Below are 114,112 nucleotides of genomic sequence, written 5' to 3' on the forward strand. Positions count from 1 at the left end.
GGTGTTCCTTCCTATATCTACGCATTTCACCGCTACACAGGAAATTCCACCACCCTCTACCATACTCTAGCTTGTCAGTTTTGAATGCAGTTCCCAGGTTGAGCCCGGGGATTTCACATCCAACTTAACAAACCACCTACGCGCGCTTTACGCCCAGTAATTCCGATTAACGCTTGCACCCTCTGTATTACCGCGGCTGCTGGCACAGAGTTAGCCGGTGCTTATTCTGTCGGTAACGTCAAAACACTTACGTATTAGGTAAATGCCCTTCCTCCCAACTTAAAGTGCTTTACAATCCGAAGACCTTCTTCACACACGCGGCATGGCTGGATCAGGCTTTCGCCCATTGTCCAATATTCCCCACTGCTGCCTCCCGTAGGAGTCTGGACCGTGTCTCAGTTCCAGTGTGACTGATCATCCTCTCAGACCAGTTACGGATCGTCGCCTTGGTGAGCCATTACCTCACCAACTAGCTAATCCGACCTAGGCTCATCTGATAGCGCAAGGCCCGAAGGTCCCCTGCTTTCTCCCGTAGGACGTATGCGGTATTAGCGTCCGTTTCCGAGCGTTATCCCCCACTACCAGGCAGATTCCTAGGCATTACTCACCCGTCCGCCGCTCGCCACCAGGTACAAGTACCCGTGCTGCCGCTCGACTTGCATGTGTTAGGCCTGCCGCCAGCGTTCAATCTGAGCCATGATCAAACTCTTCAGTTCAAACATCTTTGGGTTTTTAAGAAACCCTAAACTTGGCTCAGCAATCGTTGGTTACATCTTTGATTTCTCGCGGAGTAACTTGTGATGCTGATAATCTTGTTGACTATCAGTCTGACTCCACAAGCACCCACACGAATTGCTTGATTCAGTTGTTAAAGAGCGGTTGGTTAAGATCTTTCGTCTCAACCGAGGCGCGCATTCTACAGCAGCCTCTGTTGCTGTCAAGCGGTTATTTTCAGAAGTTTCAAAGTTTCCTTTGCAACTTCAACCACTTGCGCTTCCGATCTCTCGTTAGCGGGAGGCGAATTCTACAGCGTTACTCGCTGCTGTCAACACCTCTTTTTCTCCGCTTTCGACCGAGAAGATCGAACCGTCAATCAAGCCACACAAACCCGCTTGATCAACTCCTTCTGGGCTTCGATGACCTGAAGCAACCCGCTGTCGAAAACTGCGTAACTCTTTGTTTACCAAGGAGTTTTCCGTTTCGACTGCGCCGGAAGTGGGGCGAATTATAGACTTCCAGAATCTGCCGTCAACCCCTGATTTGGCTTTTCTATCAGGATGTTCAAAATCACTCCTTATATATAGACGCAACCGTCGAGAATGCGCAGTATATTGCCCAATACACACAGAACAACACTCTCGCCTTCCACTTCGGACGATGCCACGCAATGAATGACCACCCTCGCAGCCTCGCCTCGACCCTGTTCTCGGTTGGCCTGCTATTAATAGCCATGGCGTCGATCCAGTCCGGAGCTTCGCTGGCCAAAAGCATGTTCCCGATTATAGGCGCCCAGGGGACCACCACCCTGCGGCTGCTCTTCGCCAGTGTGATCATGCTGATCCTGTTGCGCCCATGGCGGGCGAAGCTCACCGCAAAATCCCTGCGTACCGTCATCGTCTACGGGATGGCACTGGGCGGCATGAACTTTCTCTTCTATATGTCCTTGCGCACCGTCCCCCTCGGTATTGCCGTAGCCCTGGAGTTCACCGGACCACTGGCGGTGGCGATCTATGCCTCACGCCGCGCGATCGACTTCTTGTGGATAGCCTTGGCGGCCATCGGCTTGCTGCTATTGATACCGACAGGAGCGACGACGGTGGGAATCGACCTTGCAGGTGCCGGTTATGCCTTGGGTGCGGGTGTGTGCTGGGCACTGTACATCCTGTTCGGCCAGAAGGCGGGCGCCGACAATGGCGTGCAGACCGCGGCACTCGGAGTAATGATTGCCGCACTGTTCGTCGCCCCTATCGGCATCGTCCATGCCGGCGCCGCGCTGCTGACTCCATCATTGATCCCCGTGGCCATCGGTGTCGCCCTTCTATCCACAGCCGTGCCCTACACGCTGGAGATGATCGCGCTCACCCGAATGCCGACCCGGACCTTCGGCACATTGATGAGCATTGAACCGGCTATTGGTGCGCTGTCTGGCCTGCTGTTTCTCCAGGAATACCTCACGCTGTCACAGTGGATGGCGATCATGTGCATCATCCTGGCTTCAGTCGGGGCGACCATGACCATGGGAAGTGCCGCCAAGCCAGCGGTCGCGGCGGATTGATACAGGATTTGACGCAGGTCTGGTATTTACCGCTCAATTAGGCCATGTTTAGGCCCGCAAGCCAGTGTCAGACATGGATTTTTCAGGATAGGGATATCAGAACGCTTCAAGCGAAAGCGAATGCAGCCACACCCGGGCACGAGATCCGGGAACGCTATAAGGACAGTAATGAAACGAATTTTGCTTCTGGTCGCCGTACTCGCAATTGCGGGCTGCGCGGCGACATCGAAAACACAAGTCAAACATGGCAAGAAAGGGCTGCATATCAACTGTTCAGGGCTTTCGTCATCCTGGGACAAGTGTTACACCAGCGCCGTCAACTCGTGCGCACCCAAGGGTTACAAGGTCATCGCCAAGTCGGGGGATGCCGTGGAAGAGCCAGGCGATTACCCATTTGGTCTCAATCCTGCCGGCTATACCAGCCGAAGCATGATTGTCATTTGCAAATAGGTTGTTGCCGCCCGGCAATCTGGCGGCCAATCTCATCGTAACTGGACTTCAGCACAGTGCGCTGAATGTCCGCAGTGGCCAGCATTCGCGCCACGACCAGCGCACCGATGCACTGCGACAGAATTGCCCATGCCAGGCTGTCGCTTTCCAAAACCCTCGCCCAACTTGCCTGCAACTGACAAATCCAGACTTCCGCCTGCTGACGAATAGCGATATCCGAACGGGCAATTTCAGCTCCCAGTACCGGTAATGCACAACCGGACTCCGGATGTTCGACATGGGACATGCTCAGATAATGTTTCAGGCAACGTTCCAGTCTGTCGCGATCCTGATCAGCCCCCAATCGCTCCAGGCTTTGGCTCAACTCGCGTTCGACAATCGAGGCGAAGAGCGCGTCCTTCGACGAAAAATGGCTGTAGAAAGCAGCGCCACTCAAGCCGATCGCCTTCATCAGCCCATCGACACCTACCGTGGAAAAACCGGACTTTTTGGCCGACACCGCGCTGCTTGTCAGCAGTTTTTCTCTTGTTTCCAGCTTGTGATTGGCCGAGTAACGCATTGCCTTGCCCTCAGGGTTGATCGTCTTGACGCCTGCCGAATCCTAGCATAACGTTCGTTCAGTTAACGATCGTTTAGCAAAGGGATCTACCCATGAATAATAAGAAGGTCGTACTGGTTGTCGGTGCAGGTGATGCCACCGGCGGCGCCATTGCCAAGCGTTTTGCCCAGGAAGGTTTCATTGCCTGCGTTACTCGTCGCAGCGCGGACAAACTCCAGCCGTTGGTTGATGCAATCAAGGCCAATGGCGGTGACGCCCACGGATTTGCTTGTGATGCGCGCAAGGAAGAGGACGTGATTGCGCTGGTCGAGCAGATTGAAACCGAGATCGGCCCCATCGAAGCGTTCGTTTTCAACATAGGCGCCAATGTGCCGTGCAGCATTCTCGAAGAAACCGCCCGCAAGTATTTCAAGATCTGGGAAATGGCCTGTTTCTCGGGTTTCCTCAACGCGCGTGAAGTGGCCAAACGAATGGCCAAGCGCCAACGAGGTACGATTCTATTCACCGGCGCCACCGCAGGCCTGCGCGGTGCGGCGGGATTTGCAGCGTTCGCCGGCGCCAAGCACGGGATTCGCGCACTGGCCCAAAGCATGGCCCGCGAACTTGGACCGATGAACATTCACGTTGCCCACGTCGTGGTCGACGGCGCCATCGATACCGACTTCATTCGCAACAGTTTTCCGGAGAAGTACGCAACCAAGGACGAGGACGGCATCCTCAATCCCGAGCACATCGCCGAGAACTATTGGTACTTGCACAACCAGCCCCGGGACGCCTGGACTTTCGAGCTGGATCTGCGCCCCTGGAACGAACGCTGGTAAGCCCTTCCCTCCCCTACAACAATAAGCAGAGCGCACCGACGATGAGCAAAACCGTAGAGTTCTTTTTCGATCTTGGCAGTCCCGCGACCTACCTGGCCTATACCCAACTGCCAAAGATCTGCGAGCAGACCGACAGTCAGTTGATCTACAAGCCGATGCTGCTGGGCGGAGTTTTCAAAGCCACCGGTAACGCTTCACCGGCAACCATCCCGGCCAAAGGTCGCTACATGTTTCAGGACCTGGACCGCTACGCCAAACGATACGGCGTACCACTGAAGTACAACCCCCACTTCCCTATCAACACCCTGATGCTGATGCGTGCCGTCACCGGTATGCAGTTGCGTCATCCGGAACGCTTCCATGCGTTTATCGATTGCCTGTTCCACGCACTCTGGGTTGAGGGACGCAGCCTCGATGATCCGACGACTGTTGCAGCCGTGCTGACGCAAAACGGTTTCGATCCGAACGAAGTACTGGCCCTCACTGCCGATGAGGAAGTCAAAGCCGCTCTCAAGGACAACACCGAGAAAGCGGTCCAACGCGGTGTATTCGGCGCACCGAGCATGTTTGTCGGCGATCAGTTGTACTTCGGCCAGGATCGACTGGAGTTCGTCATTGAGGCCCTGCGTTAAATCTCGATGACCAACCGCCCTTGAGCTGCTCCAGCAGCGAGCAGTTCATGGGCGGCCTCGGCGGTTTGCAAGGTGAACTGCCGCGGGTCGAGCAACGGCTTTAACTTACCGGCCTCAATCAACTGCGCGGCTTCCCGAAGGATCTGCCCGTGATGTTCGCCTCCCTTGCCAGTCAACAAAGGCAATAAGGTAAACACTCCGGAGTAGGTCGCGCCCCGAAACGACAATGGCGCCAAACTGTGCTGCCCCCAACCGAGGCAGCTCACCACATGCCCTTCGTAAATCCGAGCAGCCTTGAAGGAAGCGTCCAGCGTTTCACCGCCCACCGTGTCGTAGACAATATCGAATCCCTCTCCCGCCGTGTGCTCCGCCACATAATCCTCGACCGAAGACTTGCGGTAATCAATGAACGTCGCACCGAAGCTTTCGATGATTGCCTGCTGCCCTGCCGAACCAGTGGCGAACACTTCGGCACCGAAAGCCCGGGCTATTTGGACAGCCACGTGCCCGACACCACCGGCACCACCGTGAATCAGCACTTTCTGACCTGCCCGCACCCGAGCCCGGTCCACCAAACCTTCCCATGCTGTAATCAAAACCAAGGGCAACCCTGCGGCCTCACGCATACTCAGATTGTCCGGCTTGTGAGCCAGCAGCCGCGCATCGACCACCGCGAACTGCGCAAGTGAACCTTGCACACCGCCAATGCCGGTCGCCATCGCATAGACCTCATCACCCGCCAGCCATCCGCTGACGCCTTCTCCCAATGCCTCAACTGTCCCCGCCAGATCCATCCCCAGCACCGCCGGCAAAGGCTGACGCGCATGAGCGGCCTGACCCGAACGAATCTTTCCATCCAATGGGTTCACCCCACTGGCTTTGATCCTGACGAGCACCTGACCCGGTCCAGGCACGGGTCGCTGCATGGAAACCAAGCGTAACGGCCCATTCGCCGAATCAACAATCAGAGCACGCATTTCAAGTGAGTCAGTCATTTCGTAAATTCCCGTCAGAGGTGGCTGTAGGACCGATCTTCCTCCCACACACTCATGCCGATAAGACGCTATATAGCTATAGTGTCCATGCCCATTTGGCATCAATGAGAAAATCCGTGGACAAACTCAATGCAATGGCCATCTTCGTCCGGGTCGTCGAACGGGGCAGTTTTTCTGCCGTGGCCCGGGAGATGCAGACCAGCCAGCCGACCATCAGCAAAGTATTGAGGGCGCTGGAAACTGAACTGGGCGGGAAACTGATTTCCCGCAGCACGCGCCAACTCTCGCTGACGGACGAAGGTCAGCGGTACTACAGTGAATGCCGACAAATCCTGGCAGCCGTGGACGCGGCGGAACACAGTTTTCAATCAGGACGCGAAACGGTTGCCGGCAACCTGAAGATCGGTTCCTCCGTGAGTTTCGGGCGCTTGCAGATTGCACCGCGACTCCCTGAGTTTCTGAAACAACACCCTCAGGTTCAGATAGACCTTCAACTCAGCGATCAGAATCAGGACCTGGTCAGTGAAGGCCTGGACGTTACGTTTCGGATCGGCGAATTGACCGACAGCGGCCTCATCGCCCGTCGCATCGGCACCACCCACCGGGTGACCGTCGCAGCGCCGGACTACCTCAAACAATTCGGCCAGCCGCAAACACCGGAGGAACTGTGCGGACACAACTGCCTGCAATTCAACCTGCTGAACAGTCAGAACCTATGGGTTTACGAGAGAGGTGCCCAGCGTCACGGGGTGCGGATCAAGGGCAATGCACAAAGCAACAACTCCGAAGCGATTCGCGAGCTGGTGCTGGGAGGACTGGGGATTGCGTTGTCGCCGGTGTGGTTGTTCAGCGAGGATCTGAACGCCGGTCAAGTGATCGCGATTTTGCAGGACTACACCGCGCAGCCGCTGCCGATTCATGCCGTGTCCCCGGCGAATCGTCGCCAATCCGCCAGGGTCAAAGCCTTTGTCGACTACATGAGTCAGGCGCTCGAAACAGCGCCTGAGTTCCAACCGGTCAAATAGCCGCAGTGCGTGTGTTCAGCCACTCAAGAGCCGCGCCATCCAGCAACGGGCTCAGGCGCTCGCGCACCTCGGCGTGATAGGCGTTGAACCATTGCTTTTCGTCCAGGGTCAGCAGCGACGGTTCGAGGCAGCGGGTGTCGATCGGGCACAGGGTCAGGGTTTCGAATTTCAGGAACTCGCCGAATTCGCTCTTGCCCGCTTCGCGATTCAACACCAGGTTCTCGATCCGCACACCCCAGCGGCCCGGACGGTAAGTGCCCGGTTCAATGGACGTGATCATGCCCGGTTGCATCGCGGTTTGCGGTGCTGCAGCGGCCTGATAGGCAATGACCTGCGGGCCTTCGTGAACGTTGAGGAAATAGCCGACGCCATGCCCGGTGCCGTGTCCGTAATCAACGCTTTCAGCCCAGATCGGCGCTCGGGCAATCGAATCGAGCAGCGGCGAGAGAATGCCACGAGGGAATTGCGCACGGGACAGGGCGATCACGCCTTTGAGCACCCGCGTGCAATCGCGCTTCTGCTCATCCGTCGGCGTACCGACCGGTACCATCCGCGTAATATCGGTAGTGCCACCCAGGTATTGACCGCCGGAGTCGATCAACAACAAACCATCACCCTCGATCACCGCGTGTTCTTCTTCGGTAGCGTGGTAGTGCGGCATCGCGCCATTGGCGTTGAACGCGGCAATGGTGTTGAAGCTCAGCGACACATAACCCGGGCGTCGGGTACGCGCGGCCGTCAGGTGTTCGTCGATGGTCAGTTCGGTGATGCGTTCACGACCCAACGCCGAGTCCAGCCAGGTGAAGAATTCGCACAGCGCCGCGCCATCCTGCTCCATGGCCTGACGAATGTGCTCGGCATCGGCCAGGCTCTTCTGTGATTTGGCCAGAGTGGTCGGGTTCAGGCCTTCGACCAGTTTCACGCCGCTGTCCAGGTTTTCCAGCAAACCGGCGGTCACGCGCGCCGGATCGACTTGCAGGCTCGCGCCGCTCGGCACAGCGCGCAGGGCGTCGGCCACGTCGCGGTAATCGCGCAGGGTCACGCCGTCTTGTTCGAGGACCGCCCGCAGCTCGGCATCGACTTTGCTCAGGGCCACGAACAGGGTGGCCTGCTCCTGGCTGATCAAGGCAAAGGAAACGAACACCGGGTTGAACGACACGTCGCCGCCGCGCAGATTGAACAGCCAGGCAATGTCATCGAGTGTGGCGATGAAGTGCCAGTCAGCGCCACGATCTTTCAAGACTTCACGCAGCTTCGCGAGTTTTTCACCACGGCTGACGGTCGCCTGAGGCGGCAAGTGCTGATAGATCGGTTCGTTCGGCAACGTCGGACGGTCACCCCAGACTTCGCTCAACAGGTCGATGTCAGTGCGCAGATGTGCGCCGCGTTCTTCGAGTTTGCCGCCCAGCGTACGGGCCGATGCAACGGCCATCACCGCGCCATCCACCGCGACTACGCCGCCTTCAGGGGTTTGCTCCGCCAGCCAGTCCAGCGGTCCAGGCTGGCCCGGTTGCAGCTTGACCAGTTCGATGCCGCTGCCGTTGAGCTCCTTGGTCGCTTGCTCCCAATAACGGCTGTCGGCCCAGACGCCGGCAAAGTCCGGGGTCACGATCAGTGTGCCGACCGAACCATGAAAGCCCGACAGCCACTGCCGTCCCTGCCAATAGCCCGGCAGGTATTCCGACAGGTGCGGATCGGCCGACGGCACCAACAGGGCATGAATGCCCTCCCGGCTCATCAGCTCGCGGGTTTGCGCCAGGCGCTCGGGCACCGATCCATTGATCGAAGGCTGCGTAATCATCATCTCTCCTGCTAATCACTTCATCATTATTGTTGAGTGCCGATCAATGCCGGCACTTTCAGGCCTTACTGCCAGAATGCCGGAGCACTGGCGCAGGCTGCTTTGATCAGTTGAACCGCTTGGTCGATATCCTGCTCTGTGGTGAAACGGCCGAGACTCAAGCGAATGGTGCGACCCGCCGAACGCGTGTCATGCCCCAGCGCCAGCAGCACATGGGACGGCGCATTGCTGGCGGAGTTACAGGCCGAGGTCGCGGAAAACGCGATCGAATGGCTCAACGCCGCAGAATTGAACTCGCCTTCGTTGAACGTCAGGCTGAGGGTGTGGGGAATGCGTTGGGTCGAACTGCCATTGAGCCGAACACCGGGGATGCTCAGCAGTTGTTCGAGCAAGCGTTCGCGCAGCCGCACAATCGTGGCTTTTTCGTCCTCGAACGCAGCGGCCGCCAAGGCGAAGGCGACGCCCATGGCGGCGATCTGGTGAGTCGCAAGGGTCCCGGAACGCAAACCGCCCTCGTGACCGCCACCGTGAATCTGCGCCTGCAAACGCTGTTGCGCGCGCGGGCCGACGTACAGGGCACCGATGCCTTTGGGGCCGTAGATCTTGTGCGCCGAAAATGACATCAGGTCGACCGGCAGGCGGGCAAGATCGATCACCACTTTGCCCGCGCCCTGGGCCGCGTCGACATGGAACAGCGCATCACGATCACGCACGATCTGGCCGATGGCCGCGATGTCATTGACCGTGCCCAGCTCGTTGTTGACCAGCATCAGCGACACCAGAAAGGTGTCCTCGCGCATTGCCTCACTGACCGCTTGCGGGGTAATCAGACCCTCGGCGTCAGGCACCAGGTAAGTCACGGCGACACCGGTGTCCTGCAACTGCTTCGCCGTGTCGAGGATGGCCTTGTGTTCGATCTGGCTGGTAATGAGGTGGCCGCCGGATACGCCGCGAGCCTGGGCTACGCCCTTGAGGGCAAGGTTGTTCGATTCGGTGGCGCCGGAGGTCCAGACGATCTGTTCCGCCTGGGCGCCGACCAGTTCGGCGACCTGGCGTCGAGCCTGCTCGACCGTTTGCCGGGCCTGCTGGCCGAAGGCATGGGAGCTGGACGCCGGGTTGCCGAAGTTTCCGTTGAAACCCAGACACTCGACCATGACCTTGATGACCCGCTCATCCACCGGCGTGGTGGCGGCGTAGTCGAAATACAGAGGACGTTTATTCATAGAAAGCTCGCAGAGCATGTTCCGGGATCAGGAGGCTCGTCACTGAACGATCAAGGCGCAGCCTCGTGAGCTGCGCAGACCGTTCAGAACGTTAGAAATACCTGATCGGAGGCCGTTAAAGAAGAACAACTTCATTTAAAAGTGCGTAGGAACGCTCCTGAAGTCGAGCTTAACAGGCATCGGCCAACCGGTTGAAGCGAAGTGTCAGCTAAAGCTCTCGAGCAACAACGGGTACAGCGAAGCCACCAACAGCAAGGCCATGCCCCAGTTGAACAGCCGCAACCAGCGACGATCCTTCAACACATTGCGCAACAATGTGCCGCACCCGGCCCACACGCCGACGCTCGGCAGGTTGATCAAGGCAAAGACCGCAGCAATCACGATCACGTTGGTGAAGTAGCCCTGCATCGGCGTGTAGGTGCTGATGGCACCGATGGCCATGATCCACGCCTTGGGATTGACCCACTGGAACGCGGCGGCGCCGAGGTAGCTGATGGGTTTGCTGTCGCCCTTTTCACTCTCGGAGACGGGACCGGAATGGGCGATTTTCCACGCCAGGTACAGCAGGTACGCCGCGCCGACATAGCGCAGAACCGTATAAAGCAATGGATAGGTTTGAAACACGGCGCCGAGGCCGAAACCGACCGCGAGGACGAGTACAAAGAAGCCGCAAGTAATGCCCAGCATGTGTGGGATGGTGCGGTGAAAGCCGAAGTTCACGCCCGATGCCAGCAACATGGTGTTGTTCGGACCAGGGGTAATCGAGGTGACGAGGGCAAACAGGGCGAAGCCCAGCAGCAGATCGAGCGAGAGCATGAGCGGCAGTCCAAGGGTCAGTCAGGTGTTGACCCTATCGCACGGCTCGGGAGAAACCCATGGACAGTTACGCGAAACTTCGAACGGTACAGTTGTCGATCAGCTTGGACGACCGTGAAGCTGTACAGCACGTTCGGCATTCATTTCGCCTTGTTTGTCGAAGCTGAACGATTTTTGCGGTTGGCCAAGCAATTCGGCTTTTTTCGCATGGTATTCCTCGAAGGACAAACCACGACGATTCAAGGCTTCCAACGCCAATTCCCGACTTTCTTCAGCGGTGTAAGGCCGTAATTCAGGGGAAACATGGCTGGCACATCCGGCGAGAACGGAGACCGCGAGCAGCAAGAAAGTGGCGATTATAGGTTTCATCTGTGGCGTCCTGGCATCTGGGTTCGGGGCAATGAACACAGGCTACCCGCCCCCTTCGACGGGCAGAAATCAACGCTCTCGATAGTGGCTATCGAATTTGGCTAACGACGTTCAGCCAACCCGCTTCATATCTCCTAATGATCTATAAATATTAATTTATGGTCTTTTACGGAATAACAAACAGCCTTTATAACAACTCCATCGCCGCACGCACTGTTGCTCACGCAACTGTTTGCCAGGCAACAGTCATTCAACAAACAGCCCCCGAAATCGCACAGCGTCAACTGACCGATACGCTGCAAGCCGCGTAAAACGGGGCCTGCAAGGATTGGTACAGCTCTTGCTCAAGTCAGTGACTTCCCACTGCTCGCTGAGCAACTGTTTAAAAAGGAACTGATCATGTCGCGTCCATTGAAAGTCGTTGCCCTCTCCGGCGGTACCTGGCGTCCGTCTCGCACGCTGGTGTTGACCCAAGCGCTATTGGCCGAATTGGCCGAGCAATTGCCGATCGAGAGCAAGCTGATCGAACTGGGCGACATCGCCCGGCCACTGGGCGCTGCGTTGTCCCGCCAGGAATTGAGCGCCGAAATCGAAGCCGAGTTGCAAGCGATCGAGAACGCCGACCTGCTGATCGTCGCCGCGCCGGTTTATCGCGGTTCCTACCCTGGCTTGCTCAAGCACCTGTTCGACCTGATCGACCTCAATGCGCTGATCGACACGCCCGTGTTGCTGGCCGCCACCGGTGGCAGCGAACGCCATGCGCTGGTGCTCGATCATCAATTGCGGCCGCTGTTCAGTTTCTTCCAGGCCCTGACCTTGCCGATTGGTGTCTACGCCACCGAAGCCGATTTCGCCAATTACCAAATAACCAGTGAGCCCTTGAAGGCCCGCATTCGTCTTGCTGCGGAACGCGCCGCGCCGCTGTTTGGCGTGCCCCCCAAAAATCTGCTGAAAATCGCTTAAGGATTTCTTCATGGATGTTTTCTGGTTCCTGCCGACCCACGGCGACGGACATTACCTGGGCACCACTCAGGGCGCCCGCCCGGTGACCCTCAACTATTTGAAACAAGTGGCGCAAGCCGCTGACAGCCTTGGCTACCACGGCGTGCTGATTCCCACCGGACGTTCCTGCGAAGATTCGTGGGTCATTGCTTCGGCGCTGGTGCCGCTGACCGAACGCCTGCGATATCTGGTGGCGATCCGCCCCGGGATCATCTCGCCAACGGTTTCGGCGCGCATGGCCGCCACGCTGGATCGGCTGTCCAATGGCCGCTTGCTGATCAACGTAGTGACTGGCGGTGACCCGGATGAAAACCGTGGCGACGGCATCTTCCTCGATCACAGCGAGCGCTATGAAGTCACTGACGAATTCCTGAAGATCTGGCGCCGCGTGTTGCAAGGCGAGTCGGTGGATTTCGAAGGCAAACACCTGCAAGTGCAGAACGCCAAAGCACTGTATCCACCGGTGCAGAAACCGTATCCGCCGCTGTATTTCGGTGGTTCCTCCGAAGCCGCCCATGAACTCGCCGCCGAGCAGGTGGATGTCTACCTGACCTGGGGCGAACCGCCGGCAGCCGTTGCAGAAAAACTCGCCGATGTGCGTGAGCGTGCAGCGCGAAACGGGCGTACGGTGAAGTTCGGGATTCGCTTGCATGTGATCGTGCGCGAGACCGCCGAGGAAGCCTGGAAAGCGGCGGACAAACTGATCGAGCACATCAGCGACGAGACCATCGCCGCTGCACAGAAATCGTTCTCGCGTTTCGATTCCGAAGGCCAGCGACGCATGGCCGCATTGCATGACGGGCGCCGAGACAACCTGGAAATCTCGCCCAACCTCTGGGCCGGCGTCGGCCTGGTGCGTGGCGGTGCCGGGACGGCGCTGGTCGGTGACCCGCAGCAAGTGGCGGCGCGGATCAAGGAGTACGCGGACCTGGGCATCGAGAGTTTCATCTTCTCCGGCTACCCGCACCTCGAAGAGGCTTATCGCTTTGCCGAGCTGGTGTTCCCGCTGTTGCCCGAGCCGTACGCGAGCCTCGCGGGGCGCGGCGTCACCAACCTCACCGGGCCGTTTGGCGAAATGATCGCCAATGACGTACTGCCCACCAAAGCCACGGCCTGACAAATCTCTCTGAAGGACAGGAATCTTGTGGCGAGGGAGCTTGCTCCCGCTCGGCTGCGAAGCAGTCGTAAACCGGTTGATGCGGTTTTTTCATACCTGCCGCGCCGGCCTGTTCAGGGACTGCTTCGCAGTCCAGCGGGAGCAAGCTCCCTCGCCACAAAAGCACTGTTCCCACAGGAGATCTGCTTCAATTTCAAAAAAGGAACCCCGCGTGACTGCCAAGCCGCGAAGCGCCCTGTTGTCCCCGTTGCAGACCGCCCGCCAACTGGCCGCCGGGTTTGCCCTGACTGCTGTCGAGCGCGACGAGCGTGGCGGTACGCCCAAGGCCGAACGTGACGCGCTGCGCCACAGTGGTCTGCTCGCGTTAAGCATTCCTGTCCAGTACGGCGGCCTCGGCGCCAGCTGGAGTGACACCCTGGGCATCGTGCGCGAGTTCGCCAAGGTCGACAGTTCGATCGCCCATGTCTTCGGCTTCCATCACCTGATGCTCGCCACTGTGCGCCTGTTCGCCAGACCCGAGCAGTGGCAGCCGTGGTTCGAACAAACCGCGCGCAAGAACTGGTTCTGGGGCAACGCCCTCAACCCGTTGGACACCCGCACCGTGGTGAAAAACCTCGGAGGCTGGCGCGAGTTCTCCGGCAAGAAAAGTTTCTGCTCCGGCGCTAGCGACTCGGAAATGCTGATCGCCTCGGCCGTTGATGAAAGCGCTGGCGGCAAGCTGTTGATCGCCGCGATTCCCAGCGGTCGCAGCGGCATTACCTTGCACAACGACTGGAACAACATGGGCCAGCGCCAGACCGACAGCGGCAGCGCGACGTTCGAACGGGTGCGGGTCGAGGAATCGGAACTGCTGCTCGATCCGGGTCCGCTGAGCACACCGTTCGCCTGCCTGCGACCATTGATTGCGCAACTGACCTTCACGCACATGTTCCTCGGCATTGCCGAAGGGGCTTTTGAAGAAGCGCGGCAATACACGCTCACCGAAACCCGGCCGTGGCACAAATCCAGCGCGCAGGATGTGCGTCAGGACCCTTATGTACTCGGCCATTACGGCGAGTTCTGGGTCGCTCTCGAAGGTGTCCGGTTGCTGGTGGAACGCGCCGCCGAGTTGCTCGACAAGGCGTGGGCAAAAGGCCCGAACCTCAGCGCCGAAGAACGCGGACAGCTCGCCACCGTCATCGCCACCGCGAAAGTCGCGGCCACGCGCAATGGCCTGGATATCTGCAGCCGTTTGTTCGAAGTCACCGGCGCGCGCTCGACTCACGCCTCGCTGCGACTGGACCGTCACTGGCGCAACCTGCGCACGCAAACCCTGCACGACCCGGTGGACTACAAACTCCATGAGCTGGGTGACTGGGCGCTGAACCAGTCCCTGCCGATCCCGACTTTCTATTCATAGCCTTCTATTCAGGGAGCCTGCCTGATGCAACTTCTGACCCTACCGCCCTCGCCTGCCCTGGCCACGTCGATCCGCGCCACCGCGCAGGTGTTCGAAGACCCGAAATCCCAGGCCTTGCTCGCGCACATTCAACAAGTCGCGCCGAGCGAAGCCAGCGTGCTGATCATCGGTGAAACCGGCACCGGCAAGGAGCTGGTGGCGCGGCATATCCACAACCTCAGCGCCCGGCGCAACCGGCCGTTCGTGGCGGTGAACTGCGGTGCGTTCTCCGAATCCCTGGTGGAAGCCGAGTTGTTCGGCCATGAGAAAGGAGCTTTTACCGGCGCCTTGAGCGCCAAGGCTGGCTGGTTCGAAGAGGCCGATGGCGGCACCTTGTTCCTCGACGAAATCGGTGATTTGCCGATGGCGATTCAGGTCAAGTTACTGCGCGTGCTGCAAGAGCGCGAAGTGGTGCGCCTCGGTTCGCGCAAGAGCATTCCCATCGACGTGCGGGTGCTGGCGGCGACCAACGTGCAGCTGGAGAAAGCCATCAACGCCGGGCATTTCCGCGAGGATTTGTACTACCGCCTCGACGTGGTCAGCCTGGAATTGAGCCCGTTGCGCGATCGTCCCGGCGACATCCTGCCGCTCACCCGCCACTTCGTCGAAGCCTACAGTCAGCGCCTCGGTTACGGCACCATCACCATCAGCAAAGAGGCCGAACTGAAACTGCGCAGCTACAGCTGGCCGGGCAACATCCGCGAACTGGAAAACGTCATTCATCACACCTTGCTGATCTGCCGCAATGGGGTGATCGAACGCGATGACCTGCGCCTGTCGAACATGCGCATCGAGCGTCAGGACGATCACCACGCGGGCTTCGACGATTCCCCGGAAGCCTTGCTCGAGCGGGCCTTTCAAAAGCTCTTCGAGGAACAGGCCGGCGCACTCCACGAGAAAGTCGAAGACGCCTTGTTGCGGGCGGCTTATCGCTTCAGCCACTACAACCAGGTGCACACCGCTGCCCTGCTGGGCTTGAGCCGCAATGTCACACGCACGCGGCTGATCAAGATCGGCGAACTGGCGGTGAACAAGCGCCGGCCCACGGAAAACGTGCAAGGCGAGCGCCTGATGCAATTGTCGATTTAACCCACCAGATTGCAGTGCAACGCGTCGTCTTGGCTACGTTCCAGACTGTGCAGCACCTGGAACGAGCCGAAGGTCACGGTTTTCGCCTGATGCGCGCGAATCAGCTGCCAGAAATCCTGCTCGCCGCTTTCAAAGCTCTGAAACGCGGCTTCCCCCGCCTCGCGAGTTTGCCACTGCAGGTAATTGAGCACCCGCCGGCCGTCGTCGCTGGCCTGGATGCTCGCACTCAAAAACCCGCTGTAGCCTTGGGCCAGGCGCTCGGTCTGCTTTGACAATGCCGACACCAACGCGGGTTGCTGATGGGGTTCGATCTCGAATTCGATCAATTGAGTGAAGCTGCGATTTTTCTCTGGCGCTTGCATGAAGAGTCCCCACTGACGTGAAAGCCGGACCTTGCGATCCGAAGGCCTGCAGGGTAAAACCTCAAGTTAACTAGAGGTCAAGAGGCATTTTTCAAATGATCACCCCGGAGCATCTGCACAAGGAACTCACCGTCGGCCAATTGGCGGCGCGCATTGGCGTGGCGGTCACGGCGCTGCACTTCTACGAGTCCAAGGGTTTGATCAAGAGCAATCGCAATCAGGGCAACCAGCGGCGTTATCCGCGGGAAGTGTTGCGACGGGTGGCGTTGATCAAAGTGGCCCAGCGGTTGGGGATTCCGTTGGCGGAGATTGGCGAGGCGTTGAAATCACTGCCGGATAACCGCGCGCCGACGGCGGCGGACTGGAAGGTGATGTCAGCGCAGTGGAGCCGGGATCTGGATGAGCGGATCAATCAACTGACGTTGCTGCGGGACACGCTTAATGGCTGTATCGGGTGTGGGTGTTTGTCGATGGAGGCGTGCCCGTTGCGTAATTCTGGCGATGTGCTGGGGGATCGGGGGCCGGGGGCGCAGCTGCTTGAATCGAGGACAGATCCACAATAGTGGTGCGGGTCAGGATGAACTGCCGAACCTCATCGGAGTTCAACGCCTTGGCCAGTTTCTGCAAACAGTGGCGCTGCTGCTCGTCGGGCACTCGGTAGCGCAAAAGACGCTGACCTATAGTTATCCGACCGGAAATCGGCGAAGGAACACCTTCAATTCACAACAACAAGGGAGAACCGTCATGAGCGTCAAACCCATTCCAGAGGGTTATCACAGCATCACGCCTTATCTGGGCATTCAGAAAGCGGCCGAAGCCATCGAGTTTTACAAGAAGGCCTTTGGCGCCACCGAGGTTATGCGACTGGCCATGCCGGATGGCGGGATTGGACATGCCGAGCTGAGGATTGGCGATTGCCCGATCATGCTCGGCACGCCGTGCGATCAGGGGCCATTGAGCAATCCAGACAATTCGCCATCCGTGGGCCTGCATTTGTATGTGAACGATGTGGATAAGTCGTATACACAGGCGATTGCAGCGGGCGGCACGGTGGTGTCCGAGGTCAAGGACCAGTTTTATGGCGACCGCTCGGGGACGTTGAGAGATCCCTATGGGCATCTTTGGTTCCTGGCGACGCGCAAGGAGGATTTGACTCAGGAGCAGATTGAGCAGCGGGCGAAGGAGATGTTTCAGCAGGGTTGAATTCTTCCGTGTCTGGGCGGGCCTCTTCGCGGGCAAGCCCGCTCCCACAGGGTTTTGTGTCGTTCGCAAATGCCAGGAACAACACAAAACCCTGTGGGAGCGTGGCTTGCCCGCGAAGGCGTCATCCCTGACACCGCACATCCCTCGAACACATTTCATGAACAAACGCACCACGCTTCGCGCCTTGCCCCCGGCGCGCAACACTTTCAGGATGCGGGCAACGACAACAAGGACTCGCCCATGTTCGCCGGATTCCTGAAAGACCAACGCCACGTCAATGGCGTGGACATTGCCTACCGCATCGGCGGCAGCGGGCCGGGCCTGCTGTTGCTGCACGGCCATCCGCAGACCCACGTCATCTGGCACAAGATCGCCGACCATCTGGCCCAGCACTTCACCGTGATCGCCGCCGACCTGCGCGGTTACGGCGACAGCGGAAAACCACCGGCCAACGATCACCATACAAACTATTCCAAACGAGAAATGGCCAAGGACAGCGTCGAGCTGATGAAGTCCCTGGGCTTCGACCAGTTCTCGGTGCTGGCCCACGACCGAGGCGCCCGCGTGGCCCATCGCCTGGCGCTGGATCATCCCGACACCGTGCAACGCATGGTGCTGCTGGACATCGCCCCCACCCTGTCGATGTACGCGCAAACCAACGAAGCCTTTGCCCGCGCTTACTGGCACTGGTTCTTCCTGATCCGTCCCGCGCCGCTGCCGGAAACCCTGATCGAAGCCGACCCCGAAGCCTATCTGCGCAGCGTGATGGGCAGCCGCAGCGCCGGGCTCAAGCCGTTCACCCCCGAGGCCTTCGGCGAGTACGTGCGCTGCCTGAAACTGCCGGGCACCGCGCGCGGAATCTGCGAGGACTACCGCGCCAGCGCCAGCATTGACCTGGAACATGACCGCGCCGATATCAAGGCCGGTCATTATCTGCACTTGCCGTTGCTGGTTCTGTGGGGCGCCGAAGGGACGGTCGGGCGCTGTTTCGAGCCGCTCAAGGAGTGGCAACACGTGGCCACCGACGTGCGTGGCAAGGCCTTGCCTGCCGGCCATTACATCGCCGAAGAAGCGCCCGACCTGCTGCTCGCCGAAGTGCTGGGTTTCCTGCGCTGATCGCTGCGTCCCGCTGCTATGCTGGCGGCTCATGCCGCCAGTGTTCGTTCTGCCATGACCACCAAGAAAGACAACGTGCCCCTACCCGAAGACCTGCGTGTACTCCTCACCGTGATCCGCAAGAGCGGTTTCGCCGCCGCAGCCGATGAACTGGGCCTGTCGCCCGCCTACGTCAGCAAGCGCATCCAGATTCTCGAAACCACCCTCGGCACCCGCCTGCTGCATCGCACCAGCCGGCGCATCGCACTGACCGAGGACGGTGAACGGGTCCAGCGCTGGGCGCTGCGCATTCTTGATGATTTCCAGCAACTGCACGACGAACTCTCCGACGCCCACGACAGCCCTCGCGGGCGTCTGCACCTGTGCAGCAGTTTCGGTTTCGGCCGCCATCACGTGGCGCCGGCCGTTTCGTTGCTGGCCGAGCGTTATCCCGACCTGGAGATTCGCCTCGACCTGTTCGACCGCGTGGTGGACATCGTCAATGAAGGCTTCGATCTGGAGATCCGTGTCGGCGACGACATTCCCGGCCAGCACATCGGCCGACGGCTGGTGAGTAATCGACGGGTCGTCTGCGCGGCGCCCGGTTACCTGCAACGTCAGGGCGTGCCAAAGACGTTGAGCGAACTGGAGCAGCATCATTGCCTGGTAATCAAGGAGCGCGACAACGCCTTCGGCATCTGGAACCTGGAACGCAACGGGGTTCAAGAAAGCGTGCGGGTCAGCGGGCCGCTGTCGTCCAATAACGGCGAGATTGTCTTGCAGTGGGCGCTGGACGGGCGCGGCGTTGTGTTGCGGTCGTTGTGGGATGTGAAACCGTTGCTGGACCAGGGTCGGCTGGTGCAGCTGTTGCCCGAATACAGTCAGAGCGCCAACGTCTGGGCGGTGTACCCGACGCGGTTGGCGTATTCAGGGAAGTTGCGCGCGTGTGTGGAGTTTTTGCAGGAGCATTTCAAGGGATTGTCGGTGTAGCCGAGGCCTCAACTGGCATCGGTGTCTGGCAGAGATCAACTGTGGAAGCGGGCTTGCTCGCGAAGGCGTCCTGTCAGTCAACACCAGCTTTGACTGACACACCGCCTTCGCGAGCAAGCCCGCTCCCACAATTGGATTTGTGTTTCAGCTCAGCCAAGGGTTGGCAGCCAGGTGAGCACGCTCGAAGGCTTTGATTTGTTCGCTGCGCTGCAGTGTGCTGCCGATGGCGTCGAGGCCCAGCAGCAATGCGGTTTTGCGCAAGGTATCGATCTCGAACGGGATGACCCGACCGTCGTGGAGGCGTATCTCCTGATCTTCCAGATCGACATTGATCAGCGCGCTGTCCGGCTCACTGACCACTTGCCCAAGCCGCTGTGACACCGTCTCATCGAGGGTAATCAACAACACCCCGTTACGCTGGCAGTTGTCATAGAAAATCCCGGCAAAGCTACTGCCGATCAGAGCCCGGATCCCTATCTGCTTCAAGCCCCACACCGCATGTTCGCGGCTCGACCCGCAGCCGAAGTTCGGCCCGACCACCATGAAACGTGCGCCCTGCCATGCCGGTTTGTTCAGCACGAACTGGGGATTCAGCGAACCGTCCGGCAAGAACCGCAGGTCAAAAAACAAGCCACGATCCAGCCCTGCGCGGTCGATACCCTTGAGAAACTGCTTGGGCATGATCACGTCGGTGTCGATATTGGCGGCGAGCATCGGCGCCGCCTTGCCGGTGACCTGAGTGAAAGGTTGCAGGCTCATGCGCGGTCTCCAAAGTGACGGATGTCGGTCAAGCGGCCGGTGATCGCGGCGGCGGCGACCATGGCCGGGCTCATCAGGTGCGTGCGCGCGCCCGCACCCTGGCGGCCTTCGAAATTGCGGTTGGTGCTGGAGGCGCAGCGGTCGCCCGGCGCCAGCACGTCGTCGTTCATCGCCAGGCACATCGAGCAGCCGGACTGCCGCCACTCGAACCCGGCCTCGATAAAGATCGCCGCCAGGCCTTCGGCTTCAGCCTGACTGCGCACTTCGGTGGAGCCCGGCACGATCATCGCCCGCACGTGCCCGGCGACGTGTTTGCCCCGCACCACGCTGGCGGCATCGCGCAGGTCTTCGATGCGCGCGTTGGTACAGGAGCCGATAAAGGCGTGGCTGATGACGATGTCGCTCAGCGGCATGCCGGCTTCGAGCCCCATGTAATTCAGGGCGCGGCGCATGTCCTGACGCAGGATCAGGTCGCTGATGTCTTGCGGGTCAGGCACGCGCGCGCCGATTGGAGAGGCCTGGTCCGGGCTGGTGCCCCACGTCACCATCGGTTCCAGGGTGCTGGCGTCGACCCGGACTTCGCGGTCGAAGTGCGCGTCCGCGTCGCTGTGCAAGGCGCGCCACTTTTCCACGGCCTGCTCCCACAACGCGCCTTTGGGTGCGCGGGGTTTGTCCTTGAGGTAGGCGAAGACTTTCTCGTCCGGGGCCATGAATGCGCCTCGCGCACCGGCCTCGACGGCCATGTTGCAGATGGTCATGCGCGCTTCGACGCTCAAGGCATCGATGGTCGAACCACGAAACTCGATGGCGTATCCGGTGGCACCCGACGCGCCGATCTGGCCGATCAACGCCATGATTACGTCCTTGGACGTCAGCCCCGGCGCCAAAACCCCATCCACCGTCACCCGCATGCTCTTCAAGCGCTTATAGACCAGGGTCTGGGACGCCAGCAGATGCTCGATTTCCGAAGTGCCAATACCGAACCCGAACGCACCGAGGGCGCCATACGTGGTGGTGTGGCTGTCGCCGGCGGCGATGACCATGCCCGGCAGAATGAAGCCCTGCTCAGGCGCGATGACGTGTTCGATGCCCTGGCGTTTGTTGAGGATGTCGATCAGTTCGATGCCGAAGTCCCGGCAGTTCTCCGCCAAGTACGACACCTGCCGCGCACCACCGGGGTCCGGCATGGCGGCGATGCGCACCGGGGCGGTGGGGTTGACGTGATCGACCACCGCCAGCGCGGTCCCGGCACGCCAGACGCCGCGCTTGGCCTCGCGCAAACCGCTGAACGCCTGGGGGCTGGTGTATTCGTTGATGACCTGGCGATCGATGTACAACAGGACGTGGCCCTGGTCATCGAGGCGACACACCGTGTGGGAATCGATGTGTTTGTCGTAGAGGGTTCTTGCTGGCGTCATGGAGGGGCTCGCTCAGGCTCGCGGGTGAAAGGCGTCTGAGTTCCATCTTAGGGAGTGGGCCCTGCTCATCAATGGCCGGAGAGTGATCCCGTGAACCATGGTTCGTGTTGGATCGGTTTCCCTGCTACCCCAAGTGAATACAAATCCCCTTGTAGGAGTGAGCCTGTGTGGCGAGGGGATTTATCCCCTCGCCACAGAGGCTCACTCTCACAGGGGTTATGTGTGTTGCCGGGAACGCGAAACATTTACTTTCACATTGCCCTTCGGGATTTCTGTCCCTCATCCGTCCTATATAGATGCAGTCAGTCCGCGTAGGCAAAAGCCACGGGCCGGCCTTTCATGGACCTCATCGCTGGGAAGCCCGCAGCAGAGGCCCTCTCATCGATACAAGACCTTTAATCATGTCGAAGAAATCCCGCTCAAAACTCTGGTTTCTGGTCCATAGCTGGCTGGCCTTGCCGATCTGGTTTTTCGTGCTGATCGTCTGTGTCACCGGCACGCTGGCGGTGGTCAGTCAGGAAATCGTCTGGCTGGCCAACCCGCAGATGCGCGCCAGCCAACCCACGGACGATGCACCGCTGCTCAGTTATGACCAGATCATCGCCGCCATCAAGAAGGCGGAACCGAACACCTTGGTCGAGGCCATCAGCCGGCCCGACGAGTCGCACTTCGCGCTCGATGTCGATGTCAGCTACCCCGACGGTCGCTCGGTGAAGGTGTACGTCAACCCGTACAGCGGCGTGATTCAGGGCACTGCCCCGCAATTCAATTTCCAGGCCTTCACCCGTGCGTTGCATGGCTGGTGGCTGGTGCCGTTCACCAACGGTTATAGCTGGGGCTGGTATCTGGTGTCGTTCCTGAGCCTGCCTTTGCTGGCGTCTCTGGTGACCGGGCTGGTGGTCTACAAGCGTTTCTGGAAAGGCTTTTTCCGGCCGACGCTGCGCATTCGTCATGGCGCGCGGATTTTCTGGGGCGACTTTCACCGCCTCAGCGGCATCTGGTCGATCTGGTTCATCGCGGTGATTTCCATCACCAGCACCTGGTTCCTGATTCAGGCGTTCATGTTCGACAACCAGGTCTCGATTTCCACCGCGCCCGTGGCGCTTGTGGTCCCGCGTGAGAGCGTACCGGTGAGCACCGACGGCTCGCCAGCGTCGATGATCAGTCTCGAAGCCGCGATTGCCCAGGCAAAGGAACGCATTCCCGGCCTGGAAGACAGCTTCGTCAGCATGCCCGCCAATGCCTACAGCTACCTGACGGTCGGCGGTCGCAGCTGGTATCCGTTGATGTTCCAGACCGCCGAAATCAACCCGTACACCGGCGATGTCGCCGCCACCCGCCTGCTGTCGGACCGTTCCGGCCTGGAGTTGGTAACCGAATCCATGCGGCCGCTGCACACCGGTGATTTCGGCGGCATCTGGATCAAATTGATCTGGTTCTTCTTCGGTCTGATCCTGAGCATGATGGTGCTGAGCGGCCTGTTGATCTGGACCAAACGCACCGCTCTGGCCACGGCCAACGCCCTCAAACGCAAAGACAAACGTCCGCGCACCGCCGCCGTCACAGGCCGTGAAACCACGGAGGTCAGCCAATGAGCCTGTTCGCCGCTGAGAAACCCTCCTCGAAACTGAGCCGCTTCTGGCACAAATGGCGCTTCCACATCAACGTCCTGCTGTTGCTGGTGCCACTGGGGTTCATGCCCAAATACTTTGCCGACGCGGCGCTGTTTCGCGGTGACACCGGGCTCGGTGAGCGGGAAATCGGTGAAGTGCAGGTCGGGCCCTGGAGCCTGCGCCTCGCCGAACTGCGCAATGAAGCCCCGACCCTCGATGGCCCGGCCGGCCACATGAAAAGCTTCAACGCGGCGCTGTGCGACAGCTGCCGCGATCAGGTCAAGGCCACTTACCTGCGCATTGGCAAACCGCGCAGCCTGCGCGCCGCCGGGGTGATTTTCTTCGGCACGCCGTACCGCATGGGCGCCATGCTGCCGATCCCCGACAAGACCAAAACCGACGCCGAACTGTGGATCACCATGGAAGGCTGGGACGGCGCAATGCATCAAGCGTCGATCCCCCTGAGCCAGGCATCCCCCGCCACCCTCGCGTGGCTGAACAAACAAGGAGGCAAACCATGACGCTACGCTCTCTGAACGCGGCTTTGCTGGTGCTCTGCGCCGGTTTCAGCGCCAGCGCCCTGGCCCACAACCCGATGTGCGAATGCAAAGCCATCGACGCCGAACAAATCAAATGCACCGGCGGTTTCTCCGACGGCAGCGGCGCGCCGGGCGTGACGCTGGATGTGATCGGCTACGACGAAACCATCCTCGTGCCGGGCAAGCTCGGTGCTGATTCGACCCTGACCTTCAAGAAGCCCGGCGCCGAATTCTACGTGCTGTTCGACGCCGGCCCCGGCCACGTCGTCGAGATCGACCAAGCGGACATCGAAGCCCCATGAGCACGCCTACTACCCACGTCGTCCGCCCGGCCGGTGCCGGCCATGAAACCCTGTATGTGTTGCTGTTGTGCCTGATGATCCTGGCGGTGGCCGGTTCGGTGGTTGCCTGGCGCCATGAGTCCCAGGAAGTCAGCAGCGTTAACAGCCATCAACTGGATGCCCGTCGCGATCTGAGCGCCTCCGAGCAAGGGATCTACGCCGACCTTCGGGTGACTCTCGACGAAATCCACCTGCTGCGTCAGGAACAGCAGGCGCTGCCGACACCCGCAGCGCTTGCCGATGAAGGCTTTGCACCGTTTGCCCAGGACGCCAGTTCCGTCAGCCGTGGCGGCCATGCCTGGCAGTTGCTCGACGCCAAGGCTTACTTCGGTCAGAGCCAGACACCTGCCGTGGCCGGCTCGTTTCTGATGCGCCTGACTGCCGGCGACGATGCGCCGGACGTCTGGCTCAACCGCGGCAAAGCCCTAGCAGCCCCGACCGATCTCACTGACGCTGCGCTGGAAAGCGCCGGCTGGCAGCAGATCGTCGCGCAATTCGATGCCGGCGTGACCCGCCAGCACCGGCACTGAACCCTCGCCTTCACCCGAGAGAAGACCGCTTTCCCATGCCTAGTTCATCTCAACGTTCTTTCCTGCGCCCGCTGCTGGTCGGCCTGCTCGCCTTGCTGCTGACGCCACTGGCCAGCGCCGACGAAACCAAGCGCCTGCGCATCGGTATAACCCTGCACCCTTATTACAGCTACGTGGCCAACATCGTCGGTGACAAGGCCGAGGTGGTGCCGCTGATTCCGGCCGGTTTCAACCCGCACGCCTACGAGCCACGCTCAGAAGACATCAAACGCATCAGCGGGCTCGACGTAATCGTGCTCAACGGCGTCGGTCATGACGACTTCGCCGACCGCATGATCGCCGCCAGCGAAACGCCGAATGTCCCGGTGATCGAAGCCAACGAGAACGTACCGCTGCTGGCCGCCACCGGCGTCGCCGCACGCGGTGCCGGCAAGGTCGTGAACCCGCACACCTTCCTGTCGATCAGCGCCTCGATTGCCCAGGTCAACAACATCGCCCGGGAACTGGGCAAGCTCGACCCGGCCAACGCCAAGACCTACACCCAGAACGCCCGCGCCTACGGCAAACGCCTGCGGCAGATGCGCGCCGACGCCCTGGCGAAACTGACCCAGGCACCGAACGCCGAATTGCGGGTCGCCACGGTTCACGCTGCTTATGACTATCTGTTGCGTGAATTCGGCCTGGAAGTGACCGCTGTTGTCGAACCGGCCCACGGCATAGAGCCGAGCCCGAGCCAGCTGAAAAAGACCATCGATCAACTGCGTGAACTGGACGTGAAAGTGATCTTCTCGGAGATGGATTTCCCGTCCTCCTATGTCGACACCATCCAGCGTGAATCCGGGGTCAAGCTGTACCCGCTGTCGCACATTTCCTATGGCGAATACACCGCCGACAAGTACGAAAAAGAAATGGCCGGCAACCTCAACACGGTGGTTCGGGCGATTCAGGAGTCGGGGCAATGACGGCTAAAGAAACCATCAGCGAATCCCCTGTGGGAGCAAGCTTGCTCGCGAAGAGGGAGTGTCAGTCGACATCAGTATTGACTGACACTCCGCTTTCGCGAGCGAGCCCGCTCCCACAGGGTTCGGGGCCGACGCTGGATTTTGCAGAGGTCAGTCTGACGCTGGGGCGCACGACGATCCTCGACAACGTGACCTTCCAGGTCCAGCCCGGCAGCGTGCATGCGCTGGTGGGCCCGAACGGTGGCGGCAAGAGTTCGCTGATCAAGACCCTGCTCGGGCAGATGCCCCATCAGGGTCGATTGAGCCTGCAATGGCCGGGCACACCCGGAACCATCGGCTACGTGCCTCAGGCACTGGAATTCGATCGCGGATTGCCAATGACCGTCGACGATTTCATGGCCGCGATGTGTCAGCGCCGTCCCGCGTTCCTTGGTTTGAGCAAGCATTACGCAGCCGCGATTGGTGAAGCGCTGGAACGGGTCGGCATGCAGGACAAACGCAAGCGCCGCATGGGCGCGCTGTCCGGCGGTGAGCGTCAGCGCGTGTTGCTCGCTCAAGGGCTGATCCCGGCGCCGCAGTTGCTGGTGCTCGACGAACCGATGTCGGCCCTCGATGAGGCCGGCATCCAGGTGTTCGAACGTCTGCTCGGCGACTGGCGCCAGAGCGGCATCACAGTGCTGTGGATCGAGCATGATCTGGAAGCGGTCGGACGTCTGGCCGATCGCGTCACCGGGCTTAATCGCCGGGTGCTGTTCGATGCCACGCCCAAACAAGCGCTGACCCCGGATCGCTTGCTGACCCTGTTCTCGACCCATCCTCGGAGCGCTGCCTGATGAGTTACGAAGCCTTTCGTTTGATGGTCCAGGGCTGGGCGTCTTCGGGTTACCTGCCCGAAGCGTTGGCCTACGGCTTTGTGGTCAACGCGCTGCTCGCCGGCTTGCTGATCGGCCCGGTACTGGGCGGCTTGGGCACGCTGGTAGTGGTCAAGCGCTTCGCGTTTTTCTCCGAGGCGGTGGGTCACGCGGCACTGACCGGCGTGGCCATCGGCATCCTGCTCGGCGAACCTTACACCGGGCCTTACGGCAGCCTGTTCGGTTACTGCCTGCTGTTCGGCATCCTGCTTAATTACCTGCGCAACCGCACGGGGCTGGCGCCGGATACGTTGATCGGCGTGTTTCTCTCGGTGTCGCTGGCACTGGGTGCAAGCCTGCTGCTGATCCTCGCGGGCAAGATCAACGTGCACATCCTTGAAAACGTGCTGTTCGGTTCGGTGCTGACGGTCAACGGTAATGATCTGCTGGTGCTGGCCATCGTCGGCTCACTGGTCATGGCGCTGGCCTTGCCGCTGTACAACCGCATCATGCTCGCCAGTTTCAACCCGCAGCTGGCGGCGGTACGCGGTGTGGCGGTGAAGACCCTGGATTATCTGTTTGTGATTCTGGTGACCCTGATCACCGTGGCCGCGGTGAAAGTCATCGGCGCGATCCTGGTCGGTGCGCTGCTGGTGATTCCGGCCGCGGCGGCACGCTTGCTCAGCCAGTCGCTGAAGGGTTTCTTCTGGTGCTCGGTGTTGATCGCCACGGTCAGCACCCTGTGCGGGATCCTCGCGCCAATCGTCTTCGACCTGCCTATTCCGTCCGGTGCCGCGATCATTCTGGTGGCCGGTATCGCCTTCGCCCTCGCCGCCATTGCGCGTGGCGTCGTCCCAAGCCTGAAAGGGAATCTCGGATAAATGTCTTTTTCTCTGCGTCAATTGACCCTGGCCGTCGCCCTGAGCGGGCTGGTCACTACCACCTTTGCGGCGGACACAAAACCACTGCGCGTGCTGGCGTCCTTGCCCATCACTTACGGGTTGGGCGAAGCCCTGCTCAAGGGCACCGACGTCAGTCTTGAGCGTGCCGCGCCGGCGAACCTGCCGGGCAGCCGTCAGACTGCGTACTTCACCGGTCGTGGCGCTCCGGCGCTGGCCAAACTGGCGACCGACGCCGATGCGGTGATCGGTCTGCGTTCGCTGTGGGCGGATGATCCGCTGTACCCGATTTCCCGGCGCAGCAATATTCGTATCGTCGAAGTCGACGCCGCCCGCCCGGTGGACGGCGCCCTGCCCGGCATCGCCGTGCAGCCGGGCAACAAGGTCGACGGGTTGAACAGCCAGCCGTGGTTTTCCAGCAACAACATGGGGCGGATGGCGGATGTGATGGCGGCGGACCTGGTGCGCCTGGCGCCCAAGGCCAAGCCTGCGATCGAGGCCAACCTAGCGGCGTTGAAGCAGCGTTTGCTCAAGCTCAGTGCGGACAGCGAAGCGCGATTGGCCAGCGCCGATAACCTAAGTGTGATGAGCCTGAGCGATCACTTTGGCTACCTGATCGGCGGGCTGAACCTGGAGCTGATCGGCCTCGATGCGCGGCCGGATGCCGAGTGGACACCTGAAGCGCTGAAGCAATTGGGCGCGACGCTGAAGGACAATGACGTGGCGGTGGTGTTGCATCATCGCCAGCCGTCGGAGGCGGTGAAAGCGGTAATTGCCGAGGCTGGCAGCCGGTTGGTGGTGTTGAGTGTGGACGCAGCGGATCCGGTGGCTGAGCTGGAAGGGAATGTGGATCTGGTGATCAAGGGGTTGAGCGGGGTTTAACGTCAGTTAGTCCGCGTTATCGTTCTTCGCGAGCAAGCCCGCTCCCACATTGGTTCTCCTGCGAACATATTATTGGTGAACACTGCAGATCAAATGTGGGAGCGGGCTTGCTCGCGAAGGCGACCTGACTGGCAACACAAAATTGAAGACATGAAAAAGCCCGCTGACTGTCACCAGTCCAGCGGGCTTCTTTTTGCGCCGTGACTTAATTCGCCACAGCCGCCTGCTCGTCCATCTTCTGGCGCAAGCTCAGCGGGCGCATATCGGTCCAGGTTTCTTCGATGTAGGCCAGGCATTCCTTTTTCAGGCCGCTCTTGCCCACGGTGCGCCAGCCGGCTGGCACGGCTTTGTAGTCGGGCCAGATCGAGTATTGCTCTTCGTGGTTGACCACGACCTGAAAGAGGATGTCCTCGCGGTCGAATACTGACGTCATGGTGTGTCTCCATCGCTATAGGGTGGGCTGCACTGCGTGCGCAGCCGGTATGTAGAAGGAACGTTCCAGGTGCGGAAAAATTTACAGGCTGGCAGTGGCAGCGGTCATGGCCCGGCCAAAAATCTCGGCCACCCGATCGATTTCCGCCGCGCTAATCACCAGCGGCGGCAGGAAACGCACCACGCCGCCATGACGCCCGCCCAGCTCAAGAATCAACCCGCGCTTGAGGCATTCACGCTGCACCAGTGGTGCCAGGCGCCCAAAGATCGGCGGATGACCCAGTGCATCGGGTGTGCCCGTCGGATCGACCAGCTCAACGCCGAGCATCAAGCCACGACCGCGAATGTCGCCCAGTTGCGGGAAGTCCCGCTGCAGAATGCGCAGGTGCTCGCTCAATCGCTCGCCCATGGCGGCGGCGTGCTCGCAGACCTTGTGTTCGGTCAGGTAACGCATCACTGCAGACCCCGCGGCCATGGCCATCTGATTACCGCGGAAGGTCCCGGCGTGGGCGCCCGGCAGCCAGGTGTCGAGCCAGTCGCGATACACCACCACCGCCAGCGGCAAGCTGCCGCCGATGGCTTTGGACATCACCACCACGTCCGGAATAATCCCGGCATGCTCGAAGGCGAACATCTTGCCGGTGCGGGCAAAACCGCTCTGGATTTCATCGACGATCAGCGCCACGCCGGCCTGTTCGGTGATGCGGCGCAGGCCGCGCAGCCAATCGAGATCGGCCGGAATCACTCCGCCTTCGCCCTGCACTGCTTCGACGATCACCGCCGCCGGCAATTGCACGCCGGCCTCGGGATCATTCAGCAGGTTTTCCAGGTAGCTGAGGTTGACCTTCACCCCTTGCGCGCCGCCGAGTCCGAACGGGCAGCGGTAATCGTAGGGATACGGCATGAACTGCACGCCGTTGCTGAGCAAGGCGCCCAATGGCTTTTTCGGCCCCAGGCTGCCCATCAGGCTCAGCGCGCCCTGGCTCATGCCGTGATAACCGCCCTGAAACGACAACACAGTGCTGCGCCCGGTGGCGGTGCGCACCAGTTTCAGCGCGGCTTCCACCGCGTCGGTGCCGGTCGGGCCACAGAACTGGATCTTCGCTTGCGCGGCCAGGGCCGGTGGCAGCAGACCGAACAGGTCCTGGACGAACTGGTCCTTGACCGGCGTCGTCAGGTCGAGGGTGTGCAGCGGCAACTCATCGGTCAGCACCTGCTGAATCGCTTCGATCACCACCGGATGGTTATGCCCCAGGGCCAAGGTCCCGGCACCAGCCAGACAGTCGATGAAACGGCGGCCTTCGACATCTTCAACATAAATGCCCTTGGCGCGTTTGAGCGCCAGGGGAATGCGCCGCGGGTAGCTGCGGGCATTCGATTCCTGCTGGTTTTGACGGGCCAGCAGCGGCGATTCGTTGAACTGATAAAGCGTCTCGGCCGGCGCCGGAGTGATCCGGGCCGACTGATCTTCCATAAGGCTGGTAGCGACTGACATCTCTCGACCCCTCAATAAGGTTTTCCTGTTCTGGAAACGCATCAGGGCGCCGAGGATTTAGACCCTCGATCAGCTTTCTATGAAGGCGGTGTCAGCGCTTTGTGCATGGGAATGGCGTAGAGCCCGGCGACGGTGAAGATTTCGGCGCAGGGTCGGTAGCCCAAATGACGGTAAAAAGCCTCGCTGGTGCGGGTGCTGTTGAGCCGTGCCTGAGCCAGCCCCTGATGGATCAACCAGCCTTCGAGGTCGTGAACCAGCGCCTCTCCGGCACCGCGACGAAACCATTCCGGCTGCACGTAGCAGAATGCGACCTTGCCACTGATTGCCGCCATGGCGACACCGACCGGTTTGTCCTGCAACAGGGCGATGTTCAGGTACAACCGTTGGTCGGCCAGCCAGGGCTGCACGTGTTCGATGGTTTTGTTGTGGGTCCAGGTGGCGACGGTTCGCGGGTCGTTACGGTGGTCGAGCGCGCAGCCGACGCGAATGGAACGCTCGACGATCCGGCTGATGATGCCGGCGTCGGCGGGGGTTGCCTTGCAGATGTGAATCGATGCATCCATGGCGCTGTTACCTCAATCCATTGAGAAAAAGCTGCCGGGGACGATAGCGCTGTGGCGTGCCGGTGACTAATGGAGAGAGGTTACATTTGATGTGCAACACAGGTGCCCCCCCTGTGGGAGCGGGCTTGCTCGCGAAGGCGGTGTGTCAGTCGACGATGATATTGACTGACACACCGCCTTCGCGAGCAAGCCCGCTCCCACAGGGGGATTGGGGTGTTGGTTAGAGGGGTTGTAACGGCATGGTCAGTTCAACCCGCAACCCATCCGGCCGGCTGTCGAAATGCAAGGTGCAGCCGCACCGCTGGACAATCGCCTGGACAATCGCCAGGCCCAGTCCGCAGCCGGTGCTCTGGCCGTGGCGCCAGAAACGTTGGGTCAGGTGTTGCAGATCGTCTTCGGCAATGCCCGGGCCGTGGTCGCGGACCAGAAAGCGCGCGCGACTGCCGGTGGTTTCCAGGCTCAGCTCCACCGATCCGTCCCCCGGGGTATGGCGCAGGGCGTTGTCCAACAAGTTACGCAATGCGGCGATCGACAGGACCGCGGGCATTTGCACCGGTGCATCGGAGAACTTCGCCGGCAGTTTCAGCTTGATTCGCCGACGATCACCGCTGGCCGCGTCCTGAATCGCCAGTTTCGCCACTTGCTCGGCGCTGCATTGCACGCCGTCATCGAACGACAGACTGCCCTCGACCCGCGCCAGCAACAGCAATTGCTCCAGTGTGCGGTGCATGCGGTCGGCGCCCTCTTCGGCACGGGCCAGGGACTGATCCCGGGCCGCGCCGTCGGTCATACGCGCCACTTGCAGGTGGGTTTTGATCGCCGTCAGCGGGCTGCGCAATTCGTGGGCCGCGTCGCCGGTCAGGCGGCGTTCGCGCTCGATGGTCTTGCCGATGCGCTGGAACAGCTGATTCTGAGTGTCCAGCAACGGCTGAAGCTCGCTGGGCAGCGGCTGGATTTGCAAAGGTTCCAGAGAATCAGCGCTGCGGCGCATCAAGGCATCGCGCATCCGGTTCAGCGGTGCCAGCCCCTGGCCGATCCCCAGCCACAGCAGGCACAGGCAGCCAAGCAACGCCACGCCCACCGGCACCGAAGCGGCCAGCAGGATCGACATGTTCAGCGCCTCGCGCTCGATCTGCCGGTCAGCGGTGGTGATACGCAAATCACCGCGGGCCAAGGTAAAGCTGCGCCACGGCGCGCCGTCGATCATCTGATCGTGGAAGCCCATTTTCTCGGCTTCGAGGGTTTGTTGCGGGTCGGTGTGACTGCGGGCGAGGATTTCACCGCGCAACGAGCTGACCTGACAGGCCATGCCACCCGGAATATTCAATTGCTCAGCGCTGAAGTGGGTGCCCTCGCCCTTGCTCGGCAACGCCGGCAATTGTTCCATCAGGCCGGCGACCATGCGCGCCGATGCCACCAGCCGCTGGTCGAGGGAAAACATCATCTGGTTGCGCAGATCGCTGAGCATCCAGGCCGCCGCGAGGGCCCAGATCAACGCAAAAGCGGCGCCGAGCGTCAGGCTCAGGCGCAAACGCAGGCTCATCACTTTTTCATTTCCTCTCCGCCATCGGCCGGCCCCAGGCGATAACCCAGGCCGCGCACGGTCTCGACAATGCCATTGCCGAGTTTGCGCCGCAGGTGATGGATATGCACGTTGAGGGCGTTGCTTTCCAGTTCGTCGTTGAAACCGTAGACGCTGTCTTTCAACTGCTCGGTGGACAGCACCCGGCCACGGTTATGCAACAAGGCCTGCAACAGCGACTGTTCACGACGGGAAAGGTCGACGGACTGACCGCCGAGCATGGTTTCGCGGCTGCTCGGGTCGTAGGTCAGACGGCCGTGTTCGATCAGATTGACGCTACGACCCGCCACTCGTCGCAACAACGTGTGCAGTCGCGCGGCGAGTTCACGCAGATCGAACGGCTTGAGCAGGTAATCGTCGGCGCCGGCCTGCAAGCCATCGACGCGGTCGGTGACCGAGTCCCGCGCCGTGAGAATCAGCACCGGAATCTCCAGGCCACTGTGACGCAACTGCTGCAACAGCTTCAGGCCATCCTCATCGGGAAGGCCAAGGTCAAGCACCATGACGTCGAACTCAGCCACCTTGAGCATCGCTCGTGCAGACGACGCCGTGGCGACGTGCTCGACGGTCAGGCCTTGCGCGGTCAGGCCCGCAACAATGCCGCTGGCGATCAGCTCATCGTCTTCGCAAACCAGTACATGCATGGTGAGCCCCGTAGAAAAAAGGCAATTAAGCCGTTGGCCGATTAAGCGGACATTATGCCGCAAGCGCCATAGCCACAAGGCCGTCGCGGTTAATCATCGGTTAATCGCCGCCTCCCATTGTGCACCTCACTTGCACAGGGATAAGGCTTACCCATGCGTCGACTGTTTTTGTTTTTTGTTCTCTTGATCTCGGGTGTGGCCCAGGCAGGGACCAATCCGTTCGATACCAAACCTGAATTCCTGCCAGTGGAAAAGGCCTTTGTCTTTACTTCCGAGCGGCTTGAATCGGGTGAAACACAGCTCTATTGGCAGATTACCGACGGTTATTACCTTTATCAGAAACGCCTGAAATTCGAGGGGTTGCCCCCGGAGCAGCATCCGCCATTACCTGAAGGCGAAGCCCACAATGATGAGTTCTTCGGCGAACAACAGGTCTATCGCCAAGGCCTGGAGCTGAAGATTCCGGCGGGCGCCACCGGTCAGATCAAGGTGGGCTTCCAGGGCTGTGCCGATGCCGGTTTGTGTTATCCGCCGCAAACCCAGGTCGTGGATCTGGGCGGCAGCGTCGCGGTCACCACCAACGAAGCACCGGATCAAGCCCTGGCCAGCGGCCTGCAACAACGGGCGCTGGGCTGGAGCTTGCTGGTGTTCTTCGGTCTGGGCCTGTTGCTGGCCTTCACCCCTTGCTCGTTGCCGATGCTGCCAATTCTGGCCGGGTTGATCGTCGGCAGTGGTGCCACACCCAAACGTGGTTTCGCCCTGGCGACCAGCTACGTGGTGAGCATGGCGCTGGTGTATGCGGCGATGGGCGTGCTGGCTGCGTTGCTCGGGGCGAACCTTCAGGCGTTGCTGCAGAACCCGTGGTTGCTGGGCAGCTTCGCGGCGATATTTGTGTTGCTGGCGTTGCCGATGTTCGGTTTCTTCGAGCTGCAACTGCCGGTGGCGGTGCGTGATCGGCTGGAAAATGTGTCGCGCAACCAGCGTGGCGGCAGTTTGATCGGTGCCGGTGTGCTGGGTGCCTTGTCGGGGTTGCTGGTCGGCCCGTGCATGACCGCGCCCTTGGCCGGCGCTCTGCTCTACATCGCACAAAGCGGCAATGCGCTGCATGGTGGGCTGATTCTGTTCGCCATGGGCATCGGCATTGGTGTGCCGTTGTTGTTGCTGGTGACCGTGGGCAATCGCTTCCTGCCCAAACCCGGCGCCTGGATGAACCTGCTTAAAGGCATCTTCGGCTTCCTGTTTCTCGCCACTGCGCTGTTGATGCTGCGTCCGGTGCTGGATCAATCGCTGTGGATCGGTTTGTGCGGCGCCTTGCTGCTGATCGCCGCCTACAGTGCCTGGAAACAGTCGGAAGGTTTCGGTCGCGTCGCCCATCTGTTCGGCGCCAGTGCGCTGTTGCTCGGGATCTGGGGCGGTCTTCTGCTGATCGGCGCCGCCGGTGGCGGCGATGATTTGCTCAAACCGTTGCAGGTCTACAGCGCCTCAGCTTCTTCCGGTAATGCCGCTCGCCCGACCGGCCATGAGGCGTTTACCACGATCAACAGTCCGCAAGCGCTGCAACAGGAACTGGACGCCGCCCAGGCCCAGGGCCAGTGGGTGCTGCTGGACTACTACGCCGACTGGTGTGTGTCGTGCAAGGTCATGGAAAAACAGGTGTTCGGCAAAGCCAAAGTGATGGAGGCGCTGAGTGATGTGCACTTGCTACGGCTGGACGTGACCGCCGACAATGCCGCCAGCCGCGAACTGCTCGGCCGTTATAAAGTGCCGGGGCCACCGAGTTTTCTGTGGATCGGTGCAGACGGCCAGGAGCGTCGCAGCCAGCGCATCACCGGCGAGGTTGATGCCGACACCTTCCTGCAACGCTGGACCACCACCCGAGACGCCCGTTAATGCTGACCTTTACCCTCGGCACCTTTGCCATCGCGCTTAACCATCTGCTGCTGATCAGTGCTTTGGCGCTGGCGACATTTGTCGGCTGGCGGGTGGCCAAGCGCGGAGGCGAAAACCCGGAGTCGGCGCTGTTCAGCCTGTTTTTGCTGGGCATGCTGGCGGCGCGGGTCGGTTTCGTGGTCGCCTATTGGGCCCACTATCGCAACGATCCGTGGCAGATCATCGACTTGCGCGATGGCGGTTTCCTCGCCTGGCCCGGGGTGATCGTGCTGCTGCTCACCGCGTTGTACCGCGGCTGGCGTCGCCCCGGTTTGCGCCGCCCGCTGGGTTTCGGCGTGGCGAGCGGATTGGCGTTCTGGCTGCTGGCGACTTTTTCCCTGAGCATTTACGAACAAGGCACGCGCCTGCCGGAGATCGCCCTGCGCAATGCCGCCGGCGAAACCGTGCAACTGGCGGATTACAAGGGCGGGCCACTGGTGATCAACCTCTGGGCCACTTGGTGCCCGCCATGCCGCCGGGAAATGCCGGTGCTGGAAAACGCCCAGCAACAGCGCCCGGACCTGACCTTCCTGTTCGTCAATCAGGCCGAAAGCATGCAAAGCGTCAGTACCTTCCTCGAAACCCAGGGCCTGAGCCTGACCAACGTGCTGTTCGACGGCAGCGGTCGATTGGGTCAGGCCGTGGGTTCCATGGCGTTGCCGACTACGCTGTTCTATAGCCCCGACGGTCGATTACTGGGCAGCCACCTGGGCGAACTCTCGGATGCCAGCCTGGCCCGCGCCCTGGAAAACTTCGACACCCCTTCTCCTGCCGTACCGGCCACCTCTTCAAGGAAACTGCCATGCCCCGCCTCCGCCACCTGCTGACGCTGACTTTAGGCGCAGCGTTGCTGCACCTGCCGTCGGTGCAGGCCGCCGAAGAATTGCCTGAAGCGATCAAGAAGATCGAAGCCAAGGGCGCGAAAATCGTTGGTCAGTTCGACGCGCCGGACGGTTTGCGCGGTTATGCCGCGCAGTACCAGAACCGCGGCATGGCGCTCTACCTGACCCCGGACGGCAAGCATGTGCTACTGGGCAATCTGTACGACGCCGAGGGCAATGACCTGAGCAGCGCGCCGTTGCAGAAACTGGTCTACGCGCCGATGTCCAAGGAAGTCTGGGGCAAGATGGAAGCCAGCAACTGGATCGGCGACGGCAAAAAAGATGCGCCACGCGTGGTGTACCTGTTCAGCGACCCAAACTGTCCTTACTGCAACATGTTCTGGGAACAGGCGCGGCCGTGGGTGAATGCCGGCAAAGTGCAGTTGCGGCACATCATGGTCGGGATCATTCGCGAAGACAGCCCGGGCAAATCCGCCGCGCTGCTGGCCGCCAAGGACCCGAGCAAGGCCCTGGAAGATCACGAAAAATCCGGCAAGGGCAGTTCGCTCAAAGCCTTGAAAGACGTGCCGCCGGCGATTCAGGCGAAACTCGCGGCGAACATGCAGCTGATGGAAGACCTGGAGCTGCAGGCCACCCCGGCGATTTTCTACATGGACGACAAGGGCGAGCTGCAACAACAGCAAGGCGCGCCTTCGCCGGACAAGTTGGTGAAGATTCTCGGGCCCAAGTAGTTTGCTTCAGAGACTTGGTGACCACACCGGCCCCATCGCGAGCAGGCTCGCTCCCACAGGTGATCGCGTATCCCTGTGGGAGCGAGCCTGCTCGCGATGGGGCCAGCAAGATCGACTAATTCCTCTCGGCTAAAAACTTCAACAACGCCTCAGTCACAAACTGCGGATTCTCCAGATTGGAGATATGCCCCGCCTCTGGCACCAACACATACGGGCAACCAATCAATTCGGCCATTTCCTTCGTTTCCGACGGCGGCCGCGGTTTGTCCTGATCGCCGCACATCACCAGCGTCGTTTCAGCATTCAACTCGCCCAGACGCGGCAACAAATCATCCCGACCAAACGTAATCCGCCCCATCGGCACCACGCTTTCACGTAGACGCTGCGGCGGTAACGCAGCCAGTTTCGCGCGGAAATCCTGATACAGCGCCGACTGCGGATCGATCCCCGGACGGAAGAAGATCGGCACCACGATATCGAGCAACTGCGGCGCGATGACGCCGGTGTCTTCGATCTGCTTGAACAGCGAGAAATAGTATTGGCGAGTCGGTTCCGGCTCGACGCCGAGGTAGGTGTCCATCAACACCAGGCCGTTGATCCGCGATGGTGCCGACAGCGCCAGTCGAGCGCCCCACATGCCACCGACCGACAGACCGACCAGCGTGACCCGATCGATGTCCAGATGATCGAGTAGCGCCAGGGCTTGACGGGCGATGTCGTCCAGCGATTGGGTGTTTTCGGGAAGTGCGCCGGATTCACCGTGGCCCCACAGGTCCAGGGCTATGACACGGTATTGCCGGGACAGCGCGGCGATCTGCGGCGCCCACATGGTTTGGTCCCACAGGTAGCTGCCGGCGAGCAGCACCGCAGGGCCGGTGCCTTGATCGAGGTAGTGAAGGGCTTGTCCGTCAACGGTTACGAAGGGCATTGACTGTCTCCTTGTGAAAACTGGGAGCAAGGAGACTGTGCCGGAGTCGTTTTACAGTCAACTTTGTCGTGCTTCCACTGGCCCCATCGCCAGCAGGCTCGCTCCCACATTTGTCCTGCGAACACAATTCAAATGTGGGAGCCAGCCTGCTGGCGAATAGGCCCTTACAGACGCTGGAGAATCAAAGCCCCTCCAGCTCTGCCATCAGGTCATTGAGGCGATCCACCTTTTCCTCGGTGATGTCACTCGCCGCCAACCCGTCGATGTATTCGGCCAATTGCGCCACCGTGCTGCACTCGAACATCGCCCGCAGCGGCACATCACGTTGCAAGGTTTTCTGCACCCGCGACGCAATCTGCGTCGCCAGCAACGAATGCCCACCCAGCTCGAAGAAATTGTCCTGAACACCGACCTGCTCGACCTTCAGCACCTCAGCCCAGATACCCGCCAGCGTGTGCTCCAGCTCAGTGCGCGGCGCCTGGTAATCCTGCCTCTGCAACTGCCCGATCTCCAGCGCCGGCAGCGCCTTGCGGTCGAGTTTGCCGTTGGCATTGAGCGGCATCCGCTCCAGCCACAGCCAGTGCAGCGGCACCATGTACTCCGGCAGTTCGGCGCGCAGGCGTTGCTTGATGAGCTCCAGGCGTTCGGTCGGGTTCAACGCCGAGTCAGCCGCCACTAAATAACCGACCAGATGCTTGCCGTTCACGCCTTCCTGCACACCGACCGCCGCATCGCGCACTTGCGGTTGCTCATGCAGACGCGCTTCGATTTCACCCAGTTCGATGCGGTAACCACGAATCTTCACTTGATGGTCGATACGCCCGACGTATTCCAGCACCCCGTCACTGCGACGACGGGCCAGGTCGCCGGTGCGATACAGACGATCCCCCGGCGCGCCAAACGGGTTGGGTACAAACACCTGAGCCGTACGCAACGGATCGCTGACATAACCGCGCCCTACGCCAGTGCCGGCGACGCACAACTCGCCCACCGCACCCAACGGCACCAGTTCCAGCGCGCCATCGAGCAGGTACAAACAGTTGTTGTCGGTCGGCGTACCGATCGGCAGATAACTGCCACGGGTCGAGGCCATGTCCACGCGGAAGAACGCCACGTCGTCCGAGCATTCCGCCGGGCCATAAGCATTCACCAACCCGATCTCCGGGTAGCGCAACAGCCACTGATGCGCCAGTTCCGGCGGCATTGCTTCACCGGTCGGCAACATCCAGCGCAGGCCGTCGAGGCTCATGCGTTCCTGGGCGAGCATGCCTTGAATCAGCGACGGCACGCTTTCCAGCACCGTGATGCCCTGGGCCGACACGTGCGCCAGCAACCCTTGCGGATCGTGGGCGATGGTGTTCGGCACGATGTCCACCCGCGCCCCGAACAGCGGCGCGGCGAGGAACTGCCAGACCGAGATGTCGAAGCTTTGCGAAGCGGTCTGGGCGATCACGTCGGCATCGCTCAAATTCAGGTACGGCACCTTGCTCAACTGGTTGTTGAGCATGCCGCGTTGCTCGACCATCACGCCTTTGGGCAAACCGGTGGAACCCGAGGTGTAGATCACATAGGCGAGGTTGTCCGGGCCGCTGTAAACACCTGGATTCGCTACCGATGCATCGCTCGCCTGCACCGCTTCCCACACCAGCAATTTCGGCCGGTTGGCGCAACTGAACTCATCCAGCAATGCGACCGCCTGTTCACGACAGGCCTCAGTGCAGACCAGCAACGGCGTGCGGCTCAGGTCGATGATCCGGCTCAGACGCTGACTCGGCAGCCCCGGGTCCAGCGGCAGATAACCGGCGCCCGCCTTGAAGCTGCCGATGATCATGCCGAGCAGATCGAGGTTACGTTCAGCCAGCAACGCCACCGGTTGATCCAGCCCGACACCGGCCGCGATCAATGCATGACCGAGGCGGTTACTACGTTGGTTCAGCTCAACATAACTGTGTTGCTGATCCAGGCAACTGGCGGTAATCCGCTGCGGATGCTGGGCGACTTGCGCTTCGAACAAGGCGACGTAGCTCTGCTCCAGCGGGTAATCATGCTCACTCTGGTTGCAGCGGTGGATCAGGAAATCCTGTTCCTCGGTGCCTAGCAACGGCAAGTCAGCCATGTCGCCATGGAAGCCTTCGACCAGCGCCAACAACAAACGTTTGAATTCACCGAGCATGCGCTCGACGGTCGCTTCGTCGAAATAACGCTGGTCGTAAGACAGGTGCAGCCCCAGGTCATCGCCCGGATAGCAGACCGCCGTCAGCGGGAAGTTGGTGTGGGTGCGGCCCGAATCCGACGTGGCATTGAGGCTTTGCGCACGGTCCAGCACCGAGACTTCTACCGGGGCATTTTCGAACACGAACAGGCTGTCGAACAGCGGCTGGCCCTTGGGCAGTTCACTGTTTTCCTGAATGCTCACCAGCGGCAGGTATTCGTACTCACGCAGTTGCATGTTGCTGTCGAGCAAACCGCTCAACCATTGGCGCACGCTGCAACGCTGATCGTCTTCCGGCATCTTCACCCGCAGCGCAATGCTGTTGATGAACAGCCCGACGGTGCGCTGCATCTGCGGCATGTCCACCGGACGCCCGGCCACCGTGACGCCGAACAGCACGTCGCGATCACCGCTCAAACGTCGCAGCACCAAGGCCCACGCCGCTTGGGCGAAGGTGTTGATGGTCAGCTGATGGGCCTGCGCCAGCTCGCGCAGTTGCGCACCGTCGCGAGCATCAAGCCTTGTGTAGCGGTCGCCGACGATCATGCCGCCGCTTTCACCGGCATGTTCGCGCAGGAATGGCCGGTCGCTCGGGATCGGCGTGGTCCGCTCGAAACCTTGCAGGTTGGTTTTCCACCACTGCCGCGCTTCGGCCAGGCTTTGGCGTTGCAGCCAGCCGATGTAATCACGATAACGCGACACAAGCCCAAGCTGTGCGTCGCGGCCTTCGCCGAGGGCGGTGTAGATCTCGAAGAAATCGTTCATCAGCAGCGAGCGGCACCAGGCATCGATGAGGATGTGGTGGTTGCTCATCATGAACCAGTAACGCGCCGCGCCGACCTTGATCAAGCGCAGGTGGAACGGTGCCTGATTGAGCAGATCGAACCCGGCTTCGCGCTCGCTTTTGAGCAGTGCTTGCAGTTTCGGCTCCTGCTCGGCTTCGGCGATCGCGGTCCAGTCAAGAATCTCGATCGGCGTGCTGCCGGGTTTGTGGATCACCTGCAGCATGTCTTCGCCGACGTTCCAGCAGAACGAGGCGCGCAGGGCTTCGTGACGGGCGATCACCGCTTGCCAGGCCTGGGCGAAACGCTGCGCATCGAGCTCGCTGTTGATCCGGTAACGGTCCTGCATGTAATAGAGACCGGTGCCCGGTTCCAGCAAGGTGTGCAGCAGCATGCCTTCCTGCATCGGGGTCAGCGGGTAGACGTCTTCGATGGCGGCCGCCGGAATCGGCAGTGCATCCAGTTGTGGTTGAGTCAGTCTGGCCAGCGGGAAGTCCGACGGCGTCAGACCGCCGGCATCGTCCTGCAGGCAATGCTCGATCAGGCTTTGCAGTTCGCTCAGGTAAGCATTCGCCAGGTCTGTGATGTTTTCAGGATCGTGGCGTTCGGCGCTGAAGGTCCAGCGCATCACCAGTTCACTGCCATACACCTGACTGTCGACGCTCAGCTCATTAGGCAGTGGCGCATGCGGGTCGTGTGCCGCGCCGACCGGCTCGTCCAGCGGACGGAACAACGCGTCCGCGCCGAAGCTCTGGTCGAACTGACCGAGGTAGTTGAAGGTGATCGGCGCCACCGGCAACGCGGCCAGGGTCTGGCGACTCTGATTATCGGCCAGGTAACGCAGCACGCCATAACCCAAGCCTTTGTGCGGCACGGCGTGCAGTTGTTCCTTGATCGCCTTGATCGAAGCGCCCTGCCCGTCCGCCGGCACCAGGCGTAATGGATAGGCGCTGGTGAACCAGCCGACGGTGCGGGTCAGGTCGATCTCGTCGAACAGGGTTTCGCGGCCATGGCCTTCCAGTTGAATGAGCGCCGATTCCTGTCCGCTCCAGTGGCACAGCACCCGGGCCAACGCGGTCAGCAGCAGGTCGTTGACCTGGGTGCGATAGGCACTCGGCGCCTGTTGCAACAACTGGCGAGTCCGCTCGGCATCGAGGCGCACGCTGACGGTTTGTGCATGCCGGTTCTGCCGACCGCCGTCGGGACGATCACACGGCAACTCGGCGTTCGGCCCGGCCAGTTGCGCCTGCCACCAGCTCAGTTCTTCACGCAGGGATTCGCTGCCGGCATAGGCCTGCAAGCGCGCGGACCAATCCTTGAACGCACTGGTTTTCGCCGGCAGTTTGACCGACTGCCCGGCGTCCAGTTGACGGTAGACGGTTTGCAGATCGTCCAGCAGCACCCGCCACGAAACGCCGTCTACCACCAAGTGGTGAATGGCGATGAATAGCCGTTGTTCGCTCTCAGGACCATCGACCAGCAGCACGCGCATCAGCGGCCCCTGTTCGAGGTCGAGACTGCGCTGGGCATCGGCGAACAGTGCGGTGCATTTGTCCATGGACGACACCCGCACTTGCCACAGCACCGGCACGTCGGCAATCGCCTGATGCTCGGCGCGCCATTGCGCCTCGGTTTGGCTGAAGCGCAGACGCAAGGCGTCGTGCTGTTCGATCACCGCCAGCAGCGCTTGCTCCAGGCGATGGGGTTCCAGCGCGACGGTTGGTTCCAGCAGCAACGCCTGGTTCCAGTGCTGACGCTGGGGAATGTCGGTATCGAAGAACCAGTGCTGAATCGGCGTCAGACGCGATTCGCCAGTGAGCAAGCCTTGCTCGGCAGTGACCTGCTCGGTGCGGGTCGCCACGGCGGCCAGGGTCTGCACGGTCTGGTGCTGGAACAGGTCACGCGGGCTGAAATGAATGCCCTGCTGCCGCGCACGGCTGACCACCTGGATCGACAGAATCGAATCGCCACCCAGTTCGAAGAAGTTGTCGTTGAGGCCCACTTGCTCGACGTTCAGCACTTCGCACCAGATGCCGGCCAAGGTTTGCTCCAGCTCATTGCTCGGCGCCACGTAGTGCTGACGATTCAGTTCAGGGTCCGGCGCGGGCAAGGCGCGGCGGTCGAGTTTGCCGTTGGCGGTCAACGGCATGCTGGCCAGCAGGATCAGGTGCGTTGGCACCATGTAATCCGGCAACTGGGATTTGAGGTGAAGCTTCAAGGCTTCGCGCAATACCGCTTGTGGCGCTTCGTCCTGCTCGGCAACGTCGGTCACCAGATAGCCGACCAGTTGTTTACCGCTCGGAGCGTCGAGCGCCAGGACCACGGCTTCGCGGATCGATTCATGCTCCAGCAGACGGGTTTCAATCTCGCCCAACTCGATGCGGAAGCCACGAATCTTCACTTGATGGTCGATGCGTCCGAGGTATTCCACCAAGCCATCGGCACGCTGGCGCACCAGATCACCGGTGCGGTACAGACGCCCGCCATCGGCAGTGAACGGATCTGCGACGAATCGCTCGGCAGTCATGCCCGGACGTTGGTGATAACCCTGCGCAAGGCCGGCACCGCCGACGTACAACTCGCCGGTCGCGCCCTGCGGCACCAGGGTTAGATCGGCATCAAGGATGTACGCCACGCGAGCACCAATCACGCTGCCGATCGGTACGCTGCCCAAGCCTTCTTCAAGCTGTTCGGGTGCCAGACTCGCCAATGGCATGACCACGGTTTCGGTCGGACCATAGGCGTTGAAAAACAGGCTCGGTTTGAACGCCGCACGGATTCGCGCCAAGTGTTCGCCGGTCAGGGCTTCGCCGCCGGTGATGCACATGCGCACCGGCAGGGTTTCGCCCTGGGTCGCCAGCCACTGCGCCAATTGGCTGCCGTAGCTTGGAGTGAAGCCGAGGATGTTGATGTGGTGACGTCGGATCAGTCCGCAGATTTCTTCCGCATCCCATTGGCCTTGGGCGCGCAGGACAACTTGCGCGCCACTCAACAGCGGCACCAGCAAACGCTCGGTCGCAGCGTCGAAGTTGATCGAATAGAAATGCAGCTCACAGTCGTCCGGGCGCATACCGAAGCGCTCAATGACCGCTTGGCAATGCATGGCGATTTCACCGTGGGACACCACCACGCCTTTCGGCTTGCCGGTCGAGCCCGAGGTGTAAATCAGGTACGCCTGATGCTGCGGCAGGCTGATAAACGGCAGTTCGGTGGCCGGGTAATGGGCCAATGCGGCGGCGTCCTCTTCAAGGCACCAGCGGGCGACGGTAGCCGGCAGTTCGCCGAGTGCTTTGAACATGGCCGCATCGCTGAGCAGCAAACCGATGCCGCTGTCTTCGATCATGTAGTGCAGACGATCGAGCGGGTATTCCGGGTCCAGCGGCACATAGGCGCCGCCGGCCTTGAGGATCGCCAGCAAGCCGACGACCATTTCCAGCGAACGCTCGAGCGCCAGGCCGACGCGAACCTGCGGGCCGACACCGCGCTCGCGGAGCATCCAGGCCAGGCGATTGGCGCGGCTGTCGAGTTCGGCGTAGCTCAGGGTTTCACCCGCAAATGTCAGCGCTGGAGCATCCTTGCGCACCAGCGCCTGCTCGCTGAACAGGCGATGGATGCACTGGTCGAGGCGATGCTCGCCCGGTTCGACGCCAAGGCTGTCCAACAGCTTTTGCTGTTCGCCGGCTTCGAGCAACGGCAGTTCGCTGAGGCGCTGTTGCGGATCGGTCAGCAACGCTTCGAGCAGATTGCGCCAGTGCCCGGCCATGCGCGCAATGCGCGGTTCATCGAACAAATCGGTACTGTAAGTCAGGCAGCAACCCAGTCGATGATCGAGGTCGGTGACTTCCAGGTTGAGGTCGAACTTGGTCGCCCGCGCGTCGTTGGCCAGGTACTCGACGGTCATGCCGGCCAGGGTGCGGCTCTGCTGGAATTCCCAGCGCTGCACGTTGCACATCACCTGGAACAACGGGTTGTAGGCGGCGCTGCGCGGAGGCTGCAAGGCTTCGACCAAGTGATCGAACGGCAGGTCCTGATGGGACTGGCCTTCGATCACGGTGTGGCGCACCTGCTCGAACAATTCGCGGACGGACATCTGCCCGTCAAGCTGGCAACGCAAGACCTGGGTGTTGAGGAACGCACCGATCAAGCCTTCGCTTTCCGGGCGAATCCGGTTGGCCACCGGCGCGCCGATGCGCAGGTCGGTCTGGCCGCTGTAGCGGTAAAGCAGCACGGCCAGTGCGGCGGTCATGGTCATGAACAGGGTCAGACCGTTTTGCGCGTTGAAGGCGCGGACCCGGGCGGCGAGGTCATCGCTCAGGTCGAAGCGGAACAATTCACCCTGATGGCTTTGCACCGGCGGACGCGGACGGTCGGCGGGCAATTCCAGCAGTGGATGTTCGCGCCCCAGTTGCGCGGTCCAGTAGTCGAGCTGGCGTTGACGTTCGCCGGACTCCAGCCATTGACGCTGCCAGACGCTGTAATCCAGGTACTGCACCGGCAGCGGTGCCAGCGGCGATTCGCGGTCATCGACGAACGCTTCGTACAGCGCGCTCAGTTCACGGGCAAAAATGTCCATCGCCCAGCCTTCGGTGACGATGTGGTGCAGAGTCAGGACAAAGTAGTGCTCCTGCTCGGTGGTTTTGACGAGGCAGGCGCGCAGCAGCGGACCGGTTTCCAGATCGAACGGCAGGTGTGCTTCATCGTCGGCCAGTTGCTGCACGCGCTGCTCGCGGATGTCGGCAGCCAGTGTCGAAAAATCCTTCCAGTCCATGCGCACGCCCGTCTCGGCATGCACCTGCTGACGGGCCACGCCGTCGATGCTCGGGAACGTGGTGCGCAGGGTTTCGTGACGCATGATCAGCGCTTGCAACGCCGCTTCGAAACGCCCGACATCGAGCACACCGCGCAGTCGCGCCATGCCGCCAACGTTGTAGGCCGGGCTGTCCGGCTCCATCTGCCAGAGGAACCACATGCGCTGCTGGGAATAGGACAGCGGCACCGGTAGGCGGCGGTCGACTTTCTCGATCGGCGGCTGCTGGTTGGTTTTACCGCTGGCCTGGATCTTTTGCACCTGATCGGCGAAGGCACCCAGCTCACTGTTTTCGAACAGCGCCCGCAGCGGCAACTCGACGTCGCAGGCCTGACGGGTACGGGAAATGATTTGCGTGGCCAGCAACGAATGGCCGCCGAGGGCGAAGAAATCGTCGCGCAGGCCGATCTGTGCGAGGCCCAACACTTCGCGCCAGATGCCGGCGATTTGTTGCTCCAGCGCCGTGGCCGGCTCGACGTGTTCGCGCACTTGCCATTGCGGTTCGGGCAAGGCACGACGGTCGAGTTTGCCGCTCGGGCTCAGGGGTATTTCGTCCAGACGCATCAGCTGCGCCGGGACCATGTAGTCCGGCAGTTCAGCCGCCAGTGCGGTTTTCAGGCGCGCCGTTTGCGCGTCTTCAGTTTCGCGGGTTTCGGCTGCGGTGTAGTAACCGATCAACTGGCCACCGGCGGCGGTCTCGCGCACCAGCACCACGGCTTGAGCGACGCCATCCTGGGCCAGCAAACGGGCTTCGATTTCTTCGGGCTCGACACGGAAGCCACGCAGTTTGACCTGCTGATCGAGACGACCAAGGTATTCGATCACGCCATCGGCGGTCCAGCGTGCGCGGTCGCCGGTGCGGTACAGACGCGCGCCCTGCTCGCCCAGTGGATCGACGACAAAACGCTCGGCGGTCAGCCCCGGACGGCCCAGATAGCCACGGGCCAGGCCGATGCCGCTGATGCACAATTCGCCCGGCACACCGGCCGGCACCGGATTGAGGTCGCTGTCGAGGACGCGGCACAGCACGTTGCCTAACGGACGGCCAATCGGCGAGCGCTCGCCATCGGCGCTAGTGCAGTGCCAATGGGTGACGTTGATTGCGGTCTCGGTCGGGCCGTAGCGGTTGTGCAGTTGCACGGCGGGCAGTTGTTCCAGCACACGGTTGCGCAGTTCGGCGGGCAAGGCTTCGCCACCGGAGAACACACGGCGCAGGCTGGTGCATTCGGCGGTCAGCGGCTCATCGATGAACAACGAAAGCAGCGGCGGCACGAAGTGCAGCGTGGTCACGCCGTATTGCTGGACCAGCTGCGCGATGCGATGCGGATCGCGGTGCTCGCCGGGGCCGGCGATCAGCAAGCGTGCCCCGGTGATCAGCGGCCAGAAGCACTCCCACACCGACACGTCGAAACTGATCGGGGCTTTTTGCATCAACACGTCGGTGTCGTTCAAACCGTAGGTGTTCTGCATCCATTGCAGGCGCTCGGCGAGCGCCGCGTGGGTGTTTCCGACGCCCTTCGGCTGACCGGTCGAACCCGAGGTGTAAATCACGTAGGCGAGGTTGTCGCCGTGCAGGTGCAGGCCCGGCGCCTGGCTTGGCCAGTTCTCCAGATGCAGGGCGTCCATGGCGATCACACTGACGCCGTCAGTGGCCGGCAAACGTTCGAGCAATTGGGTTTGGGTCAGCAGCAACTCGACGCCGCTGTCGCTGAGCATGTAGGCGAGACGTTCGGCCGGGTAATCCGGGTCCAGCGGCACGTAGGCGCCGCCGGCCTTGATGATCGCCAGCAGGCCGATCAGCAATTGCGGCGAACGCTCGGCAGCGATGGCCACGCAGACGTCCGGGCCGACGCCTTTGTCGCGTAGGTAATGGGCCAGGCGATTGGCTTGGGTGTGCAGCTCGGCGAAATCGAGGCTGCCGCCGTCCCACATCAACGCGGTGCGTTCCGGGGTCAGGCGTGCTTGTTCATTGAGCAATTCCGGCAACCATTGGCTGGCCGGTGTGCACGGTGCGGCGCTCCAGGCAGTTTGTTGGTCGTGCTCGTTTGCGCTCAGCAGCGGCAGGTCGCCGATGGCGGCGGACGGTTGCTCGCAAATGGCCCGCAGCAGGTGGCTGAAATGCTCGGCCAGACGCTCGATGGTCGTCGTATCGAACAGCTCGCTGGCGTAGTCGAAGGACAGGCTCAGGCGCCCCTTCTGGTCTTCTTCGCTGTGCAGTTGCAGGTCGAACTTGGCTTCGCGGCTGTGCCATGGCAGTTCTTCGGCGAGCACTCCAGGCAGGCGACGCAACGCGCTCAAATCCCGTTGCTGGTGGTTGAACATCACCTGGAACAGCCCTTGTTCGCGCGCTTGCGGGAAGGCTTCGAGCAGTTGTTCGAACGGCAGGTCCTGGTGCGCTTGTGCGCCCAGCGCGGCCTGACGGGTTTGCGCCAACAGCTCCACGAATGGCAGCCGCGAATCCACTTCGGCACGCAGCACTTGGGTATTGATGAAGAAACCAATCAGCCCTTGGGTTTCCAGGCGCGGACGGTTAGCGTTCGGCACGCCGATGCGGATGTCGCGCTGGCCGCTGTAGCGGTGCAACAGGCTCTGGAACGCGGCGAGCAACAGCATGAACGGTGTCGATTCATGCGCCTGGGCAGTCTGGCGAATGGCATCGCTCAAGGTCGCAGCCAGCTTTACGGAATGGCGGGCGGCGCTGTGAACGTGCTGCGCCGAACGCGGATGATCGGTGGCCAAGGTCAGGGTCGGATGCTCGTCACCCAACTGTGCTTTCCAATAGGCCAGTTGACGCTCGCCCTCTCCTTGCGCCAGCCATTGACGCTGCCAGCTGCCGTAGTCGGCGTATTGGGTCGGCAATGCCGGCAGTGTCGCGGTCTGTCCTTGGGACGCGGCGGCATACAGGCGCGAGAACTCGTCGATCAGCACGTTCAGCGACCAGCCATCAGCGATGATGTGGTGCATCGTCACCAGCAGTTGATAGTCCTCATCATCGAGGCGAACCAGTGTCACCCACAGCAGCGGGCCTTTCTCCAGATCGAACTGGGTGCGGGCTTCGTCCTCACGGATTTGCAGCGCGCGGGCTTCACGCTCGGCGGCGGGCAAGTCGCTGATGTCGATCAATTGCAGGTTGAAGTTGTCGGCCGTATCGACCTGTTGCAGCGCCACGCCGTCACGTTCGAAGAACCGTGTGCGCAGGGATTCATGACGCTCGATCAATTGCTGGAAACTGGCGCGCAAGGCGTCTTCGTCCAGTTCGCCGCGCAGGCGCAAGGCAGCGGGAATGTTGTAGGCGCTGCTCTGTGGATCGAGTTGCCAGGTGATCCAGAGGCGGTTTTGCGCCAGGGATTGCGGCATCGGATCGTTGCGCGACAGCGAGGTGATCGCGCCTTGGGCCAGGCCGCCGTCCTGTTGCAATTGAGCGACAGCGGCGGTGAACGCACCGAGGGTTGGCGCTTCGAAGAGCAGGCGCAGGTTCAGCTCCAGACCGAGTGATTCACGCAGCCGCGCAACCACCTGCGTCGCGGCGATAGAGTTGCCACCGAGCAGGAAAAAGTGGTCGTCAGCGTTGATCGGCTTGACCTGTAATTGTTCGCACCAGATCTGGCCGATCAGGGCTTGCAGTTCGGAACCCGGCTCGGTTCTAGATTCGCTCTGAACGTCTGTCGACGGGAACCGCGCATAGCTGTCGAGGCTGCAGTCCGCCAGACGATTGCGGCAGGCCGAACGTTGCAGCTTGCCGCTGGAGGTCTTGGGCAATGCGCCCGGATTGAGCAGCACCACCACGCTCGGAGCTTCCTGATACGCCTCGGCCACGGCTTGGCGAATCGCTTTGATCAATGCGTCAGGCGGGAGGATTTTCTGCACGCTGCGGCTGATTTCCGCAGCAATGCCGATGCCTTCCTGACCGTCGATTTTGACGGCGAAAGCGGCGACGCGACCTTTGCGCACCACTTCCACTTCGCGTTCGACGGTCTGCTCGATGTCTTGCGGGTAAAGGTTGTGGCCGCGAACGATCAGCACGTCCTTAAGGCGTCCGGTGATGAACAACTCACCGTCACGCATGAAGCCCAGGTCACCGGTGCGCAGCCAGGTCCGGTCGTTGTGTTGGACGAAAGTCTTGGCGCTGGCCTCGGGGTTGCGCCAGTAGCCGTGGGCGATGCTCGGCCCGGCGGCCCAGACTTCGCCGATTGCGTTGTCGGCCAGTTCATTGAGCGCGACCGGGTCGACAATCAGCACTGCATGATCCGGCTGACTGATGCCGCAACTCATGATCGCGCTGCCTTCGCCCGCCTCTGCACGGTTTTGGGCCAAGGCTTGATCGTCCACACGCAGGTTGCCGATGCCCTGACCGCGTGGGGTTCCGGCAACGAACAAAGTGGCTTCGGCCAACCCGTAAGACGCCATGAAGCTGTCGGTGGTGAAACCACACGCCGCGAACTTCTCGCCGAAGCGATCGAGGGTGTCGAGACGAATCGGTTCGGAGCCGGAATACGCCACGCGCCAGCCGCTCAGGTCAAGGCGCTCCAGCGCCGATTCACTGACGCGTTCGCTGCACAAGCGATAGGCGAAATCCGGCCCGCCGCTGATGGTGCCGCCGTACTCGCTGATCGCTTCCAGCCAGCGCAATGGCCGACCGAGGAAATAGGCCGGCGACATCAATACGCACGGCACGCCGCTGAAAATCGGCTGCAACAGACCACCGATCAGGCCCATGTCGTGGTACAGCGGCAGCCAGCTGACGATCACATCATCCGGGTTCAGGTCGATACCGAAACCATGACGGATCAGCATTTCATTGGCCACCAGGTTACCGTGGCTGACTTGCACCCCTTTGGGCAACGCGGTGGAACCGGAGGTGTATTGCAGGAAGGCGATGTGGTCGTCGGCCAGGTTCGGTTCGCTCCAGCGTTCGGCCAAGGTGCCGTCAAGGGTGTCGACGCACAGCAACGGCGGCGCGCCTTCAATGTGTAGCAAGGCGTCGCGCAGGCCGGCACTGGTCAGCAACAGACGCGGCTCGGCATCGCTGATGATCGACAGCAGACGTTCCTGGTGATGACGTTTTGCCGACTCCGGCGGATAAGCCGGCACCGCAATCACCCCCGCGTACAGGCAACCAAAAAACGCCGCGACGTAATCCGGGCCACTCGGGAACAGCAGCACGGCGCGATCGCCGAATTCAGCCTCGGCCTGCAACGCACCGGCAATGGTTCGCGCCCGCTGATCCAGCTCGCGATAACTGAGGACCAACGCCTGATCCGGGGTGTCGGCGAGAAAACGCAAGGCGACCCGATCCGGCGTCAGGGCCGCGCGGCGCTGGAGGGCTTGGACCAGATTGCTTGGGAGTTCGAACGCGTCGGTCATGAGGTTTCCTGCCTGAATTCGGCTTGCAAATGGAATCGGTTTTCTTACGTCACACCCACTAAAGGGCATGCAGGACGCGGTCTTCGCCGACTGCGCAAGGCATTGGGAATGCGGTTTTGGCCGGGATTTACCCGGCACCTTTCACCAATGAGAACGGATGGCGCCTTGAAATAATTAGTCGCCAGGCTTGATCGCCAACGGGGCTGGCCTGCGACAGCGTGTCGCAGTTCTCACTCTGCACCTTTGAGGAGCATTAGTTATCTTTCTCAATTGACAATCATTATCATTCAGCATAATTTGTCGCTCGATGTGTAGGACGCCCCCCCCTCGGCCTCCCACCCAACCTATTGGCAGCAAGGTGATTTCCATGACGGAACAAGTATCCACAAGCAGGTGCGATTCACCGCTACTTCAGGCCTTCGTCGACAACCGACTGATTCTGGTGAAAATTGCAGCGCGGATTACCGGCTGCCGGTCGCGTGCTGAAGACGTGGTTCAGGATGCGTTTTTCCGGCTGCAATCGGCGCCGCAAATCACGTCGTCCTTCAAGGCTCAGCTCAGTTATCTGTTCCAGATCGTGCGCAACCTGGCGATCGACCACTATCGCAAGCAGGCGCTGGAGCAGAAGTATTCCGGGCCGGAAGAGGAAGGTCTGAACGTGGTGATTCAGGGCGCTTCGCCGGAAACCTCGCACATCAATTTCTCGACCCTGGAAAACATTGCCGATGCGCTGACGGAGCTGCCGAGCCGCACCCGCTACGCCTTCGAGATGTACCGTCTGCACGGCGTGCCGCAAAAAGACATCGCCAAGGAACTCGGTGTCTCGCCGACCCTGGTGAATTTCATGATTCGCGATGCGCTGGTGCACTGCCGCAAGGTGTCGGGCAATCGTGTGGATACCTTTGCCCGTCGCTAAATCTGAAATTTGCATCGCCCCCAATCGCGAGCAGGCTCGCTTGTATGTTTAGACTTGAAGGGGTGGGTGGGACTACAGACTCGATTCTGACTCTGACCAGTACAGACTGTGGGAGACTTCTCGTCCCGCCCCTTCTACCCAAAGCGCCGATAAGGAATTCATCGGTAAACCGACGATAGAGACAAGCCAGCGCAACGGTAGACCCCAACAAGCACTTAAACCCTAGCTCCGAGGATTCGTCATGACAATCCTTACTTCGCAGACGGTTGTTGGTATCGATATCGCCAAGGCCCAAATTGCTGTCTATCGCACCGACCTGCAAATCATTCAAGACATCAAGAACGATCGAACCGCCCTCAAGCGTTGGCTTAAAACCCTGCCTGCCCAAAGCGCTATCGCCGTTGAAGCCACCAACATCTACCACTTGGACACGGTAGAGCTGGCCCATGAGATGGGTCATCAGGTCTACGTGGTGGATGCTTATCGCGTGAGTCATTACCGCCGTGGCGTTGGCCAACGAGCCAAGAACGATCCCTGCGATGCGCGTTTGCTGGCGCGTTACCTGGAGAATGAACAAAGCAAACTGCGGGTCTGGAGCCCGCCACCCAAGGCCTACAGCTCGCTGAAAAGCCTGCTTCACAGACGTGCAACGCTGATCCAGAACCATGCTGGGCTGATGTTGAGTTGGGCCAATGAACCCTTGTTGAAGAAAGTGCAGGTCGCTCAGCAGAAGGCGTTCAAGCAAGCGGATCAGGCGATTCAGAAACTGCTGCGCAAGGTCAGCAAAGAGGCGGGAATTGAGGCGAATATTGATCGCTGCAAAGCCATCGAAGGCGTTGGGGAACTGACCGCAACCGGGTTGGCGACGACCTTTATGCGGGGCGATTTTGCGAACAGCGATGCGTTCATCGCATTCCTGGGAATGGACTTGGCAGTCGAAGACTCCGGCAAGAAGAATGGGCAGCGGTACCTGACCAAAAAAGGAGATCCGGAGGTTCGTCGTTTGGCGTACAACGCCGCAATGGCGGCGTGTCGCTCGCCTAAATGGAAGCCGTTTTACGAGGCATACCTGGCTAGAGGCTTCTCGAAAACCCAGGCCTTGGTTGCCTTGGCCCGAAAGCTCTGTCGAGTGGCATTTGCCCTGATGAAAAATCAGAGCGAATACCTGTCAGCCTGAGAATTCAGGGTTGCCGGGCAACATAGAATCTCCCACATTGAATCTCCTGTGAACACAAAATCTGTGAACACCCGAGATCAACTGTGGGAGCGAGCCTGCTCGCGATGGGGCACTCAAGACCGCAACAGATCTTGAGCCCTACGCCTCAAGCCAACGCACACCGATCAAAAAACCGCTCACGCGCCAACACCATCAGCGCCGCGCGCTTGTGCGGAAAGTCGAACTCTTTCTCGCAGTGGTAACCCTGGTTCTGCATGTACCCGATCATCTTCGCGTTGTCGGCACGCGGCTCGGCGACCACTCGCTGAGTGCGCGGATCATCGAGAAACAGGAAATGCGTCAGAGCCGATAACCAGCTCGCCACCTTGTGCGGGCCGCGATGATTTTCCTCACCCACCAGCATGTGGATACCGCGGTCGTAATCGCCAGCGTCATAGAACGGCGCGATGCGATCTTCCTTGGCCCAATAGGCTTCGAAATAGGCAAACGGCTGATCGTCGAAACAACCGATCAGCGTCAGGGTGTGAGGATCGGCTTCGAGTTTGCTCAGGTATTCACGGTGCTGCTCGAGGCTGCCCTCCTCCTGCCAGAAACTGGCGACCCGCGGGCTGTTCTGCCAGCGATTGAAACGTGCCAGGTCCAGGTCGATATCCAGCGTGCGCAGGGAAATCCAGGCACCGAGCCGCGCATCGAAGCGCCGATAGACTTCACCCCGTGGTTTCAGCGGGCGCAACGGATGACGCTTGCCGCCACTGATGACCATTTGCTGCGGATAAATGTCGTTCAGCGCCTGGCTCAACCACGGCTGAGGCAACTGCCAGAACAGCGTGCGTTCGCAGCGGTAGTGGCCGGTGGTGTCGGTGGGAATCAGCAAACCGCTCGCCAAGGCGTTGGTGGGTGATTGCGGCAGTTGGAACGTCAGGTGCTGGCACGCCGGATCACGGGCAAACAGCCAATAGCAGGCTGCCCAGAGCGCCTGACCTTCAGACGTGTCAAAGCGCTGTTCGACCTGCACCGTCAATTCGGGTTCGCGAGTCAGACGCAGCTCGATCAACGGCTGCCCTTCCAGGCTGAGGTGCAGGCGGCTCTCGGTTTCATCAGCTACAAGACGGCTTCCGTCGGGCAATGCCAGGGCAGTCAGGTCATTCAGATTGGGCATGGGTCGGGCTCACGATAATCGTCTACAGTTCAATCATGTGACGTGAGCCGGGGCAGGAAATTTAAGCGAAGTCGCGAATGACGCGACCTAAGGCGCCCTTCAGGGTTTGGGCACTGGCACCACTGCGATCTTGTACGGATCGAAAATCTTCAGCATCTGGCCATTGTCCCGCAACCCTTGCAGCAACTTGCCGAACGCCTCGCCGCTGATGGGCGCGGCCGGACGCAGGATCGCGTAATGGTGATACACCTGATCGATGCGTTGCGACACCAGCAGCTGATCGGCCACTTGCTCGTTACGCAGCAGGTAATCGCTCAGGTAGGAGCGCGTCACCAGAGCAATGTCGGCCCGCCCGCGCAACACCATCAGCAGATTGCTGTCATGGGAATAGGTCAGCGTGGCGTTGTAGTTCTGCGCGAGGAATTTCGGGTCGGCATTGAAGTTGGCGAACTCATAGTGATAGCCACTGAACACAGCCAGACGTTTGCCGGTGAGGTCGGCAAAATAGTTCTGCTGTCGATCCGGTATCCGTTGTGCGACAAAAATCTCGGCGTCTTCCAGCCCCATGTCGACGCTGATGTGGGGAATGTCCTTCCAGCCCCAGTCCGGGTTCTCGAAAATCGCCATGTCGACCCGCCCCTGCTTGAAATCACCGAATCGCCGGGGAATCGAAGTCGGCACGAGAACGAACTGATAGTCGCTCTGCAATTGATTCAGGGCTTCCACCAATTGCGGCAGCAGACCCGTGTCGGCACCGGATTCGGGGCGCACGGTATAGGGCGGGAAATGTGCGGCACCGACCCGCACCAGTTGCGCAGCCTGGGATGGCAACACCCAGATTGCCACGAGCGACGCCAGCAAAAGCCGCGTGGCCGTCCTAATTGGCGAAGACATCAAAACAACCCACTCCCCAAAAAATACGCATCAATGCATTCAAGCTAGGCGGTTTCGGCCACTTAGCCAGTTTCCTGCCGGTTCATGACAACTTATTGCTTTTCTTCGAGTACCAGAATCAAGGCTTCATCGGCCAATTGATCGAGGCTCATGCTGCCGTCGGCACGAAACCAAGTGGTGGTCCAGGACAACGCGCCCGTCAGAAAACGTCGCGTGATGAACACATCGCCGCGGATAAAACCGGCGTCCTTGGCTTCCCCCAACACCTGCAACCACAGCGCTTCATAAATATCGCGCAATGCCAGCACCTGCGCCTGCCCGTCTTCGGACAGCGAACGCCATTCATACACCAGCACCGCCATGGCCTCGCCGCTGCCGCCCATGATCGACTGCAATTCGCAACGAATCAGCGCCAGCACCCGCTCGCGTAAATTGCCGGCCTCGGCCAGGGCGGCGCGCATCAACGCCGTGTTGTAACGGATGGTCTCTTCCATCACCGCCCGCAGGATCTCGTCCTTGCTTTTGAAGTGATGAAAGATGCTGCCCGACTGAATGCCCACGGCACCGGCCAGATCGCGCACAGTAGTGCGTTCATACCCTTTGTTGCGGAACAGGTGAGCCGCCACTTGCAGCAGTTTGCCGCGGGCGCTGTCAGGGTCGGTCAATTGGCCGTTGTCGACCAATTCGCGCATGACCCCCAGGGCTTTTTGCTCGTCCACCCGTTCTCTCCTACAGTCGATCAATCAAATGCACCGCCCGCCGCTAAAACAGCGGGGTTGCGCGGGCAATTTAAGCTGGCGACGGCAACCAAGCAAGCGCTCGGGCAGAAGATATTTCAGCCGTTTACAAACCAAGCGCTTGCTTGGTAGTCTCGATGCACTTCTGTCGGAGGTGGTTATGGAATGGGTTGCGCCTGAAACGATTCGCATCGGATGCGCCAGCGCGTTCTGGGGCGATACCTCGACCGCTGCCGCGCAACTGGTGGACGGTGGGCGTCTGGACTATCTGGTCTTCGATTACTTGGCCGAAATCACCATGTCGATCATGGCCGGGGCACGGATGAAAGACCCGCAGGCGGGCTATGCCGGCGACTTCATCGAAGTCCTCAGCCCGTTGCTGGGGCAACTCGCCGAACAAAAAATCCGTGTCATCAGCAACGCCGGCGGGGTCAATCCACAAGCCTGCGCCGCCGCACTGCAAGCAGCGTGCGACAAGGCTGGCGTCTCGCTGAAAATTGCCGTGCTGCTGGGCGACGATCTGCAACCGCAGTTCAAACAGCTGAGCAGTCGCGGCGTCCATGAAATGTTCAGCGGCGCGCCCCTGCCATCGATGTGCGTCTCGACCAACGCCTACCTCGGCGCACCGGGCATTGTCGAAGCCCTTCGCCTGGGTGCCGACATCGTCATTACCGGACGCGTCGTCGACAGCGCGGTGGTCAGTGCCGCGCTGGTGCATGAGTTCGGCTGGTCCTGGCATGACTACGACAAGCTGGCCCAGGCCGCATTGGCCGGGCACATCATCGAATGTGGCGCCCAGTGCACCGGCGGCAATTTCACCGACTGGCGCGACGTGCCCGATTACGAACACATTGGCTTCCCCATCGTTGAAGTCAGCGCCGACAGCCAGTTCATCGTCAGCAAACCCGAGGGCTCCGGCGGCCTGGTCACGCCACTGACCGTCGGCGAACAAATGCTCTATGAAATCGGCAACCCCCAGGCCTACTTGCTGCCTGACGTGGTCTGCGATTTCACCCAGGTCAAACTCGTGCAACAAGGTAAAAATGCGGTCCGGGTGCATGGCGCCAAAGGCTTGCCGCCGACCGATCAGTACAAGGTCAGCGCCACGTACCCGGACGGTTTCCGCTGCACCGCCAGTTGCCTGATCGCCGGGATCGATGCGGTGGCCAAGGCGGAACGGGTCAGCCGGGCGATCATCAACAAGACCTCGGATATTTTCAGCCAGCGCGGCTGGGCGCCCTACAGCGAAGTGAACATCGAACTGCTCGGCAGCGAAGCCACGTACGGCCCCCACGGCCAACGCCAGGACAGCCGCGAAGTGGTGATCAAACTCGCGGTGCGCCATCCGAGCAAACAGGCATTGATCGTGTTCTCCCGGGAAATCGCCCAGGCCGCGACCGGCATGGCACCGGGGCTGACCGGGATTGTCGGCGGACGGCCGACGGTGTATCCGCTGATCCGGCTGTTCTCGTTCCTCATCGACAAAACCGCTTGCACGCTGGACATTGATCTCCAGGGCCAGCGCCACCCATGCGCCCTGCCCGCCGTCGATGTGCTCGACCCAAACGACTTGCCGGTTCCATACGACCCGCCGCAACCCACCGGCCGTGCCGATGCCAGTGTGCCCCTGATCAAACTCGCCGTGGCGCGCTCCGGCGACAAGGGCAATCACAGCAACATCGGCGTCATGGCCCGGGAGCCCGAGTTCCTGCCCTGGATCGCCGAAGCCCTGACGCCCGAGGTGATGGTCGACTGGATGAGTCACGTCCTCGATCCGGTTCACGGAAGGGTCGAGCGCTGGTATTTGCCCGGCACCCACAGCTTCAATTTTCTCCTGGAGAACGCCCTCGGCGGTGGCGGCGTGGCCAGCCTGCGGATCGATCCGCAAGGCAAAGCCTTCGCCCAGCAGTTGCTGGACATCCAGATTCCGGTGCCCCAGCGCATCGCTGACCAGGTCAACTAGAGGACTGTCGTCATGGCGTACGATTCGATTTTCAAAGCCGATCTGTTTGCAGGCCAAACCATCATCGTCACCGGTGGCGGCAGCGGCATCGGCCGCTGTACCGCCCATGAGCTGGCGGCACTCGGCGCCCATGTGTTGCTGATCGGGCGCAAGGCTGACAAGTTGAAAAACGTCGCCGCCGAGATTGCCGAAGACGGTGGCAAGGCGGATTGGGCCACCTGCGATATCCGTGAAGAGGAAGCGGTCACGCATCTGGTCAGCGAATTGATTCGCAAGCATGGCCCGATTCACGGGCTGGTCAACAATGCTGGCGGGCAATACCCGTCACCGCTGGCCTCGATCAATCAGAAGGGTTTCGAAACCGTGATGCGCACCAACCTGGTGGGCGGCTTCCTGATGGCCCGGGAAGTGTTCAATCAGTCGATGAGCAAACACGGCGGCGCCATCGTCAATATGCTCGCCGACATGTGGGGCGGCATGCCCGGCATGGGCCACTCGGGTGCGGCGCGTTCGGGCATGGACAACCTCACCAAGACCGCGGCTTTCGAATGGGGTTATGCCGGGGTGCGGGTCAATGCGGTGGCGCCGGGCTGGGTGGCCTCGAGCGGCATGGACACCTACGAAGGCGCGTTCAAAGCGGTGATTCCGACCTTGCGCGAGCACGTGCCGCTCAAGCGTATCGGCACAGAATCGGAGGTCAGCGCGGCGATCGTTTTCCTGCTCAGCCCGGCGGCGGGCTTCATCAGCGGCAGCACGCTGCGCATCGACGGTGCGGCGAGCCTTGGCGGGCGGGCGTGGCCGATTCACAAGGCGCAAAACAGTGAGTCGTATAACGGTTTCCATCGCGCGTACTTACCAGAAGTGCTCAGTCCCGATGTACTCAAGGACAAGGAATAAGCCATGCCGGTGATCCAGTCACAAGTAGACCCGTTCAGCGAACAGTTCGCGCAGAACCGCACTGCGATGCTGGTCGGCATCGAACAGGTCCGTCAGCTTGAACAAAACCTGCTGAACAAGGCGGCCGAAGCCAAACCCAAATTCGACAAGCGCGGCCAATTACTGCCCCGGGAACGCCTCAATCTGCTGCTCGACCCCGGTGCGCCGTTCCTCGAACTGGCGAGCCTGGCCGGCTACAAACTGCACGACGACAAGGACGGCAGCTCGGCCGGTGGTGGCTTGATCGCCGGGATCGGCTACGTGTCCGGTGTGCGCGTGCTGGTGGTGGCGAACAACAGCGCGATCAAGGGCGGGACCATTTCCCCCAGCGGCCTGAAAAAGTCCCTGCGCCTGCAACAGATCGCCATGGAAAACAAACTGCCGGTGATCACCCTCGCCGAGAGCGGCGGCGCCAACCTCAATTACGCGGCGGAGATTTTCGTCGAAGGCGCACGCAGCTTCGCCAATCAGGCGCGGATGTCGGCCCTGGGGTTGCCGCAGATCACCGTGGTTCACGGCTCGGCCACGGCGGGCGGCGCTTATCAGCCGGGGCTCTCCGATTACGTGGTGGTGGTGCGTGGCAAGGCGAAGCTGTTCCTGGCCGGCCCGCCGCTGCTCAAAGCCGCCACCGGCGAAGTCGCCACCGATGAAGAACTGGGCGGTGCCGAGATGCACGCGCAAACCGCCGGCACCGCCGAATACCTCGCCGAGAACGATGCCGATGGCGTGCGCCAGGTGCGCGAGATCGTCAGCCTGCTGTCGTGGAATGCACGGTTACCGGCAGCGCCCGCCCGCTACTGGGAAGACCCGCGCTACCCGATCGACGAGTTGCTCGGGCTGATTCCCGACGACCCGAAAAAACCCTATGACGTGCGCGAAATCATCGCGCGGATTGCTGACGGTTCGAGCTTCCTCGAGTTCAAGGGCGAGTTCGATCAGCAGACCATCTGCGGGCATTTGCACATTCAGGGCCGCGCTTGCGGATTCATCGGCAACAACGGCCCAATCACGCCCAAGGGTGCGAGCAAGGCGGCGCAATTCATTCAGCTGTGTGACCAGAGCCGCACGCCGCTGCTGTTTTTCCACAACACCACCGGGTTCATGGTTGGCACCGAATCGGAACAGCAAGGCGTGATCAAGCATGGCGCGAAGATGATTCAGGCGGTGGCCAACGCCCGGGTGCCCAAGCTGACCATTGTCGTCGGCGGCTCCTATGGCGCCGGCAACTACGCGATGTGCGGCCGCGGCCTCGACCCGCGTTTCATCTTCGCCTGGCCTAACAGCCGCACCGCCGTCATGGGCGGCGCACAGGCGGGCAAGGTGCTGCGAATCGTCACCGAAGCCAAACAGCTCAAGGACGGCCTGGTGCCCGACCCGAAAATGCTCGACATGCTGGAACAAGTCACCGCGCAGAAACTCGACAGCCAGTCCACTGCGCTGTATGGCAGCGCCAACCTGTGGGACGACGGGCTGATCGATCCGCGGGATACCCGGACCTTGCTCGGTTACTTGCTGGACATCTGTCACGAGGCCGAAGTGCGGCCGCTGCAAACCAACAGTTTTGGCGTCGCGAGATTCTGATCGCGGATCACAGGAGAACAATAAAAATGATCTTCACCCAGGAACACGAAGCACTGCGTCGCACGGTTCGCCAATTCGTCGAGCACGAGATCAATCCGCACGTCGATGAATGGGAGAAGGCCGGACGCTTTCCGATCCACGAGATCTTCCGCAAGGCCGGCGACCTCGGTTTGCTGGGGATTTCCAAACCGGAAAAATTCGGAGGGATGGGACTCGACTACAGCTATTCGATCACAGCCGCCGAAGAGTTCGGCACGATTCACTGCGGCGGGATCCCGATGTCCATCGGCGTGCAGACCGACATGTGCACCCCGGCCCTCGCCCGCTTCGGCTCCGATGAACTGCGCGAAGAATTCCTCCGTCCGGCGATTACCGGCGAACAGGTCGGCTGCATCGGCGTCTCCGAAGTTGGTGCCGGCTCGGACGTGGCGGGATTGAAAACCACCGCCCGCAAGGACGGCGACGACTACGTGATCAACGGCAGCAAAATGTGGATCACCAACTCGCCGAGCGCCGACTTCATCTGCCTGCTGGCCAACACCTCTGACGACAAACCGCACGTCAACAAGTCGCTGATCATGGTGCCGATGAACACCCCCGGCATCAGCCTCAGTTCGCACCTGGACAAGCTCGGCATGCGCAGTTCGGAAACCGCCCAGGTGTTTTTCGACAACGTGCGCGTGCCGCAACGCAACCGCATCGGCCATGAAGGCGCGGGTTTCATGATGCAGATGCTGCAATTCCAGGAGGAGCGTTTGTTCGGCGCGGCGAACATGATCAAGGGCCTGGAATACTGCGTCGACAGCACCATCGAGTACTGCAAGGAGCGCAAGACCTTTGGCAGCGCGCTGATCGACAATCAGGTCATTCACTTTCGCCTGGCCGAACTGCAAACCGAAATCGAATGCTTGCGGGCGCTGGTCTATCAGGCCACCGAGCAGTACATCAAAGGTCAGGACGTCACGCGCCTGGCGTCGATGGCCAAACTCAAGGCCGGGCGCCTGGGCCGTGAAGTCAGCGACAGCTGCCTGCAATATTGGGGCGGCATGGGCTTCATGTGGGACAACCCGGTGGCCCGCGCTTACCGTGACGTGCGGCTGGTGTCGATCGGTGGCGGCGCCGACGAAATCATGCTGGGGATCATCTGCAAACTCATGGGCATCCTGCCGGGGAAAAAGAAATGAGCGCCCTGCCGGTGTGCCAGACCTTGCTGCTCGAATCCCATAACGGCGTGCTGCACATCACCCTCAACCGCCCGGAAAGCCGCAATGCCATGAGCTTGCAGATGGTCGCCGAACTGCGTGCGGTGCTGGCCGCGGTGCGTGATGATCGAGCCGTTCGTGCGCTGGTGATCGGTGGTGCCGGTGGGCATTTTTGTGCCGGCGGCGACATCAAGGACATGGCCAATGCCCGCGCTCAAGGTGCGGACGCCTATCGCGATTTGAACCGGGCGTTCGGCGCGCTGCTGCAAGCAGTGCAACACGCCCCGCAAGTGGTCATCACGGTGCTGCAAGGCGCAGTGCTCGGCGGTGGGTTGGGGCTGGCCTGCGTCAGCGATGTTGCCCTGGCCGATCACAACGCGCAGTTCGGTCTGCCGGAAACCAGCCTCGGTCTGCTGCCCGCGCAGATCGCGCCGTTCGTGGTCCAGCGCATCGGCCTGACCCAAGCGCGTCGACTGGCGCTGACGGCGGCGCGGTTCGATGGCACCCAGGCGCGTCGCATGGGGTTGGTGCATTTCGTCGAGCATGACGCGCAAGCCTTGGCCGAGCGCCTCGATGAAATCCTCGCCCATGTGTTGTGCTGCGCACCGGGGGCGAATGCCACAACAAAAAGACTGTTGCTGGCGAGTGCGGGACAGCCTTCGGATGCGTTACTGGATGAGGCGGCCGAGTGGTTCAGCGAAGCGGTGACCGGGGCGGAAGGGGTCGAGGGGACGATGGCGTTCGTGCAAAAACGTAAACCGGGGTGGGCCATTTAGAAGCTTCGCGGGCAAACCCGCTCCCACATTGAAATGCATTCCAGGTGTGGGAGCGGACGTGCTCGCGAAGAGGCCATCACATTCACCGCAATAACAAGGGAACAACCCATGCCCGGACTCAGCAAAATCCTCATCGCCAACCGCGGTGAAATCGCCTGCCGCATCCAGCGCACCGCCCAATCTCTGGGCTACCGTACCGTTGCCGTGTTCAGCGATGCCGACGCCGACGCCTTGCACGTCCAAATGGCCGACGAAGCGGTCAACATCGGCCCGGCCCCGGTGCAGCAGTCCTACCTGAACATCCCGGCGATCATCGACGCCGCCCGGCGCAGCGGTGCCGACGCGATCCATCCCGGCTACGGCTTCCTCTCGGAAAACGCCGAGTTCGCCCTCGCCTGCCAACACGCCGGCATCACCTTCATCGGCCCGAGCCCCGAAGCGATCGAGTTGATGGGCAGCAAGCGCCTGTCGAAACTCGCGATGCTCACGGCCGGCGTGCCGTGCATCAAAGGCTATCAAGGCGCTGAACAGGACGATGCGACCCTGAGCCGCGAAGCTGAACGCATCGGTTACCCGCTGATGATCAAGGCCAGCGCTGGCGGTGGCGGGCGCGGCATGCGCCTGGTGCACAGCGCCGACGATTTGCTGGAACAGCTGCGAACTGCGCGCTCCGAAGCAGTGCACGGATTTGGCAGCGATGAACTGATACTTGAGCAAGCGCTGATCGATCCGCGTCACGTCGAGGTTCAGGTGTTCGGCGACCAGCATGGCAACCTGATCTACCTCGGCGAGCGCGACTGTTCGATCCAGCGTCGCCACCAGAAAGTCATCGAAGAAGCGCCCTGCCCGGTGATGACCAGCGAGTTGCGCCAGGCCATGGGTGAAGCGGCGCTCAAGGCCGGGCGCACGGTGAATTACGTGGGTGCCGGCACTGTGGAATTCTTGCTGGATGCCCGCGGGCAGTTCTACTTCCTGGAGATGAACACCCGCCTGCAAGTGGAACACCCGGTGACCGAGTTGATCACCGGCCTTGATCTGGTGGCCTGGCAGCTGCATGTCGCCGAAGGCCTGCCGCTGCCTTTGAAACAGGAAGACGTGCAGCTCAATGGGCATGCCATGGAAGTACGTTTGTACGCCGAAGATCCGGCCCAGGGCTTTTTGCCGCAAACCGGTCGAGTCGAGGCGTGGGAGCCTGCCTTGCAGAACGGTGTGCGCATCGATCATGGCTTGACCGAAGGCCAGGACATCAGCCCGTTCTACGATCCGCTGCTGGGCAAAATCATCGCCCACGGCGCCACCCGCGAAGAGGCCCGGCGCAAACTGCTGCGGGCCGTGCAGGACAGTGTGCTGCTGGGCGTGCAAAGTAATCAGCGCTTGCTCGCCAGCCTGCTGCAACACCCGCAATTCATCAGCGGCGAATTCAGCACCGGCTTCATCCCGAGCTGTTTCGCCGACCATCCTTGCCTGCATCCGCCGGTGCCGAGCGCCGAAGAGCTGGCCATTGCTGCCGCGCTGTTCTACCACGCTTCGGCGCAAGCCCATCCGGCCCCGCTGGCCGGTTGGCGGAATAACGCCAGCGTGCCTCTGCATTTTCGAATTGGCCTGGAGGATCAGGACTGGCCGGTGGAATTGAACGCAGTGCCTGACGCACCGTACCGTTTGCAAACCGGCGACCGAACCCTCGAATTGAAGGTCATCCAGTGCGACGGGCATTGGGCAACGCTGGTGATCGACGGCATTCGCCAACGTCACGCCTACCGCCTGACGGCCGGGCAACTCTGGCTGTTCACCCGTCCGGGCAGCCTGCGCCTGGTTGATCGGACCCAAGCCTTGGTCAGCAGCCAGGCCAGCGTCAGTTCCGGCACCCTCAAGGCGCCCATGGATGGGGCGATCGTCGACGTGCTCGTCAGCGAGGGCAGCCCTGTCAGCAAAGGTCAGCTGCTGGTGGTGCTTGAAGCGATGAAAATGGAACACCCGCTCAAATCAGGTATCGACGGGGTGCTTAAACGCTTGCAGGTGCGGGTCGGCGATCAGGTCAAAAATCGTCAGATTTTGTTGGAGGTCGAATAAGCCGCTAGGCGGATCCGCCGGCTTTGGCTACGCTCAAGCCCTATCACGACGCGGATACCAGGAACCCTGCAATGCCTCACTGGCTGGTGATCGATCTGGAAGCCACCACCGATGACGGTGGCTGGCCAGTTACGGAAATGGAAATCATCGAAATCGGTGCCACCCTGGTGGACCGCAAAGGGCGCGAAGTGGATTACTTCCAGTGCTTCGTACGGCCATTGCGGCGTCCGCTGCTGACGCCGTTTTGCCGGGAACTGACGCACATCACCCAGGCCAACGTCGACGCCGCGCAGACGCTGAGCGAGGTCTGGCCGTCGTTCGAGCAATGGCTCGGGCAGCATAAATCGAAGTTGGAGGGCTGGGCCAGTTGGGGCGATTACGATCGCAAGCAACTGCTTCAGGAATGGCAGCGGCTGCAACTGACCAGCGTTCTGGCCAGCGTGCCGCACATGAATCTCAAGCAGCGCTTTGCCAAGGCCCGGCGCCTGGAGCGTCCGCTGGGGCTCAACGGCGCGTTGCAACTGGCGGGCATGCAGTTCAACGGCCAACAGCATCGGGCACTGGAAGATGCGCGCAATACGGCGCGTCTGTTGCCACAGGTTCTCCCGCCGGAGAGGTGACGGCGTTCAAGGCCTTGTGCATACTGGCCGGCCCTTTTTAGCCCTTTTCGAGGAATCGCCCATGTTTAAAGTCAACGAGTACTTCGACGGCACCGTCAAGTCGATCGCCTTTGGCACCGCTGAAGGTCCTGCGACCATTGGCGTCATGGCTCCGGGCGAATACGAATTCGGCACCAGTCAGCGTGAAATCATGCACGTGGTGACCGGCGCCCTGACCGTCAAACTGCCTGACAGCACCGATTGGGAAACCTTCGCCGCCGGCAGCCAGTTCAACGTGCCTGCCAACAGCAAGTTCCAGCTGAAAGTGGCCGTCGACACCGCTTATCTGTGCGAATACCGCGGCTAAACCCCCGGGTTTTCACAGCGACACAAAAATGCCCGGGTCCTTTTGGGACCCGGGCATTTTTTCATCCAGAGTGTTTACTCCAGGATGGTGACTTCCATACCGACTTCAAGTTGGCCGTTGCTATCGTTGACCAGATTCTGGCCGAACATCGCGCCGTCGGCTTCGGAACGGTATTTCTGCAACGTCGCCAGAGGTTCGCGATCATCGCTGCGCAAACCGGTTTGCGGGTCGATGGTGGTCAGAATGCAGCGTGAACAGGACTTCACCACACGGAACTCGACATCGCCGATGCGGATACGCTTCCAGGTGTCTTCGGCAAACGCCTCGCTGCCCTCGATCACCAGATTTGGTCGAAAACGCAGCATTTCCAGCGGTCGCCCGACCTTTTGCGACAGGTCTTCCAGGGACGCCTGCCCGATCAGCAACAGCGGGAAGCCATCAGCGAACGCCACTTGATCGTCTTCCCGGCCATAGCCCGCTTGCGTGGTGCGCGCGCGATCCAGAGGAATTTGCACCAGGCGCGTCGACTTTCCAATGAACTCGCTGACCCAGGCACCGGCCTCATCACCGGCATCGGGCACCCGCAGACTGTCTTTGAAGATCGTCACGCCGCGCAGTTCAGCGTCGCTGGTTGGCAATGCAATGTCGATGGCTGCGCGTCCGGGAGCACTGAGGGTCAATCCGCCGTCGGCATTCCACAACGCCGACAACTGACTCATTTGCCCCACTGCGCGCTGGGTCAGGAAACGCCCGCTGGCCTCGTCCACCAGCATCCAGCGTCGATCACCGTCCAGTCCCAGCTTGTCGAGGCTGACCTGTTGCAGGGTCTCGCCCTTGCCGGATTTCAACGGATAACGGTAAAGCGCGCTCAGACGCAGCATGGCCAGCTCCCTGGTGGGCAAAAAACGCCACCCTATACGAGCTTGATCGCCAAATCAAAGGCTGAAAACCGCTCCGTGTTTACCTTGTGGGAGCGGGCTTGCTCGCGAACGTGGTTAAACATTCAACATTTATGTCGACTGTTCCGCCGCCTTCGCGAGCAAGCCGGCTCCCACAGGTTGACCGTGGGTAACCGTTAAATCGTGATCAGGCCGGCACTTCGTCGAGCATCAGGCGCTGGCGAACCACGTCGACGAGTTTGTCCGGCTGGAACTTGGAGAGGAAGTTGTCGCAGCCGACCTTCTTGACCATCGAATCGTTGAAGCTGCCCGACAGCGACGTGTGCAGCACCACGTAGAGGCCGCGCAGGCGCGGATCGTTACGGATTTCGGTGGTCAGGCGATAGCCGTCCATTTCCGGCATTTCCGCATCGGTAAAGACCATCAGCAGTTTGTCAGTCATCGACACGCCGGTATCGGCCCAGGCCTTGAGCATGTTCAGCGCCTTCAAGCCGTCGCTGGCAATGTGCATCTTCACGCCCAACTGGCCCAGGGTGTCGCGCAATTGCGACAAGGCCACGTTGGAGTCGTCCACCAGCAGCACTTCACGGCCACGGGCGCGTTCCAACACCGGATCGTCGAGTTTCTCGCGCGAGACCTTGGCGTTGTACGGCACGATTTCGGCCAGGACTTTTTCCACGTCGATGATTTCCACCAACTGATCGTCGACCTTGCTGATGGCGGTCAGGTAGTGCTGGCGGCCGGCGCTGGCCGGTGGCGGCAGAATGGCTTCCCAGTTCATGTTGACGATGCGGTCCACGCCGCCCACCAGGAACGCCTGCACCGAGCGGTTGTACTCAGTGACGATGATCGTGCTTGTAGGGCTGGGCACCAACGGACGCATGCCGATGGCCTGGGACAAGTCGATCACCGGCAACGTCTGGCCACGCAGGTTGACCACGCCGCATACAAACGGGTGCCGCTGGGGCATCAGGGTCAGCTTTGGCAGCTGCAACACTTCCTGCACTTTGAAGACGTTGATCGCGAACAATTGCCGACCGGCCAGCCGGAACATGAGAATTTCCAGGCGGTTCTCACCCACCAGTTGCGTGCGTTGGTCTACCGTGTCGAGAATGCCGGCCATTAATGACTCCTGGGCTTGTACTGATGAATTCACTAAAGAGGGTTATCGGCTGTTTTCACCAGACCTTGACCCTGGGACAAAATGCCACGATCGGGCATTGATGTCACATTAACATCATGCTTTACTGGCGCTGTGATTTCATCTGCTTCATTCCCTGCGGCGCGACCTCGGTTTGCACGTTAGGTTCCCCTGTGTAAGGGATTCCCCTAGTAACAATCAGGCCCAACCTGATATTCGCAATATCCAATAGCCATTAATGTGACGCCATTCTCATTGCATGAACGGAGTCAGGCTTTTGTGTGCGATCGCAGGTAAGTGGCCATCCACCTTCTCGAGTTCCCCAGCCTGCGCCCAGGCCTGCCGGAGCGCGATCTCATGCCGGCACGGCAGCGTCGAGACGTTGGACATCTTCGTCGACACACACGACATCCCCTCATTTGACATGACGTTGTGGAGATAAGCATGCCGAACGACCCTAAACTGTGGGCTCAGCGCTTTCCGGAGTTCCTCGTCGAGGCGGAAACTCTCCTGGCCAAATCGGAGGAGTGCCTTAGCCACCTGCAGTTGATCAGCAATGACAAAGACGCAATCGATTGCATGCTCAGCAGCCTCCTCAAACTGGCCAGCAAAGCCGATGCCCTGGCACTGGAAGCGGTGTCTGAATTTTCGCTGCACATCCATGGCTTGTTGAACCACGCTCAAAGCCACATGGAGCTGCATGATCAGGCCTTGGGCGCGCTGAAGGACTGCTTCACGCTGATGGCCTGGCAACTCGAACTGATCGACCAGACCACCGGCCAACTCAGCCTGGATGACAGCGAACAGACTTCGCTGATCGAAGCCTTTGCGTTTCAGGTCGGACAAAGTCATTTTCAATTACCGGTTAATTCCAAACCGTTCACGCTCGTTTCCTATTCGGAGCGCCAGGCTTAATTCGTCCGATAACAATGCCGTGTTGCGTATTCTTATTGCCATGACGCCGCTCAAAAACTTGAGTGCGCTCATGTCGCAATTGAATATTTCATACCTGTGAACGACAGTTCGATACGAATAACTATTTCCCCCGCCAAAACTTTTTCCATTGTAGAACTATCGTCCAAAACCTTTATTCCTGACCGGATAGACATATATAGCGAACGCGACCGACGGTATCTTAAGTGGTATTATGCCGACCATTAGTTGACGTCAATTAATGGCAAAGTGACTTCAGATGAGATCGGCCGATTATATCGCGGCTGTAGTTTCAACCCTGAAGGGCACTGCTAAGACAAGTCACTACAGATTTTCAGACAGAGACCCGTCAACCACGATGGCCGGTCTGCCCGCAGCGAACATCCATTGGCTCCATCCGCTATGTACGCCAGTCTCAAGTCAATCATCCTATGGCCACCCTCCCAAAAAAACGCGCGACGTTTTACGCTTCTGCTGTGTACCGGCTCGGCACTTGGCAGCTTGCTGGCGTTCAGCCTGTCTGTTCCACTGCCGGTGAGCCTGCTGCTCCTCAATATGGCAGCACTGGCCTGCGTCTGGGTACAACATGGCCTCTCACGTAAATCAATAAAATTTCATCCACAAGAGCTGGCGGACCGTCTACTGGAAGTACAGGAACACGAACGTCACCGACTCAGTCGAGAACTGCATGACGACATCGGTCAATTATTGACCGCTGCAAAACTTCAAAGTGAATGGCTCAAACGCCGGATGCCGGAAGACATGCAAGGCCAGTGCTCAGTGCTTTGCGACACGCTGGATGAAACCCTGGCCAAGGTTCGTGATGTCTCGGCCATACTCAATCCAAGGCAGTTGGCCAGTCTCGGGCTGGAGGCCAGTTTGCGTGCTCATCTGCTCAAGACCCTGGCTAATACTTCGGTGCACTGGAGCCTGGAATGCCATCAACGCTTGACCGGCATTCCTGAAGAAATGGCGGTGGCCGCCTTTAGAATCACTCAGGAAGCGGTGACCAATATTCTTCGCCACGCCGAAGCGAATAACCTGTTGATCCGCCTGCAACGCATGCCCCAGGGACTCGCGCTGTTGATCAGCGACGATGGCCTGGGGTTCGCGCCAGCAGCCGACCCCGGTCGAGAGGGACAGCGTGGAATGGCCGGGATGGTGGAACGGATCGATCAGTTGGGCGGTACTCTGGTCGTGACCAGCGAACCGGGCAAAGGCACTCAAATCGAAGCACTCTTTCCCTGGGCACCCCGTGCGCTCGAACGGGCCAGTACGAATAAGGTTATGCATTGACTTGTAACTTACTTCTGGTGGATGACCACTCGCTTATCAGGGCCGGCGTGCGCGCTCTGGTGCTGGATATTCCCGGCTATGCGGTTATTGGTGAGGCCAATGACGGTTCGCAGTTACTCGAGATGGTCGAGAAACTGGTGCCTGACATTGTTCTGCTGGATATCTCAATGAAAGAGACCAGCGGCCTTGAGGCCTTGCAACGACTCAAACGGGTGCGCCCGCAAAGCAAGGTGCTGATCCTGTCGATGCACACCGATCCTGCACTGATCATGCAGGCGCTTGAGTCCGGTGCTCATGGCTATTTGCTCAAGGACACCACGGCCACCGAGCTGGAACACGCCCTGGATGCCTTGCGCAACAACGAACGCTACCTGAGCCCGGCCATCGCCCACACGGTCATCAACCAGGCACTGATCCGCAACCAGAAACACCAGCCCGAGCCTGCGGACTCGCACAACCTGACGGCCCGTCAGCTGGAAATCCTGCGACTGATCGTTCGCGGCAAATCCACCCGGGAAATCGCCAATGGCCTGGGCCTCAGTATCAAAACCGTTGAAACCCACCGCTCGCAGATCATGAAGCGCTTGCAGATCTACGACGTGGCCGGCCTGGTGCTGTTTGCCGTGCGCGAGCAAATCATCAGTCTGGACGATTAACCGCTCTCGAAGCGCTCAGCAGCGGCGAGTTCTCCGGCAAATGCACACGCAATGCCGCTGGGCGCGCCGAGAATCGCAGGCTCTCGCCCTCAATAGGTTCGCCATCCAGGTTGATGTAGAGGCCTTCGGAGACCTTGATCTCGACCCATGGCAGGCGAGCTCGCACAAACATGTTGTCAATGCCGAAGCCATCGGCCAGCAATGTTTTCAGCGTGCCGACCACTTCCTGCGGCGCAGGCAAGATGCTGATATCCAGCAGGCCATCGTCAGCCAGCGCCTCCGGGCATAGCACATGACCACCGCCCGCCTGCCGACCATTGCCGATACCCAAGGCCAATAGCTCACCGCTCCAATGAAAGTCCGGCCCCTGCAACTCGCCGTAGGCAGCATGCAACTCGCTGAAACGCGATAAGCCAGTGAACAGATAAGCTGCGCCGCCGAGGACTTTTTTCAGGTCTTCCGAGGTGTTCGCCGTGACCTGGCTACCAAAGCCGCCGGTGGCCATGTTCAAAAAGACCTGCCCGCCCACCTCACCCAGATCGATAGCGTGCGGGGCTGCTTCCAGAAGGTCCAGCGCCAGAGCGGGTTCCAGCGGCACACCGGCGGCGCGGGCAAAATCATTGGCGGTGCCCAACGGCATCAACACCAGGCTGGCCTGCGTCGAATGCGAGGCCATGGCTTCGGCGATATCACGCAACGTGCCATCACCGCCGCCGGCAATCAGTTGCGTATAGCCTGCATTCAGCGCCTCTTCCACCAGCCGCTGCGCGTCACCTGCCTCCCAGGTCACTCGGACCGCCAGCTCCCAGCCCTGCTGGCGCTTGTCGTCGACGGCCGCGCGGACCTCCTCGTTGAGTGCCTGCTTGCCATGCAGAATCAACAGCGCCTTGCGCTCACTCATTATTGTCGCTCCCATGTTTGGAATCCGTATGGGAGATGTTGACCTCACCAGCCCCTATAAAAGTCGCATGGATTTGATTTTTTTTACGCGTGCAGCCTTGAGGTCCTACAGGGCGGGACATTTTCTTACAAGATGTACGGAATCGGCTCAATTGACCAACCTTGGCGATTGGTACACCTTGGTCTCCGCAGCATCAGTCATCAACATTAAACACACAGGGATGTGCAAGCCATGAGTAGACCCTCTTCAAGGGCCATACAAAGCGCAATCAACAAAAGTGTCGGCCACCCCATGGGCATCCAAGCAAGGAGCGTTTCAGCCCATGCAAAGTCATGACATCAGGTTACCGATCAGCCAGGTCGCGCCATTGGCAGACAATCGCGCCAATCACCAGGCTGAATTCAATAACAGCGCAAAGCCCGCCGGAGGAGCTGACATGGAACCTCGCGTCATTGAACTCGAGACACACCTCAAATACATCCGAAGACACATGGAAGAGGTCCGTGGTGATGTGAAATCCATCAAACACCGGCTGGCCTATTCCGCAGGTGGAATAGCCGTAGTCCTGGGGCTGTTGGGCTGGATCGCCAACAGCCGCTTCGATCAGGTCGTTTCACTTCTGGCCCGTTAATCGTTAGCCATGCACGCAAGCCGCTGCACGATCGACCAGGGCTTGCGTGGCAAGGCTGTACCCAGAATCAGCTCAGGACTTCGCTCAGCGGAATGAAGTTAACGTAATCACCTTCGATCAACGTGTGGTCTTCCAGCACTTCAACCAGACCATCGGCCCAGGCAGCACTGCGAAGCACCCCAGAGCTCTGATTCTTGTAGATAATTGCCCGACCATTCTCCAGCCGTCCACGCAGATACTCTCGGCGATTGCCTGCCTTGGGCCATTCGAACCCGGCCGGCACCTGAAACTTCAACGGTTCAACCTCTTTCACGCCTTGGCGACGCAAGAGATAGGGCCTCGCCAACAAGGCAAATGTAACCAGCGTCGATGCCGGGTTGCCGGGCAAACCAATCACAGGAACGCCGCGAAAGTGCCCGAACGTCAGCGGCTTGCCCGGTTTGATGGCGAGCTTCCACAGGGTCAACTCGCCCTCTTCGCGCAAGGCAATGCCAAGGAAATCGGCCTCTCCTACAGACACGCCGCCAGTAGAAAGGATCAGGTCGACATCTTTCAACTCGCCAAGGCGGGCGCGGGTGGTCGGTAAATCATCTGGAAGAATTCCGGCATCGATCACTTCACAGCCCAAGTGCTGCAACCAACTGCACAGCAACACGCGATTACTGTTGTAAATCTGTCCCGGCCCAAGGGGCTGGCCCGGTTCAATCAACTCATCGCCGGTAGACAGGACCGCAACACGAACCTTGCGAACCACGTCCAGTTCAGCGCATCCCAGCGACGCCGCCAGCCCCTGTTCGATAGGTCCTAGACGTGTTCCAGCCGGCAAAACAAGTTCGCCAACGGTGGTTTCCTGGCCTTGTGGCCGGATGTTTTGACCCGGAGTCATCGTCTCGATAAAACGGACGCGCTCATCCGCCTGGACCTCGGCGTTCTCCTGCATCTCGACGCAATCAGCACCCGCCGGCACTGGCGCACCGGTAAAGATCCGGGCGCAGGTACCTGGCTTCAGCGGTTCGGGAGCCTGGCCGGCAAAAATCCTCTGGCTGACCAGCAATGGTTCTCCCGTCCAGTCAGCAATGCGCAAAGCGTAGCCGTCCATGGCACTGTTCGGCCAGGGCGGCAGATCAAGCGTCGAGACCAGGTCCTCGGCCAGTACACGTCCTTCAAGCTGCGCCAACGGCAAACGTTCACGCTCATGTATCGTTGATGCCTCAGCCATTTCCAGCAAACGCGCCAACGCCACCTCGACCGCCATCAAGCTGCCGGTTTTACCAGGCTTACCCACGGGATTCACAGGGTGCCGCCTGTTTCAGGTGAGTCACAAAATTGCAGGGACGGTGCCGCGAATCCAGCTGTTCAGCGAGGATGCCATCCCAGCCAGTACGCACGGCGTTAGTCGAACCCGGCAAGCAGCAAACCAGCGTGCCATTGGCCAAACCGGCCAAGGCTCGGGACTGAACAGTCGACGTACCAATGTCCGCGACCGAAATTTGTCGGAACAGCTCGCCAAAACCATCGACTTGCTTGTCCAGCAGACAGCTCACCGCTTCTGGCGTGCTGTCGCGCCCCGTGAACCCGGTACCGCCGGTGATCAACACCACCTGCACGACATCGTCGGCAATCCAGTTGGCGACTTGCGCGCGAATTTTGTAGAGATCATCTTTAAGCAAAACCCGAGCGGCCAGGTTGTGACCGGCAGCGCTCAAGCGGTCGACGAAGACCTGTCCTGACGTATCGGTTTCCAGGGTGCGGGTATCGCTGACAGTCAACACCGCGATGTTAAGCGGCGCGAAAGGTACTTCAGCCTTGGCTTTCATAGGCTCGTCCAGTTGTAGGATAAACAGCCCGGTGTTATATCACAGCGCCTCGTTTTTTCGCCGCCCCCATGGAGACTTGCCATGATCTCGAATACTCAATTGCCGCCCTGCTCCATTCTGCTCCTGGCAGGTGGCCGAGGCCAACGCATGGGCGGCCAGGACAAGGGTTTGCTGGAATGGCATGGCGAGCCGCTGATAGCGCACCTGCATCGCAAGACCCGCGAACTGAGCGATGACCTGATCATCTCCTGCAACAGGAACATGGAAAAATACGCGCCGTACGCCGACCAACTGGTCCATGACGATGAAGGCGATTTCCCGGGACCCTTGGCCGGTATTCGCGCCGGCCTCAAGGCCGCACGCCACCCCTATCTGCTGGTGTTGCCTTGCGACGTGCCGCGCATCGATGCGGCACTGCTCCAGAGCATGCGCGAAACTGCCCACCAGCATCCGGACAACCCGCTGATGCTGCGCCATGACGATCACTGGGAACCGTTGCTGTGCATCATCCCCGTGGTGCTCTCGGCGGATTTCGAACAGGCATGGCACGAAGGCGAACGCAGCCCGGGACGCCTCATGCGCAAACTGGGCGTTACGGCCCTGCAATGCCCCGACAACGACCCGCGGCTGGCCAACCTCAACACGCCAGAGCTGTTAAGCACACACCACACTGTGTCAGACTGACACGAGAAGGAACTTGCGCGCGTTGTATACGTCTCAAGCTCAGTAACCAAAAGAATTCATATTCGGAGATACACTCATGACTCAACGGACCCTCGCCACTTTCATGCTCGCACTGGGCCTTGCGACCCTCGCCGGTTGCGCATCGCCTACAGTGATCACCTTGAATGACGGTCGCGAAATCCAGGCCGTCGACGCGCCAAAATACGATGACGAATCGGGTTTCTACGAGTTCGAACAGCTGGACGGCAAACAAACCCGCATCAACAAGGATCAGGTTCGTACCGTTAAAGAGCTGTAATCTTTACGGCACCACCGGATACAGAAAAGCCCGCTTTATAGCGGGCTTTTTCGTGCCTGAAGCATTGTGATCACCATTGCAGGGTGATGGTGCTCTCGAATTCACGTTGCTGGCCGGTGACCGGATCGACAAATCGCAATCCCTGGGCCAGCAGCTTCAAGGGATTGGCATAGTCATCCTCAACATCCTTGAGCACCTGCGGGTAGAACGGGTCGTTACAGATGCTGGCACCCAAAGCGGTCATGTGCACCCGCAACTGATGTTTTTTGCCGGTCACCGGGTAAAGTCCATAACGCCAGAAATCGCCGTTTTTCTCACGAACCTCGACTGCCGTCTCGGTATTACTGACGCCCGGCCCCTCCTGCATGCGAAAGAATGGCTCGCCATCGACCAGCCGACTTTTATGAACCAGTGGAAAGGTGAGTTCAGGCAATGCGCGAGCGATGGCTTCGTAGCGTTTTTCGATTTGGCGTGTAGGAAATAATGACTGGTAAGCCGAGCGGCTCTCGGGGTTCGCTGAAAATAACACCAGTCCCGCCGTATGCCGGTCAATGCGATGCAAAGGCACCAGATGCGGGTTATCCAGTCGACGGATCAACCGTCGCAACAACGTCTGCTCCACGTATTCGCCAGCAGGCGTCACTGGCAGAAAATGCGGCTTGTCCGCCACCACCAGGTGGTCGTCGGCGTACAGGATCGATTCGACCACCGGGATCGGTTTTTCGTCCGGTACTTCACGGAAGTAATGAATCCGCAGGCCTTCCTTGTAACGCAGGTCAAGGGCAATCGGTTGACCTTGCCCGTCAAGCACGCGACCGCGAGCAATTCTGTCCAGCCATTGTTCACGACCGATGGCGCTGAAGTGTTCGCACAGGCAATCGAGCACGGTCTGCCACGGACCCGGCGGCAAGTAGAGCGTGCTGGCCTGATTGTGTGCAGCAGAAAAAGATGAAGTGGACATTCGAAAGCTCTGACCCTCAATGCAGGGCAGCATTATCCAACAGTGGCCGGAACGAACCTAGAAGAGAATCCTCAAGCCGGAATCTGCGCGCGCGCCGCCGCTTCAGTGAACTCCTTGAGCCAGCGCAACACATCGACCGCTTCCCAGCGACCGGGATCATAAAGCGCATACAGCAAACCCTGGTAACCCACGACATCGAGCTGGCGGTGATAACCCGCGCGCTGGAACAATGCTTCGATTTCGGCAAAACAGGTATTGAAGTGCAGTTTGTTGAAAGGGGTTTTTCCTTCCAGGACCAGACCATCCAGACGCAGCTCGAGGACCGCCTCGCGCACAACATCGACCGACATCCGGTTCACGGTGTTTTTCAATTGTTCGACATTGACCACGATGTATCCCTCTCACGCCCGGAACTGCCTGCTCAAAACTGAATACCAGAAGAAAACGGCAACATTACGAATAACTGTATGCGCATACAGTATCGAAGAGCATCGGTTAAGCCAAGGGGATAAATCGCAAAGTTCGACAGACGGGACTTAGCTACCAAAAAATCTGTTTAACGCAGGAACGCTACCACCTCATCGGCACTGAATGGCCAGCCCAGCTCCGCACCGGTATCAACCCGCCGCAACACCGGAATACGTAAGCTGTAAGCTTCATACCATGTTTCATCGTCAGCGATATCTACCAGTTCCACCAGCAGACCACGTTCGACAAACTCCATCAGCATGGCTTCTGCCACTTCACAGAGATGGCACCCAAGGGTGCCGAACAGCTGACATTCAGGAAGCATGAGCGCTCAACCTAAAAAATTAAGTCCCTATTCTAGGCCTGCCCCGAAAAGCCGTCGAGACGTTGAATTTTCTGACCTGGAACACAATTCCCGATGGCGACGGCAAAACCCTGATGCATATCAGTCGCTTCAGAAGCCATTTACACGATGCTCAGGTTTTTTTTACCTCTACGCTTGAATAGCCAGCCCTATCACCGGAGTTATTAGTGTTCGCCAACCTCTTGATCATCCTCGCTTCCTACCTGGTGGTGATTGCACTGTTCCAGCGCCTGCGTTTGCCACCGGTGCTGGGCTATCTGTGCGTGGGCCTGATGATCGGGCCGACGGCGTTCAACTGGGTGAATGAAAGCGACGAACTACCAGACCTTGCCGAGCTGGGCGTGGTGTTCCTGCTGTTCTCCCTTGGGCTGGAGTTTTCCCTCTCGAAAATGATTGCGTTGCGTAGGGTGGTGTTCGGACTCGGCAGCCTGCAAGTGCTGGGGACGGGGATAGTGCTGGGCGGCTTGTTGATGCTGCTCGGCATGGCGACAACGCCTGCGTTGTTACTCGGTGCCGGTCTTTCACTGTCTTCCACAGCCATTGTCAGCAAAGAGTTGAGCAGCCTCGGCGAGATTTTCAGCAGCCACGGCCAGAATGCCATCGCCGTGCTGCTGTTCCAGGATGTGGTGGCGGTGCTGCTGCTGACCCTGGTGCCGGTGTTCGCCGGCAACAGCGATCAGGCCTGGTACTGGGCATTGCCGATCACATTGGGCAAGACCGTTCTGCTGTTCGTCGGTCTGCTGATGGCCAGCCGCTGGTTGCTGCCCCGCCTGTTTCATGAGGTCGCCGCCGCCCGCTCTCCAGAGTTGTTCGTGCTGCTGGCCCTGGTCATCGTTTTGCTGACAGCGTGGCTGACTCACCTGCTCGGCCTCTCCCCTGCCCTGGGTGCATTTCTCGCCGGTATGCTGCTGGGGGAAAGTCATTATCGGCATCAGATCGAAGCGGACATCCGCCCGTTCCGCGACATTTTGCTCGGGTTGTTTTTCGTCAGCATCGGCATGCTGATCAACTTGCAGCTGTTTGCCAGCCACGGCCTGATGATCCTCGGCCTGACACTCGGGTTACTGCTGATCAAGGGCACAGTGGTCGCGCTGTTGGTCAAATGGCGCGGCAGCGACGGCGAGACCGCTTGGCGCAGCGGCCTGGCATTGGCTCAGGGTGGCGAGTTCTGCTTTGCGCTGATGGCACTGATGCAGCAAAACAAAATGATGCCCGCCGACTTTGGAGGTCTTCTGCTGGCCGCGACATTCTGTTCAATGCTGGTAACGCCGTTGTTGCTGCGTGCCGCACCTCACCTTGCGACACGCCTGCATCGCAACCCCAACGAAGAAGTAAAACTGGCAGAAATCAGCGCGCTCAACGCCGATTTGCACAATCACGTCGTGATCTGTGGTTATGGTCGCGTGGGTCAGTCCATCGGCCGCGCGCTGCGCAATGCGTTGCAACCTTACCTGGCACTGGACACCGACCCGGTGCGTGTCCAGGAAGCCGCCGTGGGTGAAAACTGCGTGCATTACGGTGACTCTCGGCGCGGTGAACTGCTGCTGGCGGTAGGCCTGTCGCGTGCCAGGCTGCTGGTGATTGCCGTGGACCAGACTGACATCGCGCTGCTGATTCTCCAGGAGGCGCGCCGATTGAGCTCAACGATTCCGATCCTGGTACGCACTCGGGACGACAGTCAACTGGCCGAGTTGAAAGCGGCCGGCGCCAGCGAAGTCGTGCCCGAACTGCTGGAGTCGAGCCTGATGCTCGCCTCCCACGCCCTGATCATGCTGGGTTTACCCGCGCATCAGGTGCAGGAGCGGGCCGACCAGATACGGCATGATCGCTATCGTCTGCTGCACGGTTTTTATCCCGGGAGCGGCGATGAAGAAAAGTGAGTCAGTCCTGGCTCACGGCGCCGATCTTGTGCACCGACAAGTCCGCGCCGTAATACTCCTCTTCCTGGCTCAGGCGCAGACCATGCAACGCCTTGATCGCGCCATACACCACAAAACCACCGAGGAGCGCCACGATCACGCCCAAAGAGGTCCCGATCAACTGGCTGATCAGGCTCACCCCGCCCAGACCACCCAAGGCGCTCTGGCCGAATATGCCGCAGGCGATTCCACCCCAGACACCGCACAAGCCATGCAACGGCCAGACACCCAGCACATCATCGATGCGCCATTTGACTTGAGCAGCGGTGAAGCACCAGACAAACAAGGTCCCGGCGATCACGCCTGTGATCAGTGCGCCCACCGGGTGCATCAGGTCGGAACCGGCACAGATCGCCACCAGCCCGGCCAGCGGACCGTTATGCAGGAACCCCGGGTCATTGCGCCCCACTATCAGCGCCGCCACAGTGCCGCCGACCATGGCCATCAGCGAGTTCACCGCGACCAATCCGCTGACGCCTTGCAACGTTTGTGCGCTCATGACGTTGAAGCCGAACCAGCCGACGATCAGGATCCACGAACCCAGTGCCAAAAAGGGAATGCTCGACGGTGCGAACGCCACCAATCGCCCTTCGCGATAACGCCCTTGCCTTGGCCCGAGCAACAACACCGCCGCGAGCGCCAGCCATCCGCCCATGGCGTGCACCACGACCGAACCTGCGAAGTCATGGAAGCTGGCGCCAAATTGTTCCAGCAACCAGGCCTGCAGCCCGAAATTGCCGTTCCAGATCATGCCTTCAAAGAACGGATAGATGAACGCCACGATCAGCGCCGTCGCACACAACTGCGGGACGAACCTGGCGCGCTCGGCGATGCCTCCGGAAATGATCGCCGGAATCGCCGCCGCAAAGGTCAGCAGGAAAAAAAACTTCACCAGCCCATAGCCGTGATCGGCGTTGATGACCGCCGCCGGTTGCATGAAGGTGACCCCGTAGGAAATCCAATAGCCTATAAAGAAGTAGGCGAGGGTCGAAATGGCGAAGTCGCTGAGGATCTTCGACAAGGCATTGACCTGATTCTTTTGTCGAACCGTGCCGACTTCCAGAAAGGCAAAACCGGCGTGCATGGCCAGAACCATGACAGCACCGATAAGGATGAACAACGTATTGGAGCTATGGACCAGACTGTCCACAGCGCTTTGCAGATTTTCCATGGGGTTGGCAGACCTGAAGGCTAAAAAAGCACCAAAGCGGTTCGCGCAGGAAGTCAGTGCACCAAGTTGCGGCCCGCCGGATCAAGGTGTTGATCGCGATGAACCGCTTTGGCGCACAAGGCCGATACCCTGACGCGCGTTTTAATTGTTTGAATCAGGGTTTTCCTGAAATCATGCCCGGCAACAGCGCAACGACGCGGGCTGACGCACCATGACATAGCAAAAGTTGTACCAGTCATTTGTACTGAACCTTCACACAAGGCTCATACTCGAACGCTCAGAAGCCACTTACGGAGATCACCAATGGCCAGCATCAAAGCAAAGACTGCTCAAGAAATCCTCATGAACGATTTTCAAACACTGGTGAGCGACACCGAACGGTTGCTGGAACACACCGCAACCCTGGCCGGCGATCAGGCCGATGAGCTGCGCAGCCAGATCCACGACAGCCTGCTGCGTGCCCGCGAAACCCTGAAGCTCACCGAAGATTCTCTGCGCGAACGCGGCCAGGCTGCCGTTACCGCTGCCGAGGACTACGTGCAGACCAATCCATGGCAATCGGTCGGGATTGCGGCGGGCGTCGGCTTTTTGATTGGCCTGCTGGCCACTCGGCGCTGATATGTCTATCGGTGAATCCAGCTCGTCCGCGACGGGCACAAGCTCCTCATCGCGGCGCCTGGGTGCCGCTTTTCTTGGACTGTTGCACAGCCATGTCGAATTGTTTGGCATCGAGTTGCAGGAACAAAAAGCGCGTACCGTAAGCCTGTTGCTGTTCGCAGGCCTGGCGCTGGTGTTTGCATTGCTGTTGCTGGTGGGATTGTCGACGCTGGTGCTGATCCTGTTTTGGGACACCTACCGTTTGCCAGCAATCATCGGGCTCTGCGTGTTCTACACCTTGGCTGCAATATTCTGTGGGATGCGCCTGAAAGCGGCGATTTTCGACGAGTCCTCCCCCTTCCACGGCACCCTGGAAGAATTGGCCAACGATAGGGAGCGTCTGCTGCCATGAGCCTGCCTGAACTGCCCCATAACAGCTCGCGCACCGAAATGCGCAAGGCATTGATACGCCTGCGCATGGAAATGCATCGCCAGGAAATTCGTCACGAATCCGCGCAGCTGCTGCAACCCTTGAAGCGGGTACGCGGGATGACACAAAACCTGCACGACGGCTTCGGCATCAAGCACGCCCCGCTCTGGGGCATGGCGGCCGTGACGCTGCTCGGTTTTCTGACCGGTAAAGGCGCCAAGAGCGGCGGTACCAGCAGCCTGACTCGGCTGGTTCGCCTGGGCACAACGCTCGGGCCCTTGATCAAGTTGGTCATGCAGGGTTCTTCGCGCAAAGACTGAATAGCCACTATCTGGCTGCATTCTTGCAACACCACCGGGATTAACCTCTTTATCGAGAGGTTCAATCCTGTGTGCCTACCCGGTAAGCGGGTTAATCCAAAAACAAGACCTTACTAAGGAGGCCTCGTGATCGACGGGCAACCGCTCGCCTGCTTTCAGCCATTTATCGATACCGCCACGGGCCGTATTGCGGGTGTGGAAGCGCTGGGTCGACTGCGTCAGTCCGACGGTCAACTGGCCTCGGTAGGACCGCTGTTCGCCGATCCGCGAACCCCCGCCATCGCCCTTCGTCGTCTTGATCGCCAGATACGCGACAACGCTCTGAGCCGTCTGCATGAAGCGCCTGCGGACTGGTTTCTGAGCCTGAACATCTCACCGCGCTGGATCAGCCGTTTACGGCAGGACCAGGCGCTGCCGAGCCTCAAGCAAATGAGCCGGCACAACGTCGATCCGCAACGCGTCGTCTTTGAGATCACTGAACTGGGCGGCAACATCCAGCGCTTGGCCGAGGTCGTGGCCCGTTACCGACAGGCCGGGGCACGGATCGCCATCGATGATTTCGGTGCCGGCTACTCACAACTCGATCGCGTGCTGGCCTTGCAACCGGACATTCTCAAGCTCGACATGCGATTGTTCCAGGCCGCTGCACTGGGCGGCCCCAGTAGCGACGTGGTGAAGGCCCTGGCGCAAATGGCCGAGAAAACCGGTTGCTGGATCATCGCCGAGGGAGTTGAAACAGACGCTCAACTGAATTTCGCCCTGGAATGCGGTTCACGTTACGTGCAGGGGTTTCTGTTCGCCCGGGCGCAGGCAGACTTCTTTGCCACCGACGCCTTTGTCGAACGTTTCGCACAACTGCGCCAGCGTTATGTTCAGCAGAAACTGGGAGAGCGCGGACGACTGATGATCATGCGCCAGCAACTTTGCGAGTTGATGGCCATCCTCCAAGCCTGGGCCCTGGCCCGCGCGCCACTGAGCGCGCTGCCACAGCTGCAGGCATTTCCCTGGCTGTTGCGTTTCTATCAATGCGACCGTCACGGCACCCAATTGACGCCCAATCTGGAGTGGCGCAACAACGGCTGGGAAGCCGATAACCGCTACCTGGGCCATAACTGGTCGTGGCGGCCCTACTTTTATCACCTGCTGGCCGAGGGCTGGGACGAGCGGCGCCTGACACTGTCCACGACCTACCGCGATGCCACCAGTAATCAGTACTGCCTCACCGCCGGGCAATTTTTCGACAACGGCGAGCGACTGCTGCTCATCGACATCGACGCCGCCGGGCTCTAGTTCCGCTTGCAGGCACCGGCATGAACCCGGAAGCTAGAGGCTCAGTCACCTGACGGAGAGTCCAGCCTTGGATTGGCAAACCCTGCTTACCCGCGAACGCCTCGGAAAGCCTCTGCATAGCCCGGAAGAACTCGGCCGCAGCCCTTTTCACAAAGACCACGACCGCATCATTTTCTCGGGTGCCTTTCGCCGCCTCGGACGCAAGACTCAGGTTCATCCGGTCACCAGCAACGATCACATTCACACGCGCCTGACCCACTCGCTGGAAGTCAGCTGCGTGGGCCGGTCGCTGGGCATGCGCGTCGGCGAAACCATTCGCAGCGCCCTGCCCGACTGGTGCGAACCGAGTGACCTGGGGATGGTGGTGCAATCGGCTTGCCTGGCCCATGACATCGGCAATCCGCCCTTCGGGCACTCCGGCGAAGACGCAATCCGACACTGGTTCCAGCAGGCCGCGGGTCGTGGCTGGCTGGACGGCATGAGCGAAGTCGAACGCAACGACTTCCTGAACTTTGAAGGCAACGCCCAAGGCTTCCGGGTACTCACCCAACTTGAATACCATCAGTTCGACGGTGGCACCCGGCTGACCTACGCCACGCTGGGCACTTATCTGAAGTACCCGTGGACGGCAAAGCATGCCGATTCATTGGGCTACAAGAAGCACAAGTTCGGCTGCTATCAAAGCGAACTCCCGCTGCTGGAGCAAATCGCCCTTAAACTCGGCCTGCCGCAACTGGAGGAACAGCGCTGGGCGCGCCATCCGCTGGTGTATCTGATGGAGGCCGCGGACGACATTTGTTACGCGCTGATCGATCTGGAAGATGGCCTGGAGATGGAGCTGCTGGAATACGCCGAGGTCGAGTCTTTGCTGCTCGACCTGGTGGGTGACGATCTGCCGGAAACCTATCGCCAACTGGGCCCTCAGGATTCGCGCCGGCGCAAACTGGCGATCCTGCGAGGCAAGGCCATCGAGCACCTGACCAATGCCGCCGCCCGGGCCTTCGTCGAGCAACAGGACTCGTTGCTGGCAGGCACATTGCCCGGTGATCTGGTGGAGCACATGCATGGTCCGGCCAAGCGCTGCGTGTTGAATGCCAAGGACATGGCACGCAAAAAGATTTTCCAGGACAAGCGCAAGACGCTGCACGAAATCGGCGCTTACACCACCCTCGAAATCCTGCTCAACGCGTTCTGTGGTGCCGCACTGGAACAACACAACGGTCGAACGCCGTCTTTCAAGAGTCGCCGTATCCTCGACCTGTTGGGCAATAATGCGCCCGATCCTCACGGGCCTTTGCACACCTCGTTCCTGAGAATGATCGACTTCATCGCCGGGATGACCGACAGCTATGCCAGCCAAATGGCCCTGGAAATGACCGGTCGTTCAAGCCACGGCTGACAGTGCATCGATCAGCCACGCCATATTTTTTGCATGGCTGATCGATTTTTTGCGTATTTTTCAATTCAATCCCGACGTCAACAGAATTGCCCTACACCTTGTGCAGAGCCGACTGATCGCCTGAGCGGTCTGATCGCGAAATAATCATGCTCCCTCTGCTCCATAGATGAAGCATGAAAAATCTTATGTCTGAACAAGATTGGCGCATCCTGCTGGTGGAAGACCATCCCTTTCAGCTCAGGGCAACCCAATACCTGCTGGAGAGTTATGGCTTCACGCAACTCACCGCAACTGACAGCGCCGAAGCCGCCATGCAGCAAATGCTCAAGGCGTCGCAACCCTTCGACATCCTTCTGTGCGACCAATGCCTGCCCGATCTTCCGGGCCTTGATTTGATCGAATTCGCCAGTCAACGGGGAATGATCAGAATGGCAATACTGCTGAGCAGTCTGACAACCCTTGAATTGGACGGTCTTGAAAAAATGGCCGGCGAACACGGACTGCCCTTGTTGGGTTACTTGATCAAGCCCCTGAAACAATCAGACTTTAGAAACTTATTGACCTCGGCCCATCTATAAAAAAACACAACAAAGTATTACTACGAAAATATTCAAGCACGTATGTAAAAGCTTTAAACCGATCTTTCCTACCCGCCGAACATACATACAAGAACTGAACGGATCCTCATGCAAAACCTAGTTGATCCGTAGTCCGATTCTTTTTACGCCGTAGGATTTGTCCTATATTGCCCCTATAGGTCCGTCAGTTCATGCCCCCCTCAACTATCTGAGCTAAGGTGCGCGCTTTATCTGAGCGCGTATGGGATTTGATTATGAACTCCGTTTTTATTGTCGACGATCACCCCGTCATCCGTCTTGCCGTCCGAATGTTGCTCGAACATGAGGGTTACAAAGTCGTCGGCGAAACTGATAATGGGGTCGACGCCATGCAGATGGTTCGTGAATGCATGCCCGACCTGGTCATTCTCGACATCAGCATCCCCAAACTGGATGGTCTGGAAGTTCTCTCCCGTTTCAACGCAATGAGTTGCCCCCTGAAAACACTGGTGTTAACGGCCCAGTGCCCGACACTTTTCGGGATCCGCTGCATGCAATCCGGCGCATCTGGGTATGTCTGCAAACAGGAAGACCTGAGTGAACTGGTGAGCGCGATTAAAGCCGTACTATCAGGTTACAACTATTTCCCCAGCCAAGCCTTGAATCCTGTTCGTGCTGACGATGAACGATACGCTGACCTGGAACTGTTCAAATCGGTCAACGACCGAGAGTTGATGGTATTGCAACTTTTCGCGCAGGGCCGCACTAACAAGGAAATTGCCAAAGGTATGTTCCTGAGCAACAAGACTGTCAGCACTTATAAAAAACGTCTCATGCAAAAACTCAAAGCCAAATCGCTTGTTGAACTCATTGATATGGCAAAACGCAACGCGTTAGTGTGAGAGAGACAGGATGCCCAGTCGTTTAAAGGATTATCTGACACTGCTGACCGCGGGCTTATGCCTGAGCACCTCAGTGCACGCGGAACAGACTGCAAGCGAGCATTACACCCTGCTCAGTCGCTCAATGAACGGACACATGGAAGTCCAGCTGGATAAATCACAACAACAGTGGCTTAACAATAAGCGTGAACTGATACTTGGCACTTCCGCCCCCGACTATCCTCCTTTCGACCTGACCATCAGCGGCCACGACTACGAAGGCTTCACCGCTGATTACGCGGGCATCCTGGGCATGGCCACCGGTTTGCCAGTCAAGGTTCAGCGCTACGCGACCCGGGGAGACGCGATCGAGGCGCTGGAAGAAGGTGTGGTCGACATGCTCGGTACCGCCAATGGTTTTGAAGCCCGCAATGCCGACATCGTACTGTCCACTCCCTATGCCGTGGATCAGCCGGTTCTGGTGACAAGGGTAGGTGAAACCAGATCGCTGAGCGATGGCCTCGCCGGGCTACGGCTGAGCATGGTGTATCACTATTTGCCGCTGGACGAAGTCAAAGCCCTTTACCCGAAAGCGATCATTACCTCCTATCCTTCCTACCAGAATGCAATCAATGCGGTGGCTTTCGACCAGGCCGATGTTTTTCTTGGCGACACCATTTCCACCCATTACATGATCAACAAGGGCTACCTGAACAACATCCGCATGGCCAACTTCGGTAAACACGAAGCCCACGGATTCAGCTTTGCAGTGCATAAGGACAACCCGGATCTGCTCGGGATCATCAACGCCATCCTCAAGGCCACCCCTGCCAGCGAGCGAGAAAACATCGCCAAACGCTGGAGTGCGGGCAGCGACATTCTCCTCACCGATCAGAAACTGCAACTCACTGACCGCGAAGAACGCTGGCTGACTCGACATCCGGTCGTACGCGTCGTGGTCAATGAGGCGTTGGCGCCGCTGACTTTTTTCGACAGCGACGGCAACTTTCGCGGAGTCTCCGCCGACTTGCTCGAGCTGATCAGATTGCGCACCGGTTTGCGTTTCGACATCCATCGCAGCCGCAACGATGACGAGATGATCGAGCAGGTCAACAGCCATCAGGCCGACCTGATTGCCGCACTGCTCCCCAGTGCGCAACGGGAAACGCTGCTGAACTTCAGCCGCCCTTATCTGGAAAACTCGGTTGTCCTGCTGACTCGCAAAGCAGCCAGCAGCCCGTCAAACCTGACACAGCTGACGGGCAAGCGCGTTGCCATCGCCCAAGGCAATCCAATGGCGGATTACCTGCGCCGCGAGTTCCCGCACGTCCAGCTGATCGAAACGCCGGACACCTTCAGTGCCGTGGAGTTACTCGGCGAGGGGCAGGCCGAAGGTGCGGTGAGTTCGTTGGTGATCGCCAACTATTTCATCTCATCGCGGATTTTCGAGCACACCCTTCAGATCAGCACCACCATCGGCACCCGACAAGCCGCGTTCTCCCTGGCGACCGGGCGCGACGCCGAAGAGCTGGCTTCGATCCTCGACAAGGCATTGCTGAGCATCGCACCAGAGGAACTGGGCATTATCAACAGCCGCTGGCGAGGCTATTCATCGGCCTCGCAAAGCACCTGGCGCAACTATCACCGGGTGTTCTTTCAGATCATGCTGGGTATCGGTTTGCTGCTGCTGATTTCCGTGACCTGGAACGCCTACATGCGTCGCCAGATCAATCAGCGGCTGGCCGCCGAGCTGGCCCTGAACGACCAACTTGAATTCATGCGGTCGCTGGTCAACGGAACGCCTCATCCCATCTACGTGCGCGATCGTCAGGGTTTGTTGCAAAGCTGCAATGACAGTTACCTGGAGACCTTCAGCGCCAGACGCGAAGACGTGATTGGTAAAAACGTCGTGCAGGGCAGCATGAGCAACTCATTTGAAGCTCAGGAATATCAGGCGGACTACCAGCGCGTCGTGGCCGAAGGTACGCCGCTGATTCTCGACCGGCCAATGCATATCGGTGGCCGCATGCTGACGATTTATCATTGGATACTGCCCTACCGGGATTCCAGCGGTGAAGTGCAAGGCATCATCGGGGGCTGGATCGACATCAGCGAGCGGCGACAACTGTTCGATGACTTGCGTGCCGCGAAAGAGCGTGCGGACGAAGCCAACCGCGCGAAGAGCACCTTTCTGGCGACCATGAGCCATGAAATCCGCACGCCGATGAACGCCATCATCGGCATGCTCGAACTGACCCTCAAACGTATCGATCACAGCCACCCGGATCGCCCGGCCATTGACGTGGCCTATCACTCGGCGAAAGACCTGTTGAACCTGATCGGCGACATTCTAGATATCGCACGAATTGAATCCGGGCGGCTGAGCCTGACCCCGGAGCGCGTCAACCTCAAAGAAACCGTGGCCTCGGTGGTGCGGATCTTCGACGGGCTGGCCCGCCAGAAAAACCTTGGCCTGCGGCTGGACTTCAACCCGGCAGAACCACTCACCGATGTCCTGCTGGACCCGATGCGCTTCAAACAGGTGCTGTCCAACCTCGTCAGCAACGCCATCAAGTTCACCGAACAGGGTCAGATCCGTATTGTGGTGGAGCTGTATCCATGCGACGAACCCGACCGGGTGCTGTTGCAGTTGCAGGTTCAGGACAGCGGAGTAGGGATCAGTGAACAGGATCAACGCCGCTTGTTCGAGCCTTTCGCCCAGGCCGATCACTCCGCGCAATCCGCCAGAAGCGGTGCGGGATTGGGCCTGGTGATCAGTCGCAATCTGTGCGAGATGATGGGCGGCAGCCTGCAATTGAGCAGCCAGACCGGTGTCGGCACTCAAGTACAGGTCTCACTGAACCTTGCAACGCTGCCAACCGAGCGGGTGACGGAAGCCGTCCAATCGCCTATCCCTGCAAACGCGGCTGCGCTGAACGTCCTGGTGGTCGACGACCATCCCGCCAATCGCTTGCTCATGTGTCAGCAACTGGAATTCCTGGGGCATCAGTTCAGCGCCGCAGAGGATGGAGAGGCTGGGTTGAGTGCCTGGAAAGACGGGTTGTTCGATCTGGTGATCGTCGATTGCAACATGCCGATCATGAATGGCTACGAACTGGCTCGCTCCATTCGCCAACATGAACAGCAAATGCAGTGTCGGCCTTGTACTGTGCTGGGATTCACCGCCAATGCACAACCCGAAGAAATACAGCGCTGCAAACAAGCCGGAATGGACGACTGCCTGTTCAAACCCCTCAGCCTCACTGCCCTGAGTCAATGGGTTGGAGATATCGCGCCGGTGCTCCTCGACCCGGCCTTCAGCCTTGAAGGGCTGCATCTGTTAACGGGCGGCAACCCGAAGCTGGACCAACGATTGTTGTCCGAACTGCTGAACAGCAACCGTCTGGACCGGCAGGAGTTGCTGGCGTTATCTCCCTCACAGGACCCGCAGTCCTTCATCGACGTGGCCCACAAAATCAAGGGCGCTGCGCGAATTGTCCAGGCAGGCCGATTGATCGACAGCTGCGAAGCGCTGGAAAACGCCTGCCATGAAGTGTTCCACCCTGACGAAGTCGTCAAACGCACCAAAGCCATGGAACGCGCGATGCTCGAACTGGAGCAGGCGTTGGAGCAACAGATTGGTCACAACGACAGAAGCAGAATGATGGAGCCTTAACTATGCTTGGACGCTGAGCAGTGTGTTAAACATCATGGAGAGACCCGCAATGCCCAGCCCACTGCGCCCGGATCAACGCCGGTTTCCCCTGCACATCCATATCAGTGTGATGTTCACCTTCCTGTTATTGCTGACCGGCGTGGTGCTGGGCATTTTCAACTACGGACAAACCACTCAGATCATTCTTTCCAGCAGTGAAAAGCTCTTCAACCGCATCGAGCAGGAGGTCCGCCTGGACCTGCAAGGCACCTACGAACCGATCCGCCATCTGCTGAGCCTGTTGGCGGACTACCCGGCGACCCGGGCATCGGATCTGGAGCAACGCCTGGCGTTGCTCAAACCCTTCAGCCAGTCGCTCAACGACAACCCCAACCTGGCATCGTTATACCTGGGCTACGGCAACGGCGACTTTTTCATGGTTCGCCCCCTGCGGACCGCTGCCTTGAGAAGCGGGTTGAAAGCCCCGCAGACAGCGGCGTTTCAAGTCTGGAGCATCGAACATGACGGCAGCAGTGGTCAGATCCGCTCTCAATCCCTGTTTTTTGATCAATCCTTGACGCTTATCAACCGCTTGGACAATCCCGACGAAACCTACGATCCCCGCACCCGCGCCTGGTACTCCAGCGCCCTCGGCGACGAGGACCAGATCACCACCGAACCGTACGTTTTTTTCTCCACTCGCAACGTCGGCACCACCCTGGCCCGGCGCAGTGGTGAAAACGCGGTGATGGGCGCCGATCTGACGCTGGCGGAACTGTCAGCCACCCTGGCCAAACATGTGGTGACGCCCCACACCGAAATCGTGCTGTTCGATGCCCAGGGCAATGCCATCGCTTACCCCGACACCAGCAAACTGATCATCGATGACCAAACCGCTCACCTGAACAAGGCGGCCGACCTGAGCCCAGGCCTCGGTGCCCTGCTTTCCAATCCACCCACCGGCAATCGCCTCGACGCCGCCGGTCGGCAATGGATCGTGGCGCGCAGCAGCATGTCGGAGGGTGGCCCCCAGGGACTGCAACTGGCGTTGCTGGTGCCAGAAGACGAATTGCTCGCCGATGCCTACCGCATGCGTTGGCAAGGCGCGCTGATTACCCTCGCGACATTGTTGTTGTGCCTGCCCGTGGGCTGGTTGACCTCAAGGGTCTTGGTCAAGCCGTTGCGCGCACTGGTACAGGAAGCCGATGCGGTGCGCAGTTTCAATTTCAACTTTCCGGTAGGCCGCAGTTCGCCGGTGCTTGAAATTGATCAACTGAGCGTGTCGATGGCGCGCATGAAGGACACCCTCGGCAGTTTTTTCCAGATCACCGATAGCCTGAGCGCCGAGACCCGCTTTGTGCCGTTGCTGCAGCGGGTGTTGTTTGAAACCGTGAAGATCGGGCAAGCCCAGGCCGGCCTGATTTACCTGCGCGAACGTGACAGCGATCGCATGGAGCCCCAAGGCCTGGTCATCAATGACACGTCACAGGCGTTGCCCTCGTTCGGTGTTCAGGGACACGAATTTCAGGATCCGCAGAGCCCTCAGTGGTTGCAGCAGTTGTCGAATACCGACAATGTCGTCACCAACCTGGGTTTCGAACAGGCGGGGGATTTGCAGAAAGTAATGCTCGCGCTGGAATGCCCCCGGGTGCACCTGATCGGCATCCGGCTGCACAATCGGCACAACGAAACCGTGGGCCTGTTGGTCCTGTTATTAGCCGACAGCGGTACACAACGTGACCTGGAAAAATTGCGCCCGGACCGCATTGCGTTTCTCCAGGCTGTTTCCGGCGCGGCCGCCGTGAGCATTGAGAGCCAGCGCCTGCAAGCCAAACAGAAACAACTGCTGGACGCCTTCATTCAGCTGCTGGCCGGCGCGATCGATGCCAAGAGTCCCTACACCGGAGGTCACTGCCAGCGAGTGCCGGAGCTGACCTTGATGCTTGCCCAGGCGGCGGCTGCCAGTCAGGCCCCGGCCTTCAGCGATTACCAACCGACCGAAGATGAGTGGGAAGCGCTGCACATTGCGGCCTGGCTGCACGACTGCGGAAAGGTCACGACACCTGAATACGTGGTCGACAAAGCCACCAAGCTTGAAACGCTGAATGACCGCATCCATGAAATTCGCACCCGCTTCGAGGTTCTCAAGCGCGATGCCTGGATCAACTATTGGCAGGCTATCGCGCTGGGCGGTGACGAGCAGCACCTGGCCGAATTACGCAATGCCAACCTGGCCGGGCTGGATGATGATTTCACCTTCGTCGCCCGCTGCAATCTGGGCGCTGAGGCCATGGCCGAGGCCGATCTGCAACGTCTGCGCAGTATCGCCGAACGCAACTGGACCCGAACCCTGGACGATAGAATCGGTGTGTCCTGGGAAGAAAACCGCCGCCAGGCACAAACTCCGGCACCGACCTTGCCGGTCAGCGAGCCGCTGTTGGCGGACAAGCCCGAGCACCTGCTCGAACGCGCCGAAAGCGAGCTGATCCCGGAAGATAATCCCTGGGGGTTCAAGCTTGATGTGCCGCGCTACAAGTACAACCGGGGCGAGCTCTACAACCTGAGCATCGCCCGGGGCACGCTGACCCGCGAGGAGCGTTACATCATCAATCACCACATGGTGCAGACGATCCTGATGCTCAGCCACTTGCCCTTCCCCGGCCACCTCAACAACGTCGCGGAAATCGCCGGCGGCCATCACGAAAAAATGGATGGCACCGGTTATCCGAAACAGTTGAAGCGCGAAGAAATGAGCCTGCCGGCACGGATGATGGCCATTGCCGATATTTTCGAGGCACTGACCGCTGCCGACCGCCCCTACAAGAAGGCCAAGACCTTGAGTGAAGCGCTGGGCATCATGGCTACCATGTGCCGCGACGCCCATATCGATCCGGAGTTGTTCGGGCTGTTCATCAACGCCGGCATCTACTTGCAGTATGCCGACCGGTTCCTCGATCCACGACAAATCGATGCGGTCGACCTGTCAAGCCTGCTGGTCAAGGCCGGCTTGAGGGCATGATCAGCAATCGGTCAGACGCAGGAAAATTGCCGCCAGTTGTTCGATACCGGCCTGATCGTCAGCGGTAAACCGCGCAAGTTTCGGACTGTCGAGGTCCAGCACGCCGATCAGGCGACCGTCCTTGACCAGCGGCACGACCAGCTCGCTGTTCGAGGCGCTGTCGCAAGCAATGTGCCCGGGGAACGCGTGAACGTCCTCGACAAGCTGGGTCTGCAAAGTCGCCGCCGCCGTCCCGCACACGCCGCGACCGAACGGAATGCGCACACAGGCGATCTGCCCCTGAAACGGGCCGAGCACCAGTTCTTCATTACGATTGAGATAGAAACCGGCCCAGTTCAGGTCGTCGAGCTGGCTGTACAGGAACGCCGAAAACTGCGCGGCGTTGGCGATGAAGTCACGCTCGTCCGCCAGCAACGACTCTAGCTGCGCCCATAACATGCCGTAACCGTCCAGGCCTTGGCCACTCTTCTGTAAATCAATCATGCTTTGTGCTCCAACAGCTTGAGCCCCACCCAATAGCGGGCAAATTGATACGCGCAACGTCCATTGCGGTTGCCCCGGCCGGTTGCCCAGCGCACGGCGAGGATGTCCAGTTCTTCGTTGCGCTGCCACTCAAGGCCGGATTTTTCGGCCAATTGACCGATCCAGTGCTCGACGACGTCAAGGAAGTGCTCTTGAGTAAACGGATAGAACGACAGCCACAATCCAAAACGGTCCGACAGCGCGATCTTGTCTTCCACCGCCTCGCTGGGATGCAGCTCGCCATCGACCCGTTTCCAGTTTTCGTTATCGCTTTCCTTCTCCGGCACCAGGTGGCGACGGTTGGAGGTGGCGTACAGCAAGACGTTATCCGGCGCCTGCTCAAGCGAGCCGTCGAGCACGCTCTTGAGCACGCGATAGTCGCCTTCGCCCGATTCAAACGACAGGTCATCGCAGAACAAAACAAACCGTTGAGGCAGCCTGGCGATCTGTTCGACCACACGCGGCAGGTCCGCCAAGTGATCGCGCTCGATCTCGATCAACCGCAGGCCGGCCTTGGCGTGCTCGGCCAGCAAGGCGCGCACCAGCGACGATTTGCCGGTGCCGCGCGAGCCCCAGAGCAACGCGTGGTTGGCGGGCATGCCATCGAGGAACTGCTGGGTATTTCGCCCCAGTTGCTCCACTTGCCGGTCGACACCGATCAGGTCGGACAACCGTGTGTCGAGGCTGACCTGCAGCGGCAGCAGAAAACCGCTGCGGCCCTCGCGCTGCCAGCGCGCGGCCAGGCATTGCGTCCAGTCGATGGCTTGCCGAGGTGCAGGCAAGAGCGGTTCGATACGGGCCAGGACGGCATCGGCGCGTTCAAGAAAAGCATTCAATCGGGAATCCACGTCTTCTCCTCGGGCACGTTCACAGTGATGATGTCATTACAGCGACGCAACACAGCGCTTGGCGTCCCTTTAACCCCTTGTCGCACAAGGGCTCGCGCGAACATCGGTATCCATGCATGATCGACTATGCTTGAGCAGCGAAGGGAAACGGAAGTGGTTCAACACCCCATGGATATCAAGTTCACCCACCGGCTGTCGTACAAGCAAGCCCGGCTGACTGTGCTCGTCGGTTTCATTCTGGGCACGCTGCTCAGTCTGCTGCAAATAGGCATCGATTATGCCAGCGAAGACGCCTCCATCAACCGCGAAATCCTGTCTTTGCTGGAAATCAGCCATAACCCCGCGTCCCGTATCGCCTACAACATCGATGCCGAACTCGCCCAGGAACTGACCATGGGCCTGTTGCGCTCACCTGCAATCCTCGGTGCGCAACTGACAGACAACAACGGAACCGTTCTGGCCAGCGTCAAACGCCCGACCCAGCAAAACAACTACCGGATGATCAGCGACTTCCTGTTCGGCGCCAACCGTCAGTTCGAAGACCGCCTCTACCTCGACCAGTTGCCGGATGAATCCCTCGGCACCTTGCGCCTGGAAGTCGATACCTACGCCTTCGGCAGCCGTTTCCTGCGTCGGGCCGAGGTGACGCTGCTCAATGGTTTCGCGCGCAGCCTGATCCTGACCGGCATCCTGTTGGCGCTGTTCTACGTGATGCTGACGAAACCGCTGGTGCGGGTCATCCGCGAACTCAGCGGACGCGATCCGCGCAGCGCTGAACCGACCTGGCTGGAATACCCGAGCGGGCATAAAAACGATGAAATCGGTGTCCTGGTCAAAGTGGCCAACCAGCAATTTGAAAACATCGCCACCGAAATCCAGCAACGACGCAACGCTGAAAACCGACTGACCGACTACCTCGGGCAACTGGAAAACATCGTCTCGGCCCGTACCGCGGAGCTCAAGGCGATCAATGCCAGGCTGAGTCAATCCAACCAGGAACTGGAAGTTGCGCGAAGCACCGCCCTGGATATGGCCGAAGCACGCTCGGTGTTCCTCGCCAACATGAGCCATGAAATCCGCACGCCACTCAACGGCCTGCTGGGCATGATCGCGCTCTCGCTGGACGGCCCACTCAATGCCGAACAACAGCAACAGCTGTCCATCGCCCATGACTCGGGCAAAGTCCTGGTGGAGTTGCTCAACGATATTCTCGACCTGTCGAAATTCGATGCCGGCCAACTCGAACTCGAACACATTCCGTTCGACCTCGGATCGCTGATCGAGGACACCGCCAACCTGCTGTCGCAGAACGCCGCGCCCAGCGTCGAGTTGACCTGCCTGATCGATCCGCACTTTCCGGCGTTGGTACTGGGGGATCCGACCCGTGTTAGGCAGATCGTCAGCAACCTGCTGTCCAACGCCCTCAAGTTCACCCGTTTCGGTCGGGTCGATGTGCGCCTTTCAACGTTTGAGGATGGCGTCAGAATCGAAGTCTGCGACACCGGAATCGGGATTGCCCAGGATGCCCAGGTCAAAATCTTCCAGCCCTTCACCCAGGCCGGGGCCGGCATTACCCGGCAGTTTGGCGGCACCGGGCTGGGGCTGGCGCTGACTTATAATCTGTGCGAAGCCATGCAGGGGCGGCTGACCATCAGCTCGGAAGCGGGTTTTGGCAGCCAGTTCTGCGCCGACCTGCCGTTACCCTGCCACACCCGGGCCATGCCCCTGCAGCCTCTATCCGGCAAGATCATCGCGATCACTGCCGCCAACAGTGGTCTGGCGGAACTGTTGAAAAACCTGTTGCCCGGCTGGGGCCTCGATTATCAACAACGCGCCATCGATGACTCGTTGATCGGCCTCGACCCGGATGTGCTGATCACCGACTGCCCCGAATGCCTGTTCGGCCTGCGCCCGACCTTCGACGCCCCTATCCTGCTGGTGACCGCCTATGGCAGCTTCATGCCCAGCGAAGAAGCGAGCGCCCTGGCGCCCCTGCAACAACAGGCGCGACCTTTGGCGCGCAACGCGCTTTACCAGACCTTGCGCCGGGTGTTGCAGCCGGAAAGCAACCTGATCAACGGAGCCCGGGTCGAAGCCCTTACCCCGCAACGGCGCGGACGCGTCTTGCTGGTGGAGGACAACCCGGTCAATCAATTGGTGGCCAAGGGCATGCTCGGCAAACTCGGTTGCGAGGTGATCGTCGCCGCTCACGGTGCCGAAGCCCTGGATCAGCTCGAGCACAACGAATTCGATCTGGTGCTGATGGATTGCAACATGCCGGTGATGGATGGCTACGAGGCCAGTCGGCAGATCCGCCGCAGCGGGCGCTGGCCACAATTGCCCATCGTGGCTTTGACCGCCAACGCCATGTCCGAGGAACGCGAACGCTGTCGTGTGGCGGGCATGAGCGACTACCTGGCCAAGCCTTTCCGCCGCGAAGAACTGGCTGCCCTGCTCGACCTGTGGATACCGACTACGACAGTGCCTTGATTTGTCCCAACAGGTGATCGAGGCCGTCACGCAGATCATTCAGGCGATCCAGATCGACGCCGCTGTCGCACAACAACCGGGCCTTGAGCGGCCCGACCTGATCACGCAAGGCCTTGCCGGCAGGCGAAAGACTCAGGTGCACCTCTCGCTCATCGCGCGCCGAACGCTGGCGCTGCACCAGTTGCAGTTGCTCAAGACGCTTGAGCAACGGCGTCAGGGTGCCGGAATCCAGCGCCAGGCGTTCGCCCAGCGCCTTGACCGTCGGCTGCTCCGGCGCCGCTTCCAGCCATTCCCACAACACCAGCATTGCCAGGTATTGCGGATAGGTCAGGCCAAGCTGATCGAGCATCGGCTTGTAGGCACGAATCACCGCTCGCGAGGCCGCATACAGTTTGAAGCAGAGCTGGCTGTCGAGCTTCAGGGAATCGACGGACAAGGTGTTCATTTGAGCAGGGCTTCGATCTCGCGGCTCAGGTCCTGCGGCTTGGTCGCCGGAGCGAAGCGCTTGACCAACTGACCGTCCTTGCCGATCAGGAACTTGGTGAAGTTCCACTTGATACCCTGGGAGCCCAGCACGCCCGGTGCACGCTTCTTCAACTGCACGAACAGCGGATGGGCGTCGGCGCCGTTGACGTCAATCTTCTTGAACAGCGGGAAGCTGACACCGAAGTTCAACTCGCAGAACTCGGAAATCGCCCCTTCGTTACCCGGTTCCTGCTTGCCGAACTGATTGCAGGGAAAGCCGAGCACCACCAGGCCTTGATCCTTGTAGGTCTGCCACAATTCTTCGAGGCCTTTGTATTGCGGGGTGAAACCGCATTTGCTGGCGGTGTTGACCACCAGCACGGCTTTGCCGGCGAAATCGGCCAGGGTTTTCTGTTCACCTTTGATGGTGGTCACCGGGATGGTCAGCAGGTTGTCGCTCATGGGGTCAGGCTCGATAGGAAGGAACGAGCACCAAACATAGCGAGCAATTGAATTGCGTGCAATTTAAATTATTGGACGCCGATTACCTGTGGACGCCGGGCTTGCCCGCGCTGGCGTGCTTCAGGCCGCCATCGCGAGCAAGCCCGGCTCCCACAAGGCTCGTCTTACTCGCGCGGCACCAGGTCCAGGCACACCGAGTTGATGCAATAGCGCAGGCCGGTCGGCGGCGGGCCATCCGGGAACACGTGCCCCAGGTGCGCGTCGCATTTGGCGCAGACAACCTCAGTACGGATCATGCCGTGGCTGACATCACGGATCTCGACCATCGCGCTGTCGCCGATCGGCGCGTAGAAGCTCGGCCAGCCGCAGCCGGAGTCGAATTTGGTCTTGGAGTCGAACAGCGGCTCGCCGCAGCAGATGCAGTTGTAGACGCCGTCGGTCTTGGTGTCGTTGTATTTGCCGGAGAACGGCCGTTCGGTGCCCTTGAGACGGCAAACGTTGTACTGCTCTGGATCGAGCATCGCCTTCCATTCTTCCAGGGTTTTATCCAACTTTTCCATCGTCACACCTCAGCAGCTGAAAAAGCCCGATCTGTACCTTTTCCACGGATCGGGCGGCACGTATGATTGCGCCTCGTCAAACGCCAGTCTGGCAGCCAGACCACGCGCATTCAAACGGATTTATGGGTGCTGCAACTCAAGGCGTCAGGCCTGTGTGAATACGCAGGATTCCCAGTACGGTCGTTCATACGCCGCCTGGATCGTTCATTTTCGGGAACACATCGCCATGCAGGTCAGCAAATCGAACAAGCTCGCCAACGTCTGCTACGACATTCGCGGCCCAGTGCTCAAGCACGCCAAACGCCTGGAAGAGGAAGGTCATCGCATCCTCAAGCTGAACATCGGCAACCCGGCGCCCTTTGGTTTCGAAGCGCCGGACGAAATCCTCCAGGACGTGATCCGCAACCTGCCGACCGCTCAAGGCTATAGCGACTCCAAAGGCCTGTTCAGCGCGCGCAAGGCCGTCATGCAGTACTACCAGCAAAAGCAGGTGGAAGGCGTCGGCATTGAAGACATCTACCTGGGTAACGGCGTTTCCGAGCTGATCGTGATGTCGATGCAGGCCCTGCTGAACAATGGCGACGAAGTACTGGTGCCAGCGCCGGACTATCCGCTGTGGACCGCTGCCGTGAGCCTGTCCGGCGGCAACCCGGTGCACTACCTGTGCGACGAGCAGGCTAACTGGTGGCCGGACCTGGCCGACATCAAGGCCAAGATCACCCCGAACACCAAGGCCCTGGTGATCATCAACCCGAACAACCCGACTGGCGCCGTGTATTCGAAAGAAGTGCTGCTGGGCATGCTGGAGCTGGCTCGCCAGCACAACCTGGTGGTGTTCTCTGACGAGATCTACGACAAGATCCTGTACGACGACGCCGTGCACATCTGCACCGCGTCCCTGGCGCCGGACTTGCTGTGCCTGACCTTCAACGGTCTGTCGAAGTCTTATCGCGTCGCTGGTTTCCGTTCCGGCTGGATCGCCATTTCCGGCCCGAAACACCACGCCCAGAGCTACATCGAAGGCATCGACATGCTGGCCAACATGCGCCTGTGTGCCAACGTGCCGAGCCAGCACGCGATCCAGACCGCACTCGGCGGCTATCAGAGCATCAATGACCTGGTGCTGCCGCAAGGTCGCTTGCTGGAACAACGCAATCGCACCTGGGAATTGCTCAACGACATTCCAGGCGTGAGCTGCGTCAAGCCGATGGGTGCGCTGTATGCGTTCCCGCGGATCGACCCGAAAGTCTGCCCGATCCACAACGACGAGAAGTTCGTGCTCGACCTGCTGCTCTCCGAGAAGCTGCTGGTGGTGCAAGGTACGGCCTTCAACTGGCCTTGGCCGGATCACTTCCGTGTCGTGACCTTGCCACGGGTGGATGACCTGGACATGGCCATCGGCCGGATCGGCAACTTCCTCAAATCCTACCGCCAGTAAGCTGAACTTCACCGTGCGACGCGCGCGTCTGTCGCACGGTGATTAATTCAGCAACACATCTTTGCACCCCGCCAGACATCGCTGCCGCCATCGCTGACTGATGCCACGTTTCGTGACCGCGCCTAACAAAGACGGGGCCTGTGACGCGAATTGGCTGTCAAACGCGTCCGGCGTCCCCGTCGGAAATGCCCTGCAAGCAGCTAGTCTGTTGCCGTAGGACACAGTTTGAAATAGTCACTCGGTTGAATAGCCCGGTGCAGCACCTTATATACCCCGCAGTACGCTACATCTTTAGCATGAGGAGATTTCTACAACCATGATGCGCATCCTGCTGTTTTTGGCCACTAACCTGGCGGTCGTGCTGATTGCCAGCATCACCCTGAGCCTTTTCGGCTTCAACGGGTTCATGGCGGCCAACGGGGTTGATCTCAACCTCAATCAGCTGCTGATTTTCTGTGCGGTCTTTGGTTTCGCCGGTTCGCTGTTCTCGCTGTTCATCTCCAAATGGATGGCGAAGATGAGCACCAGCACCCAAATCATCAGCCAGCCGCGCACACGTCACGAGCAATGGCTGCTGCAAACCGTCGAGCAACTGTCCCGCGAAGCCGGGATCAAGATGCCCGAAGTCGGGATTTTCCCGGCCTACGAGGCCAACGCGTTCGCCACGGGCTGGAACAAGAACGACGCACTGGTCGCGGTCAGCCAGGGTCTGCTCGAGCGTTTTTCGCCCGATGAAGTGAAGGCCGTCCTGGCTCACGAAATCGGTCACGTGGCCAATGGCGACATGGTCACCCTGGCGTTGATCCAGGGCGTGGTGAACACCTTCGTGATGTTCTTCGCGCGGATCATCGGCAACTTTGTCGACAAAGTGATCTTCAAGAACGAAGAAGGCCAGGGCATCGCCTACTACGTGGCGACCATCGTCGCCGAACTGGTCCTGGGCATTCTGGCCAGCTCCATCGTCATGTGGTTCTCGCGCAAACGCGAGTTCCGCGCAGACGAAGCCGGTGCACGTCTGGCAGGTACCAGCGCGATGATTGGCGCCTTGCAACGCCTTCGTGCAGAACAGGGTCTGCCGGTGCACATGCCGGACACGCTGAATGCCTTTGGCATCAACGGTGGCATCAAGCAAGGGTTCGCTCGTATGTTCATGAGCCACCCGCCGCTGGAAGAGCGTATTGACGCGTTGCGTCGTCGGGGCTGATAGCGCTCGCACTACGCAGTAAAAGAAAAGGCCCGCAGTGAATGCGGGCCTTTTTTTGTCTGCCGATTGATGCGGTGTTCATTCAGGCCCCATCGCGAGCGGGCTCCCACAGGTAACCGAATGATCCGAATAGACGCGATCTACTGTGGGAGCGGGCTTGCTCGCGAAGGGTTCAGCAAACTCAACGCATCTTAATGGCTGGAAACCCGATACACCCGCTCTTCAAGCCGCGTGACGCCACTCTCGACAAACTTCCAGCTCTCGCCCAGCACGTCCTGGTCTTCCAGTATCTTCAGTGCCCAGGTCGCCCCGAACAACCGTTGCACTTCGTCGTCCAGCACCGCAAACGGCGGGCCGTCCATTTGCGCCTGGTCGTAATCCAGGGTAATCAAAATCCCCAGCGAATCCTTCGGCATAATCCGCTTCAGATGTTCGGCGTATTGCTCGCGCATGGTTGGCGGCAAGGCGATCAAGGCAGCGCGGTCGTACAGCGCACTGCAATCGGCGACATCGCCGGCAGTCAACGCGAAGAAATCACCGCACCAGATCTCGATCGAACCTGCTCGATAGACCGTAAAAGGGCCCTGGTCGCTGACGTCCGGATCAAACTGATGCTCGTGGAAAAAGTCTTCCACGGCCTTTTCCGACAGCTCGATGCCCAACACCTCGTGACCGCATTTCGCCAGCCACAGCAGGTCCAGGCTTTTCCCACATAACGGCACCAGTACACGCGCGCCCTCCTCCAGGCCCAACTGCGGCCAGTACCGTTGCAGATATGGATTCACTTCCGGCAGGTGAAAACCGATCTGATTCGACGTCCACCGCTTGTGCCAAAACTCCGGCTGCATAATTAATCCCGAAAATTCGATCAAAAGACCCTAAAACTTATATTAGATTTAGATCAATGATCTGACTGAAGATGCTGCCATCTTACCCCTCAGGAGCTCATTCATGTTCCCCAGCCTGTACATATCCCATGGCTCGCCCATGTTGGCACTGGAACCGGGTGCCAGCGGGCCCGCCCTCGCGCGGCTCGCTGCAGAAATGCCGAAACCGAAAGCCATCGTGATTGTCTCTGCGCACTGGGAAAGTAACGACTTGCTGGTCAGCGGCAATCCCCGTCCTGAGACGTGGCATGACTTCGGTGGCTTTCCCAAGGCTTTGTTCGAGGTGCAATACCCGGCGCCGGGCGATCCGCAACTGGCGGCGGAGGTTGTCGAACATTTGAAAGCCGACGGCCTGCCTGCACGCATTGATGCCGAGCGGCCCTTCGATCACGGAGTCTGGGTGCCGTTGTCGTTGATGTATCCGCAGGCGGACATCCCGGTGGTGCAAGTCTCGCTACCCACCCGTGGCGGCCCTGTCCTGCAAACCCGGGTCGGCCATGCCCTCGCCAGCCTGCGCGATCACGGCGTGTTGTTGATCGGGTCTGGCAGCATCACCCACAACCTGCGTGAACTGGACTGGCACGCCGGCCCGGAAAGCGTCGAACCGTGGGCCAAGACGTTTCGCGACTGGATGATCGAAAAACTCGCGGCCAACGATGAACTCGCGCTGCACGATTATCGCCAGCAGGCGCCGAATGCGGTGCGCAACCATCCCAGCGATGAGCATTTGCTGCCGTTGTACTTTGCTCGCGGGGCTGGCGGTGAGTTCAGCGTTGCCCATCAGGGTTTCACCATGGGTGCGCTGGGGATGGACATTTACCGCTTCGGCTGACAGACAGGGCCAGGCACAAACAGCAGGCCAAAAAAAATCCCCGAACCAGTCGGGGATTTTTTATGTTCGATCAATCAGCCCGAAAGCGGATCAATCTTCGCGGTAGCGACGCAGCTTCAACTGCTTACCGGCAACGCGAGTGTCCTTCAGCTTGGTCAGCAGACGCTCCAGACCATCTTCCGGCAGCTCGACGAGGCTGAAGCTGTCACGCACTTGGATGCGACCGATTGCTTCGCGAGCCAAGCCACCTTCGTTGAGGATGGCGCCCAGCAGGTTCTTGGCAGCGATACCATCACGCGCACCCAGCGCGGTACGGCAACGAGCACGACCTTCGGCCAATGGAACCGGAGCACGACGCTCACGATCACCACGGTCCGGACGGTCACCGGTACGCTCTGGACGATCGCCACGCGGTGCGTTGTTCGGCACCAGTGGACGTTCTTTCTCGATTGCAGCCAGGGTCAGCGCTTGAGCGTTGGTTGCCTTGCGCAGCAGAGCAGCGGCCAGTGCACGCGGGGTGCAACCGATGTCGGCAGTCAGGCGATCCAGCAGTTCACCGTGAGTCGACTCGGCATCACCAACCAGCGGCGACAGGCTGTTGGTCAGTTTCTTGATGCGGGCGTCGAGAACAGCCTGGGCGTCCGGCAGGCGAACTTCAGCAACCTTTTGACCGGTTACACGCTCGATCACTTGCAGCATGCGGCGCTCACGTGGAGTCACCAGCAGCAGTGCGCGACCTTCGCGACCGGCACGGCCAGTACGGCCGATACGGTGAACGTAGGACTCTGGATCGTACGGCATGTCAACGTTGAACACGTGAGTGATACGCGGAACGTCCAGGCCACGGGCAGCAACGTCGGTCGCCACAACGATGTCCAGACGGCCATCCTTGAGGGATTCGATCACGCGCTCACGCTGGTTCTGAGCAATGTCACCGTTCAGCGCAGCGGCTTTGTAGCCTTTGGCTTCCAGGGCACTGGCCAGGTCCAGGGTCGCTTGCTTGGTGCGCACGAACATGATCAGGGCGTCGAAGTCTTCCACTTCCAGCAGGCTCAATACAGCCGAGGTCTTCTGGTCAGCGTGAACCAACAGGTGAGCCTGTTCGATCGCGGTAACGGTCTGAGTCTTGGTCTGGATCTTCACGTGTTGCGGATCGCGCAGATGGCGTTCGGCAATGGCACGGATCGACTGAGGCAGGGTGGCCGAGAACAATACGGTCTGACGGGTTGGTGGCAGAGCCTTGAAGATAACTTCGAGGTCGTCCATGAAACCCAGTTTGAGCATTTCGTCCGCTTCGTCGAGAACCAGGTGGTTCACGGTCGACAGGACTTTTTCGTCACGACGCAGGTGGTCGCACAGACGGCCCGGCGTGGCGACAACGATCTGTGCGCCATTACGGATTGCTTTCAGTTGTGGGCCCATCGGGGCGCCGCCGTAAACGGCCACAACGGTAACGCCCGGCATTTGCTTGGCGTAGGTTTCGAAAGCGGTTGCTACTTGCAGCGCCAACTCACGGGTTGGCGCCAGGATCAGGGCTTGCGGCTCGCGCTTGGCAGGATCGATGCGGTGCAGGATTGGCAGAGCGAACGCGGCGGTTTTACCGGTACCGGTTTGCGCCTGGCCAATCATGTCGTGGCCGGCCATGATGATCGGGATCGATTGCTGCTGAATAGCCGAAGGCTCTTCGTAGCCAGTCGCGATGACGGCTGCAAGAATATTCGGATTAAGATTAAAAGCGGCGAAGCCGCCGGTTTCCTGGGTCATGGGTCTGCCTCTAAGTGCATCCGCAAAGACCCATGCTCCAAAGCTGCGCATGCCGTGTAAGACTCAAGAGTCGCCCTGGCTGCTTTGTCGGCGGGGATTTGCGAAAACGAATGAATGAAAAAGATTCGTCAAGGGAGAGTCCGCTGTGCGGACGTGCAGCCGAAGCTGACTTCGGGAAATTGCGCTACCTAAACGCGGCCCGGTTAAAGGCCGGCGCGCACTATACCGGAATTCGCTCAAAAAGGGAGCATTATTTGTCGGAAAACTGACGTATACACCGTTGTGTCACAGGCTTTGCGGATAATCGTGCAACGGTCTATTTTTCAAAGGCCCGGCCCCGCTGGCGATGGCGCTAAAACGGTTCACCGATGTTACGCAGACCCGCGGTCTGACACTCCCCTTCCCGCACGAGGAAATGCTCCATGAATCAGCCCGCCCCCAGTCGTGTCACCCGTGAAAAACACGGCCATGTCCTGTTGATCGGCCTGGATCGGGTGGCCAAGCGCAACGCCTTCGACCTCGACCTGCTCAATGCGCTGAGCCTGGCCTACGGCGAGTTCGAGGCCGACAGCGAAGCGCGGGTGGCGGTGGTGTTCGCTCATGGTGAGCATTTCACCGCCGGGCTCGACCTGATCAACGCCAGCGCCGCCCTGGCTGACGGCTGGCAGGCACCGCCCGGCGGTTGCGATCCGTGGGGCGTGTTTGCCGGACCCCGGGTGAGCAAACCGGTGATTGTCGCCGCACAAGGCTACTGCCTGACCATCGGCATCGAGCTGATGCTCGCCGCCGACATCAACCTTTGCGCCAGCAATACCCGATTCGCCCAGAAGGAAGTGCAGCGCGGGATCTTCCCCTTCGGTGGCGCCACGTTGCGTCTGCATCAAGTCGCCGGCTGGGGCAATGCCATGCGCTGGCTGCTGACCGGCGATGAATTCGATGCGCATGAAGCGTTGCACCTAGGGTTGGTGCAGGAAGTCATGGCCAGCGAAGATTTGCTGCCGCGGGCGATTGAATTGGCAGAGCAGATTGCCCGGCAGGCGCCGCTGGGGGTTCAGGCGACGCTGATGTCGGCCCGGCAGGCGCGCTATGAAGGGGAAACGGCGGCGGCGCAGGGATTGCCGCCGTTGGTGAAGAAGTTACTGGCGAGTGAGGATGCCCGGGAAGGTGTGCGGTCGATGGTCGAGAAGCGACCGGGGGTCTTCAAGGGCTGCTGACGATCAACCGGTTGTGAAGGGTTTTCTGTGGCGAGGGGATTTATCCCCGTTGGGCTGCGAAGCAGCCCCAAAAACCATTCAACCCGGTGGTAACAGCTAAACCGCATCAGCCGGATTTACGACTGCTTCGCAGCCGGACGGGGATAAATCCCCTCGCCACAAGGCCTCATTGCATCAGGTTGCCGGGCGAATCGCCTTGATCAACGACTGCAACGAATACCCCAACCGCGGCGCCAGCTCTTTGGCCCGGGCGGTCAATCCTTCCAGATCCAGCTCCTGATCCAGCTCCGAAGGCACGATCAAAATCACGTTGCCCTCCTTTACCGGCAACTCCCAGTAATGCCGGTGATAGAGCCCACGCAACAACGCAGCGCCCAACGGCTTGCCGTCATCGGTGGCCCACTGATTGATCACCAGCCAGCCGCCCGGATTCAAGCGTTTCTGACAGTTTTCCAGGAAGTTCCAGGCCAGATGCCCGACACCCGGACCGACATCGGTATAAAGGTCGACGAAAATCAGGTCCGCCGGCTCGGCGGTATCGAGCAACTCCAGCGCATCGCCGACGCGGATATACAGTCGCGGGTCGTCATCCAGCCCAAGGTATTCGATGGCCAGACGCGGTACGTCGGGGCGCAGCTCGATGGCCTCGACATCTTCTAGCGGCAGGAACTTGAGGCACGCTTGGGTCAGCGTGCCGGCGCCGAGCCCGAGGAAAAGCGCGCTTTCCGGCTGTTCATGGCACAGCGCACCAATCAGCATCGCGCGGGTGTAATCGTACTCGAGCCAGCTTGGGTCCGCCGTGAACACGCAACTCTGCTCGATGGCATCACCGAACTCGAGAAAACGGTAATCGGCCACTTCCAGCACGCGAATCACGCCGAATTCATCCTGTACCTCGGCGAGCAGATGCTCGACGCGCTCCTCAGTCATTTCGTCTCCTGATCGTCGCCAGGCCCGGCAACGCGATAAACCGCAACATGAAGCGGCAAAGGCGCGATTGTCCGCGAAGCAAGCGGAACAGGTCACGCACTAATTTGCTGATAACATGAACGCCCGAGCGTAAAACAACCGAGACCGTGATGAGCCAACCCTGGAGCCCTGACAGCTGGCGCGCCCTGCCGATCCAGCAACAACCCCACTACCCCGACGCGGCGCATTTGCTGCAGGTCGAGCAAACCCTGGCGAGTTATCCGCCCCTGGTGTTTGCCGGTGAGGCCCGGGAGTTGCGCCGTCAGTTTGCCCAGGTCACCCAGGGCCGTGCGTTTCTGTTGCAAGGTGGCGACTGCGCCGAAAGCTTTGCCGAGTTCTCCGCCGCGAAAATTCGCGACACCTTTAAAGTCCTGCTGCAAATGGCGATCGTCATGACCTTCGCCGCCGGTTGCCCGGTGGTCAAGGTCGGGCGCATGGCCGGCCAGTTCGCCAAGCCGCGCTCGGCCAACGACGAAACCATCGACGGCGTGACCCTGCCCGCCTACCGTGGCGACATCGTCAACGGCATCGGTTTCGACGAAAAAAGCCGCGTGCCGGACCCGGAGCGTCTGCTGCAGTCTTATCACCAGTCCACCGCCACCCTGAACCTGCTGCGTGCGTTCGCTCAGGGCGGTTTCGCCGACCTGCATCAGGTACACAAGTGGAACCTGGATTTCATCGCCAACTCCGCACTGGCCGAGAAATACAGCCACCTGGCCGATCGCATCGATGAAACCCTGGCCTTCATGCGCGCCTGCGGCATGGACAGTTCGCCGCAATTGCGCGAAACCAGTTTCTTCACCGCCCACGAGGCGCTGCTGCTCAATTATGAAGAAGCCTTCGTGCGCCGCGACAGCCTGACCAACGATTACTACGATTGCTCGGCGCACATGCTGTGGATCGGCGATCGCACCCGTCAGCTCGACGGCGCCCACGTTGAATTCCTGCGCGGTGTGAACAACCCGATCGGGGTCAAGGTCGGCCCGAGCATGAACCCCGAAGACCTGATTCGCCTGATCGACGTGCTCAACCCGGACAATGACCCGGGCCGCTTGAACCTGATCGCACGCATGGGCGCGAACAAGGTCGGCGATCACTTGCCGGCGTTGATCCGCGCGGTGCAGCGTGAAGGCAAGCAAGTGCTCTGGAGCTCCGACCCGATGCACGGCAACACCATCAAGGCCAGCAGCGGCTACAAGACCCGCGACTTCGCGCAGATCCTCGGTGAGGTGAAGCAGTTCTTCCAGGTTCACGAAGCGGAAGGCAGCTACGCCGGCGGTATCCACATCGAGATGACCGGGCAGAATGTGACCGAGTGCATTGGTGGCGCGCGGCCGATTACAGAAGACGGGTTGTCGGACCGGTATCACACCCATTGCGACCCGCGAATGAATGCGGATCAGTCGTTGGAGTTGGCGTTTCTGATTGCCGAGACCTTGAAACAAGTCCGCCGGTAAATCGCGTCGCCCCCTTCGCGGGCAAGCCTCGCTCCTACAGGATTGCGTTGTATCTGTAGGAGAGAGGCTTGCCCGCGAAGGCACCCGCTCAGTCGCCACCAATCTGCACCAATGCCACCCGCAACCGCGCCGCACTCGCCCGCGGGCAATTCAGCAGAACCTGCGCAAGCCCCAGCCAGTCCGCCATCTGCCGCAGATTGACCGCCAACGCCAGCATCCCCTCGTCATCCAGCCCCGGCTCTTCCTCATGCACAGCGTGCACCGCCAGTCGGCCCAATGCTCGCTCGGCGCGCAAATCCACCCGCGCGGCAATCCGTTCATTGTGCAAAAACGGCAGCACGTAATAGCCGTACACCCGTTTGTCCTGCGGCGTGTAAATCTCCAGTCGATAACGGAAATCGAACAACCGCTCGGTGCGGCTGCGCTCCCAGATCAGCGAATCAAACGGTGATAGCAAGGCACTGGACTCGACCTTGCGCGGCACTTTCGGCTCGGGCAAGCAGTAGGCCGGTTGACGCCAGCCCTGAACCTCGCAGGCCAGTAATTCACCGATCTCTATCAGTTCCGCCAGACGCGGCCGGCTGTCTGCCGGGTTCAGGCGAAAATAATCGCGCAGGTCCTTTTCCGTGCCGACACCCAATGCCGTCGCGGCATGCAGCAACAGCCCACGCTGGGCCTCGGCCTCACTGAGCAAAGGCTGTTGCAGAACCGCTGAAGGAATCACCCGCTCCGGCAGGTCATACAGCCGCTCGAATCCGCGTCGGCCGGCGACCGTCACTTCACCGGCGGCGAACAACCATTCCAGCGCATGCTTTTCAGCGCTCCAGTCCCACCAGGGCCCCGCCCGCTCCTGGCGGGTCGACAAGCTTCCGGCCCCCAGTGCGCCGAGTTCCTGAACCGAGGCCAGCACCCGGCGAATCGTGTCCTGCTGCTCGCGACCGAAACGCGCCAGTTGCTGATAGATGTCTTCGCCGCGCGTTGCACGCTGCATGCGCCAACGCATTAAGGGATACATCGACATAGGCAGCAACGAAGCTTCATGGCCCCAATATTCGAACAACGTGCGACGTCGGCCTTGACTCCAGGCAGCCTGATCGAGCAAATCGGGGGAGTAATTTCCAAGGCGGGAAAACAAGGGAAGGTAGTGCGAACGCACCAACGCATTGACTGAATCGATCTGCAGGATGCCCAGGCGTTCGATCAGCCGGTTGAGCTGAACCGGTTTGATCGCCGCTGGCGGTTGCCGCCCGTTGAACCCTTGGGCGGCCAGCGTCAGACGTCGAGCCTGTTTGTTGGAAAAGGACAGCGTTGCGGGCATGAATACCTCCGTGTCTGCTCGCAACCTACCTCACCGGAGAGGGGTTTGTGTAGCGATAGCCTCATCATTTATGCATCGGATCATCCCAGAACGGCCGGACCGATTCATGTTCCACATCTGCACGACTCACGCCGATGTCCTTCAGTGCTTCGTCGCTCAAGCTTGCCAGCAGTTCACGTTCACGGTGAAGTTCGTACCAGCGACTAAACTTGTGCAGCAGATCGGATACCGCGTGGATTGAGAATTTTTCTTCCGTTACATGCTCGTTATGACCTTTCATCTTGCTGCCCTCCTTTAGGGATGGCTCAAGTCTCGCCTCAGCGCTAAGATCAATCCAACGAATGTTTCTGATGGTAACCATCTCGGAGATTGATGGATGTCGGCGTACCCAAGTATTGATACTGACGTGCTGCGCACCTTTGTCGCCATTGCCGACCAAGGCGGGTTTACCCGGGCCGGTGAAATGGTCAACCGCACGCAGTCAGCGGTGAGCATGCAGATGAAGCGTCTGGAAGAAGACGTGTTGCAGCGTCAGTTGTTCGAGCGTGATGGACGCCAGGTCAAGTTGACCGCCGAAGGCCAGGTATTGCTGGGTTACGCGCGGCGCATCCTCAAACTTCACAGCGAAGTCTTCAATACGTTGCGTGAGCCGCACATGGTCGGCACCGTGCGCATCGGCACGCCCGATGACTACGTGATGCGTTTCCTGCCGGGGATCCTGTCGCGCTTCGCCAAGTTTTACCCGCTGATCCAGATCGAAGTTCACTGCGAATCAACCAAGCAATTGTTGCAACGCCAGGACCTGGACTTGTCCATCGTCACCCGCGAGCCCGGTACTGAAATTGGCCAATTGCTGCGCAAGGAACGTTTCGTCTGGGCCGAAGCACAATGCTTCAGCGCCCACGAACAGACGCCGCTGCCCCTGGCGATGTTCAACAGTGATTGTTTCTGCAGGCTATGGGCATGCAATGCGCTGGACGCGATGGGTCGCGATTACCGCATTGCCTACAACAGTTCCAGCCTGTCGGCGTTGATGGCCGTGGTCAGTGCAGGCCTTGCAGTGACCGCTCAACTGGAAAGCCTGATCACGCCGGACATGCGCATCCTGGGAGAAGCCGAAGACCTGCCGCTGTTGCCGGAAGCCTGCATCATGCTGGTGCGCAACCTGCACAATCCGTCACCGATCACCGAGTGCCTGGCCGAGCACATCGTCGAAGGCTTCAAACTTTAAACGCGAGCATCACCGCGCACAGCACCAGGAAGCCGCAGAACAACCCGCGCAATAGCCGCTCCGGCATGGCGTGGGCGATCTTCACGCCCCAGCTGATGCTCATCATTCCGCCGACGGCCAACGGTAAGCCGATCATCCAGTCCACTTGATGATGCACCGCGTACGTCACCAGTGTGACGCCGGTGCTGGGCAGCGCCAAAGCCAGCGACAAGCCTTGGGCCACGACTTGAGTGGTGCCGAACAGGCTGGTCAACACCGGCGTCGCCACGACCGCCCCGCCCACTCCGAACAATCCGCCCATGGTGCCGGATGCCGCACCGAGCACCCCCAACCATGGCCAGGAATAACGCATCTGGGCAGACGCCGGTGCGTTAGCGGTAAACATGCGCACGAGGTTGTAGGCCGACAGGGCAATCAGGAACGCGACAAAGCCTAAGCGCATGGTCTGCGCGTCGATGCCCACCGCCCAGATCGACCCGATCCAGGCGAAGCAAAAGCCCATCGCCGCCAATGGCAGCGCGTGACGCATTTCGATGCGATTTCGCTGGTGATAACGCCACAGCGCCAGCATCACGTTGGGCACGACCATGACCAACGCCGTGCCTTGGGCTATTTGCTGATCGAGACCAAACAGCACGCCCAGCAACGGAATCGCGATCAAGCCACCGCCAATGCCAAATAGTCCGCCAAGGGTTCCCAAGGCGGCGCCGAAGACCAGATACATCACGAACTCAATCACAAGCGAATTTCCTTTTGTCAGGGTATTCATCCTACGCAGTCGATGCTGGCGGGGAAACGCACAGCAACGCACAATGGCTGTGCCAACTTCGCATAAGCGCAGATACACCATGAACCCCAATCAATTGACTGAACAGCTCGGCCTGTTCCTCGATGTGCTGGAAACCGGGAGCTTTTCCGCTGCGTCCCGCCGCCATCCGTTGACGCCTTCGGCCGTGGCGCGGCGCATCGACAGCCTGGAAAATGCAGTCGGCAGCCAGCTGTTCATTCGCAGCACCCACGCGGTGCGCGCGACGCCTGCCGGCTTGGCGTTTGCCGAACGTGCGCGGCGAATCGTGGCGGAATTGCGCCTGGCTCGGGCTGAAGCCGTGTCCCTGAGCAGTGCACCGGAAGGCTTGATCCGCATCGATGCGCCGGCGGCGTTCGGCCGTCGGCACCTGGCACCGGTGATTGCCGACTTCTTGATGCTCTACCCCGGCCTGGACGTGCAGTTGCACTTGATCGACAGTTTTGTCGACATGCAAGGGCTGAACCTGGGCAAGGTTGACCTGGTGCTGCGCGCCGGGCAAATGGCCGACACAAGGCTGGTGGCCACGCCGCTGGCGAGTATGGTGCGCATTGCCTGCGCCAGTCCCGAGTACCTCAAACGTCGCGGCGTCCCGACCGAGCCGGCGCAGTTGATCGAGCATGACGGTCTCGACTGGGACGGTCTGGCCCCGCCCTTCGCCTGGCGCTTCGAACGCGACGGGCACATGCACTTGCATCGCCCGGCGCGCATCCGCATGAGCGCCAACAATGCCGAGGCGCTGGTGTGTGGTGCATTGGCCGGATTGGGCATCGCGCACTTGCCGACCTGGCTGGCCAGCGAGTACCTGTTGCGCGGCGAATTGCTTCCGCTGTTTTGTGAAAACGGCCTGCCACCTCCCGAATCCACCGGCATCTATGCGTTGCGTCTTGAGCAGCAACCCAATTCCCGCAGTCGCTTGTTGCTGGAATATCTGAAAACCCGCTTCAGCCCGATTCCGCCGTGGGACCTGGCGCTACAAAACACCCTGGACCGGCACTAGTCCAGAATTGTCTGGTGCATTAAAGATTCGTCCGCTAGATTCATGAAGATTACTGATCAAGGCTTTGAAATGACCACCGAACGCAACACCCCGGATAACTGCGACCAGCTGCTGCTGGACAATCAGGCTTGCTTCGCCCTGCATTCCACTTCTTTGCTGATGACCAAGGTGTACAAACCACTGCTGCAAGCGCTGGGCCTGACCTATCCGCAGTATCTGGCGATGATGGTGTTGTGGGAGCGGGACGGGCTGACCGTAGGCGAGATCAGCACGCGACTGCTGACAGACCCCGGCTCACTGACGCCCTTGCTCAAACGGCTGGAGGTCGAGGGATTGCTCAGTCGCACCCGCAGCCGTGAGGATGAACGGGTGGTGATTGTCGAGCTGACCGAACAGGGGCGCGCGTTGCGGGACAAGGCGCGCAGCATTCCCCAATGCATCCTCGGTGCAAGCGGAATGACGCTTGAGAGACTGCAGAAACTTCAAGCGGAGCTGCAAGAGCTGCGCAGCAATCTGCAAGACAGCCTCTAACCTTCAAACCACCCCAGATCCCCTGTGGGAGCGGGCTTGCTCGCGAAAGCGGTGTGTCAGTCGACAAAAATGTTGCCTGATACATCGCTTTCGCGAGCAAGCCCGCTCCCACATTTGTTTTGTGGTGTCCCTGTCGATCTCGCGTCCTCTTTCAAAAAAATTCTCCGCTGAAAAATCCTGCCGCGACCGCTCTAACTCAACACATCCAATCCGCTGCCTTCTCCAATCCAAAACTTTTTCAAAAATTTATCTTGCGCGCTAAATATTCGCGCGATACATTCACTTCGCACTTACTTAGCGCGCAAACAGTTAGCGCAAACCAATCAAACCCGAACGAGGCTTACACCATGCAAACTCTCTACACCGCAATCGCAACCTCCACTGGCGGCCGTGACGGTCGTGCGGTTTCCAGTGACAACATCCTCGACGTCAAACTCGCTACCCCCAAAGAACTCGGTGGTGCCGGTGGCGCTGCGACCAACCCTGAGCAACTGTTCGCGGCCGGCTATTCCGCTTGCTTCATCGGCGCGCTGAAGTTCGTCGCCAGCCAGACTAAACGCAGCATCCCGAACGACGCATCGATCACCGCCCATGTCGGCATCGGCCAGATCCCTGGCGGCTTCGGTCTGGACATCGATCTGCACATCAGCCTGCCGGGTCTTGAACAAGCCGACGCGCAAAGTCTGGTCGACGCAGCACACCAGGTCTGCCCGTACTCGAACGCGACCCGTGGCAACGTCGATGTGCGCCTGCACGTGACCGTCTAACTGCTGGCTACCAGGCCCAAACAGGAAACGAACATGAACACTTTCAGCAAAGTCTTGACCGGCACCCTTCTCGCTTTGTCCATCAGCAACGCGTTTGCAGGCGATGGGGTTGAACACAACACCCAGGCGTTCCTCGATGTCCTGAATGCCGGCACCGGCAAACCAATGGAACAACTCACCCCCAAAGAAGCCCGCGCGGTGCTGGTGGGTGCGCAAGCCTCGGTGAAACTGACACTGCCAAAAGCCGATGTCAGCGAGAAGACCATTCAAGTCGATGGCCAACCGCTCAGCCTGACCATCGTCCGGCCGGCCGGGGTCAAAGGCGAGCTGCCAGTGTTCATGTTCTTCCACGGCGGTGGCTGGGTGCTGGGGGACTTCCCGACCCACGAACGCCTGGTTCGCGACCTGGTGACGGGTTCGGGTGCGGTGGCGGTGTTCGTCAATTACACCCCGTCGCCGGAAGCGCATTACCCGGTGGCGATCAACCAGGCTTATGCCGCGACGAAATGGGTGGCCGAGCACGGTAAAGAGATCAACGTCGACGGCAAGCGCCTGGCCGTGGCCGGCAACAGCGTCGGTGGCAACATGGCGGCCGTGGTTGCGCTGATGGCCAAAGACAAGGGCACCCCGGCGATCAAGTTCCAGGTGCTGCTGTGGCCGGTGACGGACGCCAACTTCGAAACCGCGTCCTACAACCAGTTTGCCGAGGGGCACTTCCTCACCAAAAACATGATGAAGTGGTTCTGGGACAACTACACCACCGACGCCAAGCAGCGTAACGAGATCTACGCCTCACCGCTGCGGGCAACCACCGCGCAACTGAAGGGCTTGCCGCCTGCCCTGGTGCAGACAGCCGGTGCCGACGTGTTGCGCGATGAAGGTGAAGCTTATGCGCGCAAACTGGACGAGGCTGGCGTGCCGGTCACAGCGGTTCGCTACAACGGCATGATTCACGACTACGGTTTGTTGAATGTGGTGAGCCAGGTTCCAGCAGTACGCTCGGCGATGCTGCAGGCGTCCGAAGAACTGAAACAACACCTGAAGAAATAACACAGGTCAAAATGTGGGAGCGGCGGTGCGACGATTCGACTTGCTCGCTCCCACAGTGTTCATGGTCGAGCCTGAAACTGCGCCCACAAAAAAGCCCGACTCAATGGTCGGGCTTTTTCATTCCTCAAGCGGTGCTTATTTAGCACGGCCTTTGTAGGAACCGCCTTCGCGGGTATCGATCTCGATCATATCGCCGATTTCGATGAAGTCAGCAACCGACAGCTCGGTACCGTTCTTCAGTTTGGCAGGCTTCATCACCTTGCCGGAAGTGTCGCCGCGAGCGGAACCTTCGGTGTAGTCAACCTGACGCACGATGGTGGTCGGCAGTTCTACGGAAACCAGACGCTCTTCGAAGAAGATCGCTTCGCAAACATCGGTCATGCCTTCTTCAACGAAAGGCAGAACGGCTTCGATGTCTTCAGCGTTCAGCTCGTACATGGTGTAGTCAGTGGTGTCCATGAACGTGTAGGTGTCGCCGCTGATGAAGGACAGGGTCGCTTCTTTGCGGTCGAGGATTACGTCGTCCAGTTTGTCGTCGGCGCTGTAAACGATCTCGGTCTTGTAACCGGTCAGCAGGTTTTTCAGCTTGGTCTTCATGATCGCGCTGTTACGACCGGATTTGGTGAATTCAGCTTTCTGAACCAGCCAAGGATCGTTTTCGAGACGGATCACGGTACCGGGTTTCAGTTCTTTACCAGTTTTCATTGCGAATATCCGAATTTGGATGGGATTTACAAAAATCTAGGCCGCGTATCATATCCAATTTACATAAAACTGTACCAGCGCTGCGGCAAGATCGGCCTGCAAGGCTTGTTCCAGACACCACGTCTCGGCGTGTTTTTGCAGCTCCGGCCAGTGTTTGCGGGTGGCCAACCAATGGTCGGACATATCATGACCCGCATTCCACGCACGCCAAAGACCGCTGATCGCCTCGCTGGCGGGCCCGGACAGGCCTTGGGTGTACAGAGCCAGGAAGGCGTCGAGCTTGTCCAGATGGATATCTTCGTCCTGCTGATAGATGTGCCAGAGCAGCGGCCGCCCTGCCCATTGCGCGCGAACAAAGGAATCTTCGCCGCGCACGGCGTTGAAATCGCAGCACCACAGCAAATGATCGTATTGATCCTGTCGGACGAACGGCAGGACTTGCACGGTCAATTCACCGCGCACGTGCACCGCGCCTGCCGCCAGTTGATCGACACCCAGCCAGCATTCGACATCCCCGAGAATCCGGCTTTCGGGCACCAGCAGATGCGTGGGAATCGAATCG

The 114,112-nt window shown here is 60.0% G+C and carries 102 protein-coding genes and 1 rRNA gene (2 of these 103 cut by a window edge); 61 read left to right on the forward strand and 42 right to left on the reverse strand.

Features of this window, described 5'->3' with window-relative positions; translation table 11 throughout:
- Positions 1-716 (reverse strand): 16S ribosomal RNA (locus tag ACA060_RS19750); it reaches 823 nt to the left of the window's first position.
- A gap of 671 nt (positions 717-1,387) precedes the next feature.
- On the opposite strand from ACA060_RS19750, the gene rhtA reads away from it, so the two are divergent.
- Positions 1,388-2,275: a threonine/homoserine exporter RhtA gene (gene rhtA / locus ACA060_RS19755; RefSeq protein ID WP_109633468.1), complete on the forward strand. Its 888-nt coding sequence runs from the start codon at positions 1,388-1,390 to the stop codon at positions 2,273-2,275.
- Positions 2,276-2,443: 168 nt separating this feature from the next.
- Positions 2,444-2,725, forward strand: coding sequence for a hypothetical protein (locus ACA060_RS19760; protein ID WP_109633470.1), 282 nt, complete (start codon positions 2,444-2,446; stop codon positions 2,723-2,725).
- On the opposite strand, the gene ACA060_RS19765 is transcribed toward ACA060_RS19760, so the two are convergent.
- Entirely contained in the window at positions 2,712-3,284 is a 573-nt protein-coding gene (locus tag ACA060_RS19765) for a TetR/AcrR family transcriptional regulator (protein ID WP_109633472.1), read from the reverse strand. The genes ACA060_RS19760 and ACA060_RS19765 overlap by 14 nt on opposite strands.
- A 92-nt stretch (positions 3,285-3,376) precedes the next feature.
- Between ACA060_RS19765 and ACA060_RS19770 the strand changes: the two genes are divergently transcribed.
- Positions 3,377-4,105 (forward strand): SDR family oxidoreductase, encoded by a 729-nt coding sequence (locus ACA060_RS19770; protein WP_497312680.1) that lies wholly within the window; start codon positions 3,377-3,379, stop codon positions 4,103-4,105.
- Positions 4,106-4,146: 41 nt separating this feature from the next.
- Positions 4,147-4,737, forward strand: a complete 591-nt coding sequence (locus tag ACA060_RS19775; protein WP_497312682.1) for a 2-hydroxychromene-2-carboxylate isomerase — start codon at positions 4,147-4,149, stop codon at positions 4,735-4,737.
- Here ACA060_RS19775 and ACA060_RS19780 read toward each other — a convergent pair.
- A complete protein-coding gene (locus ACA060_RS19780; RefSeq protein ID WP_109633477.1) occupies positions 4,734-5,732 on the reverse strand; it encodes a zinc-dependent alcohol dehydrogenase family protein in 999 nt (332 codons plus the stop codon). The two genes, ACA060_RS19775 and ACA060_RS19780, sit on opposite strands and share 4 nt — an antisense overlap.
- A 104-nt stretch (positions 5,733-5,836) precedes the next feature.
- On the opposite strand from ACA060_RS19780, the gene ACA060_RS19785 reads away from it, so the two are divergent.
- Positions 5,837-6,757 (forward strand): LysR family transcriptional regulator, encoded by a 921-nt coding sequence (locus tag ACA060_RS19785; RefSeq protein ID WP_497312684.1) that lies wholly within the window; start codon positions 5,837-5,839, stop codon positions 6,755-6,757.
- Here ACA060_RS19785 and ACA060_RS19790 read toward each other — a convergent pair.
- The 4 genes from ACA060_RS19790 to ACA060_RS19805 form a co-directional block, all read right to left on the reverse strand.
- A complete protein-coding gene (locus tag ACA060_RS19790; protein WP_497312686.1) occupies positions 6,750-8,558 on the reverse strand; it encodes an aminopeptidase P family protein in 1,809 nt (602 codons plus the stop codon). The genes ACA060_RS19785 and ACA060_RS19790 overlap by 8 nt on opposite strands.
- 65 nt (positions 8,559-8,623) lie before the next feature.
- Positions 8,624-9,781, reverse strand: coding sequence for an aminotransferase class V-fold PLP-dependent enzyme (locus ACA060_RS19795; RefSeq protein WP_109633485.1), 1,158 nt, complete (start codon positions 9,779-9,781; stop codon positions 8,624-8,626).
- A 204-nt stretch (positions 9,782-9,985) separates the two neighbouring features.
- Positions 9,986-10,597 (reverse strand): LysE family translocator, encoded by a 612-nt coding sequence (locus tag ACA060_RS19800; RefSeq protein WP_145308576.1) that lies wholly within the window; start codon positions 10,595-10,597, stop codon positions 9,986-9,988.
- Positions 10,598-10,696: 99 nt separating this feature from the next.
- Entirely contained in the window at positions 10,697-10,966 is a 270-nt protein-coding gene (locus ACA060_RS19805) for a hypothetical protein (protein ID WP_497312689.1), read from the reverse strand.
- Between the two features lie 399 nt (positions 10,967-11,365).
- Between ACA060_RS19805 and msuE the strand changes: the two genes are divergently transcribed.
- The 4 genes from msuE to ACA060_RS19825 all read left to right on the forward strand — a co-directional run bounded on the left by msuE (position 11,366) and on the right by ACA060_RS19825 (position 15,612).
- Positions 11,366-11,929, forward strand: a complete 564-nt coding sequence (msuE, locus tag ACA060_RS19810; RefSeq protein ID WP_131060114.1) for an FMN reductase — start codon at positions 11,366-11,368, stop codon at positions 11,927-11,929.
- 10 nt (positions 11,930-11,939) lie between these two features.
- On the forward strand, positions 11,940-13,085 hold the full coding sequence (gene ssuD, locus ACA060_RS19815) for an FMNH2-dependent alkanesulfonate monooxygenase (RefSeq protein ID WP_033059220.1): 1,146 nt from the start codon (positions 11,940-11,942) through the stop codon (positions 13,083-13,085).
- Positions 13,086-13,296: 211 nt separating this feature from the next.
- Complete coding sequence (locus ACA060_RS19820) at positions 13,297-14,484, forward strand: acyl-CoA dehydrogenase family protein (protein ID WP_497312691.1); 1,188 nt, start codon at positions 13,297-13,299, stop codon at positions 14,482-14,484.
- 24 nt (positions 14,485-14,508) lie between these two features.
- Positions 14,509-15,612, forward strand: a complete 1,104-nt coding sequence (locus ACA060_RS19825; protein WP_497312693.1) for a sigma-54 interaction domain-containing protein — start codon at positions 14,509-14,511, stop codon at positions 15,610-15,612.
- Here the strand turns inward: ACA060_RS19825 and ACA060_RS19830 are convergent.
- Positions 15,609-15,974 carry an antibiotic biosynthesis monooxygenase gene (locus ACA060_RS19830; protein WP_497312695.1) on the reverse strand — a complete coding sequence of 122 codons (366 nt, stop codon included), beginning with the start codon at positions 15,972-15,974 and terminating at the stop codon, positions 15,609-15,611. The genes ACA060_RS19825 and ACA060_RS19830 overlap by 4 nt on opposite strands.
- Positions 15,975-16,069: 95 nt before the next feature.
- Here ACA060_RS19830 and soxR point away from each other — a divergent pair, with 95 nt between their 5' ends.
- The 4 genes from soxR (at position 16,070) to ACA060_RS19850 (ending at position 19,262) form a co-directional block, all read left to right on the forward strand.
- Entirely contained in the window at positions 16,070-16,537 is a 468-nt protein-coding gene (soxR, locus tag ACA060_RS19835) for a redox-sensitive transcriptional activator SoxR (RefSeq protein WP_497312697.1), read from the forward strand.
- 181 nt (positions 16,538-16,718) lie between these two features.
- Positions 16,719-17,177, forward strand: coding sequence for a VOC family protein (locus ACA060_RS19840; protein WP_109633499.1), 459 nt, complete (start codon positions 16,719-16,721; stop codon positions 17,175-17,177).
- Positions 17,178-17,417: 240 nt separating this feature from the next.
- A complete protein-coding gene (locus ACA060_RS19845; RefSeq protein WP_497312698.1) occupies positions 17,418-18,293 on the forward strand; it encodes an alpha/beta fold hydrolase in 876 nt (291 codons plus the stop codon).
- An 18-nt stretch (positions 18,294-18,311) separates the two neighbouring features.
- Positions 18,312-19,262 carry a LysR substrate-binding domain-containing protein gene (locus ACA060_RS19850; RefSeq protein ID WP_497312700.1) on the forward strand — a complete coding sequence of 317 codons (951 nt, stop codon included), beginning with the start codon at positions 18,312-18,314 and terminating at the stop codon, positions 19,260-19,262.
- 144 nt (positions 19,263-19,406) lie between these two features.
- Here the strand turns inward: ACA060_RS19850 and leuD are convergent, their stop codons facing one another.
- Both leuD and leuC read right to left on the reverse strand, forming a co-directional pair.
- Complete coding sequence (gene leuD / locus ACA060_RS19855; RefSeq protein ID WP_497312702.1) at positions 19,407-20,021, reverse strand: 3-isopropylmalate dehydratase small subunit; 615 nt, start codon at positions 20,019-20,021, stop codon at positions 19,407-19,409.
- Positions 20,018-21,439: a 3-isopropylmalate dehydratase large subunit gene (leuC, locus tag ACA060_RS19860; protein ID WP_497312704.1), complete on the reverse strand. Its 1,422-nt coding sequence runs from the start codon at positions 21,437-21,439 to the stop codon at positions 20,018-20,020. The genes leuD and leuC overlap by 4 nt, the downstream gene beginning before the upstream one ends.
- 401 nt (positions 21,440-21,840) lie before the next feature.
- On the opposite strand from leuC, the gene ACA060_RS19865 reads away from it, so the two are divergent.
- The 8 genes from ACA060_RS19865 to ACA060_RS19900 are packed head-to-tail and all read left to right on the forward strand — an operon-like array spanning position 21,841 to position 28,056.
- Positions 21,841-23,034 carry a PepSY-associated TM helix domain-containing protein gene (locus ACA060_RS19865; protein ID WP_497312705.1) on the forward strand — a complete coding sequence of 398 codons (1,194 nt, stop codon included), beginning with the start codon at positions 21,841-21,843 and terminating at the stop codon, positions 23,032-23,034.
- Positions 23,031-23,573, forward strand: coding sequence for a PA2404 family protein (locus ACA060_RS19870; protein ID WP_109633512.1), 543 nt, complete (start codon positions 23,031-23,033; stop codon positions 23,571-23,573). Before ACA060_RS19865 ends, ACA060_RS19870 begins: the two co-directional genes overlap by 4 nt.
- Complete coding sequence (locus ACA060_RS19875) at positions 23,570-23,893, forward strand: hypothetical protein (RefSeq protein WP_109633514.1); 324 nt, start codon at positions 23,570-23,572, stop codon at positions 23,891-23,893. The genes ACA060_RS19870 and ACA060_RS19875 overlap by 4 nt, the downstream gene beginning before the upstream one ends.
- On the forward strand, positions 23,890-24,462 hold the full coding sequence (locus ACA060_RS19880) for a DUF6162 family protein (RefSeq protein ID WP_497312708.1): 573 nt from the start codon (positions 23,890-23,892) through the stop codon (positions 24,460-24,462). The genes ACA060_RS19875 and ACA060_RS19880 overlap by 4 nt, the downstream gene beginning before the upstream one ends.
- Before the next feature lie 35 nt (positions 24,463-24,497).
- Positions 24,498-25,424, forward strand: coding sequence for a metal ABC transporter substrate-binding protein (locus tag ACA060_RS19885; RefSeq protein WP_497312710.1), 927 nt, complete (start codon positions 24,498-24,500; stop codon positions 25,422-25,424).
- A complete protein-coding gene (locus ACA060_RS19890; protein WP_497312712.1) occupies positions 25,421-26,257 on the forward strand; it encodes a metal ABC transporter ATP-binding protein in 837 nt (278 codons plus the stop codon). Before ACA060_RS19885 ends, ACA060_RS19890 begins: the two co-directional genes overlap by 4 nt.
- Positions 26,257-27,156 (forward strand): metal ABC transporter permease, encoded by a 900-nt coding sequence (locus tag ACA060_RS19895; protein ID WP_003226663.1) that lies wholly within the window; start codon positions 26,257-26,259, stop codon positions 27,154-27,156. Before ACA060_RS19890 ends, ACA060_RS19895 begins: the two co-directional genes overlap by 1 nt.
- Entirely contained in the window at positions 27,157-28,056 is a 900-nt protein-coding gene (locus tag ACA060_RS19900; protein WP_497312714.1) for a metal ABC transporter substrate-binding protein, read from the forward strand.
- A 205-nt stretch (positions 28,057-28,261) separates the two neighbouring features.
- On the opposite strand, the gene ACA060_RS19905 is transcribed toward ACA060_RS19900, so the two are convergent.
- The 5 genes from ACA060_RS19905 to ACA060_RS19925 form a co-directional block, all read right to left on the reverse strand.
- Positions 28,262-28,489 (reverse strand): MbtH family protein, encoded by a 228-nt coding sequence (locus ACA060_RS19905; protein WP_010461182.1) that lies wholly within the window; start codon positions 28,487-28,489, stop codon positions 28,262-28,264.
- An 81-nt stretch (positions 28,490-28,570) separates the two neighbouring features.
- Entirely contained in the window at positions 28,571-29,983 is a 1,413-nt protein-coding gene (locus tag ACA060_RS19910; RefSeq protein WP_497312716.1) for an aspartate aminotransferase family protein, read from the reverse strand.
- 77 nt (positions 29,984-30,060) lie between these two features.
- Entirely contained in the window at positions 30,061-30,546 is a 486-nt protein-coding gene (locus tag ACA060_RS19915; RefSeq protein ID WP_497312718.1) for a GNAT family N-acetyltransferase, read from the reverse strand.
- Positions 30,547-30,766: 220 nt separating this feature from the next.
- A complete protein-coding gene (locus ACA060_RS19920; protein ID WP_497312720.1) occupies positions 30,767-32,092 on the reverse strand; it encodes an ATP-binding protein in 1,326 nt (441 codons plus the stop codon).
- The gene (locus ACA060_RS19925) at positions 32,089-32,772 is read right to left on the reverse strand and encodes a response regulator (RefSeq protein WP_497312722.1); all 684 of its coding nucleotides are present in this window, start codon (positions 32,770-32,772) and stop codon (positions 32,089-32,091) included. Before ACA060_RS19925 ends, ACA060_RS19920 begins: the two co-directional genes overlap by 4 nt.
- Positions 32,773-32,925: 153 nt before the next feature.
- On the opposite strand from ACA060_RS19925, the gene dsbD reads away from it, so the two are divergent.
- The 3 genes from dsbD to dsbG are packed head-to-tail and all read left to right on the forward strand — an operon-like array spanning position 32,926 to position 36,274.
- A complete protein-coding gene (gene dsbD, locus ACA060_RS19930; RefSeq protein ID WP_497312724.1) occupies positions 32,926-34,662 on the forward strand; it encodes a protein-disulfide reductase DsbD in 1,737 nt (578 codons plus the stop codon).
- The gene (locus ACA060_RS19935) at positions 34,662-35,528 is read left to right on the forward strand and encodes a TlpA disulfide reductase family protein (protein WP_109633534.1); all 867 of its coding nucleotides are present in this window, start codon (positions 34,662-34,664) and stop codon (positions 35,526-35,528) included. The genes dsbD and ACA060_RS19935 overlap by 1 nt, the downstream gene beginning before the upstream one ends.
- Positions 35,504-36,274 (forward strand): thiol:disulfide interchange protein DsbG, encoded by a 771-nt coding sequence (dsbG, locus tag ACA060_RS19940; protein WP_497312726.1) that lies wholly within the window; start codon positions 35,504-35,506, stop codon positions 36,272-36,274. Before ACA060_RS19935 ends, dsbG begins: the two co-directional genes overlap by 25 nt.
- Before the next feature lie 115 nt (positions 36,275-36,389).
- On the opposite strand, the gene ACA060_RS19945 is transcribed toward dsbG, so the two are convergent.
- The gene (locus tag ACA060_RS19945) at positions 36,390-37,202 is read right to left on the reverse strand and encodes an alpha/beta fold hydrolase (RefSeq protein ID WP_497312728.1); all 813 of its coding nucleotides are present in this window, start codon (positions 37,200-37,202) and stop codon (positions 36,390-36,392) included.
- Positions 37,203-37,383: 181 nt separating this feature from the next.
- Positions 37,384-50,367, reverse strand: a complete 12,984-nt coding sequence (locus ACA060_RS19950; protein ID WP_497312730.1) for a non-ribosomal peptide synthetase — start codon at positions 50,365-50,367, stop codon at positions 37,384-37,386.
- Between the two features lie 367 nt (positions 50,368-50,734).
- Between ACA060_RS19950 and ACA060_RS19955 the strand changes: the two genes are divergently transcribed.
- Together ACA060_RS19955 and ACA060_RS19960 are read left to right on the forward strand one after the other, a co-directional pair.
- Positions 50,735-51,283, forward strand: a complete 549-nt coding sequence (locus ACA060_RS19955) for an RNA polymerase factor sigma-70 (protein ID WP_010461205.1) — start codon at positions 50,735-50,737, stop codon at positions 51,281-51,283.
- Positions 51,284-51,524: 241 nt separating this feature from the next.
- Entirely contained in the window at positions 51,525-52,460 is a 936-nt protein-coding gene (locus ACA060_RS19960) for an IS110 family transposase (RefSeq protein ID WP_497312732.1), read from the forward strand.
- Between the two features lie 145 nt (positions 52,461-52,605).
- Here the strand turns inward: ACA060_RS19960 and ACA060_RS19965 are convergent, their stop codons facing one another.
- The 3 genes from ACA060_RS19965 to ACA060_RS19975 all read right to left on the reverse strand — a co-directional run bounded on the left by ACA060_RS19965 (position 52,606) and on the right by ACA060_RS19975 (position 55,232).
- Positions 52,606-53,619: a GNAT family N-acetyltransferase gene (locus tag ACA060_RS19965; protein WP_497312734.1), complete on the reverse strand. Its 1,014-nt coding sequence runs from the start codon at positions 53,617-53,619 to the stop codon at positions 52,606-52,608.
- 99 nt (positions 53,620-53,718) lie between these two features.
- Positions 53,719-54,513 carry a substrate-binding periplasmic protein gene (locus tag ACA060_RS19970; RefSeq protein WP_497312735.1) on the reverse strand — a complete coding sequence of 265 codons (795 nt, stop codon included), beginning with the start codon at positions 54,511-54,513 and terminating at the stop codon, positions 53,719-53,721.
- Between the two features lie 92 nt (positions 54,514-54,605).
- On the reverse strand, positions 54,606-55,232 hold the full coding sequence (locus ACA060_RS19975) for a TetR/AcrR family transcriptional regulator (protein ID WP_497312737.1): 627 nt from the start codon (positions 55,230-55,232) through the stop codon (positions 54,606-54,608).
- 178 nt (positions 55,233-55,410) lie between these two features.
- Here ACA060_RS19975 and ACA060_RS19980 point away from each other — a divergent pair, with 178 nt between their 5' ends.
- From ACA060_RS19980 to ppnP, 8 genes are all read left to right on the forward strand, one after another.
- Positions 55,411-57,213, forward strand: coding sequence for an acyclic terpene utilization AtuA family protein (locus tag ACA060_RS19980; protein WP_109633546.1), 1,803 nt, complete (start codon positions 55,411-55,413; stop codon positions 57,211-57,213).
- 12 nt (positions 57,214-57,225) lie between these two features.
- A complete protein-coding gene (locus tag ACA060_RS19985) occupies positions 57,226-58,110 on the forward strand; it encodes an SDR family oxidoreductase (protein ID WP_109633548.1) in 885 nt (294 codons plus the stop codon).
- A gap of 3 nt (positions 58,111-58,113) precedes the next feature.
- A complete protein-coding gene (atuC, locus tag ACA060_RS19990; protein ID WP_109633550.1) occupies positions 58,114-59,730 on the forward strand; it encodes a geranyl-CoA carboxylase subunit beta in 1,617 nt (538 codons plus the stop codon).
- A gap of 26 nt (positions 59,731-59,756) precedes the next feature.
- Positions 59,757-60,914 carry a citronellyl-CoA dehydrogenase gene (atuD, locus tag ACA060_RS19995; RefSeq protein WP_497312740.1) on the forward strand — a complete coding sequence of 386 codons (1,158 nt, stop codon included), beginning with the start codon at positions 59,757-59,759 and terminating at the stop codon, positions 60,912-60,914.
- On the forward strand, positions 60,911-61,708 hold the full coding sequence (locus tag ACA060_RS20000; RefSeq protein WP_109633553.1) for an enoyl-CoA hydratase/isomerase family protein: 798 nt from the start codon (positions 60,911-60,913) through the stop codon (positions 61,706-61,708). The genes atuD and ACA060_RS20000 overlap by 4 nt, the downstream gene beginning before the upstream one ends.
- 108 nt (positions 61,709-61,816) lie before the next feature.
- On the forward strand, positions 61,817-63,778 hold the full coding sequence (locus ACA060_RS20005) for an acetyl/propionyl/methylcrotonyl-CoA carboxylase subunit alpha (protein ID WP_497312742.1): 1,962 nt from the start codon (positions 61,817-61,819) through the stop codon (positions 63,776-63,778).
- Between the two features lie 71 nt (positions 63,779-63,849).
- Positions 63,850-64,398: a 3'-5' exonuclease gene (locus ACA060_RS20010; protein WP_497312744.1), complete on the forward strand. Its 549-nt coding sequence runs from the start codon at positions 63,850-63,852 to the stop codon at positions 64,396-64,398.
- 61 nt (positions 64,399-64,459) lie between these two features.
- Entirely contained in the window at positions 64,460-64,744 is a 285-nt protein-coding gene (ppnP, locus tag ACA060_RS20015) for a pyrimidine/purine nucleoside phosphorylase (RefSeq protein ID WP_010461229.1), read from the forward strand.
- Positions 64,745-64,818: 74 nt separating this feature from the next.
- Here ppnP and ACA060_RS20020 read toward each other — a convergent pair whose 3' ends face one another.
- Both ACA060_RS20020 and ACA060_RS20025 read right to left on the reverse strand, forming a co-directional pair.
- Complete coding sequence (locus tag ACA060_RS20020) at positions 64,819-65,625, reverse strand: MOSC domain-containing protein (protein ID WP_497312746.1); 807 nt, start codon at positions 65,623-65,625, stop codon at positions 64,819-64,821.
- 205 nt (positions 65,626-65,830) lie between these two features.
- Positions 65,831-66,766: a chemotaxis protein CheV gene (locus tag ACA060_RS20025; protein WP_109633560.1), complete on the reverse strand. Its 936-nt coding sequence runs from the start codon at positions 66,764-66,766 to the stop codon at positions 65,831-65,833.
- Positions 66,767-67,228: 462 nt separating this feature from the next.
- On the opposite strand from ACA060_RS20025, the gene ACA060_RS20030 reads away from it, so the two are divergent.
- The 3 genes from ACA060_RS20030 to ACA060_RS20040 all read left to right on the forward strand — a co-directional run bounded on the left by ACA060_RS20030 (position 67,229) and on the right by ACA060_RS20040 (position 69,669).
- Positions 67,229-67,699 (forward strand): hypothetical protein, encoded by a 471-nt coding sequence (locus tag ACA060_RS20030; protein ID WP_497312748.1) that lies wholly within the window; start codon positions 67,229-67,231, stop codon positions 67,697-67,699.
- Positions 67,700-68,119: 420 nt separating this feature from the next.
- A complete protein-coding gene (locus tag ACA060_RS20035) occupies positions 68,120-69,013 on the forward strand; it encodes a sensor histidine kinase (RefSeq protein ID WP_497318310.1) in 894 nt (297 codons plus the stop codon).
- Positions 69,010-69,669, forward strand: coding sequence for a response regulator transcription factor (locus ACA060_RS20040; RefSeq protein ID WP_109633565.1), 660 nt, complete (start codon positions 69,010-69,012; stop codon positions 69,667-69,669). The genes ACA060_RS20035 and ACA060_RS20040 overlap by 4 nt, the downstream gene beginning before the upstream one ends.
- On the opposite strand, the gene yegS is transcribed toward ACA060_RS20040, so the two are convergent.
- Positions 69,653-70,570, reverse strand: a complete 918-nt coding sequence (gene yegS / locus ACA060_RS20045) for a lipid kinase YegS (protein WP_497312750.1) — start codon at positions 70,568-70,570, stop codon at positions 69,653-69,655. The two genes, ACA060_RS20040 and yegS, sit on opposite strands and share 17 nt — an antisense overlap.
- Positions 70,571-70,892: 322 nt before the next feature.
- Between yegS and ACA060_RS20050 the strand changes: the two genes are divergently transcribed.
- Positions 70,893-71,201: a hypothetical protein gene (locus ACA060_RS20050; RefSeq protein WP_109633570.1), complete on the forward strand. Its 309-nt coding sequence runs from the start codon at positions 70,893-70,895 to the stop codon at positions 71,199-71,201.
- A 67-nt stretch (positions 71,202-71,268) separates the two neighbouring features.
- Here ACA060_RS20050 and ACA060_RS20055 read toward each other — a convergent pair whose 3' ends face one another.
- Positions 71,269-72,495, reverse strand: coding sequence for a molybdopterin molybdotransferase MoeA (locus tag ACA060_RS20055; RefSeq protein ID WP_497312752.1), 1,227 nt, complete (start codon positions 72,493-72,495; stop codon positions 71,269-71,271).
- Entirely contained in the window at positions 72,479-73,018 is a 540-nt protein-coding gene (moaB, locus tag ACA060_RS20060; RefSeq protein ID WP_497312754.1) for a molybdenum cofactor biosynthesis protein B, read from the reverse strand. Before moaB ends, ACA060_RS20055 begins: the two co-directional genes overlap by 17 nt.
- An 81-nt stretch (positions 73,019-73,099) precedes the next feature.
- Here moaB and mobA point away from each other — a divergent pair, with 81 nt between their 5' ends.
- Entirely contained in the window at positions 73,100-73,702 is a 603-nt protein-coding gene (mobA, locus tag ACA060_RS20065) for a molybdenum cofactor guanylyltransferase MobA (protein ID WP_497312756.1), read from the forward strand.
- A gap of 76 nt (positions 73,703-73,778) precedes the next feature.
- Positions 73,779-74,000: a YgdI/YgdR family lipoprotein gene (locus tag ACA060_RS20070; protein WP_109633577.1), complete on the forward strand. Its 222-nt coding sequence runs from the start codon at positions 73,779-73,781 to the stop codon at positions 73,998-74,000.
- A gap of 70 nt (positions 74,001-74,070) precedes the next feature.
- On the opposite strand, the gene ACA060_RS20075 is transcribed toward ACA060_RS20070, so the two are convergent.
- The 3 genes from ACA060_RS20075 to ACA060_RS20085 all read right to left on the reverse strand — a co-directional run bounded on the left by ACA060_RS20075 (position 74,071) and on the right by ACA060_RS20085 (position 75,754).
- Positions 74,071-74,961, reverse strand: coding sequence for a pseudouridine synthase (locus tag ACA060_RS20075; RefSeq protein WP_109633578.1), 891 nt, complete (start codon positions 74,959-74,961; stop codon positions 74,071-74,073).
- A 71-nt stretch (positions 74,962-75,032) separates the two neighbouring features.
- A complete protein-coding gene (locus tag ACA060_RS20080; RefSeq protein WP_497312759.1) occupies positions 75,033-75,350 on the reverse strand; it encodes a transcriptional regulator in 318 nt (105 codons plus the stop codon).
- 167 nt (positions 75,351-75,517) lie between these two features.
- Entirely contained in the window at positions 75,518-75,754 is a 237-nt protein-coding gene (locus ACA060_RS20085; protein ID WP_497312761.1) for a glutaredoxin family protein, read from the reverse strand.
- A gap of 206 nt (positions 75,755-75,960) precedes the next feature.
- Between ACA060_RS20085 and ACA060_RS20090 the strand changes: the two genes are divergently transcribed.
- Positions 75,961-77,673 (forward strand): cation:proton antiporter, encoded by a 1,713-nt coding sequence (locus ACA060_RS20090; protein WP_497312763.1) that lies wholly within the window; start codon positions 75,961-75,963, stop codon positions 77,671-77,673.
- A gap of 1 nt (position 77,674) precedes the next feature.
- Here ACA060_RS20090 and ACA060_RS20095 read toward each other — a convergent pair whose 3' ends face one another.
- Complete coding sequence (locus ACA060_RS20095; protein WP_497312765.1) at positions 77,675-78,883, reverse strand: ammonium transporter; 1,209 nt, start codon at positions 78,881-78,883, stop codon at positions 77,675-77,677.
- Between the two features lie 303 nt (positions 78,884-79,186).
- Here ACA060_RS20095 and ACA060_RS20100 point away from each other — a divergent pair, with 303 nt between their 5' ends.
- The 9 genes from ACA060_RS20100 to ACA060_RS20140 all read left to right on the forward strand — a co-directional run bounded on the left by ACA060_RS20100 (position 79,187) and on the right by ACA060_RS20140 (position 91,031).
- Positions 79,187-79,501, forward strand: a complete 315-nt coding sequence (locus tag ACA060_RS20100) for an ElaB/YgaM/YqjD family protein (RefSeq protein ID WP_109633587.1) — start codon at positions 79,187-79,189, stop codon at positions 79,499-79,501.
- Position 79,502: 1 nt separating this feature from the next.
- Positions 79,503-79,892 (forward strand): phage holin family protein, encoded by a 390-nt coding sequence (locus tag ACA060_RS20105; RefSeq protein ID WP_109633588.1) that lies wholly within the window; start codon positions 79,503-79,505, stop codon positions 79,890-79,892.
- Complete coding sequence (locus tag ACA060_RS20110) at positions 79,889-80,230, forward strand: hypothetical protein (protein WP_109633591.1); 342 nt, start codon at positions 79,889-79,891, stop codon at positions 80,228-80,230. The genes ACA060_RS20105 and ACA060_RS20110 overlap by 4 nt, the downstream gene beginning before the upstream one ends.
- Before the next feature lie 126 nt (positions 80,231-80,356).
- Positions 80,357-81,520 (forward strand): EAL domain-containing protein, encoded by a 1,164-nt coding sequence (locus ACA060_RS20115; RefSeq protein WP_109633592.1) that lies wholly within the window; start codon positions 80,357-80,359, stop codon positions 81,518-81,520.
- 67 nt (positions 81,521-81,587) lie between these two features.
- The gene (locus tag ACA060_RS20120) at positions 81,588-82,919 is read left to right on the forward strand and encodes a deoxyguanosinetriphosphate triphosphohydrolase (protein WP_109633594.1); all 1,332 of its coding nucleotides are present in this window, start codon (positions 81,588-81,590) and stop codon (positions 82,917-82,919) included.
- A 185-nt stretch (positions 82,920-83,104) separates the two neighbouring features.
- A complete protein-coding gene (locus ACA060_RS20125; protein WP_497312768.1) occupies positions 83,105-83,497 on the forward strand; it encodes a response regulator in 393 nt (130 codons plus the stop codon).
- A 254-nt stretch (positions 83,498-83,751) separates the two neighbouring features.
- On the forward strand, positions 83,752-84,378 hold the full coding sequence (locus ACA060_RS20130) for a response regulator transcription factor (RefSeq protein WP_109633597.1): 627 nt from the start codon (positions 83,752-83,754) through the stop codon (positions 84,376-84,378).
- A 10-nt stretch (positions 84,379-84,388) separates the two neighbouring features.
- A complete protein-coding gene (locus tag ACA060_RS20135) occupies positions 84,389-88,033 on the forward strand; it encodes a transporter substrate-binding domain-containing protein (protein ID WP_497312770.1) in 3,645 nt (1,214 codons plus the stop codon).
- Positions 88,034-88,082: 49 nt separating this feature from the next.
- Positions 88,083-91,031 carry an HD domain-containing phosphohydrolase gene (locus tag ACA060_RS20140; RefSeq protein WP_497312772.1) on the forward strand — a complete coding sequence of 983 codons (2,949 nt, stop codon included), beginning with the start codon at positions 88,083-88,085 and terminating at the stop codon, positions 91,029-91,031.
- Here the strand turns inward: ACA060_RS20140 and ACA060_RS20145 are convergent, their stop codons facing one another.
- Together ACA060_RS20145 and ACA060_RS20150 are read right to left on the reverse strand one after the other, a co-directional pair.
- Positions 91,032-91,514 (reverse strand): GAF domain-containing protein, encoded by a 483-nt coding sequence (locus ACA060_RS20145; RefSeq protein WP_109633602.1) that lies wholly within the window; start codon positions 91,512-91,514, stop codon positions 91,032-91,034.
- The gene (locus ACA060_RS20150) at positions 91,511-92,401 is read right to left on the reverse strand and encodes an ATP-binding protein (RefSeq protein WP_109633603.1); all 891 of its coding nucleotides are present in this window, start codon (positions 92,399-92,401) and stop codon (positions 91,511-91,513) included. The genes ACA060_RS20145 and ACA060_RS20150 overlap by 4 nt, the downstream gene beginning before the upstream one ends.
- A 168-nt stretch (positions 92,402-92,569) precedes the next feature.
- Here ACA060_RS20150 and ACA060_RS20155 point away from each other — a divergent pair, with 168 nt between their 5' ends.
- Positions 92,570-94,891 (forward strand): hybrid sensor histidine kinase/response regulator, encoded by a 2,322-nt coding sequence (locus ACA060_RS20155; protein WP_109633605.1) that lies wholly within the window; start codon positions 92,570-92,572, stop codon positions 94,889-94,891.
- Here the strand turns inward: ACA060_RS20155 and ACA060_RS20160 are convergent.
- The 3 genes from ACA060_RS20160 to msrB form a co-directional block, all read right to left on the reverse strand.
- Positions 94,875-95,336 (reverse strand): MarR family winged helix-turn-helix transcriptional regulator, encoded by a 462-nt coding sequence (locus ACA060_RS20160; RefSeq protein ID WP_497312774.1) that lies wholly within the window; start codon positions 95,334-95,336, stop codon positions 94,875-94,877. The genes ACA060_RS20155 and ACA060_RS20160 overlap by 17 nt on opposite strands.
- Entirely contained in the window at positions 95,333-95,818 is a 486-nt protein-coding gene (locus ACA060_RS20165; protein ID WP_497312776.1) for a glutathione peroxidase, read from the reverse strand. Before ACA060_RS20165 ends, ACA060_RS20160 begins: the two co-directional genes overlap by 4 nt.
- Positions 95,819-95,982: 164 nt before the next feature.
- On the reverse strand, positions 95,983-96,378 hold the full coding sequence (msrB, locus tag ACA060_RS20170; protein ID WP_109633610.1) for a peptide-methionine (R)-S-oxide reductase MsrB: 396 nt from the start codon (positions 96,376-96,378) through the stop codon (positions 95,983-95,985).
- Between the two features lie 226 nt (positions 96,379-96,604).
- Between msrB and ACA060_RS20175 the strand changes: the two genes are divergently transcribed.
- Positions 96,605-97,816 carry a pyridoxal phosphate-dependent aminotransferase gene (locus tag ACA060_RS20175; RefSeq protein WP_008030363.1) on the forward strand — a complete coding sequence of 404 codons (1,212 nt, stop codon included), beginning with the start codon at positions 96,605-96,607 and terminating at the stop codon, positions 97,814-97,816.
- Positions 97,817-98,132: 316 nt separating this feature from the next.
- Positions 98,133-99,020, forward strand: a complete 888-nt coding sequence (gene htpX, locus ACA060_RS20180; protein WP_109633611.1) for a protease HtpX — start codon at positions 98,133-98,135, stop codon at positions 99,018-99,020.
- A 191-nt stretch (positions 99,021-99,211) separates the two neighbouring features.
- Here htpX and ACA060_RS20185 read toward each other — a convergent pair whose 3' ends face one another.
- Entirely contained in the window at positions 99,212-99,868 is a 657-nt protein-coding gene (locus ACA060_RS20185; RefSeq protein ID WP_109633613.1) for a thiopurine S-methyltransferase, read from the reverse strand.
- A 103-nt stretch (positions 99,869-99,971) separates the two neighbouring features.
- Between ACA060_RS20185 and ACA060_RS20190 the strand changes: the two genes are divergently transcribed.
- On the forward strand, positions 99,972-100,739 hold the full coding sequence (locus ACA060_RS20190; RefSeq protein ID WP_497312779.1) for a DODA-type extradiol aromatic ring-opening family dioxygenase: 768 nt from the start codon (positions 99,972-99,974) through the stop codon (positions 100,737-100,739).
- A 90-nt stretch (positions 100,740-100,829) separates the two neighbouring features.
- Here the strand turns inward: ACA060_RS20190 and ACA060_RS20195 are convergent, their stop codons facing one another.
- On the reverse strand, positions 100,830-102,503 hold the full coding sequence (locus tag ACA060_RS20195) for a DEAD/DEAH box helicase (protein ID WP_109633616.1): 1,674 nt from the start codon (positions 102,501-102,503) through the stop codon (positions 100,830-100,832).
- Positions 102,504-102,925: 422 nt separating this feature from the next.
- On the opposite strand from ACA060_RS20195, the gene ACA060_RS20200 reads away from it, so the two are divergent.
- Positions 102,926-103,717, forward strand: coding sequence for a crotonase/enoyl-CoA hydratase family protein (locus tag ACA060_RS20200; protein ID WP_497312781.1), 792 nt, complete (start codon positions 102,926-102,928; stop codon positions 103,715-103,717).
- Positions 103,718-103,891: 174 nt separating this feature from the next.
- Here ACA060_RS20200 and ACA060_RS20205 read toward each other — a convergent pair whose 3' ends face one another.
- Positions 103,892-104,647 (reverse strand): spermidine synthase, encoded by a 756-nt coding sequence (locus ACA060_RS20205; RefSeq protein WP_109633620.1) that lies wholly within the window; start codon positions 104,645-104,647, stop codon positions 103,892-103,894.
- A gap of 149 nt (positions 104,648-104,796) precedes the next feature.
- Here ACA060_RS20205 and ACA060_RS20210 point away from each other — a divergent pair, with 149 nt between their 5' ends.
- Positions 104,797-106,143, forward strand: a complete 1,347-nt coding sequence (locus ACA060_RS20210) for a class II 3-deoxy-7-phosphoheptulonate synthase (protein ID WP_109633622.1) — start codon at positions 104,797-104,799, stop codon at positions 106,141-106,143.
- An 88-nt stretch (positions 106,144-106,231) separates the two neighbouring features.
- Here ACA060_RS20210 and ACA060_RS20215 read toward each other — a convergent pair whose 3' ends face one another.
- Complete coding sequence (locus ACA060_RS20215) at positions 106,232-107,461, reverse strand: winged helix-turn-helix domain-containing protein (RefSeq protein ID WP_497312784.1); 1,230 nt, start codon at positions 107,459-107,461, stop codon at positions 106,232-106,234.
- Positions 107,462-107,525: 64 nt separating this feature from the next.
- A complete protein-coding gene (locus ACA060_RS20220) occupies positions 107,526-107,741 on the reverse strand; it encodes a DUF1127 domain-containing protein (RefSeq protein ID WP_010461302.1) in 216 nt (71 codons plus the stop codon).
- A gap of 96 nt (positions 107,742-107,837) precedes the next feature.
- Between ACA060_RS20220 and ACA060_RS20225 the strand changes: the two genes are divergently transcribed.
- Complete coding sequence (locus tag ACA060_RS20225; protein ID WP_497312786.1) at positions 107,838-108,692, forward strand: LysR family transcriptional regulator; 855 nt, start codon at positions 107,838-107,840, stop codon at positions 108,690-108,692.
- On the opposite strand, the gene ACA060_RS20230 is transcribed toward ACA060_RS20225, so the two are convergent.
- Positions 108,682-109,416, reverse strand: a complete 735-nt coding sequence (locus ACA060_RS20230; RefSeq protein ID WP_497318312.1) for a sulfite exporter TauE/SafE family protein — start codon at positions 109,414-109,416, stop codon at positions 108,682-108,684. The genes ACA060_RS20225 and ACA060_RS20230 overlap by 11 nt on opposite strands.
- 124 nt (positions 109,417-109,540) lie before the next feature.
- On the opposite strand from ACA060_RS20230, the gene ACA060_RS20235 reads away from it, so the two are divergent.
- The 4 genes from ACA060_RS20235 (at position 109,541) to ACA060_RS20250 (ending at position 112,845) form a co-directional block, all read left to right on the forward strand.
- Complete coding sequence (locus ACA060_RS20235; RefSeq protein ID WP_109633626.1) at positions 109,541-110,497, forward strand: LysR family transcriptional regulator; 957 nt, start codon at positions 109,541-109,543, stop codon at positions 110,495-110,497.
- A gap of 69 nt (positions 110,498-110,566) precedes the next feature.
- Complete coding sequence (locus ACA060_RS20240; RefSeq protein WP_497318314.1) at positions 110,567-111,028, forward strand: MarR family winged helix-turn-helix transcriptional regulator; 462 nt, start codon at positions 110,567-110,569, stop codon at positions 111,026-111,028.
- Between the two features lie 347 nt (positions 111,029-111,375).
- Complete coding sequence (locus ACA060_RS20245; RefSeq protein ID WP_047527178.1) at positions 111,376-111,795, forward strand: organic hydroperoxide resistance protein; 420 nt, start codon at positions 111,376-111,378, stop codon at positions 111,793-111,795.
- Between the two features lie 33 nt (positions 111,796-111,828).
- Positions 111,829-112,845, forward strand: coding sequence for an alpha/beta hydrolase (locus ACA060_RS20250; RefSeq protein WP_497312789.1), 1,017 nt, complete (start codon positions 111,829-111,831; stop codon positions 112,843-112,845).
- 135 nt (positions 112,846-112,980) lie between these two features.
- Here the strand turns inward: ACA060_RS20250 and ACA060_RS20255 are convergent, their stop codons facing one another.
- Positions 112,981-113,550, reverse strand: coding sequence for an elongation factor P (locus ACA060_RS20255; RefSeq protein ID WP_007943632.1), 570 nt, complete (start codon positions 113,548-113,550; stop codon positions 112,981-112,983).
- A 48-nt stretch (positions 113,551-113,598) separates the two neighbouring features.
- Positions 113,599-114,112 carry the 3' portion of an elongation factor P maturation arginine rhamnosyltransferase EarP gene (earP, locus tag ACA060_RS20260; RefSeq protein ID WP_497318315.1) on the reverse strand. The gene runs 629 nt beyond the window's last position, so the window shows 514 of its 1,143 coding nt (coding positions 630-1,143); the start codon falls outside the window, past its right edge; its stop codon occupies positions 113,599-113,601.

This window comes from Pseudomonas sp. LBUM1671, from assembly GCF_059695685.1.

Excerpts from the sequence above, each read along its gene's own strand:
- ppnP (WP_010461229.1), top strand. The coding sequence starts at position 64,460 with ATGTTTAAAGTCAACGAGTACTTCGACGGCACCGTCAAGTCGATCGCC.
- ACA060_RS20005 (WP_497312742.1), top strand. The coding sequence starts at position 61,817 with ATGCCCGGACTCAGCAAAATCCTCATCGCCAACCGCGGTGAAATCGCC.
- ACA060_RS19935 (WP_109633534.1), top strand. The coding sequence starts at position 34,662 with ATGCTGACCTTTACCCTCGGCACCTTTGCCATCGCGCTTAACCATCTG.
- ACA060_RS19875 (WP_109633514.1), top strand. The coding sequence starts at position 23,570 with ATGACGCTACGCTCTCTGAACGCGGCTTTGCTGGTGCTCTGCGCCGGT.
- ACA060_RS20100 (WP_109633587.1), top strand. The coding sequence starts at position 79,187 with ATGGCCAGCATCAAAGCAAAGACTGCTCAAGAAATCCTCATGAACGAT.
- msuE (WP_131060114.1), top strand. The coding sequence starts at position 11,366 with ATGTCGCGTCCATTGAAAGTCGTTGCCCTCTCCGGCGGTACCTGGCGT.
- dsbG (WP_497312726.1), top strand. The coding sequence starts at position 35,504 with ATGCCCCGCCTCCGCCACCTGCTGACGCTGACTTTAGGCGCAGCGTTG.
- ACA060_RS20050 (WP_109633570.1), top strand. The coding sequence starts at position 70,893 with ATGCAAAGTCATGACATCAGGTTACCGATCAGCCAGGTCGCGCCATTG.
- ACA060_RS20085 (WP_497312761.1), bottom strand. The coding sequence starts at position 75,754 with ATGCTTCCTGAATGTCAGCTGTTCGGCACCCTTGGGTGCCATCTCTGT.
- ACA060_RS19910 (WP_497312716.1), bottom strand. The coding sequence starts at position 29,983 with ATGTCAGTCGCTACCAGCCTTATGGAAGATCAGTCGGCCCGGATCACT.
- ACA060_RS19880 (WP_497312708.1), top strand. The coding sequence starts at position 23,890 with ATGAGCACGCCTACTACCCACGTCGTCCGCCCGGCCGGTGCCGGCCAT.
- ACA060_RS20165 (WP_497312776.1), bottom strand. The coding sequence starts at position 95,818 with ATGAGCGACAACCTGCTGACCATCCCGGTGACCACCATCAAAGGTGAA.
- leuD (WP_497312702.1), bottom strand. The coding sequence starts at position 20,021 with ATGAGCCTGCAACCTTTCACTCAGGTCACCGGCAAGGCGGCGCCGATG.
- ACA060_RS19985 (WP_109633548.1), top strand. The coding sequence starts at position 57,226 with ATGGCGTACGATTCGATTTTCAAAGCCGATCTGTTTGCAGGCCAAACC.
- ACA060_RS20105 (WP_109633588.1), top strand. The coding sequence starts at position 79,503 with ATGTCTATCGGTGAATCCAGCTCGTCCGCGACGGGCACAAGCTCCTCA.
- ACA060_RS20125 (WP_497312768.1), top strand. The coding sequence starts at position 83,105 with ATGTCTGAACAAGATTGGCGCATCCTGCTGGTGGAAGACCATCCCTTT.
- ACA060_RS19970 (WP_497312735.1), bottom strand. The coding sequence starts at position 54,513 with ATGTCTTCGCCAATTAGGACGGCCACGCGGCTTTTGCTGGCGTCGCTC.
- ACA060_RS20070 (WP_109633577.1), top strand. The coding sequence starts at position 73,779 with ATGACTCAACGGACCCTCGCCACTTTCATGCTCGCACTGGGCCTTGCG.
- ACA060_RS20010 (WP_497312744.1), top strand. The coding sequence starts at position 63,850 with ATGCCTCACTGGCTGGTGATCGATCTGGAAGCCACCACCGATGACGGT.
- ACA060_RS19765 (WP_109633472.1), bottom strand. The coding sequence starts at position 3,284 with ATGCGTTACTCGGCCAATCACAAGCTGGAAACAAGAGAAAAACTGCTG.
- ACA060_RS20210 (WP_109633622.1), top strand. The coding sequence starts at position 104,797 with ATGAGCCAACCCTGGAGCCCTGACAGCTGGCGCGCCCTGCCGATCCAG.
- ACA060_RS19825 (WP_497312693.1), top strand. The coding sequence starts at position 14,509 with ATGCAACTTCTGACCCTACCGCCCTCGCCTGCCCTGGCCACGTCGATC.
- htpX (WP_109633611.1), top strand. The coding sequence starts at position 98,133 with ATGATGCGCATCCTGCTGTTTTTGGCCACTAACCTGGCGGTCGTGCTG.
- ACA060_RS20145 (WP_109633602.1), bottom strand. The coding sequence starts at position 91,514 with ATGATTGATTTACAGAAGAGTGGCCAAGGCCTGGACGGTTACGGCATG.
- ACA060_RS20160 (WP_497312774.1), bottom strand. The coding sequence starts at position 95,336 with ATGAACACCTTGTCCGTCGATTCCCTGAAGCTCGACAGCCAGCTCTGC.
- msrB (WP_109633610.1), bottom strand. The coding sequence starts at position 96,378 with ATGGAAAAGTTGGATAAAACCCTGGAAGAATGGAAGGCGATGCTCGAT.
- ACA060_RS19950 (WP_497312730.1), bottom strand. The coding sequence starts at position 50,367 with ATGACCGACGCGTTCGAACTCCCAAGCAATCTGGTCCAAGCCCTCCAG.
- ACA060_RS20035 (WP_497318310.1), top strand. The coding sequence starts at position 68,120 with ATGTACGCCAGTCTCAAGTCAATCATCCTATGGCCACCCTCCCAAAAA.
- ACA060_RS20190 (WP_497312779.1), top strand. The coding sequence starts at position 99,972 with ATGTTCCCCAGCCTGTACATATCCCATGGCTCGCCCATGTTGGCACTG.
- ACA060_RS19845 (WP_497312698.1), top strand. The coding sequence starts at position 17,418 with ATGTTCGCCGGATTCCTGAAAGACCAACGCCACGTCAATGGCGTGGAC.
- ACA060_RS19870 (WP_109633512.1), top strand. The coding sequence starts at position 23,031 with ATGAGCCTGTTCGCCGCTGAGAAACCCTCCTCGAAACTGAGCCGCTTC.
- ACA060_RS20235 (WP_109633626.1), top strand. The coding sequence starts at position 109,541 with ATGAACCCCAATCAATTGACTGAACAGCTCGGCCTGTTCCTCGATGTG.
- ACA060_RS19945 (WP_497312728.1), bottom strand. The coding sequence starts at position 37,202 with ATGCCCTTCGTAACCGTTGACGGACAAGCCCTTCACTACCTCGATCAA.
- atuC (WP_109633550.1), top strand. The coding sequence starts at position 58,114 with ATGCCGGTGATCCAGTCACAAGTAGACCCGTTCAGCGAACAGTTCGCG.
- ACA060_RS19840 (WP_109633499.1), top strand. The coding sequence starts at position 16,719 with ATGAGCGTCAAACCCATTCCAGAGGGTTATCACAGCATCACGCCTTAT.
- ACA060_RS20030 (WP_497312748.1), top strand. The coding sequence starts at position 67,229 with ATGCCGAACGACCCTAAACTGTGGGCTCAGCGCTTTCCGGAGTTCCTC.
- ACA060_RS19785 (WP_497312684.1), top strand. The coding sequence starts at position 5,837 with ATGAGAAAATCCGTGGACAAACTCAATGCAATGGCCATCTTCGTCCGG.
- atuD (WP_497312740.1), top strand. The coding sequence starts at position 59,757 with ATGATCTTCACCCAGGAACACGAAGCACTGCGTCGCACGGTTCGCCAA.
- ACA060_RS19890 (WP_497312712.1), top strand. The coding sequence starts at position 25,421 with ATGACGGCTAAAGAAACCATCAGCGAATCCCCTGTGGGAGCAAGCTTG.
- ACA060_RS19795 (WP_109633485.1), bottom strand. The coding sequence starts at position 9,781 with ATGAATAAACGTCCTCTGTATTTCGACTACGCCGCCACCACGCCGGTG.
- moaB (WP_497312754.1), bottom strand. The coding sequence starts at position 73,018 with ATGAAAGCCAAGGCTGAAGTACCTTTCGCGCCGCTTAACATCGCGGTG.
- soxR (WP_497312697.1), top strand. The coding sequence starts at position 16,070 with ATGATCACCCCGGAGCATCTGCACAAGGAACTCACCGTCGGCCAATTG.
- ACA060_RS20130 (WP_109633597.1), top strand. The coding sequence starts at position 83,752 with ATGAACTCCGTTTTTATTGTCGACGATCACCCCGTCATCCGTCTTGCC.
- ACA060_RS20205 (WP_109633620.1), bottom strand. The coding sequence starts at position 104,647 with ATGACTGAGGAGCGCGTCGAGCATCTGCTCGCCGAGGTACAGGATGAA.
- yegS (WP_497312750.1), bottom strand. The coding sequence starts at position 70,570 with ATGAGTGAGCGCAAGGCGCTGTTGATTCTGCATGGCAAGCAGGCACTC.
- ACA060_RS19850 (WP_497312700.1), top strand. The coding sequence starts at position 18,312 with ATGCTGGCGGCTCATGCCGCCAGTGTTCGTTCTGCCATGACCACCAAG.
- ACA060_RS19900 (WP_497312714.1), top strand. The coding sequence starts at position 27,157 with ATGTCTTTTTCTCTGCGTCAATTGACCCTGGCCGTCGCCCTGAGCGGG.
- ACA060_RS20135 (WP_497312770.1), top strand. The coding sequence starts at position 84,389 with ATGCCCAGTCGTTTAAAGGATTATCTGACACTGCTGACCGCGGGCTTA.
- dsbD (WP_497312724.1), top strand. The coding sequence starts at position 32,926 with ATGCGTCGACTGTTTTTGTTTTTTGTTCTCTTGATCTCGGGTGTGGCC.
- ACA060_RS19770 (WP_497312680.1), top strand. The coding sequence starts at position 3,377 with ATGAATAATAAGAAGGTCGTACTGGTTGTCGGTGCAGGTGATGCCACC.
- ACA060_RS20225 (WP_497312786.1), top strand. The coding sequence starts at position 107,838 with ATGTCGGCGTACCCAAGTATTGATACTGACGTGCTGCGCACCTTTGTC.
- ACA060_RS19800 (WP_145308576.1), bottom strand. The coding sequence starts at position 10,597 with ATGCTCTCGCTCGATCTGCTGCTGGGCTTCGCCCTGTTTGCCCTCGTC.
- ACA060_RS20095 (WP_497312765.1), bottom strand. The coding sequence starts at position 78,883 with ATGGAAAATCTGCAAAGCGCTGTGGACAGTCTGGTCCATAGCTCCAAT.
- ACA060_RS20155 (WP_109633605.1), top strand. The coding sequence starts at position 92,570 with ATGGATATCAAGTTCACCCACCGGCTGTCGTACAAGCAAGCCCGGCTG.
- ACA060_RS19865 (WP_497312705.1), top strand. The coding sequence starts at position 21,841 with ATGTCGAAGAAATCCCGCTCAAAACTCTGGTTTCTGGTCCATAGCTGG.
- ACA060_RS20215 (WP_497312784.1), bottom strand. The coding sequence starts at position 107,461 with ATGCCCGCAACGCTGTCCTTTTCCAACAAACAGGCTCGACGTCTGACG.
- ACA060_RS19905 (WP_010461182.1), bottom strand. The coding sequence starts at position 28,489 with ATGACGTCAGTATTCGACCGCGAGGACATCCTCTTTCAGGTCGTGGTC.
- ACA060_RS20075 (WP_109633578.1), bottom strand. The coding sequence starts at position 74,961 with ATGTCCACTTCATCTTTTTCTGCTGCACACAATCAGGCCAGCACGCTC.
- ACA060_RS19960 (WP_497312732.1), top strand. The coding sequence starts at position 51,525 with ATGACAATCCTTACTTCGCAGACGGTTGTTGGTATCGATATCGCCAAG.
- ACA060_RS19780 (WP_109633477.1), bottom strand. The coding sequence starts at position 5,732 with ATGACTGACTCACTTGAAATGCGTGCTCTGATTGTTGATTCGGCGAAT.
- ACA060_RS19790 (WP_497312686.1), bottom strand. The coding sequence starts at position 8,558 with ATGATTACGCAGCCTTCGATCAATGGATCGGTGCCCGAGCGCCTGGCG.
- ACA060_RS20245 (WP_047527178.1), top strand. The coding sequence starts at position 111,376 with ATGCAAACTCTCTACACCGCAATCGCAACCTCCACTGGCGGCCGTGAC.
- ACA060_RS20255 (WP_007943632.1), bottom strand. The coding sequence starts at position 113,550 with ATGAAAACTGGTAAAGAACTGAAACCCGGTACCGTGATCCGTCTCGAA.
- ACA060_RS19915 (WP_497312718.1), bottom strand. The coding sequence starts at position 30,546 with ATGGATGCATCGATTCACATCTGCAAGGCAACCCCCGCCGACGCCGGC.
- ACA060_RS20025 (WP_109633560.1), bottom strand. The coding sequence starts at position 66,766 with ATGGCCGGCATTCTCGACACGGTAGACCAACGCACGCAACTGGTGGGT.
- ACA060_RS19775 (WP_497312682.1), top strand. The coding sequence starts at position 4,147 with ATGAGCAAAACCGTAGAGTTCTTTTTCGATCTTGGCAGTCCCGCGACC.
- ACA060_RS19965 (WP_497312734.1), bottom strand. The coding sequence starts at position 53,619 with ATGCCCAATCTGAATGACCTGACTGCCCTGGCATTGCCCGACGGAAGC.
- ACA060_RS20175 (WP_008030363.1), top strand. The coding sequence starts at position 96,605 with ATGCAGGTCAGCAAATCGAACAAGCTCGCCAACGTCTGCTACGACATT.
- ACA060_RS20020 (WP_497312746.1), bottom strand. The coding sequence starts at position 65,625 with ATGCTGCGTCTGAGCGCGCTTTACCGTTATCCGTTGAAATCCGGCAAG.
- rhtA (WP_109633468.1), top strand. The coding sequence starts at position 1,388 with ATGAATGACCACCCTCGCAGCCTCGCCTCGACCCTGTTCTCGGTTGGC.
- ACA060_RS20200 (WP_497312781.1), top strand. The coding sequence starts at position 102,926 with ATGAATCAGCCCGCCCCCAGTCGTGTCACCCGTGAAAAACACGGCCAT.
- leuC (WP_497312704.1), bottom strand. The coding sequence starts at position 21,439 with ATGACGCCAGCAAGAACCCTCTACGACAAACACATCGATTCCCACACG.
- ACA060_RS19925 (WP_497312722.1), bottom strand. The coding sequence starts at position 32,772 with ATGCATGTACTGGTTTGCGAAGACGATGAGCTGATCGCCAGCGGCATT.
- ACA060_RS20185 (WP_109633613.1), bottom strand. The coding sequence starts at position 99,868 with ATGCAGCCGGAGTTTTGGCACAAGCGGTGGACGTCGAATCAGATCGGT.
- ACA060_RS19805 (WP_497312689.1), bottom strand. The coding sequence starts at position 10,966 with ATGAAACCTATAATCGCCACTTTCTTGCTGCTCGCGGTCTCCGTTCTC.
- ACA060_RS19885 (WP_497312710.1), top strand. The coding sequence starts at position 24,498 with ATGCCTAGTTCATCTCAACGTTCTTTCCTGCGCCCGCTGCTGGTCGGC.
- ACA060_RS20220 (WP_010461302.1), bottom strand. The coding sequence starts at position 107,741 with ATGAAAGGTCATAACGAGCATGTAACGGAAGAAAAATTCTCAATCCAC.
- ACA060_RS20240 (WP_497318314.1), top strand. The coding sequence starts at position 110,567 with ATGACCACCGAACGCAACACCCCGGATAACTGCGACCAGCTGCTGCTG.
- ACA060_RS19955 (WP_010461205.1), top strand. The coding sequence starts at position 50,735 with ATGACGGAACAAGTATCCACAAGCAGGTGCGATTCACCGCTACTTCAG.
- mobA (WP_497312756.1), top strand. The coding sequence starts at position 73,100 with ATGATCTCGAATACTCAATTGCCGCCCTGCTCCATTCTGCTCCTGGCA.
- ACA060_RS20000 (WP_109633553.1), top strand. The coding sequence starts at position 60,911 with ATGAGCGCCCTGCCGGTGTGCCAGACCTTGCTGCTCGAATCCCATAAC.
- ACA060_RS20195 (WP_109633616.1), bottom strand. The coding sequence starts at position 102,503 with ATGACCCAGGAAACCGGCGGCTTCGCCGCTTTTAATCTTAATCCGAAT.
- ACA060_RS19895 (WP_003226663.1), top strand. The coding sequence starts at position 26,257 with ATGAGTTACGAAGCCTTTCGTTTGATGGTCCAGGGCTGGGCGTCTTCG.
- ACA060_RS19830 (WP_497312695.1), bottom strand. The coding sequence starts at position 15,974 with ATGCAAGCGCCAGAGAAAAATCGCAGCTTCACTCAATTGATCGAATTC.
- ACA060_RS20250 (WP_497312789.1), top strand. The coding sequence starts at position 111,829 with ATGAACACTTTCAGCAAAGTCTTGACCGGCACCCTTCTCGCTTTGTCC.
- ACA060_RS20110 (WP_109633591.1), top strand. The coding sequence starts at position 79,889 with ATGAGCCTGCCTGAACTGCCCCATAACAGCTCGCGCACCGAAATGCGC.
- ACA060_RS19980 (WP_109633546.1), top strand. The coding sequence starts at position 55,411 with ATGGAATGGGTTGCGCCTGAAACGATTCGCATCGGATGCGCCAGCGCG.
- ssuD (WP_033059220.1), top strand. The coding sequence starts at position 11,940 with ATGGATGTTTTCTGGTTCCTGCCGACCCACGGCGACGGACATTACCTG.
- ACA060_RS20140 (WP_497312772.1), top strand. The coding sequence starts at position 88,083 with ATGCCCAGCCCACTGCGCCCGGATCAACGCCGGTTTCCCCTGCACATC.
- ACA060_RS19760 (WP_109633470.1), top strand. The coding sequence starts at position 2,444 with ATGAAACGAATTTTGCTTCTGGTCGCCGTACTCGCAATTGCGGGCTGC.
- ACA060_RS20230 (WP_497318312.1), bottom strand. The coding sequence starts at position 109,416 with ATGTATCTGGTCTTCGGCGCCGCCTTGGGAACCCTTGGCGGACTATTT.